This is a genomic window from Xanthomonas floridensis (assembly GCF_001642575.1).
Lineage (GTDB): Bacteria > Pseudomonadota > Gammaproteobacteria > Xanthomonadales > Xanthomonadaceae > Xanthomonas > Xanthomonas floridensis.
The window spans coordinates 57,053-150,157 of record NZ_LXNG01000004.1; the positions used below are offsets into that span (position 1 = coordinate 57,053).

At 66.8% G+C, this 93,105-nt stretch carries 73 protein-coding genes, 1 tRNA gene, 1 other RNA gene and 3 pseudogenes (1 of these 78 running past the window's edge); 45 read left to right on the forward strand and 33 right to left on the reverse strand.

Going from position 1 to position 93,105, the window contains the following annotated elements:
• Positions 1-176, reverse strand: the 5' end (the start) of a protein-coding gene (locus A7D17_RS03135) for a GntR family transcriptional regulator (protein ID WP_064507762.1). 628 nt of this gene lie to the left of the window's left edge; 176 of the gene's 804 nt are visible here — the first part of the coding sequence; its start codon is at positions 174-176; the stop codon falls past the left edge of the window.
• 22 nt (positions 177-198) lie between these two features.
• Positions 199-1,275 (reverse strand): aromatic ring-hydroxylating dioxygenase subunit alpha, encoded by a 1,077-nt coding sequence (locus A7D17_RS03140; RefSeq protein WP_064507763.1) that lies wholly within the window; start codon positions 1,273-1,275, stop codon positions 199-201.
• Between the two features lie 257 nt (positions 1,276-1,532).
• Between A7D17_RS03140 and A7D17_RS03145 the strand changes: the two genes are divergently transcribed.
• From A7D17_RS03145 to A7D17_RS03185, 9 genes are all read left to right on the forward strand, one after another.
• Positions 1,533-2,396, forward strand: coding sequence for a CoA transferase subunit A (locus A7D17_RS03145; protein ID WP_064507764.1), 864 nt, complete (start codon positions 1,533-1,535; stop codon positions 2,394-2,396).
• On the forward strand, positions 2,393-3,181 hold the full coding sequence (locus A7D17_RS03150; protein WP_064507765.1) for a CoA-transferase subunit beta: 789 nt from the start codon (positions 2,393-2,395) through the stop codon (positions 3,179-3,181). Before A7D17_RS03145 ends, A7D17_RS03150 begins: the two co-directional genes overlap by 4 nt.
• Complete coding sequence (gene pcaF, locus A7D17_RS03155; protein ID WP_064507766.1) at positions 3,178-4,386, forward strand: 3-oxoadipyl-CoA thiolase; 1,209 nt, start codon at positions 3,178-3,180, stop codon at positions 4,384-4,386. The genes A7D17_RS03150 and pcaF overlap by 4 nt, the downstream gene beginning before the upstream one ends.
• 82 nt (positions 4,387-4,468) lie before the next feature.
• Entirely contained in the window at positions 4,469-5,200 is a 732-nt protein-coding gene (pcaH, locus tag A7D17_RS03160) for a protocatechuate 3,4-dioxygenase subunit beta (RefSeq protein WP_064507827.1), read from the forward strand.
• A gap of 4 nt (positions 5,201-5,204) precedes the next feature.
• Positions 5,205-5,768, forward strand: a complete 564-nt coding sequence (gene pcaG / locus A7D17_RS03165) for a protocatechuate 3,4-dioxygenase subunit alpha (RefSeq protein WP_064507767.1) — start codon at positions 5,205-5,207, stop codon at positions 5,766-5,768.
• Between the two features lie 272 nt (positions 5,769-6,040).
• Positions 6,041-7,393 carry a 3-carboxy-cis,cis-muconate cycloisomerase gene (locus A7D17_RS03170; RefSeq protein ID WP_064507828.1) on the forward strand — a complete coding sequence of 451 codons (1,353 nt, stop codon included), beginning with the start codon at positions 6,041-6,043 and terminating at the stop codon, positions 7,391-7,393.
• A 10-nt stretch (positions 7,394-7,403) separates the two neighbouring features.
• Complete coding sequence (gene pcaD, locus A7D17_RS03175) at positions 7,404-8,186, forward strand: 3-oxoadipate enol-lactonase (RefSeq protein ID WP_064507768.1); 783 nt, start codon at positions 7,404-7,406, stop codon at positions 8,184-8,186.
• A 24-nt stretch (positions 8,187-8,210) separates the two neighbouring features.
• On the forward strand, positions 8,211-8,597 hold the full coding sequence (gene pcaC / locus A7D17_RS03180) for a 4-carboxymuconolactone decarboxylase (protein WP_064507769.1): 387 nt from the start codon (positions 8,211-8,213) through the stop codon (positions 8,595-8,597).
• Positions 8,598-8,672: 75 nt separating this feature from the next.
• Positions 8,673-9,596, forward strand: a complete 924-nt coding sequence (locus tag A7D17_RS03185) for an alpha/beta hydrolase (protein ID WP_064507770.1) — start codon at positions 8,673-8,675, stop codon at positions 9,594-9,596.
• A 90-nt stretch (positions 9,597-9,686) separates the two neighbouring features.
• Here A7D17_RS03185 and A7D17_RS03190 read toward each other — a convergent pair whose 3' ends face one another.
• Positions 9,687-10,547, reverse strand: coding sequence for an IclR family transcriptional regulator domain-containing protein (locus A7D17_RS03190; protein WP_064507771.1), 861 nt, complete (start codon positions 10,545-10,547; stop codon positions 9,687-9,689).
• A gap of 146 nt (positions 10,548-10,693) precedes the next feature.
• On the opposite strand from A7D17_RS03190, the gene A7D17_RS03195 reads away from it, so the two are divergent.
• Positions 10,694-11,551 (forward strand): PA4780 family RIO1-like protein kinase, encoded by an 858-nt coding sequence (locus tag A7D17_RS03195; RefSeq protein ID WP_064507772.1) that lies wholly within the window; start codon positions 10,694-10,696, stop codon positions 11,549-11,551.
• Positions 11,552-11,632: 81 nt separating this feature from the next.
• Here the strand turns inward: A7D17_RS03195 and A7D17_RS24400 are convergent, their stop codons facing one another.
• On the reverse strand, positions 11,633-11,827 hold the full coding sequence (locus A7D17_RS24400; protein ID WP_161946517.1) for a hypothetical protein: 195 nt from the start codon (positions 11,825-11,827) through the stop codon (positions 11,633-11,635).
• Positions 11,828-12,380: 553 nt separating this feature from the next.
• On the opposite strand from A7D17_RS24400, the gene A7D17_RS03200 reads away from it, so the two are divergent.
• Entirely contained in the window at positions 12,381-13,328 is a 948-nt protein-coding gene (locus A7D17_RS03200) for an alpha/beta hydrolase (protein ID WP_064507773.1), read from the forward strand.
• A gap of 150 nt (positions 13,329-13,478) precedes the next feature.
• Here the strand turns inward: A7D17_RS03200 and A7D17_RS03205 are convergent, their stop codons facing one another.
• The 4 genes from A7D17_RS03205 to A7D17_RS03220 form a co-directional block, all read right to left on the reverse strand.
• A complete protein-coding gene (locus A7D17_RS03205) occupies positions 13,479-14,114 on the reverse strand; it encodes a DUF2490 domain-containing protein (protein WP_239692126.1) in 636 nt (211 codons plus the stop codon).
• A 340-nt stretch (positions 14,115-14,454) separates the two neighbouring features.
• Positions 14,455-15,309 carry a nucleotidyltransferase domain-containing protein gene (locus tag A7D17_RS03210; protein WP_239692127.1) on the reverse strand — a complete coding sequence of 285 codons (855 nt, stop codon included), beginning with the start codon at positions 15,307-15,309 and terminating at the stop codon, positions 14,455-14,457.
• A gap of 43 nt (positions 15,310-15,352) precedes the next feature.
• Complete coding sequence (mnmG, locus tag A7D17_RS03215) at positions 15,353-17,257, reverse strand: tRNA uridine-5-carboxymethylaminomethyl(34) synthesis enzyme MnmG (protein WP_064507775.1); 1,905 nt, start codon at positions 17,255-17,257, stop codon at positions 15,353-15,355.
• Positions 17,258-17,835: 578 nt separating this feature from the next.
• Positions 17,836-18,288 (reverse strand): hypothetical protein, encoded by a 453-nt coding sequence (locus tag A7D17_RS03220; protein WP_064507776.1) that lies wholly within the window; start codon positions 18,286-18,288, stop codon positions 17,836-17,838.
• A gap of 157 nt (positions 18,289-18,445) precedes the next feature.
• Between A7D17_RS03220 and A7D17_RS03225 the strand changes: the two genes are divergently transcribed.
• From A7D17_RS03225 to A7D17_RS03235, 3 genes are all read left to right on the forward strand, one after another.
• Positions 18,446-19,405, forward strand: a complete 960-nt coding sequence (locus A7D17_RS03225) for a pyridoxal-phosphate dependent enzyme (RefSeq protein WP_064507777.1) — start codon at positions 18,446-18,448, stop codon at positions 19,403-19,405.
• Positions 19,390-20,007, forward strand: a complete 618-nt coding sequence (locus tag A7D17_RS03230) for a YdcF family protein (RefSeq protein ID WP_064507778.1) — start codon at positions 19,390-19,392, stop codon at positions 20,005-20,007. Before A7D17_RS03225 ends, A7D17_RS03230 begins: the two co-directional genes overlap by 16 nt.
• 243 nt (positions 20,008-20,250) lie before the next feature.
• The gene (locus tag A7D17_RS03235; RefSeq protein ID WP_064507779.1) at positions 20,251-20,670 is read left to right on the forward strand and encodes a nuclear transport factor 2 family protein; all 420 of its coding nucleotides are present in this window, start codon (positions 20,251-20,253) and stop codon (positions 20,668-20,670) included.
• Positions 20,671-20,842: 172 nt separating this feature from the next.
• Here the strand turns inward: A7D17_RS03235 and lpxO are convergent, their stop codons facing one another.
• Complete coding sequence (lpxO, locus tag A7D17_RS03240) at positions 20,843-21,748, reverse strand: lipid A hydroxylase LpxO (RefSeq protein WP_064507780.1); 906 nt, start codon at positions 21,746-21,748, stop codon at positions 20,843-20,845.
• A 249-nt stretch (positions 21,749-21,997) separates the two neighbouring features.
• On the opposite strand from lpxO, the gene A7D17_RS03245 reads away from it, so the two are divergent.
• A non-coding RNA gene (locus A7D17_RS03245) (sX9 sRNA) lies at positions 21,998-22,078 on the forward strand.
• Here A7D17_RS03245 and bioC read toward each other — a convergent pair.
• From bioC to bioB, 6 genes are all read right to left on the reverse strand, one after another.
• Positions 22,070-22,954 carry a malonyl-ACP O-methyltransferase BioC gene (gene bioC, locus A7D17_RS03250; protein WP_064507781.1) on the reverse strand — a complete coding sequence of 295 codons (885 nt, stop codon included), beginning with the start codon at positions 22,952-22,954 and terminating at the stop codon, positions 22,070-22,072. The two genes, A7D17_RS03245 and bioC, sit on opposite strands and share 9 nt — an antisense overlap.
• Before the next feature lie 501 nt (positions 22,955-23,455).
• Entirely contained in the window at positions 23,456-24,238 is a 783-nt protein-coding gene (locus tag A7D17_RS03255) for an SDR family oxidoreductase (RefSeq protein ID WP_064507782.1), read from the reverse strand.
• Between the two features lie 44 nt (positions 24,239-24,282).
• Complete coding sequence (bioH, locus tag A7D17_RS03260) at positions 24,283-25,044, reverse strand: pimeloyl-ACP methyl ester esterase BioH (protein ID WP_064507783.1); 762 nt, start codon at positions 25,042-25,044, stop codon at positions 24,283-24,285.
• Between the two features lie 57 nt (positions 25,045-25,101).
• The gene (locus A7D17_RS03265; RefSeq protein WP_239692128.1) at positions 25,102-25,497 is read right to left on the reverse strand and encodes a DUF7079 family protein; all 396 of its coding nucleotides are present in this window, start codon (positions 25,495-25,497) and stop codon (positions 25,102-25,104) included.
• Positions 25,498-25,838: 341 nt separating this feature from the next.
• Entirely contained in the window at positions 25,839-27,044 is a 1,206-nt protein-coding gene (gene bioF, locus A7D17_RS03270) for an 8-amino-7-oxononanoate synthase (protein WP_064507784.1), read from the reverse strand.
• Positions 27,045-27,562: 518 nt separating this feature from the next.
• Positions 27,563-28,597 carry a biotin synthase BioB gene (gene bioB, locus A7D17_RS03275; protein ID WP_064507785.1) on the reverse strand — a complete coding sequence of 345 codons (1,035 nt, stop codon included), beginning with the start codon at positions 28,595-28,597 and terminating at the stop codon, positions 27,563-27,565.
• A gap of 49 nt (positions 28,598-28,646) precedes the next feature.
• On the opposite strand from bioB, the gene A7D17_RS03280 reads away from it, so the two are divergent.
• Positions 28,647-29,372 carry a double zinc ribbon domain-containing protein gene (locus A7D17_RS03280; protein WP_193395304.1) on the forward strand — a complete coding sequence of 242 codons (726 nt, stop codon included), beginning with the start codon at positions 28,647-28,649 and terminating at the stop codon, positions 29,370-29,372.
• A 256-nt stretch (positions 29,373-29,628) separates the two neighbouring features.
• On the opposite strand, the gene ubiA is transcribed toward A7D17_RS03280, so the two are convergent.
• Positions 29,629-30,528, reverse strand: coding sequence for a 4-hydroxybenzoate octaprenyltransferase (ubiA, locus tag A7D17_RS03285; protein WP_064507787.1), 900 nt, complete (start codon positions 30,526-30,528; stop codon positions 29,629-29,631).
• 214 nt (positions 30,529-30,742) lie between these two features.
• Positions 30,743-30,883: a hypothetical protein gene (locus A7D17_RS24565; protein WP_162841724.1), complete on the reverse strand. Its 141-nt coding sequence runs from the start codon at positions 30,881-30,883 to the stop codon at positions 30,743-30,745.
• Positions 30,884-30,921: 38 nt separating this feature from the next.
• On the opposite strand from A7D17_RS24565, the gene A7D17_RS03290 reads away from it, so the two are divergent.
• From A7D17_RS03290 to A7D17_RS24760, 3 genes and pseudogenes are all read left to right on the forward strand, one after another.
• A tRNA-Arg gene (locus A7D17_RS03290) sits at positions 30,922-30,998 on the forward strand.
• A gap of 248 nt (positions 30,999-31,246) precedes the next feature.
• A pseudogene (locus tag A7D17_RS25155) lies at positions 31,247-31,360 on the forward strand (Arm DNA-binding domain-containing protein); the annotation flags it as partial.
• A complete protein-coding gene (locus A7D17_RS24760; RefSeq protein ID WP_425479561.1) occupies positions 31,343-31,753 on the forward strand; it encodes a tyrosine-type recombinase/integrase in 411 nt (136 codons plus the stop codon). The pseudogene A7D17_RS25155 and the gene A7D17_RS24760, both read left to right, overlap by 18 nt.
• On the opposite strand, the gene A7D17_RS03295 is transcribed toward A7D17_RS24760, so the two are convergent.
• Positions 31,698-33,152: an aminotransferase class V-fold PLP-dependent enzyme gene (locus A7D17_RS03295; protein WP_239692129.1), complete on the reverse strand. Its 1,455-nt coding sequence runs from the start codon at positions 33,150-33,152 to the stop codon at positions 31,698-31,700. The genes A7D17_RS24760 and A7D17_RS03295 overlap by 56 nt on opposite strands.
• Here A7D17_RS03295 and A7D17_RS03300 point away from each other — a divergent pair.
• The 7 genes and pseudogenes from A7D17_RS03300 to A7D17_RS24765 form a co-directional block, all read left to right on the forward strand.
• A complete protein-coding gene (locus A7D17_RS03300) occupies positions 33,117-33,707 on the forward strand; it encodes a DUF2946 family protein (RefSeq protein WP_239692130.1) in 591 nt (196 codons plus the stop codon). The two genes, A7D17_RS03295 and A7D17_RS03300, sit on opposite strands and share 36 nt — an antisense overlap.
• Before the next feature lie 337 nt (positions 33,708-34,044).
• A complete protein-coding gene (locus tag A7D17_RS03305; RefSeq protein ID WP_161946518.1) occupies positions 34,045-34,551 on the forward strand; it encodes a TonB-dependent receptor plug domain-containing protein in 507 nt (168 codons plus the stop codon).
• Between the two features lie 275 nt (positions 34,552-34,826).
• On the forward strand, positions 34,827-37,043 hold the full coding sequence (locus A7D17_RS03310; RefSeq protein ID WP_064507791.1) for a TonB-dependent receptor: 2,217 nt from the start codon (positions 34,827-34,829) through the stop codon (positions 37,041-37,043).
• A gap of 1 nt (position 37,044) precedes the next feature.
• Positions 37,045-38,484 (forward strand): PepSY-associated TM helix domain-containing protein, encoded by a 1,440-nt coding sequence (locus tag A7D17_RS03315; RefSeq protein WP_064507792.1) that lies wholly within the window; start codon positions 37,045-37,047, stop codon positions 38,482-38,484.
• Between the two features lie 76 nt (positions 38,485-38,560).
• Entirely contained in the window at positions 38,561-39,268 is a 708-nt protein-coding gene (locus tag A7D17_RS03320; protein ID WP_064507793.1) for a superoxide dismutase, read from the forward strand.
• 153 nt (positions 39,269-39,421) lie between these two features.
• On the forward strand, positions 39,422-41,560 hold the full coding sequence (locus A7D17_RS03325) for a TonB-dependent siderophore receptor (RefSeq protein ID WP_082861698.1): 2,139 nt from the start codon (positions 39,422-39,424) through the stop codon (positions 41,558-41,560).
• Between the two features lie 471 nt (positions 41,561-42,031).
• A pseudogene (locus A7D17_RS24765) lies at positions 42,032-42,385 on the forward strand (alpha/beta hydrolase); the annotation flags it as partial.
• Positions 42,386-42,481: 96 nt separating this feature from the next.
• Here the strand turns inward: A7D17_RS24765 and A7D17_RS24770 are convergent.
• Positions 42,482-42,694, reverse strand: a pseudogene (locus A7D17_RS24770) (transposase); the annotation flags it as partial.
• A gap of 244 nt (positions 42,695-42,938) precedes the next feature.
• On the opposite strand from A7D17_RS24770, the gene A7D17_RS25015 reads away from it, so the two are divergent.
• Entirely contained in the window at positions 42,939-43,064 is a 126-nt protein-coding gene (locus A7D17_RS25015) for a hypothetical protein (RefSeq protein WP_275655076.1), read from the forward strand.
• A 193-nt stretch (positions 43,065-43,257) separates the two neighbouring features.
• Here the strand turns inward: A7D17_RS25015 and A7D17_RS03335 are convergent, their stop codons facing one another.
• Positions 43,258-43,599, reverse strand: coding sequence for an HPF/RaiA family ribosome-associated protein (locus A7D17_RS03335; RefSeq protein WP_064507794.1), 342 nt, complete (start codon positions 43,597-43,599; stop codon positions 43,258-43,260).
• Between the two features lie 766 nt (positions 43,600-44,365).
• On the opposite strand from A7D17_RS03335, the gene A7D17_RS03340 reads away from it, so the two are divergent.
• Positions 44,366-46,870: a DUF3772 domain-containing protein gene (locus tag A7D17_RS03340; protein ID WP_161946519.1), complete on the forward strand. Its 2,505-nt coding sequence runs from the start codon at positions 44,366-44,368 to the stop codon at positions 46,868-46,870.
• A gap of 263 nt (positions 46,871-47,133) precedes the next feature.
• Here A7D17_RS03340 and A7D17_RS03345 read toward each other — a convergent pair whose 3' ends face one another.
• On the reverse strand, positions 47,134-49,242 hold the full coding sequence (locus A7D17_RS03345) for a phosphoglycerol transferase I (RefSeq protein ID WP_064507796.1): 2,109 nt from the start codon (positions 49,240-49,242) through the stop codon (positions 47,134-47,136).
• 623 nt (positions 49,243-49,865) lie between these two features.
• The gene (locus A7D17_RS03350; RefSeq protein WP_064507797.1) at positions 49,866-51,590 is read right to left on the reverse strand and encodes an ABC1 kinase family protein; all 1,725 of its coding nucleotides are present in this window, start codon (positions 51,588-51,590) and stop codon (positions 49,866-49,868) included.
• 231 nt (positions 51,591-51,821) lie between these two features.
• Here A7D17_RS03350 and A7D17_RS03355 point away from each other — a divergent pair, with 231 nt between their 5' ends.
• Positions 51,822-52,763, forward strand: a complete 942-nt coding sequence (locus A7D17_RS03355; protein ID WP_064507798.1) for a DUF808 domain-containing protein — start codon at positions 51,822-51,824, stop codon at positions 52,761-52,763.
• A 373-nt stretch (positions 52,764-53,136) separates the two neighbouring features.
• Here A7D17_RS03355 and A7D17_RS03360 read toward each other — a convergent pair whose 3' ends face one another.
• Positions 53,137-54,765 (reverse strand): GGDEF domain-containing protein, encoded by a 1,629-nt coding sequence (locus A7D17_RS03360; protein WP_064507799.1) that lies wholly within the window; start codon positions 54,763-54,765, stop codon positions 53,137-53,139.
• 483 nt (positions 54,766-55,248) lie between these two features.
• On the opposite strand from A7D17_RS03360, the gene glgA reads away from it, so the two are divergent.
• The 8 genes from glgA (at position 55,249) to A7D17_RS03400 (ending at position 68,503) form a co-directional block, all read left to right on the forward strand.
• On the forward strand, positions 55,249-56,832 hold the full coding sequence (gene glgA, locus A7D17_RS03365) for a glycogen synthase GlgA (RefSeq protein ID WP_064507800.1): 1,584 nt from the start codon (positions 55,249-55,251) through the stop codon (positions 56,830-56,832).
• Positions 56,829-59,063, forward strand: coding sequence for a 1,4-alpha-glucan branching enzyme (locus A7D17_RS03370; RefSeq protein ID WP_064507801.1), 2,235 nt, complete (start codon positions 56,829-56,831; stop codon positions 59,061-59,063). The genes glgA and A7D17_RS03370 overlap by 4 nt, the downstream gene beginning before the upstream one ends.
• A gap of 2 nt (positions 59,064-59,065) precedes the next feature.
• The gene (treZ, locus tag A7D17_RS03375; protein WP_064507802.1) at positions 59,066-60,823 is read left to right on the forward strand and encodes a malto-oligosyltrehalose trehalohydrolase; all 1,758 of its coding nucleotides are present in this window, start codon (positions 59,066-59,068) and stop codon (positions 60,821-60,823) included.
• Positions 60,820-62,751 carry a 4-alpha-glucanotransferase gene (locus A7D17_RS03380; protein ID WP_064507803.1) on the forward strand — a complete coding sequence of 644 codons (1,932 nt, stop codon included), beginning with the start codon at positions 60,820-60,822 and terminating at the stop codon, positions 62,749-62,751. The genes treZ and A7D17_RS03380 overlap by 4 nt, the downstream gene beginning before the upstream one ends.
• Positions 62,748-65,366 carry a malto-oligosyltrehalose synthase gene (gene treY, locus A7D17_RS03385; RefSeq protein ID WP_064507804.1) on the forward strand — a complete coding sequence of 873 codons (2,619 nt, stop codon included), beginning with the start codon at positions 62,748-62,750 and terminating at the stop codon, positions 65,364-65,366. The genes A7D17_RS03380 and treY overlap by 4 nt, the downstream gene beginning before the upstream one ends.
• A gap of 14 nt (positions 65,367-65,380) precedes the next feature.
• Positions 65,381-65,566 (forward strand): DUF2934 domain-containing protein, encoded by a 186-nt coding sequence (locus A7D17_RS03390; protein ID WP_029218558.1) that lies wholly within the window; start codon positions 65,381-65,383, stop codon positions 65,564-65,566.
• 125 nt (positions 65,567-65,691) lie between these two features.
• Positions 65,692-67,854 (forward strand): glycogen debranching protein GlgX, encoded by a 2,163-nt coding sequence (glgX, locus tag A7D17_RS03395; protein WP_064507805.1) that lies wholly within the window; start codon positions 65,692-65,694, stop codon positions 67,852-67,854.
• A gap of 16 nt (positions 67,855-67,870) precedes the next feature.
• The gene (locus tag A7D17_RS03400) at positions 67,871-68,503 is read left to right on the forward strand and encodes an NAD(P)H-binding protein (protein ID WP_064507806.1); all 633 of its coding nucleotides are present in this window, start codon (positions 67,871-67,873) and stop codon (positions 68,501-68,503) included.
• 161 nt (positions 68,504-68,664) lie between these two features.
• On the opposite strand, the gene A7D17_RS03405 is transcribed toward A7D17_RS03400, so the two are convergent.
• Together A7D17_RS03405 and A7D17_RS24405 are read right to left on the reverse strand one after the other, a co-directional pair.
• Entirely contained in the window at positions 68,665-69,423 is a 759-nt protein-coding gene (locus A7D17_RS03405; RefSeq protein ID WP_064507807.1) for an SDR family NAD(P)-dependent oxidoreductase, read from the reverse strand.
• A gap of 349 nt (positions 69,424-69,772) precedes the next feature.
• On the reverse strand, positions 69,773-70,168 hold the full coding sequence (locus A7D17_RS24405) for a hypothetical protein (RefSeq protein WP_161946520.1): 396 nt from the start codon (positions 70,166-70,168) through the stop codon (positions 69,773-69,775).
• Positions 70,169-70,325: 157 nt separating this feature from the next.
• On the opposite strand from A7D17_RS24405, the gene A7D17_RS03415 reads away from it, so the two are divergent.
• Both A7D17_RS03415 and A7D17_RS03420 read left to right on the forward strand, forming a co-directional pair.
• Entirely contained in the window at positions 70,326-71,735 is a 1,410-nt protein-coding gene (locus tag A7D17_RS03415) for an FAD/NAD(P)-binding protein (protein WP_064507809.1), read from the forward strand.
• A gap of 316 nt (positions 71,736-72,051) precedes the next feature.
• The gene (locus tag A7D17_RS03420; RefSeq protein ID WP_064507810.1) at positions 72,052-72,483 is read left to right on the forward strand and encodes a VirK family protein; all 432 of its coding nucleotides are present in this window, start codon (positions 72,052-72,054) and stop codon (positions 72,481-72,483) included.
• Positions 72,484-72,891: 408 nt separating this feature from the next.
• Here A7D17_RS03420 and A7D17_RS03425 read toward each other — a convergent pair whose 3' ends face one another.
• Positions 72,892-74,352 (reverse strand): efflux transporter outer membrane subunit, encoded by a 1,461-nt coding sequence (locus A7D17_RS03425; protein WP_064507811.1) that lies wholly within the window; start codon positions 74,350-74,352, stop codon positions 72,892-72,894.
• Positions 74,353-74,439: 87 nt separating this feature from the next.
• Here A7D17_RS03425 and A7D17_RS03430 point away from each other — a divergent pair, with 87 nt between their 5' ends.
• From A7D17_RS03430 to A7D17_RS03445, 4 genes are all read left to right on the forward strand, one after another.
• Positions 74,440-75,057, forward strand: a complete 618-nt coding sequence (locus A7D17_RS03430; protein WP_064507812.1) for a TetR/AcrR family transcriptional regulator — start codon at positions 74,440-74,442, stop codon at positions 75,055-75,057.
• A 79-nt stretch (positions 75,058-75,136) separates the two neighbouring features.
• Positions 75,137-76,285, forward strand: a complete 1,149-nt coding sequence (locus A7D17_RS03435; RefSeq protein WP_064507813.1) for an efflux RND transporter periplasmic adaptor subunit — start codon at positions 75,137-75,139, stop codon at positions 76,283-76,285.
• On the forward strand, positions 76,282-79,371 hold the full coding sequence (locus tag A7D17_RS03440) for an efflux RND transporter permease subunit (protein ID WP_064507814.1): 3,090 nt from the start codon (positions 76,282-76,284) through the stop codon (positions 79,369-79,371). The genes A7D17_RS03435 and A7D17_RS03440 overlap by 4 nt, the downstream gene beginning before the upstream one ends.
• A 126-nt stretch (positions 79,372-79,497) precedes the next feature.
• On the forward strand, positions 79,498-80,304 hold the full coding sequence (locus tag A7D17_RS03445) for an oxidoreductase (RefSeq protein ID WP_064507815.1): 807 nt from the start codon (positions 79,498-79,500) through the stop codon (positions 80,302-80,304).
• Between the two features lie 197 nt (positions 80,305-80,501).
• On the opposite strand, the gene A7D17_RS03450 is transcribed toward A7D17_RS03445, so the two are convergent.
• Entirely contained in the window at positions 80,502-81,257 is a 756-nt protein-coding gene (locus A7D17_RS03450) for an SDR family NAD(P)-dependent oxidoreductase (protein ID WP_204377347.1), read from the reverse strand.
• A 129-nt stretch (positions 81,258-81,386) separates the two neighbouring features.
• On the opposite strand from A7D17_RS03450, the gene A7D17_RS03455 reads away from it, so the two are divergent.
• Together A7D17_RS03455 and A7D17_RS03460 are read left to right on the forward strand one after the other, a co-directional pair.
• Positions 81,387-81,809, forward strand: coding sequence for a winged helix-turn-helix transcriptional regulator (locus A7D17_RS03455; RefSeq protein ID WP_064507816.1), 423 nt, complete (start codon positions 81,387-81,389; stop codon positions 81,807-81,809).
• 378 nt (positions 81,810-82,187) lie between these two features.
• The gene (locus A7D17_RS03460; protein WP_029218563.1) at positions 82,188-82,520 is read left to right on the forward strand and encodes a DUF6172 family protein; all 333 of its coding nucleotides are present in this window, start codon (positions 82,188-82,190) and stop codon (positions 82,518-82,520) included.
• A 310-nt stretch (positions 82,521-82,830) separates the two neighbouring features.
• On the opposite strand, the gene A7D17_RS03465 is transcribed toward A7D17_RS03460, so the two are convergent.
• The 6 genes from A7D17_RS03465 to A7D17_RS03490 all read right to left on the reverse strand — a co-directional run bounded on the left by A7D17_RS03465 (position 82,831) and on the right by A7D17_RS03490 (position 92,551).
• Positions 82,831-84,108, reverse strand: coding sequence for a DEAD/DEAH box helicase (locus tag A7D17_RS03465; protein ID WP_064507817.1), 1,278 nt, complete (start codon positions 84,106-84,108; stop codon positions 82,831-82,833).
• Positions 84,109-84,690: 582 nt separating this feature from the next.
• Positions 84,691-86,253 (reverse strand): dihydrolipoamide acetyltransferase family protein, encoded by a 1,563-nt coding sequence (locus A7D17_RS03470; RefSeq protein ID WP_064507818.1) that lies wholly within the window; start codon positions 86,251-86,253, stop codon positions 84,691-84,693.
• Positions 86,250-86,633, reverse strand: coding sequence for an SH3 domain-containing protein (locus tag A7D17_RS03475; protein ID WP_064507819.1), 384 nt, complete (start codon positions 86,631-86,633; stop codon positions 86,250-86,252). Before A7D17_RS03475 ends, A7D17_RS03470 begins: the two co-directional genes overlap by 4 nt.
• 1 nt (position 86,634) lies before the next feature.
• Complete coding sequence (locus tag A7D17_RS03480; RefSeq protein ID WP_064507820.1) at positions 86,635-87,705, reverse strand: alpha-ketoacid dehydrogenase subunit beta; 1,071 nt, start codon at positions 87,703-87,705, stop codon at positions 86,635-86,637.
• On the reverse strand, positions 87,698-88,786 hold the full coding sequence (pdhA, locus tag A7D17_RS03485) for a pyruvate dehydrogenase (acetyl-transferring) E1 component subunit alpha (RefSeq protein WP_064507821.1): 1,089 nt from the start codon (positions 88,784-88,786) through the stop codon (positions 87,698-87,700). The genes A7D17_RS03480 and pdhA overlap by 8 nt, the downstream gene beginning before the upstream one ends.
• A 177-nt stretch (positions 88,787-88,963) precedes the next feature.
• On the reverse strand, positions 88,964-92,551 hold the full coding sequence (locus tag A7D17_RS03490; protein WP_064507822.1) for a lamin tail domain-containing protein: 3,588 nt from the start codon (positions 92,549-92,551) through the stop codon (positions 88,964-88,966).
• Positions 92,552-93,105: the final 554 nt, after the last annotated feature.

A 93,105-nucleotide genomic window follows, 5' to 3' on the forward strand; every position in this document is an offset into this window, starting at 1 on the left:
AATCGCTGCAACGCCGCGCGCACCGGCGTGCGTGACATGCCCAGGCGCTGCACCACGGCCAGCTCGGACAGCCGCGTTCCGGCGGGCAGGGTGCCGTCGAGGATCAGTTCGCGCAGTGTGAGCAGCGCGCGGGTGGTCTGCCCGGCGCTGCTGTGGAACGGAGTGGTCGGGGGCATGCTGGTCTCCTGCGCAATGCGCTCAGCCCACCATGCGCAGCGACAGGTCCTGTGCGCGCAGCTCGTGCGCGATCATGCGGTCGATCACCCGCCGCGCCCACATGCCGCCGGCATCGACGTTGAGGTTGTAGAAGGTGTGGTCCGGGTGCGCGTCGATGGCGCGCTGCTGCGCCTCCAGCACCGCCTCGTCCTCGCCGAACACACCGGTGACCCCGGCGCGGGTGAGCGTGGTCAATGACTGGTCGTGCAGCGCGTAGTTGCGCATGAATGCCCAGAAATAATGGCAGGTGGTGTCGGTCTCCGGCGTAATCGTGTTGAGCACGTAGCCGTTGACGCCCTGGCTGCGGTCGCCCTCCGGCGCGCCGGTGCCGGCGATGGCCACGCCGACATCGATGGCGATGGTGCCGGGCGCTTCGAAGCGGATGATCTGCCAGCGATCCACCTTGCCGTGGTAATCGAGATGGCGTGCGATCTGGCTGGCCCAGAACGGCGGCGCATCGATATTGCGCATCCAGCGCGACACCACCACCGAGCGGTCGCCGTGCACCACGTCGAATGGCGCTTCGGCGATTTCATCCTGGCCGATACTGGAGCCGTGCACGAAGGTTTCGTGGGTCAGGTCCATCAGGTTGTCCAGCACCAGGCGGTAGTCGCACTTGGCGTAGATGGTGCGGCCATCGCCGGCCCAGGCCGGATCGTGCGCCCAGTGCAGATCCGGGATCAGTGCGGTGTCGGCCTTGGCCGGGTCGCCCGGCCAGATCCACACGTAGCGGTGCTTCTCGGCCACCGGAAAACTGCGCACGCAGGCCGAGGGATTGATGGTTTCCTGCGAGGGCATGTGCACGCAGCGGCCCTGGGTGTTGTAGACCAGCCCGTGATACCCGCAGACCACGTCATCGCCGCGCAGCTTGCCCATCGACAGCGGCACCAGGCGGTGCCAGCAGGCGTCTTCCAGCGCCACCACCGCACCGGCCGTGCTGCGGTAGAGCACCACGTCCAGATTGCAGACCTTGCGCGGGCTCAGTGCGTGCTTGATTTCGTGGTCCCAGGCGACGGCGTACCACGCGTTGAGGGGAAACAGCGGCTTGGACTGGGACATGACCGTGACTCCTGGGGTTTTGTATACAACCTGGGGTACGAATCGGCGCCAATGCGCCGGCTGGCAACCAGTTGACGCGCATGCCAGCGCTGGCGTCTGCTTGCAAGCGAAGTTATGTATACACCGGAGACAATGTCGAGGCACCACTACATTCGCGAAGTTGTGCGTTTATCGAATAACATCGCCGATAATCGGATTGACCGCGCCATCTGGCCGGCTCTACCGTAATGGCTCGTTCGCAACCCAGGCGTGCTGCCATGGCCGAAGTCGTTTCCCTGAGAGAGGCGGTGTCCCACCTGATCGTCGATGGCGACTGCGTGGCGATGGAGGGCTTCACCCACCTGATTCCGCATGCGGCCGGGCACGAGGTGATCCGCCAGCACAAGCGCAACCTGCGCCTGGTGCGGATGACCCCGGACCTGATCTACGACCAGCTGATCGGCGCCGGCTGCGCGGCGGCGCTGCGGTTTTCGTGGGGTGGCAATCCGGGCGTGGGGTCGCTGCACCGCCTGCGCGATGCGGTCGAACATGCCTGGCCGCAGCCGCTGCAGCTGCGCGAGCACAGCCACGCCGACATGGCCAACGCCTATGTCGCTGGCGCCTCCGGGCTGCCGTTTGCGGTGTTGCGCGGCTATGTTGGCTCGGATCTGCCGCGCGTCAATGACAGCATCAAGTTCCTGCACTGTCCCTACACCGGGCAGACGCTGGCCACCACGCCGGCGGTGAACCCCGATGTCACCGTGATCCACGCACAACGGGCCGACCGCCGCGGCAATGTGCTGCTGTGGGGCATCCTGGGTGTTCAGAAGGAAGCCGCGCTGGCCGCGCGCAAGGTGATCGTGACGGTGGAAGAGATCGTGGACACGCTCGACGCACCGCCCAATGCCTGCATCCTGCCGCGCTGGGTGGTCGATGCGGTCTGCCACGTGCCTGGCGGCGCCGCACCGTCGTACGCGCACGGCTACTACGCGCGCGACAACCGCTTCTATCTGGGCTGGGATGCGATTGCACGCGACCGTGCGCGGTTCCAGCAGTGGATCCAGACCCATGTCCTCGATACGCAGGATTTCGCCGACTTCCAGCGCGTGCACGCGCATGCGCAGCAGCAGGTGGCCGCATGAGCGAGGTAAGCACCAACGAGATGATGACCGTGGCCGCGGCGCGGCGCCTGCCTGACGGGGCGGTGTGTTTCGTCGGTATCGGCCTGCCGTCCACCGCCGCCAATCTGGCCCGGCTGACACATGCGCCGGATGTCACCCTGATCTACGAATCCGGCCCGATCGGCGCCCGCCCGGACGTGCTTCCGCTATCGATCGGCGACGGTGAACTGGCCGAGACCGCCGACACCGTGGTCTCCACGCCGGAAATCTTTCGCTACTGGCTGCAGGGCGGCCGCGTGGACGTGGGGTTTCTGGGCGCCGCACAGATCGATCGTCATGCCAATCTCAACACCACCGTGATCGGCGACTACGCGGCGCCGAAGACGCGCCTGCCCGGCGCTGGCGGCGCGCCGGAAATCGCGGCCAGCGCCAAGCAGGTGTTCATCATCATGCGCCAGTCCAAACGCAGCTTCGTGCCGGCACTGGATTTCATCACCACCGTCGGGCATCTGGAGGGCGGCGATGCGCGCGCGCGCGCCGGCCTGCCCGGCGCCGGTCCCACGGTGGTGGTCACCGACCTGTGTGTGATGGAGCCCGATCCGGTAAGCCGCGAACTCACGGTCACCGCGCTGCATCCAGGCATCACCCGCGAGCAGGTGAGTGCGGCCACCGGTTGGCCGATCCGCTTTGCCGACATGCTTGCCCGGACCCCTGTGCCCACCGCGACCGAGCTGCAGGCACTGCGCGCGCTGCAGGCACGCACCGATGCCGCGCATGGCACCCAGTCCGCCGGGGCAGAGGCATGAGCGAGGTCTATCTGATCGATGGCATCCGCACGCCGATCGGCCGTTACGGCGGCGCGCTGTCCAGCGTGCGCGCCGACGACCTGGGCGCGGTGCCGCTGGCGGCATTGCTGGCGCGGCATCCCTCGCTGGACCCGGGTGCCATCGACGACGTCTACCTGGGTTGCGCCAACCAGGCCGGCGAAGACAATCGCAATGTCGCGCGCATGAGCCTGTTGCTGGCCGGTCTGCCCAGTTCGGTGCCGGGCAGCACACTCAATCGGCTGTGCGGCTCGGGGCTGGATGCGGTTGGCACCGTGGCGCGCGGTATCCGCGCCGGCGAACTCGGGCTGGCAATCGCCGGCGGTGTGGAATCGATGTCGCGCGCACCCTGGGTCATGGGCAAGGCCGAGAGCGCCTTCGCCCGCAGCCAGCAACTGGAAGACACCACCATGGGCTGGCGCTTCATCAATCCGCGCCTGCAAGCCGCCTACGGCACCGAGTTGATGGGTGAAACCGCCGAAAACGTCGCGCAGCGCCATGCCATCTCGCGCGAACACCAGGACGCGTTCGCCCTGCGCAGCCAGCAACGCGTGGCAGCGGCGCAGGCGGCCGGCTTTTTCGATGGCGAACTCACCTCGGTGCCGGTGGCCGCGCGCAAGGGTGGCGACGCCGGTACCGTGGAATACGACGAGGCGCCGCGGCCGACGACCACCGCCGAGATGCTGGCCAAGCTCAAGCCGGTCTTCCGCCAGCCCGGTACCGTCACTGCCGGCAATGCATCCGGCATCAACGACGGCGCTGCCGCGTTGCTGCTGGCCTCGGCACAGGCGGTACAGGGGCATGGCCTGACGCCGCGTGCGCGGGTGCTCGGTTTTGCTGCAGCAGGTGTCGAACCGGCCTACATGGGCATCGGCCCGGTGCCCGCCACGCAGCGCCTGCTGGCGCGGCTGAACCTGCGCATCGAGCAGTTCGATGCGATCGAACTCAACGAAGCGTTCGCCGCGCAGGCGCTGGCCTGCATGCGCCAGCTCGGGCTGGCCGATGATGCTCCGCACGTCAACGCCAATGGTGGTGCCATCGCGCTGGGGCATCCGCTGGGCATGAGCGGCGCGCGGCTGGCGCTGACCTTGTTGCGCCAGCTCGAAGCCGGCAACGGCAGATTCGGGTTGGCCAGCATGTGTATTGGCGTCGGGCAGGGCGTGGCCCTGGCGATCGAACGCCTGTGAGCCTGGCCGTTGCAACCGATCACGCACCACCTGCACACCCATTGGCTTGAACGTGCCGCAGTGCGGCCAGGGAGATCTCACGATGCGCGATACCCCCGTCGATGCGCCAGCTGTTGATCCGTTGCTCGGCTACCGCCGCAGCCAACCCGGTACGCAGCCGCCCTATCTGCATCCGCCTTACGCGTCCACGGCGCTGCGCGGACCGCGCCGCGCGCCGATCCAGATCCCGGTGACCTTGTCGGAAGTGACCGGCCCCCGCCTGGACCGGCTGACCCTCGGCGCGCATGCGGCCGATCTCACCGCCGGCTTCAGCGGCGAGCCGCTGGGCGAGCGCATCATCGTGTCCGGCCGCGTGCTGGACGAGAACGGCACGCCGGTGCGCAACAGCCTGGTGGAAGTCTGGCAATGCAATGCCGCCGGCCGTTACCAGCACGAAGGCGATCGCCACGATGCGCCGCTGGACCCAAATTTTCGCGGCACCGGTCAGGTCCTCACCGACGATCACGGGCGCTACGCGTTCAAGACCGTCAAGCCTGGTGCGTACCCGTGGCGCAACCACTACAACGCCTGGCGGCCGGCGCACATCCATTTTTCATTGCATGGCGATGGCATCGGCCAGCGCCTGATCACGCAGATGTATTTCCCCGGCGACCCGCTGCTGGCGCACGACCCCATCTACAACTGTGTCGACGACGCGCTGGCACGCGAACGCATGGTGTCCAGCCTCGATTGGGAGAACGCGGTCAGCGAATACGCGCTGGCCTACCGCTTCGACATCGTGTTGCGCGGTCGCAAGCAAACGGTCTGGGAGTGAATCGATGAGCCTGAATGCCACCCCGTCGCAAACCGTGGGCCCGTATTACCGGCTTGGCCTGGAACCGCTGTATCGCGATCGCCTGGCGCCGCCGCAGGCTGCCGGCACGCCGGTGCAGATCAGCGGCTGTGTCTATGACGGCGCCGGTGCACCGGTGTCCGACGCCGTGCTGGAGCTGTGGCAGGCCGATGCGGCCGGCATCTACGCGCATGTCGCCGACGCGCGCCACCAGGCGCACGACGCCAGCTTCGATGGCTGGGGCCGGGTGCCCACCGATGCGCAGGGGCGGTTCTCCTTCGCCACGATCAAGCCGGGCGCCGTGGCCGGACCGGATGGCCGGCCCCAGGCCGCGCATCTGACCGTGCTGGTGCTGATGCGCGGGCTGCTGCGCGCCGCATCGACGCGGCTGTACTTTGCCGACGACCCGCACCTGGGCAGCGACAGCATCCTGGCGCTGGTACCGGCCGAACGCCGCCGCAGCTTGCTGGCCCAGCCCTGCGGTGACGACGCCTACACCTGGGATGTGCACATGCAGGGCGATGCGGAAACGGTGTTCTTCCAGTACTGATCCACCGGTGGCATGTCTGCACGCACCGTGCCGATGCGGCGGTGTGCCGCCTGCTTGCGGAAAACATGCGGCGATGGCGCCCCGCCACATCACAACGCCGACAGGCAGAGTAGGCGCATGCAGGCGCGGGTGCGGCGTGCCGGGCGCACCCCGTGGACCCCGTCTATCGGCGTCGCGTCGCCGGGCAGTCGCGTTGGACGCATTGCCCGATCGTCTAGTTGGCACCCCCGTGCTTCGGTGCCATGCTGCCGGCACGCCAAGAGATGCAATGCATGAGTGCGACGTCCTCGCTGTTGGGATCCTTGTTTGGCGACGCCGCGTGCGACGCACTGTTCGATGATGCGGCGCGTGTGCAGGCCATGTTGCACTTCGAAGCGGCGCTTGCCGGTGCGCAGGCGCAGTGCGGCGTGATTCCCGCCGATGCGGCGCATGCCATCGCTGCTGCCTGCGATGTGCAGCACTACGATCTGGCCGCGTTGGCGCAGGCCACCGCCCTGGCCGGCAACCCCGCCATTCCGCTGGTCAAGGCGCTGACCGCGCGGGTGGGTGCACACGATGCCGCCGCCGCGCGCTGGGTGCATTGGGGCGCTACCAGCCAGGACGTGATCGATACCGGTACGGTGCTGCAGCTGCGCGCGGCGCTGGAGCTGCTGTTGCCGCGCCTGCAGCAGCTGTGCGGCGAGCTGGCCGAACTGGCCGCCCGCGAGCGCGCTACCGCGCTGCCTGGGCGGACCTTGCTGCAACAGGCCGTGCCGGTGACCTTCGGGCTCAAGGCGGCCGGCTGGCTGGATGCGTTGCAGCGTGCTCATCGACGCCTGCATGCACTGCGCGAGGACGCGCTGGTGCTGCAGTTCGGCGGCGCGGCCGGCACGCTGGCCTCGCTGCAGGCACGCGGGCTCGATGTGGCGCAGGCGCTGGCCGCCACGCTGGCGCTGCCGTTGCCGGCGGTGCCCTGGCACACCGCGCGCGATCGTATCGTCGAGGTTGGCTGCGCGTTCGGCCTGCTGGCCGGCACGCTGGGCAAGATCGGTGGCGACGTGGTGCTGCTGATGCAATCGGAGGTCGGCGAGGCGTTCGAACCCTCCGCGGCCGGCAAGGGGGGATCGTCGGCGATGCCGCACAAGCGCAACCCGGTCTCCAGCGTGGCGGCGGTCGCGGCGGCCACGCGCGTGCCCGGCCTGGTCGCCACCTTGTTCAGCGCGATGCTGCAGCCGCACGAGCGCGCCGCCGGCCAGTGGCATGCCGAATGGGACACCCTGCCGCAGATCGTGCGGCTCACCGCCGGCAGCCTGGTGCAGATGCAGGCCTGCCTGGCCGGGCTGGACCTGGACCGTGCGCGCATGCGCACGCACCTGGACAGCCACGGCGGCGTGCTCTACGCCGAAGCGGCGGTGTTTGCGCTGGCCGCGCAGCTCGGCAAGCCGCAGGCGCACGCGCTGGTCGAACAGGCGGTGGCGCAGGCGCAGGCCCAGCAGCGGCATCTGCGCGAGGTGCTGGGCGATGATCCGCAGGTGAGTGCGGTACTCACGTACGCGCAACTGCAGGCGGTGTTCGATAGCGACAGCTGGCGTGGCCTGTCCTCGGTCTGGATCGACCGCGTGCTGGCCGGCTCCCCTTCCCGTTGACGGTGCTTCGATGGCCTATCTCCAACTGCCCACCCATCGCCTGCACTATCGCCTGGACGGCACCGAAGGCCGGCCCTGGCTGACTTTCTGCAATTCGCTCGGCACCGACCTGCACATGTGGGACGTGCAGATCGAGGCGTTCGCCCCGCACTTCCGCATCCTGCGCTACGACCGCCGTGGCCATGGCTATTCGGAAACGCCGCCGGGTCCCTACAGCGTCGCCGACCTGGGCCAGGATGTGCTGGCGCTGTGGGATGGCCTGCAGATCGAGCGCAGCGATTTCTGCGGGTTGTCGATCGGCGGGCTGACCGGGCAGTGGCTGGGCCTGCACGCACCACAGCGGCTGCGGCGGCTGGTGGTGTGCGCCACCGCGCAGAAGATCGGCAGCACCGATACCTGGGAAATACGGATCGACAAGGTGCGCAGCGAGGGCCTGCCGGTGCTGATCGACGCCACCTTGCAGCGCTGGTTCACGCCGGCATTCGCCATCAGCCACGCGCAGCGGCTGGACATGATTGCCGCCGCGTTCGTCTCCACCTCGCCCGCCGGTTACATCGCCTGTTGTCAGGCGGTGGCCGAGGCGGATTTCCGGGGTGCGCTGGATGGACTGGCCCTGCCGCTATTGGCGCTGGCCGGCGACGACGACCCGGTGTGCCCGCCGCCGAATCTGCGCGAGATCGCCTACGCCGCCCCCGATGGCCATTACGCGCAGGTACCCGGCCGGCATCTGTGCAACCTGGAGTCGCCGGCCGCGTTCAATGACGCGGTGCTGGGCTTTCTGCAGGCCGATTGATTCAACCGTACCGAAGGACACCCCATGCACGAAGACGAGCGTTACCAGGCCGGCATGCGCGAACGCCGGCGCGTCCTGGGCGATGCGCATGTCGATCGCTCGCTGGCCGCCCGGACCGAGCTGACTGCCGAGTTTCAGGACCTGATCACCCGCTATGCCTGGGGCACGATCTGGACCCGCGATGGCCTGCCTGCGCACACCCGCTCGTTGATCACCTTGTCGATGATGATCGCGCTCGGCCACGACGAAGAGTTCAAGCTGCACGTGCGTGCGGCGCGCAACAATGGCGTGACTGCCGAGCAGATCAAGGAACTGCTGCTGCAGGCCGCGATCTACTGCGGCGTGCCCGCGGCCAACCATGCCTTTGCGCTGGCCAAGCCGATCCTGGAAGAGCAGGCCGCCGAGGGCTGATGCGCGGCAGTCGCCCCCGCGCAGGGCCACGTGCCTGCCATGCTGCATTCCATCGCGCCCACCACGAGGCACCGCATGACGCGACGACTTGCCTGTCTGCTGCTGCTCCTGCTCCCGCTGGCCGCCAGCGCACAGCCGCAGCCCGGGCCAGGCACTGCGCTGGCGCAGGTGCGCGCCGACGATGGCCAGCACCTGGCGGTGTGGTCGCGCATCCCGGCGCAGCCGCGCGGGGTGATTGTGCTGGTGCACGGCCGCACCTGGAGTTCCCTGCCCAATTTCGACCTGCAGGTGCCCGCTGAAAGCGCCGATTCCCGCTCGGTGCTGGCGGCATTGGCGCAGGCAGGATTCGCCGCCTACGCGGTGGACTTGCGTGGCTATGGTGGCAGTGCGCGCGACCGCAGCGGCTGGAACACCCCGGCGCGCGCGGTGAGCGATGTGGAGCAGGTGCTGGCCTGGGTTGCCCGACAGCATCCAGGACTCGCAGCGCCCGCCTTGATCGGCTACTCCAACGGCGCGCGGGTGGCGCTGCTGGTCGGCCAGCAGCACCCGCGCTCGGTATCGGCGCTGGTGCTGTACGGCTTCCCGGACGACGTCGACGCCCCGGCCGCCGCAACGCCATCGCCGCCCCAGCCCAGGCGCGAACGCACCACGGCCGCGGCAGCCGGCGAGGACTTCATCACCGCCGATGCCGCCCCCGCCGGCGTGCGCGCTGCCTACGTGGCGCAGGCGCTGGCCGCCGACCCGGTACGCACCGATTGGCGCGCGATGGAACAGTTCGCGTTCCAGCCCGAGCAGGTGAGCGCGCTGCCGGTGCTGCTGCTGCGAGGGGTCGACGATCCCATTGCCACCCAGGCCGACTACGCGCATCTATACATACGCCTGCGCAGCGCAGACCGCAGCTGGGTGACCTTGCCGCAGTCGGATCATGTGGCGCAGGTGGAAGACACCCATGCCGCCTGGGTGGATGCAGTGGTGAGCTTTCTGCGCCGGCCGCGCTAGGCGCCGGGCCTGCGGATGGCGGCCGCAAGCCAGAGGCGCGTTGCATCGGTTACGCACGGCTGCTGCGGATACGCCCGCAGTGCGCAGGGGCTAACTCAGCAAGGCGCCCAGGCGTTGCGCGGCTTGCTTCAGCGGGTCCAGCAACTGCGTCTGCATGGTGTGCAGGCTCACACGGCCGGCCTGCGCGCCGATGTTGAGCGCGGCGATGACCTCGCCGCGCAGGTTGCGTACCGGCACCGCGATCGAGCGCAGGCCGATTTCCAGCTCCTGGTCGGTCAGGCTCATGCCTTCGCGCCGGGTGCGCGCCAGCACCTCCAGCAGCGCCGATGCCTGGGTCACCGTGCGGTCGGTGCGCGGGCGCAGCGTGGTGCGCTCCAGGTACGCCTGCAAGGTGTCCGCGGGCAGGGCCGCCAGCAATACCCGGCCCATCGAGGTGCAATAGGCCGGCAGCCGCGTGCCCGGCCGGAGCCCGATCGACATGATCCGCACCGTCTCTGCGCGCGCCACGTACAGCAGGTCGTCACCGTCCAGCACGCCCAGCGAGCAGGATTCGTGCAGCTGGTCGCGCAAGCCGTCCAGCACCGGCTGCGCGGCCGCAGTCATCGCCGAAGACGCCGCATACGCGCCGCCGATGCCCAGCACGCGCGGCAACAGCACATAGCCGCGGCCCTGCTCGCCGACATAGCCCAGCTTGGCCAGCGTGTGCAGCACCCGCCGCACCGCTGCGCGCGAGATGCCGGTTTCCAGGCTGATCTGCGACATCGTCACCTCGCGCGGGTGCTGGGCGAACACGCTCAGCACCACCAGCCCGCGCCCGAGCGAGGTCATGAAGTCCGGATCGCCCTGGGCGGCGGCAATCTGCTGCATCAATTCGTACGGCAGGCCGCGCTCGCTCCCGGGCGCGGCGACGGTGGCAGGACGTTTGCGGCGGCTGGCGGTGGGCTCGGGCATCGGATCGCGCGTCAGGCAGGTCCCCGCATGGTAAGCGCTCGCGCCAATGCCTGCCTCCGGTCGCACTGTGTGCATCGCATGTAAGCACTTCATCCTGCTTGCCGCATAATCGCTGCTGACTTGTTTCGGATCGGTCCCCTTCGTCCATGAAAACCCCCACGGGCCTGCAGCCGCTGATCGACGACGGTGTCATCGACGAAGTGTTGCGGCCATTGAAGAGCGGCAAGGAAGCGTCCGTCTACGTGGTCAGCGCCGGCGAGGACATCCTGTGCGCCAAGGTCTACAAGGACATGGCGCAGCGCAGCTTCCAGGCGCGCGTGCAGTACCAGGAGGGGCGCAAGGTCCGCGGCAGCCGCCAGGCACGGGCGATGGGCAAGGCCACCAAGTTCGGCCGCCGCGAAGCCGAGACCGCATGGAAGAACACCGAAGCCGACGCGCTTTACCAGCTGGTGGATGCCGGCGTGCACGTGCCCAGGCCGCGCGGCTATTTTCATGGCGTGCTGCTGATGGATCTGGTCACCGACGAAGCCGGCCATAGCGCACCGCGCCTGGGCGAGGTGGAGCTGGAACCGGATCAGGCGCGCGCCTTCCATACCAGCCTGATCGGCGATGTGGTCAAGATGCTGTCGCTGGGCCTGGTGCATGGGGATCTGTCCGAATACAACGTGCTGGTGTCGCCGGACGGCCCGGTGGTGATCGACTTCCCGCAGGTAGTCAGCGCCGCCGGCAACAATGCCGCGCGCGAGATGCTGTTGCGCGACGTGCACAACCTGCGCGACTGCCTGGGCCGCTTCGCCCCGGAGCTGCTGGAGACCCATTACGGCGAAGAGATGTGGGCATTGTTCGAGAAGGGCGAGCTGCGCCCGGACAGCGCGCTCACCGGCCGCTTCAAGTTCGACACGCGGCGTGCGGACGTGCGTGCCATCCGCGCCTCGATCGAGGATGCGCGACAGGAAAACCTCATCCGCCAGCAGGGCCGCGAAGCCGCTGCCGAAGACGACTGAGCGGGTGTATCGGTGGCTGGACGCATCTGATCGCAACCGAGAAGTCATGCACGCCAGGCGATGGGTGATCTCGCCGCTCAGTCACGGAAAACGAAGACACCATTCGTCTGCAGATCCATCCTGGTCCCGGTCGCGATTGGACGCTTGAAATTTTTGATGCATCAACAACGCCACGGTCTGGGATGACCTGTCGCAACGGATCGAGCGGCCTTCGGTGAGGCGCTGGGCACCATTCGGGATGAAGGCATCGCGTCCCTTGTCGGTCAGCCTGGTCACGCCCGGTCATGGGTCGGTCGCCTGAGATGCGTTCACGTCGAACGCTTCGCCCGGTCAGCCTGATTCATGCGCCGAACCGCAGTTTCCGCGCCGGCTTTTGGCACGTAGACGTGGCGATCTGCCAGTAGGTGATGTATGCACCGAGGCGCTGTGGCCTGATCCCCGTGGGTGAGCACATACCGTCAATTCGAGTGCATCAGCGCGCCATCGTCGCAAGCGACGTATAGCTGCCGGCACAGTGTCTGTCACTGACGGTACGTATCGGCGTTCAGTGCGTGCACGTCGGACCGATCAGGGATTTACCTCGCACCTCGCACCTCGCACCTCGCGCAGGGCGCAGGGCACGGGGGGCAGAGCGCGTCCGCGCGCAAGCTTGCGATGCGATGCAGCAATCCACGGTCATTCGGCAGGCCAGGTCGGGGTGCAGAGTCGCACAGGCAGGGATGTCGGTCGTCGCTCCTACGGCCCCGTGTAGCTGTTTACTGAAAATAATGGTTATTGTTAATAACAATCTGGCAAGCTTCGCGCATCGTCCTCTCGTGATGGAATCGCCATGTCCTTCGATCCAGATGTCGCTCGCCTGTTCGCACAGCTGCAGCAGACCGGTGCGCCTCCGATGGAGGCGCTGCCGTTGGCAGGGGCGCGCGCCATGATGCGTGGCATGAGCGCGCAGCTCGGCTTTCCGGTGCTTGAGATGCAGGTGCGCGATCTGCACGCCAGTACCGCCAGCGGGCAAGTGCCGCTGCGCCTGTATCGCCCGCCCGGGCTTGCCGACGACCCCGCGCCCACCTGCCTGTTCGTGCACGGCGGTGGTGGCGTCGTGGGTGATCTGGACTCGCACGACGATATCTGCCGCCAGCTGGCCGCGCGCGCCGGCTGCCAGGTGCTGGCAGTGGACTACCGCCTGGCCCCGGAACACCCGGCGCCGGCGGGCGTGGAAGACGTCATCGCCGTGTTGCGGTGGCTGGTGGCGCAGCCGCAGCAGGTCGGCGCGGATCTTCGGCGGTTGGCGGTTGCCGGCGACAGCATCGGCGGGGCCATGGCCGCGGTCTTGGCCCTGGTCGCGCGCGATGCCGGCATCGCCCTGCGCTGCCAGGTGTTGCTGTACCCGCTGACCGATGCGCGCGAAGACAGCGCTGTGCACGCATCGCGCACCACCAACGCCGATATTCCGCCATTGACCCGCCAGGCAACGCGCTTTTTCAACCAGCACCTGTTCCAGGACGCCGCCATCACGCACGACTGGCGTATCTCCCCACTCCTGGCGCCGGACGTGGAAGGCGTGGCGCCGGCGTTGATCGTGCTGGCGGAGTTGGACATCCTGCACGACGAAGGGCTGCGCTACGCCGAACGCCTACGCGCGGCCGGCGTGGACGTCAGCGTGCAGACCTTCCCCGGCATGATTCACGGCTTCATCCAGATGGGCCGTGCCATCCAGGCAGCGGAAACCACCATGGAGCTATGCGCGCAGATGCTGCGGCAACGGTTGCTGCCGCTGTAATTCGGCACGCTGACTCCAGCATCGGACGCATGCGCGTACGTGCCGCGCATGCGTGTGGCCAGGGCTGTGTGCGCTTCGCGGCCAGAGTGCGGTGCAGCCGAGGCAGCCATCTCGCAGGTTGCTGCACGCAGCTGCATTCGCGCAGAGGCGTCAGAAATTGAAACGAAAGGTTGTCATCAGCACGTGGTTCTCACGGTCCACCGCACGCGTATTGACGAACTGATTCAAGTATCCAACGTCCATATTGGCGATGGCATTGAATTTCCAGTTGATGCCGACAAAGACGCGATTCTGATCGAGACCGCGTCGCGCGCCCCATTGGGTCTGATCCAGATTGACGAACACTTCGTTGAACGCCACCCACGACAGCTGCGGACTCAAGCCGCTCGGGCGCACCGCGCGGATCATCTGCCGCACGCGGTAACCTTCATCGCTGAAGTCTTCGCGGTGACGCTGCTCCAGGCGGGTGCGGCTGGTGATGGTGATGTCGGCGATGGGATCGAACTGGTATTGAAACTGTCCCCACCAACGATTTTCGCGGTTGGACGGCTGGCCGGCCGGATGGCTGATGATGGTGTCGTACCCCATCCAGACGCTGGCCTTGGGGTTGAGCCGGTAGAACACCGCAGGGCGCAGGATCAATTGATCGAACTGCTCACCTTCTTCGCGCCAGCGCGGATGCACATCCATGCTCCAGTACAGGTTTTCAACCGGCAACTTGCCCTGCGCGTAGACACTCAACCAATAGCGGCCATCCTCTTCGGTCGCGGCGCGTGCGGTGGACATGGACCCCAGTGTCAAAAATAAAACGGGGCAGGCGATGCGAAGCGTTGTGCCCAATAACGTGCTCAGTGCGTTCATTTATTTTTTTGTGTCGTCGTTGGCAAATCATAGCAACAGGAGTTGTGCTTCCTTCGACCGCTTGGTCGACGCATCGCGCCGTTTATTGCCGATCTCTTCGTTAATCGCGACATGCCCTCGCTTCAGTGCATTTTTCGGCACCATGCGCAGACCTTAGGCCTGACAGGTGCGGGGTTGCCGTGCCTGCTGTCTGGCCAGGTAGAAGGCAGTCGCGATCCACATCCGCGAGTTATCTGCCGCCAGACAAGCAGCTCAGCACGCTGCGCTAGATCGATGTGGCGTCGGGCGCAAGCATCTGCCGAAACAGCGTATCCAGGGCGTCGGCGCGGCCCTTGCCGGCCGACAGGCGCGGCTGGGTGGTCCCCATGCGGTCCAGCTCTGCTTCGAGAAAATCGCTGATTGCCGAAATCCGCGGGCCGTCTTCCACTTCTGTGGAGACACGCTTGAGCGCCAGCAAACGATCCACCTCGTTGCGCAGGTCGCCGTTTTGCAGCAGCTCGTCCAGCAATACCTCGAACGCCATCGGTGGCATGTCCTGCCTGCGCTCGATCCACTGGCAGGCCAGGATCGGGCGCAGCACGTAGAGATATTTCTTGGTACGAATGCGCTCGCCGCGCAGGTAGCCGCGGTAGTTGCTCTTGGCCATGTTGAAGTAATGCCACCACGTGCCAAGCGGCGAATAGAATTGCGTGGAAATGGCGCGCAACTGCGCAACGGCCACCGCGTCCTGCCGATAGACCACCGGCGAATGCAGCCATTCCAGCAGCGTCGGATTGGACTTGGACACGAGCCGCAAGGCCTTGCGCAGATCCCAGCCGCTGACATCCAGATCGTCGGAAATCGGCAGTTCGATCACGTCGCGCTGCGGCTCGCCGGGGCCGGTGCTCTCGTTGACCGTCAGATACCAATCGCGACGATGGACGTAGACAAACCGTGCGTCGTAATCGCTGTCCGGCGAGGAAAATCCCCAGCCGCGGCTTCCCGATTCGCAGGCCAGCAGGATGCGCACGTCATGCTGCTGTTCGATGTCGCGCAGGGCCGACAGCACGGCTTCGCGCTTGTCCGCTGCGATGGGATGGATGTCCATGTTGTCGCTGTCCTTGCCGATGACCTGCCCCATGATAGCCAGCGCGCGCAGAAGCGTTCGCGCGGATGGCGGCCGGCTACGCCACCTGGCTGCGGCGCGCGCGCTCCAGATGCACCAGCAGCAGCGAGATTGCTGCCGGCGTCATGCCGGGAATGCGCTGGGCCTGGCCGATGTGTTGCGGGCGCACGCGTTCGAGCTTTTGCTGTACTTCGATCGACAGCCCACGCACGCCGGCATAGTCGAAGCCGTCCGGTATCGGTGTGTTTTCCTGCCGCTGCTGGCGGGCGATATCGTCGCGTTGGCGATCCAGATAACCGGCGTACTTGACGCTGATTTCCACCTGTTCGGCTACCTGTGTATCGTCCACGCCCGGTCCCAGGGCCGGCACGCGCATCAAGGTGGCGTAGCTGAGTTCGGGGCGCTTGATCAGGTCCAGCACATTGGTTTCGCGGCTGAGCGACACGCCCAGGGTTTGGGTCACCTCGCGCCCCAGCGCATTGCCCGGGGTTGCCCATAGCGCGGACAGCCGCGCGCTTTCGCGCTGCACGGCCTCCTGCTTGGCCGAAAAGCGCGCCCAGCGCGCGTCATCGACCAGGCCCATGCTGCGGCCGACGCCGGTCAGGCGCGCATCGGCATTGTCTTCGCGCAGCTGCAGCCGGTACTCGGCGCGGCTGGTGAACATGCGATACGGCTCGGTGGTGCCGTGGGTGATCAGATCGTCCACCAGCACGCCCAGGTAGGCTTCGTCGCGGCGCGGCGACCACGCCGGTAGCCCCTGCACATGGCGTGCGGCGTTGAGGCCGGCCAGCAGGCCTTGTGCGGCGGCTTCCTCGTAACCGGTGGTGCCGTTGATCTGCCCGGCGAAGAACAGCCCGCCCACCGCCTTGGTTTCCAGCGAGGCCTTGAGCCCGCGCGGGTCGAAGAAGTCGTATTCGATCGCGTAGCCGGGGCGGGTGATATGCGCCTGCGCAAAGCCGTGGATCGAGCGCACCAGCGCCAGCTGCACGTCGAACGGCAGCGAGGTGGAGATGCCGTTGGGATAGATCTCGGTCACCTCCAGGCCTTCGGGCTCGACGAAGATCTGGTGACTGGTCTTCTCCGCGAAGCGCACCACCTTGTCTTCGATCGACGGGCAGTAGCGCGGGCCGATGCCTTCGATCTGCCCGGAATACAGCGGCGAGCGATGCAGCGCACCGCGGATGATGTCGTGGGTCTGCTCGGTGGTGTGGGTGATCCAGCAGCTGACCTGGCGCGGGTGGTCGCCAACCTGGCCCATGAACGACATCACCGGCAGCGGGTCGTCGCCCGGTTGCTCGGCCATGACGCCGTAGTCCAGCGTGCGCCCGTCGATGCGTGGCGGGGTGCCGGTCTTGAGCCGGTCGATCGCGAACGGCCGTTCGCGCAGGCGCGCCGCCAGCGTGGTGGCCGGCGGGTCGCCCATGCGCCCGGCGGCATACTGGGTTTCGCCGACGTGGATCTTGCCGGCCAGGAAGGTGCCTGCAGTGAGCACCACCGCCGCGGCCTCGAAGCGCAGCCCGGTCTGGGTGATGACCCCGCGCACGCTGTCGGCTTCGGACGTGCCGTTATGGATGACCAGATCGTCCACCGCCGCCTGGAACACGGTCAGGTTGGGCTGGGCCTCGACGATCCGGCGGATCGCGGTGCGATAGAGGTTGCGGTCGGCCTGGCAGCGGGTGGCGCGCACTGCCGGGCCCTTGGATGCATTGAGCGTGCGCCACTGGATGCCGGCCAGATCTGCCGCGCGTGCCATCGCGCCGCCCAGCGCATCGATCTCCTTGACCAGATGGCCCTTGCCGATCCCGCCGATGGCCGGATTGCAGCTCATCGCGCCGACGGTCTCGATGTTGTGGGTCAGCAGCAGGGTGCGCGCACCGGCGCGCGCGGACGCCAGCGCTGCCTCGGTGCCGGCGTGGCCGCCACCGATGACGATGACATCAAAGCGATAGAAGGAATCGGACATGGGCGTGGACTGGGAACGGAAAGAGGAAAACGGCCGGGGAAGTATCGGCTGAAGCGCCGATACGGTCACTAAGACGCTAAAAATGTGATGTGGATCACATTACCAAATACTGACACTCAAGTTGGCATGTTTCGTGCGGATATCCCTACTGCACCCGACGCGGCATTGCGACATGGGCGCAAAGGCTGGAATTGGAACAGGGGCCAGCCGCGCGTGCGTCGGGGTAGCGTAAGGGTCGGTAGTCGGGGGACTGCCGACCCTTATTTTTTTGCCCGCTGACGTCCGGGTCGCAAGCCTTTCACTGTCTGCCGGCGCTGCGTCGCCCAGGCGGGCCATGCCAGAAAACATAAAGCCCCGGCATGCCGGGGCTTTATGCATTGGAGGCGCCGATATCCGACAGGGCCGGAACAGGGGGGATCCAGATTTCCCTGTCGGACATCGACATAAGTCGGTCAGTGGGGCGGGCTGGGTCAGGAGATGACGCAGCGGGTCACACAGAGCACCTAGCTTGCGACCAAGTGCCGGCTGAACGCAAGCCCCCAATATCGCCAATTGTGGGGCGTGTCGCAGTCAGCTTGTCACGGAATTTGCTGGCGAGGGGGACGCGGCGCGGTCTGCCGCTGGATTTCGCGAATCACCCGCGGCGGAGCACCGATCCTGGCAGGCGGCCTGGCCGGTGCTGCGTTGGCAGGCGGCCGGGTGGGCTGCTGCGGACGCGGCCCACCCGGCCGCGGCCCGTGATTGAACGACCCGTTGTGCCGGGGCGGCCGGTACTGCGGACGACGGTCGTACTGCCGGTAGTAATAGCCCCCGCCGCCGCGGTAGACCGGATAGACCGGGTAGTCATACAGTCCGATCGCACCAGCGCCATAAGGTGCACCGTAATAGAACGGTGAGTAGCCGGGCGGATAGCGATACTGCACGGCGGGGGCGCCCCGGTAATAGCCGCCCGACCCGGCGCCGGTGTAGTCGTAGGTTGCGCAGCCACCCAGGGCGAGTAGCCCGGCAGCAAAGATCAGACGGAATTTCATGGATGGTGCCCTCCTGCAACCATGATCTCACTTTCGAACCGCTGCATTGAATCGGTCCTTAATTGCGCGGCAATGGACTGCTTCTTCATCGATCCAGCATGCGCAGGCGGTATGCCTGCTGGCCGTGAAGAGTGGGGCGATACGTTAATCTTGGGACATGATCGAAACGGCCACTCTTGCCCATTCTGATGTCCTGCGCGCCGCCGCGCGCATCGCGCCGCATTGCGCGCCGACACCGTTGCTGACCTCCCATAATCTGGATGCGCTCTGCGGTGCGCAGCTGTTCTTCAAGGCCGAACACCTGCAGCGCAGTGGCGCCTTCAAGTTTCGTGGCGCCTGCAATGCCGTGTGGTCGCTCCCGGAGCACCTGGCGGCGCGTGGCGTGGTCACCCATTCTTCCGGCAATCATGGCGCCGCGCTGGCGCTGGCGGCGCGGACCCGGGGCATCGGTTGCCACGTGGTGGTGCCCGAAGGCGCGGTGGCCGCCAAGCTGGCCAATATTTCCCGTCACGGCGCCACCTTGTGGCGGTGTGCGCCGACCATTGCCGCACGTGAGCAGTTGTGTGCACAGGTACAGCAGACCAGCGGCGCAACCCTGGTCCATCCCTACACCGATCCGGCGGTCATCGCCGGGCAGGGCACCGCCACGCTGGAGCTGCTGCATCAAAGCGGCGGGCTGGACGTGCTGGTGGCGCCGGTCGGTGGCGGCGGGCTTGCCGCCGGCGCGGCGCTGGCGCTGCACTCGGCACCGGGCTGCGCGCTGGTGCTGGCCGAGCCGTGCGGGGCGGCCGACACCGCGCGGTCGCTGGCGGCCGGGCAGCGCCTGGTCGACTTCGTGCCCGACACCCTTTGCGATGGCCTGCGCGGCACCCTGGGCGCGCCGAATTTCGCGCTGCTGCAGGCTGCCGGTGCGCAGGTGATCACGGTGGACGATGCCGCCGTGCTGCAGGCGATGCGGTTGCTCTGGCAGGTGCTCAAGCAGGTGGTGGAGCCGTCTTCGGCGATTACGCTGGCGGCGGTGATGGCCGACCCTGCGCGGTTTGCCGGACGCAGGGTCGGGCTGATCCTGTCCGGCGGCAATGTCGATCTGGATGCCTTGCCATGGGTCGCCGCGTGAGCAGGCGGTCGCGTGGACTGGGCCTGTGGGGCTGGGGTTGGCGACTGTGCATGCTGGCGCTGATCTGGCTGGTGGCGGTCGCCGGCTGGATTGTCTGGGTCGGCGACCGTGATCAGGCCGCGCCGGCCGACGTGATCATCGTGCTGGGCGCGGCCGCCTACGATGCACGTCCTTCGCCGGTGTTCGAAGAACGCATCCGGCATGCGCTGGATCTGTACGCGCAAGGCTACGCGCCGCACCTGCTGTTTACCGGCGGCTTCGGCAATGGCGCCCGCTTTTCCGAATCGCAGGTGGCGCGGCGCTATGCACTGCGCCATGGCGTGCCGCCGGAGGCGATCATGATCGAGACCCGGTCGCGGACCACCCGCCAGAATCTGGAACAGGCGCGCGCGCTGATGGAGCGCCACGGCCTGCACCGGGCCATCATCGTCAGCGATCCGCTGCACATGGCGCGCGCACTGCGGCTGAGCCAGGAGCTGGGGGTGGATGCATTGGCCTCGTCCACGCCCAGTACGCGCTTTCGCAGCTTCCACACCAGCTGGCGCTTTCTGCTGCAGGAGGTTTATTACTTCCACCGCGATCTGGTAGTGCAAGGCCCCTGAGCCGCGCGGCGCGCTGCGCTCACGGTAGACCCATCGGCGATGGCGTTCGACCGCCGCACCGGCGGTGTTTTCGAGGATGGGGTTTTGCGTTGCAGCAGATCACGCTGCAAGACAGCGCTGGCGGTGGTTGTTCTCGGTCCGATGCCTCACGGCGTGCGGAACTGCAATGCAGTCGCTGGCGGCGTCTTCGCACGCGTGCAAAAGCCGCTCTATGATGCGGCTTTCCCAGCGGCAGGTTCGAGCATGAGCGAGAGCAACCGGCAACGCGCCACCGGCCTGGTCCAGGCCTATTACGAGGCCTTCAATCGCGGCGATTGGGACGGCATGCTGGCGTTCCTGGCCGACGATGTGGCCCACGACCTCAATCAGGGGCCGCGTGAGATCGGCCGTGCGGAGTTCGCGGGCTTCTTGCAGCGCATGAACGACAGCTACCGCGAGCAGTTGCACGACATCGTGCTGACCGCCAACGAAGACGGCACGCGTGTCGGCGCCGAATACGTGGTGCATGGGGTCTATCACACCACCGACGAAGGCCTGCCGGAAGCGAACGGACAGACCTATGTGTTGCCCGGTGGCGCATTCTTCGACATACACGCCGACAAGATCACCCGCGTCACCAACTACTACAACCTGCAGGAATGGATCGCGCAGGTCTCGCGCTGATCGTACCGGCCGCGCAGCTCTACATGGCCGGTGCGTGACAAGCGCGCCGGCGCATGATGCGAAGCGAAGGATCATGCCGCACGGTGCGCTGGCAGCTTGCGACGCAGGCCATGCTGGTCTTGCTGGGCCGGCTCGATCGCACCGGCGCGCCGCCGGATGATCGACGCGGGCGTTACAGCCGCACGATGCCGATCACCACCAGCACGAAGATGCTCCACTTGAGTACCTGGTACAGCGGGTTGTTGCGTTCCTTCAATGCCTTGGCCTTCAGGCGCGCGGCGTAGAAGTAGCGGAACACGCGGTTGATGCCGCCGGTCTTGTCGCCTTCCTGGTTGGGCGAGGCGCCGGCCGACAGCAGGCTGCGTCCGACGAAGCGGTTCACCGCCCCGGCCCAACGCCAGCGCATCGGGCGCTCGATATCGCAGAACAGGATGATGCGGTCCTGATCGGTATCGTTGCGCGCGTAGTGGATATAGGTCTCGTCGAACATGGTCCATTCGCCGTCGCGCCAGCTATGCCGCTGGCCATCCACGTCGATGAAGCAGCGGTCGTCGTTGGGCGTCGCCAGGCCCAGGTGCAGACGCATGGAGCCGGCGAACGGGTCGCGATGCGGGCGCAGTTCGCTGCCCGGCGGCAGCTCGGCGAACATGGCCGCCTTCACCGTGGGGATGGATTTCAGCAGCGCGGTGGTCTGCGGGCACAGCTCGGCCGCAGACGGGTGCGCGGTGCCATACCACTTCAGGTAGAAGCGCTTCCAGCCGCGACGGAAGAACGAGTTGAAGCCGATATCGGTGTAGCCGTCGGCGGCGCGGATCTTCTGCATCTGCTGCAGCGCCACCGCCTCGTCGCGGATCACCGGCCAGTTCGCGCGCAGCGGCGCCAGTTCCGGAAATTCCCTGCCCGGGTCGATGAACGGGGTGGTCGGCACGCGCGAGCACAGGTACATCAGCGTGTTGATCGGCGCCATGAAGGTGGAATGGTCCAGCAGCTGCCGGCTGAGCCGGTGCCGCACGCGACCGCGGTAATGGATGTACAGCGCCGATGCGATGAACAGCGCGATGAGAAGCCACTTCAACATGGGGGAATGCCAATTGGGGCGGGGGCCGCAACGAAAGGGGGGAAGCCAGCGCGGTGGGGCGCTGTCGTCAATTAGTGAATTCTACCGGCTCCGGCGGCCGCACCTGCCTGCTGCACAATGGCGCCGGCGCAATAGTGTGTGTCATCGGGTACCGGCGCACGCGAGCGGCCGCTGTGCACCGCCGCTCAGAGCAGTCAGCAAACGGACTGCGCTCACCGCCAGGCGGGCGCGGCCGGTGCTGGGTACGGCATGTACCGCTCGTACACTCCGGGTCCTCCGCGCCGTCCGTACCCACCTGACGACCGCTCGCGCCGTCCGCGCTTATTCGCTGCGGCGGCGGATCGGGATGGAGGCCACCGGGACGCTGGCGATGTCCTGGCCGCGCTCGCGGATCGGCGCGCCGGGCGCCGGCGCCCAGGCCTGCGCATAGATCACCTCCCAGGAGCTGGGCAGGGTGCCGTCCGCGCGGCGCAGCGGTTCGTAGGCGGCACTGGCGGCAGCAAAGCGGCCGCGTCCGGTCAGGGTGGCGCGGCGGTCGCTGAGCGCGTTGGTCGCGCCCATCGCACGCAACTCGCGCATCAGTGCGGGCAGGTCGTTGTAGGTGAGGGTGAACAGGTCGCGGTCCAGCACCGGGTCGCGGAAGCCGGACATCATCAAGGCGTCGCCGAACTGGGCGATCGGCGGGAACCGGCTGACGTGCGGGGCGGTATCGGCCTGCGCGAAGGCCTCGCGCAACTCGATCAGGGTCTCGGGGCCGAAGGTGGAGCACAACAGCAGACCGCCCGGGCGCAGTGCACGGCGGAACCCGGCGAACACGGCCGGCAGGTCTTCCACCCACTGCAGGCACAGATTGCTGAAGATCACATCCACGCTGCCGTCGGCGACCGGCAGCGCGCGGGCATCGGCGCAGACCTGTGCGAACGGCTTCCACCAACCGGCCGCCTTGCGCGCCTGGCGCAGCATCGGCATGGCCTGGTCGAGCGCGATCACCTGCGCTTTGGGCCAGCGCTTCTTGATGCTGCTGCTGGCATGGCCCGGGCCGGCGCCGACATCCAGCACCACCTTGGGCACCTGCTCGCCCAGGTAATCCAGCGATTCGAGCAGCCGCGTTTCCACTTCGCGTTGCAACGCGGCGGCGGCGGCATAACTGCTGGCGGCACGCGCGAAGGCGCGGCGGACGTGGCGGGGGTCGAAAGTACTGTTCATTGCGGCGCTATTGTCGCCTGTGGCCGGTGTGGAGGGAATCGATGCGGGGGGTTGGTGTTGCGTTTGCCTGGAGATCTGACTGTGGCCATTGGCTATCGGTCGTTGGAGCAGGCATGGCGTGGAGACTGGCCAGGTGCTGCAACGCGCCGGAGTGCGTGGAGTGCGTTCGACCGATCGCTGCAGCGCGCGCGCTATGGCATGCCGCGCGCAGATGCGCTGGATTGCATCAATGCCTCTGCGCGTCTGCGCCGCGCCCGTGCCTGCCACGGTGATCTTGTGGCGACTTTCGTGCCCAGCCGATCAGGTGATGGGCGGCAGTTGCAGTGCGCACGCTGGCACCGGTCGCGGTGCATGTCGCCCCACGCCACCTCGTTCTGACAGGCCTGGCCCACGGGTGGCGGTCCGCCACGTCGTGCAGCGCTGACCTGTGCGGGAAAGTTGTGTGACGCGGTGTCAGCTGACCTCCCGCCTGCCGACGGCCATTGACGAGGCGCACGCGCGCTAGAACGTGCCCGGATAACTGCCGCCATCGATCAGCAGGTTCTGCCCGGTGATGTAGCCGGCCTGCGCGCTGCACAGGAACGCGCAGGCGGCGCCGAATTCATCGGGCTCGCCGAAGCGACGGGCCGGAATGCCGGCACGCTTGCGTTCGGCGACTTCGTCGGCCGTCATGCCCTGCTGCTGGGCGATGGCAGCGAAATTGCCGTGCAGCCGGTCGGTGAGGAACTGCCCGGGCAGCAGGTTGTTGAGGGTGACGTTGTCGGCCACCGTGCTGCGCGCCACACCCGCCACGAAACCGGTGAGGCCGGCGCGCGCGCCATTGGACAGGCCAAGGATGTCGATGGGCGCCTTCACCGCGCTGGAGGTGATGTTGACGATGCGGCCGAAGCGGCGCGCGCGCATCGCGTCGACAGTGGCGCGGATCAGCTCGATCGGCGCCAGCATGTTGGCGTCCAGCGCGCGCAGCCAGTCCTCGCGCTCCCACTGGCGGAAATCCCCCGGCGGCGGGCCACCGGCGTTGTTGATCAGGATGTCGACCTGCGGGCAGGCGGCGAGCGCGGCGCTGCGGCCTTGCGCGGTGGCGATGTCGCCGACCACGCTGCGCACCTCGCCGGCGCCAGGGAGCGCGCGCAAGGTCGCGGCCGCCTGTTCCAGCGCAGCGTGGCCACGCGCCACGATCACCACGTTGACGCCTTCGCCGGCCAGCGCGCGTGCGCAGCCCAGTCCCAGACCCTTGCTGGCGGCGCAGACCAGTGCCCAGCGCCCGGCGATTCCCAAATCCATGCAGTGCGTCCTCGATCAGCGAAGCCGCATGATCGACGATCTGCTCAGGGCACGGACGCAACGAAGCGTTGCAGTGCCTCGGCCACCTGGTCGGCATGGCCCAGGAACGGTGCGTGACCGCCGCCGGCGATGGTCAGCGTCTGTGCCTGCGGCGCGCGTGCGGCGGCGGCCTGCATGCCGGCCGCCGGCACCAGCCGGTCGCGCTGGCCGCCGATCCACAGGCTGGGGCGCGTCAGCTGCGGCAGCGCACGGCGCAGGTCGGTGCGCTCCAGCAGCTGCAGACCTTGTTGCAAGGCCTCTGCAGCCGGCTCGCCGCGCGCGGTTAGCGTCTCGCGCAGGCTGCGCAACTCGGCGCGCGCATGCGCCGAGCCCAACGTATCCAGTGCCAGGAACCGTTCCAGCGTGCCGCGATAATCGCGCTCCAGGTCCTGGCCGAACTGCGCGAACACCTCGCGTTCGACAGCCTCCGGCCAGTCGCTGCCGCGCACGAAGCGGGGCGTGGCGGCGATCATCGCCAGTGCACGCACCTGCGGCAGCGTGGCAGCCGCATGCAGCGCGAACAGGCCGCCCAGCGACCAGCCCAGCCACACTGCCGGCGGCGTGGCGGCTGCTACGTCGGCCACCACATCGGGCAGCGCCAGCGGCGTGGGGTCCTGGCGGCTGAAGCCGTGCCCGGGAAGATCCACCAGATGCAATTGGAAGTGCGGCGACAGCCGCTCCACCAGCGGTGCGAACACCCCGCCGTGCAGCGCCCAACCGTGCAGAAGAACCAGCGCAGGCCCTTGGCCGATGACATCGATATGCATGTGCGCATTGTCGCCGATCGATGGGCACCGCATGGTGCGGAGTGTGGTGTGCTCAGGTCAGTGCCTGTCGATCGCGCGTAGCGCCTCGATCTTGGGTGCAAGCACTGCCCACTGCGCGCGTGCGTCGCCACGCCGGCACCAGCGGTCGGGCCATCGCCAGCGCCGCGCGCGACGCGCGGTGATCGTCGCAGCCAGCCAGTCGGAATCGAACGCATCCCACACGCCCGCCACGCTGCGCAGATTGCCGACCAACACCGGATGCACTTCATGCAACAGCATCGTGCGCAACTGCGGTAGCGTGAACGGCGAAGCGGCCAATGCCTGCGCGATGAGTAGGTGTTCGTCATCGCCGGCGCTGTCCAGGTACAGCAAGGACAGCGCTTCCCAGACGCGGCGTTGTGCCGATGTGGCGGCGGTTGGGTCGGGCGCGCTGGAGGTCACAGTGGCAACCACGTCGCTGCCGGGTGCGATGGTGCGTGGTGCATGTAGCTCGCGCGGACAGCGTGCAAACGGCGAAACGGTTCGCCCATCCGCTTGGCACAGACGCAACGGCTTCCAACCTGCCGGCTGGAGGGGCCAGGCGAACTGGCGCGCGCGCTGCTCATGCGGGTCTCAGCAGCGTGCCGTCGCCGGCACGCAGGTAGGCCGCCTGTGGCTGGGTTCGTCCATCCATAGGCATGCTCCAACCTGCGTTCGGGCAGCATCTCCCGCATGCCGGGGCAATGGATCGATGTGTCGGCGAGTCGCTCGACAGTCTGGCACCGGCCAGTCCCCCGGCGCGCTGTCGCCCACCGTCAGGCCGAAGCGCGCAACGGCTGCCGGCTGACCACATCGCGCGCCTGCACGATGGCCACGACCAGTGCCTGCACCTGCTGCGGGGTATGCAGCGCCGACAAGGTGACGCGCAGACGCGCCTTGCCTTCGGGCACGGTGGGCGGGCGGATCGCACCGACCATGAAGCCGGCCTGCTCGAGCGCGGCCGACATCGCCATCACCGTCGCCTCTTCGCCGCACAGCAAGGGCTGGATCGGCGTATCGGAGGCCATCAGCTCGAAACCATGCCGGCGCGCACCGTCGCGGAAGGCGCCGATCAGTTCCACCAGGCGCGCACGCCGCCAATCGTCGCGGCGTGCCAGGCGCACTGCGGCCAGCGTGGCGGCCACCTGCGCCGGCGGCAGGGCGGTGGTGTAGATGTAGGGGCGCGCGGTTTCGGCCAGGTGGCGCACCAGCGCTTCCTCGCCGACCACCACCGCGCCATAACCGCCCAGCGCCTTGCCCAGCGTGACCAACTGCAGCGGCACTTCGGCAACGCCCAGGCCGGCGTCGGCCACGCAGCCGCGCCCTTGCGGGCCCAGCACGCCCACGCCGTGCGCATCGTCGACATAGAACAGCGCTTCCTGCATGCGCGCCACCAGGCTCAGTGCGCGCAGCGGCGCCACATCGCCATCCATGCTGAAAACGCCGTCGCTGGCCAGCATCGCCGCGCCCTCGGGGGCACCCTTGAGCTGGCGCATTGCGCCTTCCACGTCCAGGTGCGGATAACGCCGCAGCCGGCAGCCGGCCAGGCGCGTGGCATCGAGCAGGCTGGCGTGGTTGAGCCGGTCCTGTACGCACACATCGTCCTCTTCGCTGAGCAGGGCCTGCTGCACAGCCAGGTTGGCAATGAAGCCGCTGCCGAACAGCAAGGCCGACGGATAGCCCAGCCAGTCGGCGATCTCGCGTTCCAGCGTCTCGTGCGCGGTGTGGTGCCCGCAGATCAGGTGCGAGGCGGTGGCGCCAGCGCCGTCGCGCGCAGCGGCATCCTGCAGCGCGGCCACCACTTCGAACTGCTGCGACAGGCCCAGATAGTCGTTGGAGCAGAAGCCGGTCAGCCAGCGGCCATCGATTTCCAGCCGCACCCCGTCGCGACGGCCAACCATCCGGCGTACCCGCACCCGCTCCTGGGCCACGCGCAACTTGCGCAGCGACGAAATCCGTTCGTGCAGATCGGGGCGAGTCATGGGGAATTCGATCACGGAAAGGGCCGCTAGCGTAGCGTGCCGCGCCTGCGTCGCCCAGCTGGTACCGACGGCCGGTGCCGGCGATGCAGGGTTTGCCCACGTGCCAGCCGCTGGATGCCGATGGGGTGCCGTGCCGCCTGATGCCGGTGATGTCGCCCCATCGGATGTTTCAACAGGTCCGGCCGACGCCCAGAGGGCTTCGCGCACCGGCAGCGGGCATGCGTGGCGCCGATGGCCTCCACCGACAGTGGATCAGACCAGCGGCTGTGATTCGGCATCAACCAATCAGGACCGCCTGCACCGACAGATGCCCGCGGACGTTGCGTGACGGGGCTGCAGCGAGACCCATCACAAGATCTGCCTGCACGATGGGGTCACCGCACCTTGTCGACCGTCGCCAGCTGGCAGCAGAATGTCCGGCAGGTGGTCAGGTCGCTGCCCCGCAGCGGCGTAGCTCCGGCCAGCCACCGCAAGGACGTCGATGCATCACGATCCTATGCAGCGAGGAAAATCCGTGGTTATGCCGCGTGTTCGCACGCCGCCCCACAGGTGATGTCCGCATGCACGGTGCCGGGGTGGTCGTGGTCGGCGGCGTCGACGGTGATCTGCATCGGGCGCAGGCCCAGGCGCTGGAACAGGGCCTGGTCGCGCTCGGTGTCCGGGTTGCCGGTGGTGAGCAGTTTTTCGCCGTAGAAGATCGAGTTGGCACCGGCCAGGAAGCATAGCGCCTGCAGTTCGTCGCTCATCGCTTCGCGGCCGGCGGACAGGCGCACCATCGATTTGGGCATGGTGATGCGGGCCACGGCGATCATGCGCACGAACTCGAACGGGTCCAGTTGCTGGGTGCCGTGCAGCGGGGTGCCGGCGACCTGGACCAGCTGGTTGATCGGCACCGAGTCCGGGTGCGCCGGCAGCGTGGCCAACGCCAGCAGCAGGCCGATGCGGTGCTCGCGGGTCTCGCCCATGCCGACGATGCCGCCGCAGCAGGTCTTCAGGCCCACATCGCGCACATGTTCCAGCGTGTTCAGGCGGTCCTGGTACTGGCGGGTGTGGATGATGGAATCGTAGTAATCCGGCGCGGTGTCCAGATTGTGGTTGTAGTAGTCCAGCCCGGCGTCCTTGAGCGCGCGTGCCTGGCCGGCGTCGAGCATGCCGAGCGTGGCGCAGGTTTCCAGCCCCAGCGCCTTGACCTCGCGGATCATCGCAGCCACCTTGGGGATGTCGCGCTCCTTGGGCGAGCGCCACGCCGCGCCCATGCAGAAGCGCGAGGCACCGGCGGCCTTGGCCTGGCGCGCCTTGGCGACGACGTCTTCGGTCTCCATCAGCTTTTGCGCGGTCACGCCGGTGTCGTAGCGCTGTGCCTGCGGGCAGTACGCGCAATCTTCCGGGCAGCCGCCGGTCTTGACCGACAGCAGCGTGGAGACCTGCACCTGCGCCGGATCGAACTGTGCGCGGTGCACGCTGGCCGCGTGATGCAGCAACTCGGGGAACGGCAGATCGAACAACGCCTGCAGCTCTTTGCGATCCCAGTCATGGCGTACGACAACAGACATCGGAGTTTCCTGACAGTCAGCGGCTTGGAAGCCAGGCAGTCTGGTGAGCATGGAAGAGGCTGTCAACTTTACTGAAGTGGGTTCGGTTTACAGATGGCCGCAGCGGGTGCTGCGGCTGCTGCTACCAAGCCTGTGCCTGGTTTGCGCGGAAGCGGGCATGGCCGATTGCGATCTGTGTCCGTCGTGCCGGGCCGCGCTGCCGGAGCACGGCCATGCCTGCCTGTGCTGCGCCACGCCCTTGTTTGCATCCGACAGCGTGGCGCTCTGCGGACACTGCCTGCAGCAGCTGCCACCGCTGCAGCGCGTGCATGCCTGCTTTACCTATCGCTGGCCGGTGGATGGCCTGCTGCGCCGTTTCAAATTCCACCAGGACCTGGCGGCCGGTCGCCTGCTGAGCGAGCTGATGGCCAGGCGCTGCGCCCAGTTGCCCCGGCCGCAGGCACTGGTGCCGGTGAGTCTGCACCGGCAACGCCTGCGCCAGCGCGGCTACGATCAGGCGCTTGAGCTGGCCAGGCCGCTCGGCAGGGCGCTGCAGCTGCCGTGCCTGCCACTACTGCGCCGTGTGCGTGCCACCGCGCCGCAATCGGAGCTGGATGCGGTTGAGCGCCAACGCAATCTGCGCGAGGCCTTCATCGCACGCGGCGCCCTGCCCGCACATGTAGCGCTGGTGGACGACGTGATGACCACCGGCGCCACGCTGCACGCGGCTGCGCAGGCCTTGCGCCAGGCCGGCGTGCAACGGGTGGATGCCTGGGTCTGCGCGCGGGTGCCGTGACGGTGCGGCTGGGAGCGGTGCGCGTTCGATAGGGCAGGTGCTGGGGCGGGTACGGTCTTGTTGCATCGGTCCATACCCTCATTCCAACTCATCTCCCGCAGCAGAGCGGCTTGGCGCCTGCGCAGTGGTCTTCAGTGCTCCGGGCCCCACTCTGGACAGATGGGTGCGTGGTCCACCGCGGTTCCGGGAAGACATCGACTACCCGGAGAGCCTGCCGCGCAGCTCCTGGCGAATCCCTAATCCCTAATCCCGGCTTCTAACGCACCGCCGTCGCGATGCCGACAAAGATCGCCAGGCCCACCCAGTTGTTATGCAGGAAGGCGCGAAAGCAGGGGCCGCGTTCGCGGTGGCGGGCGATGCGGAATTCGTAGAGCACCAGCGCCGCCGCTACACCCAGGCCCGCCCAGTAGGCAGCGTCCAGGCCGGCGCGTCGTCCTACCGCCGCCAGGGTGGCAAACATCGCCGCATAGAGCGCGCCTTGCGCCAGCAGATCGTACTTGCCGAACAGGATGGCGGTGGACTTGCTGCCCATGCGGATGTCGTCGTCGCGGTCCACCATGGCATACCAGGTGTCGTACGCGGTCGCCCACAGGATATTTGCCGCGTACAACAGCCAGCCCAGCAATGGCACGCTGCCTTGTACGGCGGCAAAACCCATCGGGATGCCCCAGCCGAACGCCATGCCCAGATAGACCTGCGGCAGATGGGTATGGCGCTTGAGATACGGATAGCTGGCGGCCAGGAACACCCCGGGCACGCTCAGCGCCACGGTCAGCCAGTTCAGGCTGAGCACCAGCGCGAACGCCACCAGCATCAGCGCCACGAACACCCACAGCGCCTCGCGCCCGGACACCGCGCCGGTGGCCAGCGGGCGCGACTTGGTGCGCTCTACATGCGGGTCCAGCCAGCGGTCGGCATAGTCGTTGATCACGCAGCCGGCCGAGCGGGTCAGCCAGACCCCGGCGGTGAACACGAACAGCGTCCACAGCGGCGGCATGCCGTCGGCGGCCAGCCACAGCGCCCACCAGGTGGGCCAGAGCAGCAACAGGCTGCCGATCGGGCGGTCGCCCCGCACCAGCTTCCAGTACTGCCCCAACCGCGCAGACCACGTCAGCGCGGGCGCGGTGGGGACCTGTTCAACACCATGTTTGCTCATGCTGCAAAGGGTAGCAGCGCGCTCCGGATGCAGCCATGCACGGGCTGGCGCAACTGCGGCCTGCCAGCTGAAACATTGCCTCGCCGGCAGGGACGGCAGCTTGGGTCGCCGCTCGCCACTTTAAGACCGGGGGAGCCTGGCAGGCGCCGGGGGCGGCGCAACTAGAACACCATGCTGAGGTGCGGTGCGCCGTTGGTGCCGTGGTGATCGGCCATCAGCCATCAGCCACCAGCCACCAGCCATCAGCCATCAACCACCAGCCATCAGCCATCAACCACCAGCCACCAGCCACCAGCCACCAGCCACCAGCCACCAGCCACCAGCCACCAGCCACGCTTGCTGGGGGGGCAGGCATCACGCGGAGGCACGGGTTCTGGCATACTGCGCGGCCAGGCGCTCGTAGCTCAGCCGGATAGAGTAGTGGCTTCCGAAGCCATTGGTCGGGGGTTCGAATCCCTCCGGGCGCACCAGATGACCCCTCCAGGGACGTCCAAGAAAGTCCAAAACCCCCGAGAAATCGGGGGTTTTTTGTTGCCTGCCAGTCCTGCAAGGTCCACCCTAATTCCATTGAAATCCAGGCCGATCGGGGGCATGGATGGGGGGCACCAGCCCCTAGCAGTGATAGGGATGCCCCCATGCCCTGAAGTGACGCAGCAATACCCAGTGCAAAGCCGGCCACCAAGCCCGTGAGGCTGTTCGATGCGGCGGCTTATACGTCGAGATCTCGCCGAAGGGCGCCAAGCTCTGGCGATGGAAGTATCGATTCGGCGGTAGGGAGAAGCGCTTAGCGCTGCGGGTCTACCCAGAGGTCAGCCTGGCACAGGCGCGAGCTCAGCATCTAAAGGTACGCAAAGTCCTTCGGTCAGGCATTGACCCAGGTGAGAAGAGAAGGGTCGACAGGCTTATTCGCGTTGATCGGTCCCCGCTCAGCCTTGCAGCTGTCGCTGCAGAACTCCTGAACCTGCATGGCAAGAAGAACTCGGTCCTGACGATGAAGCGCAATGGCAGAATCGTCGAAAAGGACCTCAACCCCTATCTAGGGCATAGGCCTATCGCTAAGATCTCTGCGCCGGAGCTTCTAGCGGTCCTGCGCAAGATAGAAATGCGTGGCGCCATTGAGACAGCGCATCGCGCTCGGGGCATTGCCAGCATGGTGTTTCGATACGCCATCACCGCAGGCAAGGCTCAGTGTGACCCGGCTGCCGATCTTTTTTGGGCGCGGTAGCCGCAATGCTGTTGACCGCTTGCGCAAGCGCCTGCATGTGGGCGACTGGGGTGAATGTCTGCGGTGTGACGCGAATGCAGGCGCCGCTGGCCAAGTCGTTGCGGACCACGGTGAAGATGCCGTAGTCCCGCTGAAGTCGCCTTTGCAGGGCATTGACTTGCTCCTTGGAAGCCTGCCCACGCAGGCGGAAGCCGCCCATGCCCGAAGCGTTGTGCACGCTGGTGGCGCCAAGCACTTCGACGTTCGATGCATCTTTCAATTCGCTTACCCAGGCTTGCTGCAGATAGTTCAGCCGCGCTTGCTTGTTGGCCCCGCCAATGGCCCGGTGGAACGCCAGGGCATCGGGCACCGTCAGGAACGCGGCGAAGTCCGAGGTGGCTAGATGCACGCGATTGGCGACATCGCCATCGCCGGCATCTTCGCCTGGGAAAGGCATCACCGGCGCCAGGGTGCCTTCGCGCATGTACAACGCACCCACGCCAACCGGCGATCCGATCCACTTGTGCAGATTGAACACGGCCCAGTCGACGTCGAGATCGTCGCGCTTGAAGTCCAGCAAGCCCCAGGACTGGGCGCAGTCGCAGATCACATGGATGCCTCGTTGCCGTGCGATCGCGGCGATCTTCCTGACCGGAAGCACCAGCCCATGCTGGTTGCTGACATGGGTCAGCAGAATCAGCTTCAGGTTGGGATGTGCGTCGAACGCCTGTTGGTAGGCAGCGAGATAGTCGTCATCGGCTCCTGTGGCGGGAAGAGCAAGCATGTGGCCTTCGACACCGCGACTGCGTGCCAGCCACGCCATCATTCGCTTGAATTCCGGGTAGTCGGCATCGGCCCACAGGATCGCATCGCCGGCCGTCAGACCGTTGTACTGCGTGATCAGGTTGACGAAGGACTCGGTGGCATTTCGGGTGAGCATCAATTCGTTGGTCTTGACGCCCAGCGCGGCGGCCACCGCGGTGCGTGCCGCCAGGAAATCGCGGTCGTAGTCACGGCGTGCGTACCAGGAAAGTTCTCTGTTGACCTTGTGCGTGTTGCGCGCAAGCGCTTCCTCGACCGGCGTGGCCATCTTCCCCCAATAACCATGCTCGAGGTTGATGATGTCGTCCTGCACCGGGTACAGCGCCCGCACCGCCTGCCAGTGCGCTTCGTCTTGCGCGAGCAACTGCGGCGACTTGGTCGAGACAGGTACATCACGCAGCGCTGTGGGAGCAGCATCAACGACCAGGGACGAAGCGGCGATTGAAGCCGACAGCTGGAGAAAACGCCTTCGGTTTGCCATGGAGATCCTCTGCAGTGAAAGTGTCGCATCAGCACGATAGCGGGCAGCACACGTCCTGGACACGCCGCGCATGGAATTTTTTTGGATGACGTCATCTGGCTTGAAGACATGCAGCATGAGGCGGTGTCGCGCACGGCGGGCATCGGCTGGCAGGCGCGACCCAAGCGCCGCCGCCGGGAGCGTGCTCCATGGTCTAGACTACCGACCATGCTGCGCCACCCACGCTTCTTGCAGGTCATGCACCGGCTCGCCCTGATGGGCGCGCTGCTGATGGCCGTTGCGCCGGTGGTCAGCCGCTGGATGCAGCCGGACGCGGAGGCGGATCGACTGCGTCAGTTGACCGATCTGTGCACCAGCGGTGGCCTGCAGCAGCTCGAGGCGGGCGCGGTCATGGCATCGGCGCACGCTGCGCACATGATGTCGATGGACTTGGCGATGTCCGGCATGGGCCACGGCGACGCCGGAACCCTGTCGGTCGATCACCGCGATGGCATGGCCTGCGATTACTGCGTTCTCGCAGCGAATTTGCTGCCCTTCCTGCTGCTAGTGCTACTGCTGCCCTTGTTGCAGCAGGCAATGACGCAGCCTCCGGCATTGCGGACCGTGCCGTTCGGAGCGAGCGCGTGGCCGGCCCATGGCGCACGCGGCCCGCCGGACGCCCTGCCAGCCTGATCCTGCTGGTCTTGGCTTGCTTGCGCTTGGTCGCCGGCAGTCCGTGTTCGCATCTGCTGCTCTGCCGTCGCCGATGATCCGACCGCGGCGACGCATCGTGCCGCCGCACTTGAGCGGTGCGTGTGGTTGCGCTCGCTAAGTCGAGTTCGGCTAGTGGGGCATTGCCGGCAACGCCTGCGGTTTGGATGCGACCTCACTTGAAACGCTGTACGCCGATGTCGCGGTGCGGTTGCGCATGGCGCATGGCGCGTTGGGATGGCATTCCACGCGAATGACGTTCTGCCTGCGCGCGCGCTTCGGGGCATGCGGCGTCTCGACACAAGGTCGAAAAAATCTCATGAAGACGACATTGGGATGCCTGCTGATGGCCGGAGCCGTGCAGCATGCCGCTGCCCAGGACGCCACGCAGCTGCCGGCGGTGCAGGTGATCGGCGATTACGCCGCCGACAAGGCAAACAGCACGACCCAGGCGGAGATCGCGCTGGCCGATTACCCCGCCTCGATCCAGGTGGTGCCCTCGGAGGTGCTGCGGGATCGCGGCGTGACACGCACCGAGCAACTGATGGACAACGTCAGCGGCGTGCATGCCGAAGCCAGTTACGGAGGCAACGGCGCCACGTTCTTCAATATCGGTACGCGGCAGGCCACGCTGCCCCACACGTTCCAGCTGTCGGGCGATACCCGCACGGACGCGATGGTGTCCTACGCGCGAGGTCCGTGGACCACGCAGCTCAATCTGCTCAATGTCTTCGACCGCAGGTTCTACGTGGGCGGCTCTGCCGGCGTTTTCAACTACCCCCTGACGCCGAATGCGCCTGCGACAGCGCAGTTGACGCTGCCCTAGCGCTTCGCCGACTGAGTGCGCCGTGGTGGTTTGCCTGGCTGTGCCACTCGACCTAGGCGTTGCTTCCCTCTCTCCCTTTGAGCTCTACGATGACACACGAGACATCCTTGAATATCGCCAGCATGGTGGCGTGGCCCTGGTTGGCACCTGCAGCGCTTGCCGAAAGCAGCGGCGCACCGACGGCACAGTGTGCGACTGACCAGATGCCCGGTTGGACACTGACGCCGGCGGACCGGCGCTACCGCGGCACCGGATCCCGTTTCAACGCTCTATCCATGACGATCTCCCGATGTGCATCAGGCAGGCTGCCTCAGAGCGCAGTTCTTCTGTTGAGCATCAGCGGTTCTTGCGTGTCGACAGCCTACGCACAGGCAGATACCCAGCCACCTGCTGAAGCCACCACACTGGACACGCTGAAGGTGCAGGGACAGCGCGAGCGACTGCTGGATGCGCCGGCAACCGTCGGCAGTCGGTTGGGCCTGACGCAACGACAGACGCCGGCGTCGCTGCAAGTCATCGATCAGGGCGACATCGCCAGGCAGGGAGCACGCACCACCAGCGAAGTGTTCGACATGGTTGCCGGCGCCATGGTCGGCAATGTCCCGGGCAACCCGGCGGTGGTCACGATGCGCGGGTTCAGCGGTAACACGGTGTCGGTCCTGCACGACGGCGTGCGGCTTGGCACCTCGACGATCGTGACCCGCAACCTGGACACGTTCGGACTGGAACGTGTCGAAGTGCTGCGCGGCCCGGCGTCTGTGCTGTATGGCGAAGGCGCCCTGGGCGGGGTCATCAACCTGGTGAGCCGCAAACCGCAACTGGGCGCACCCTCCATGGAAGGCATGCTCGGGCTCGGCAGTTTCAACACCTGGCGAGGCGGGTTTGATGTCAACAAGCCGATCTCGGACACCGTCGCCGTTCGTGGGTTCGTCAGCCGATTGCGCTCCGACAGCCTGAATGACATCGACAACAACCAGACGGATCTGTTGACGGTCGGTGGCAGCCTGTTATGGCGTCCCGGCACCGGGGTGGCGATGCTGTTCTCTTTCGAGCACGCCGAGGACGACAGCACCGGCACCTATCAGGGCTCCCCGATGGTGCCGGCGGATGTCGCCCGATCGCCGAGTCATGTCGTCCGTAGCACGAGTGGCTTGGTCGTCGACAAGGCAACACGTCACCTCAACTACAACCCGTTGGGCGCAACCAGCGGTGCCAAGAGCGACCTGTTGCGCTGGCGCATGGATCTTCCGCTGGGCAATAACTGGTCGCTGCAGAACGACTTGAGCTGGTATCAGGCCGATCGGGATTTCTTCTATTCCGATAACTGGATCTACAACCGCGCGAGCGGGCAGTTCTCGCGCACCGCTGAGCGAATCCGGCACGATCAGCGGTTCTGGAACGAACGGCTTGCGCTGTCGTTCGACGGCCAGGTGGGCGGGCATCGCAACCGGTTCACCACAGGGGTGGAGCACAACGACACCGATTTCTACAACCCGCGGCAAACCGGGGTGACCACGCCTGTGTCGCTGCTCGACCCGCAGCTTGGCGTATTCCCGGATGGAGCGGCGGGCAACTTCCCCGGCGCAGGCAACAACGTGATCTTCGACTCCCGCCTTCGCACCTCGGCGGTGTTCGCCGAGAACGCGCTCAACCTGACAGACCGCTGGATACTGCTCGCTGGCGCGCGCTTTGAAAAGATCGCGCTGTCGCGTGATATTCGCGATCTGAACACCGGCAGTGCCGAGTCGTTTCGTCCCGACTACAGCCCCTTTTCCTGGCGGGTGGGCACGGTGTTCGACCTGACCCCAGACGTTCAGGTGTATGGGCAATACGCCACTGCGGTGAGTCCTGTTTCTACCCTGCTGACCATGCGCCCGGCCGCTGGCGTGTTCGACCTCAGCAAGGGGACGTCGCTTGAAGCAGGCGTCAAGGCGAGCGCATGGGACAAGCGCGTGGAGCTGACGGCGGCGGCCTATCGGATCGAGCGGGACAACATCCTCACCCGCGATCCAGCCAACCCGAGCATCAGTGTCCAGGGTGGCGAGCAGTCTTCCCAGGGTGTGGAGTTCTCTGCGCAAGCCCAGATGACGCGGGGGTTGCGACTGGATCTTGCGGCCGCTTACGGCACCGCGCGCTACGACCGGCTGCTGGAAGTCGGTGGCGCCGACCGCAGTGGCAACCGGCCCATCAATGTTCCCAACGGCACGGCTTCCCTGGCAGCCAGCTACCGTTTCCCGAGCGTTCCGCTGTCGATCGGAGCATCCGGTCGCAACGTCGGCGGTTTCTACACCGACAACGCCAACACCATTCATGTCCGTGGATACACGAGCTTCGATGCATGGGTGGGCTACGACTGGCAGCGGGTATCGGCGGTGCTGCGCGTGCGCAATCTGTCGGACGAACTTTACGGAACCTATTCCGGTTATCCGTCCACCCACATCTACCTTGGCGCGCCCCGCAGCGTTGAGCTGACCCTGCGCACCCGGTTCTGACATGGACCGAGACCGCATTCCCGGCCCGGCAGACGTCCGGCTTGCCGAAGCAGGCCGACGAGACCTGCATCGCCTGTTCTGGCGGTGGCACCTCTACGCCGGCCTGTTTGTCGCTCCCTTCGTGTTGATGCTGGCAGTGACCGGTGCGATCTACCTGTTCAACGACGAATTGAACGATGCGATCTATCCGCACCTGCGCTTCACCCCGGCCCCCTGGAAGCAGCGATCCTCACTCGGGAGCATGATCGATGCGGCGCAAGCGCAGGTTCCGCAGAGCACGGCAACGCGGATCGATGTGCCCACCGACCCGCAACGGCCCGCCCAGGTCTATCTGGATGTTGCCGACGCCCCCAGCCAGATCGCCTTCGTCAATCCGGCCGACCATCGCGTGCTGGGCACGTTGGTGCCCTCCCGGACATTGGTGGGACTCGCCGACCGTCTGCATGGTTCGTTGATGCTCGGCACTGCAGGCAGCTATCTGATCGAGCTGGCCGCCTGCTGGGCGGTGTTGCTCCTTCTGAGCGGGCTGTATCTGGGGTGGCCACGTGGCAAAGGGCACGCCTGGTGGCATGGCGTGGTCCCGGATCTACATGCCAGGGGGCGCGCCTTCTGGACGTCGCTCCACGCAGCGACCGGGGTTTGGGTCTGCCTGCTGGTGTTGTTCCTGATCTTCACCGGCCTTCCCTGGGCATCGTTCTGGGGTGACTGGGTGCGCCGCGGTGCAGAGGCGATCGACGCAGGCTACCCGCCGGTCTATCGGCGTTACGTCACACCGACTGCGCCGACGGTCGGGACGGCATTCAACGACGTCCCATGGACGCTGCAGCATGCACCGATGCCACCCGCCGACGCCGCTGCCGACCCGGTGCATTCGCATCACGCACCCCATCCCACCCCGACCCCGGGCGCTGCACGCCAGTGGACCGATGCAGGCCTGGAACGCGCGATCGCGCACGTCCGCGCTGCGGGCACGGCCGATCCGCTGCGGGTGTTCCTGCCCAGCACGCAACGCGGTGCGCTGATGGTCTACACCTACCCGGACCGGCCCCAAGGGCAGGTCACCTATCACTTCGATACGCAGGGCAAGCTGCTGGTTCGGGCCGGCTTCGACGACTACGGCGGCGTCGCCCAGGCCATCGAGATGGGCGTGCAGTTGCACATGGGCAACTACTTCGGCCGTGCAAACCAGTTGGTCATGCTGTGTGCCTGCGTCGGCATCGTCGTTCTCTGTGTCTCGGGAATGGTGATGTGGTGGCGCCGCAAGCCGGCGGGCCGCATCGGCGCGCCCGGATCCGATCGCCGCATGCCATTTCGCTGGCTGCTCGGCTTGGCCGTCGCAACGGCCATTGCGCTCCCGCTCCTGTTCGTGTCGCTGCTCGTCGTGGGGGCGTTCGATCGCTGGATCAGACCCCGATCACGCCTGTTCCGATGGCTGGACTGACGCGCCGCGCGGATTCGCATCGCCCGCTTGTCGGGCATTCCGGGAGCCTCGCTCCCACAGTGCTGAGGAAAAAATCATGAAACGACTCGCCCTTACGTCCCTGTTTGCGGCCGCATTGCTGGTCATTGCCGGCACGGCATCTGCTGCACAGCCCGCCCAGCCGCCGTTTTCGTTGCCCGCGCTGCCCTATGCCAACAACGCGCTGGAACCGGCAATCGATGCTCGCACGATGGAGATCCATCACGATAAGCATCACAAGGCCTACGTGGACAACCTCAACGCCAAGGTGAAGGACTTCCCCGCCTTGGCCACCACCTCGTTGGAAGAGATCCAGGCCAGCGTGTCGCGGTATGACGCTGCGGTGCGCAACAACGCGGGCGGTCATTACAACCACAGTCTGTTCTGGACGCTGATGGCGCCCGTGGGTAAAGGCGGCAATCCGTCGCCGGCGCTGCAAGCGAAACTCGTGCAGACCTTTGGTTCCCAGCAGGCATTCCAGACCAAGTTCGCCGAGGCGGCGAGCAAGCTCTTCGGATCAGGCTGGGCCTGGTTGATCGTCAAACCGGACGGCTCGCTCGCCATCACCACCACGCCCAACCAGGACAACCCACTGATGGACGTGGTTGCCGAGCGGGGCACCCCGTTGCTGGCGCTGGATGTCTGGGAACACGCCTACTACCTGCATTACCAGAACAAGCGCGCCGACTACATCAAGGCATGGTGGCCGCTGGTCAACTGGAATCAGGTCAACGCCCGCTATGACGCTGCTGCGGGAAAGCGCTGACTGTTGCTCGATTCCTGGTCGTGACGCTGCGCAGACCTCTCGCGACGCGCGTCGGCCCCTTGGCCGCTCGCCAACCCAGTGCAGCCTCGGCGCAGCAACCTGCTAGCCCACGACCGTTTTGTCGACGCCTACGCCATCCACATCGAACCCGTCATGACCCAGAAAACGATTTTGAATGCCGCACTCCTGTTGGCGATCGCATGCACCCTGCCTGCGGCGTATGCCGAGGAGGCAGCCGCACAAACCGCAACGGACGACACTGATGCCGCGCCCAGTTGGACGCTCAAACCGGTCGAGGTCACCGCCACGCGTGGCCTGTATACGAGCTCCACGACCTCGGCAGCCACCCGCACCGACACCCCGCTGCTCGAAGTGCCGCAGTCGGTCCAGATCATCACCCGCGCGCTGCTGCAGGAGCAGGATCGGCGCACGCTGGGCGAGGCGCTGGTCAACGTATCGGGCGTCACGCCGACGCGTTCGGACGAGAACCTGTTCATTCCGCCCATCGTGCGCGGCTTTCCGGCCGAGGTGTACCTGGACGGGTTGCCGCTGTTCGCCGGCAACCAGCAGGCCTACGATCCCATCGGCATGGTCGGCATTGCCAGCATCACCGTGCTCAAGGGGCCGAGCGCGACGCTCTATGGCGGGGGGCTGGGCACGCCGCTGGGTGGGGTAATCAACATCCAGAGCGAGCGCCCGGATCCCACCGCGCCACGCGGCGATGTGGCGATGCGCGCGGGCAGCTTTTCGACCTGGAATCCGTCTGCCGACATCAACGTGCCGCTGTCCTCCACTGTCACGGCCAGGATCGCCGGCGAATACCAGCGCAACGACAGCTGGATCGACAAGGTTCACGGCAAGCGCTGGTCCCTGCAGCCCAGCCTGCTGTTCCGGATCGATGCCGACACCGACCTGCTGCTGCAAGGCCAGTTCAATCGTCGCAGCGCGCTGGAGTACTCCGGGCTGCCGGCTGACGCGGCGCTGGCCGGTCTTCTGGACCGCGATGCGTTCCCGGGCTCGCCCAACGGCCAGCCGTTGACCAGCAACAGGAGCCAGATGGGCACGGCCACCTTGCGTCACGCCTTTTCCGATCGGGTGACGCTCAGCGTGACCGCGCGCTACTACCACGGCAAGGTCGATGAAAGTGGCAGCTTCGTTTATCCAGGCCTGGCCGGGACCGACACCATGGCGCCGGACTACGACGTCTTCCCGATCTCGATGGTGAACCGCACCAAGGAGGCGACGCTCGATGCCAATCTTTCGGCCAAGCTCGAGATGCTGGGCGGGACGCACACGCTGCTGGGCGGCATCAACTACGACTGGACCAGCTTTTATAGCGGCATGGGCCTGTTCGTCAGCGGCAGTCCCTCCGGCACGATCGACCTTGCAACTCCCCGCTACGATCTGAGGTATACGGCGCAGCTTCCGGTCAACTCCTATACCGACGACCGCTTCACGACCGTCGCCGGTTATGTCCAGGACCAGGCGACCTACGGTCGCCTGCATCTGACCGGGGGCGTGCGTCTGACCTCGCTGACGTTCGTCGAGAACAGCAACATCGGCGTGGCAAACGACAAGACCTACTCGCATGTTTCGCCGCGCATCGGTGCGACGTTCGATGTCGTGCCAGGCGTTGCCTTATACGCAGGCTATGCCACCGCGTTTCGTGCACCGTTCGGCTTCATTGGCCTGGCCACGCCCGAGCCGGAGACGTCCAGTAACCTCGAGGGCGGCATGAAGCTCTCGCTGCCCGCAACCGGCCTGTCGGGCACCATCGCGATGTTCCGGCAGAAGCGTGAGGATGTCGCAATTTCCGACCCGAACAATGCGGGGTACTTCATCCAGAGTGGGCGCCAGCGCGCACGCGGTGTGGAAGTGGACATGGTGTGGGAGCCCAGCCCGGCCTTCTCGCTGTTGGCCAACTACGCGCATACCGACACGCGCGATGAAGACCTGGCGCCGGGCGATCGGATCGCGCGGGTGCCCGACAACAGCGGCCGGCTTGCCGCACGCTATCGACTGCTCAATGGCCCGGCCAGGGGGCTGGCCTTCGGTGCCGGCGTCACCGCGTTCAGTGCACGGGACATCACGCTGCCCAATACCATCGCGGTGCCTGGATATGCCGCCATCGATGCACAGGCGTCCTACGACATCGGCCGATGCACGCTTGGTCTGGCGCTGGTCAACCTGAGCGGGCGTAAAGCCTGGGATCCCTATTCGTACATGGGCTATCCGGTCGTCGCACCCAACCAGCCGCGCTCGGCATATGCCACCCTCAAGGTGGATCTCTAAGTGATGAAATCTCTGGGATGCTGGCTTGCCGTGGCCGGCTTGAGTGCGCTGTCTGCATGGTTGTCGCCACTGGCCTGTGCGCAGGTGTCAGCAGCCGGCTCGACGATCATTCCGCTGCAGCCGGCAGCAACTTCAGCGTCGACGGGCGTGCCCGAGCAGCACGACACGCTGGAGACGGGCGAAACGCTGATCTACGACGTCAGCGTGCCGACGCTAGAACTGTTCCGTCCAGCGCCTGATCGGATGAACGGCACCGCGGTGATCGTCGTACCGGGCGGCGGATTTGTCGCTCTTGGCTACACCTTCGGTGGCACCGAGGTGGCGCGTGCACTGGCCGAGCGTGGCATCACGGCTTTTGTGCTGAAACATCGGACGATCCGCAGCGGCGATGGCCCGATGCGCATTCCCGCCGTCCACATGAAGGAAATGGAGCTGGTCATGTCACGTGCCAAGCGCGGAACACCTCTCGAGATGCCGGCCTTTGCCGGCGAGCCGCACGCGATCGAGGATGGCGCGCGGGCGATGGCGCTGGTGCGACAACGCGCCGCTGAGTGGGGGATCGACCCGCACCGAGTCGGCGTTGTCGGATTTTCGAGCGGCGCCTATCTCGCGGCCGATCTTGCGATTGGGCCGGAAGCCGCACGCCCGGACTTTGTCGGCTTGATCTACGGCGGTTTGCGCCTGCCTGTGCCTGCCGGCGCTTCTCCGGCATTTATCGCCGGCGCCGCCGACGATGCCTACCAGCCGAACGATCCCATCCTTCTCTATAGCGCATGGCGCAAGGCCGGCGTGGAGGCCGAGTTGCATCTCTATGCGCGTGGTGGCCACGGCTTCGATCTCCATCCCAAAGGCACGACCAGTGATCACTGGTTCGAGGAGTTCCTTTGGTGGATGCAGGCGCGGGGCTTGCTGGCGAATTCCACTCCGATTCGCAACACTGTTGAGGACCTCCTCGGTGAAGACTTCGAGGGGCGTTTCGAATCCAAGTATCTTGCGCGGACGATCGTAGAGCCGCTGTTCGATCCATCGCAGGTGCGCATCGGTGATGCTGCTGAAATCGGCCTGCCGAGGTAAGTACTGGCGTGTCAGCCCGTTGGCATTTTCGTTGCTGCCGCGCTGCCATGCGCAGTATGGAATCGACGTCCCGGCTTCATATAACGCATGTCGGCGGTATCGTTCCAACAGGTCCAGGCGGCTGGATGACGTGGGCAACTCCACTTGGCGGCGAAGTCGCTCAGGTCAGGTCGCCTGGACCACTTCATTACCGTTGGGGTTGCGTCCAGAGTTGAAGCCGCCGACCTATACCACCTACGGGAAGCGAGATGCCTCGCTTCCCGTTTGATGCTCCGCATTGCAGTGCAAGCTTTGGATGCACGTAATGATGAAGAGCAAGGTCGAGTTGATCTCCTGCATCGTGGTGGTGGCCACAGCCGTCATGGCGGGCATCGTCAAATGCATGGTAGCGGCTACTTGCCCCAACTGCAGTGATTTCTTCGATCACTGATCAGTAGAAGCATCGCAGCAGTGCAGGTGCGACAGCGTCTGTCCACACTCCGATGGCCTGCTCGCGTCACTTCGCCTGCTCGCGTCACTTCTTGGCAGGCAGGGCGCGTGAGCGCGACCCTGCCGGGTGGTGATCTGACTCGTCGCCAGCTTGGCAAGTGTCGGATCAGCACATCAAATCAGCAAGCATCAGATCAAAGTACGTCTGGCGGTGCTGCGGTTGCCTTGGCATGCTGCTTGCCGCGTGCATGCTCGATGGCGGTACGCAGCTTGCGCGCGGCACCGGTGACGGCCGAGGCGGTGGTTTCGGCGCTGTTGGTGGCCGCGATCGGAGGCAGGCCGGCGACGTGGGCTTCAATACTGCAGGTTCGATCCGCTGCGCCACCACGTTGGCCGTTCTCGTCGCGCAGATGCACCTCGACGCGGGTGATGTCGTTGGCAAAGTGCGCCAACTGGGCGGTGCAGGTTTTCTCGACATGCTGCACGACAGACGGGTCATGCGGCACGTGCTTGTCGGTCTGGATCTGAATCTGCATAGCGTGTCTCCTTCGCGGTCATCCACTGCGTCTGCCGCAGCGGTAGTTCGATTCTGCGATAGCCCGGTGTTGCCGCGAGGTGACAAGGCGTCGCATGTTCATGCGCGGGTTGGCTGCGTGGGGGGAGGTGAAAGTGGTGCACGAGACCTAGCGAGCAGGTGCCGGGGGGTGTGGGCAGCGTACTCAGGTCCAAGCATGCACGGGGCCATGAGGATTGCGAACAGCGGCCGCGCCCGCCTGGAGATGCGCAGCAGGTATGACAGTGGTTTCCGATGCCGCACGCCCTTCATGCCCTGGATGCGGCATGGCTTGCCTGGCACGTTAGCGCCGGTAATTGCTCCTTAGTCCATAGTTCCTACCCCCCTAGCTCTCAGGCCCCAGTTCCCAGTCCCCAACCTCCAACCTCCAACCTCCAACCTCCAACCTCCAACCTCCAACCTCCAGCCTCCAGCCTCCAGCCTCCAGCCTTCAGCCTTCGGAGCCTGGCTACCGCGGTGTCCGTTGCCCCGGATGCTGATGCACAGCGACCGCACGATGTGCGTCGGGATGCTGGTACCGAGTCGTTGCGAGTTGGCATGGGTCCGAGCGGAGACATGGGCCCGGGCTGTGATTCGTCGTGTTGCCGAACTGCCTCGAACTGGCTCCGCGGGCAAGCAGTGGCGGGCAGGCCGTCTTGCGTGGGGAGCGCAGCCCTGGACCGCTCCGCTTGCGTCTGCATGAATCGTCGCCAGCGCAGGCCTCGGCCGGGCCCGGAGGGTAGCTTAAGATGCCGGCACCGCGCGGCTGCGCGCCTGCCAGATGCCTGACCGTGTCCCAATTCCGCTTCGCCCCGTCTGCCGGTTCGAGCCTGTTGCTGCGTGTAGTGCTGTGCTGCGGCCTTTGGTTGGTGTGCGCCGGCGGTGCGCTGGCCCAGGACGAAGTCACGCTGCTGGAGACTGCGCAGACCCAGCTGGATAACGCGCAGAAGGTGCTGGACCAGGGCGAGGCCGGGCTGGAAAAAGCCAATACCGACCTGCTGCGTGAGCTGACCGACCAGGTCACCGCGACGCAACGGCAAACCCAGGATCTGGCACGTCAGCTGGATTCGCCGCTCAAGCAACTGAGCGTGCGCCTGGACGGCTTGGGGGTGGAGCAAAAGACCGACCCGGTGGATCTGAAAAAACAGCGCAAGGCGCTGGCGGATGAAAAAAACACGCTGGACGCGCAACTCAAGCGCGCCAATCTGCTCGCCTCCGAAGCGGGTGACCTTGCCGAACGCCTGGAACACAAGCGCGCGCAGCTGTTCAGTGTGCAGCTGTCCACGCGCGTTGCCTCGCCATTATCGCCGGCGTTGTGGACCCGGATCGCCCAGCAGTGGCCGGACGACCGTGCGCGATTGCAGGCCCTGAGCGACGAGGCGGCCCAGGTCCTGCGTGCCGGCATTGCCGCAAAAGGCGTCGGCGGGCTGGTGACCGGCGCGGTGATTGCGCTGCTGCTGGTATTTCCGCTGCGCATCTTCCTGCGCCATCTCGGCCGGCGTTATGCGGCGTCGCGCGCGCCGGGCGGGCGGCTGCGGCGCTCCGGACTGGCCCTGTGGTTTCTGCTGGTCGGCATCATCAGTTTGGGCACGGCAGCCTGGGTACTGGCCGAAAGCGTGCGTGCAATCGCCGAGGTGCCGGCCGATCTGGATGAGTTGCTGGATGCGCTGGTCATCATCAGCTTCATCGCGGCCTTTGTCGGTTCGCTCAGCGCCAGCCTGTTGATGAAGCATCAACCCAGCTGGCGGTTGTTCCCGCTGGATGACGCCACAGTCGATCGGTTGCGTGTGCATTGCCTGGCCACCGCTGCGGTGAGCTGGTGCAGTGGCATGGCGATCAAGATCAACGAGGTGGCGCGCACCAGTAGCGCGGCGGCCACCGCTACCGATGCGGTGGCGGCCCTGTTGTATGCCGGGCTGATCCTCTCGGCCCTTGCCGGGCTGAGCCTGTCGTTGCGCGCGCGCGCTGCCAGTGCCGGAGCGGCCGGCGCCGACAGCAGCGAGCCGCCGCCGGTGGTGTCGCGTGGCGGTGGGGTCATCGTGCTGATCCGCCTGCTGGGGCATGTGGCGGTGATCGTGTCGTTGCTGGCGGCCTTGTTTGGGTATCTCAACCTGTCGTTGTTCATTGCACGCCAGATCATCTGGATCACCCTGATTTGCAGTCTGCTCGGGCTGCTGGTGGTGTTCGCTGACGATCTGTTGACCTGGGTCTTCAAGCCCGAAGGTCGTTTCAGCAGGGCGCTTTCGCACGCGCTCAGCATCGGCAGCGGCCGCCTGGTGCAGCTGGGCCTGCTGATGTCGGCAGCGGTGCGCGTGCTGCTGGTGCTGCTGGCCCTCGCCGTACTGCTGACGCCCTACGGCGGCAATATCAGCCTGATTACCGGTTGGGTGGAGAACATCACCCACGGCATCTCGATCAGCAAGGAACTGGTGATCACGCCCGGCGATGTGGTGCGGGCGCTCTGCGTGTTCCTGCTCGGCATGGGGCTGGTGCACGTGGTGCAGCAGTGGCTGCTCAACACCTATCTGCCCAAGACCGAGCTGGATGCGGGAGCGCGCAATTCGATCAGCACGGTGGCGCGCTATCTCGGCTGGCTGGTGGTCGTGGTGTGGGGATTGACTGCGCTGGGCCTGGACCTGAAGCGGCTGGCGCTGGTGTTGAGTGCACTGTCGGTGGGTATTGGGTTTGGCCTGCAGGCGATCACGCAGAACTTCGTCTCCGGCCTGATCCTGCTCGCCGAGCGGCCGGTCAAGATCGGCGATTGGGTGCGGATCGGCGATCAGGAAGGCGATGTGCGCAGGATCAGCGTGCGCGCGACCGAGATCCAGGTGGGCGATCGTTCCACCCTGATCGTGCCCAACTCGGAGCTGATCACCAAAAGCGTGCGCAACATGACGCTCTCCAACCCGATGGGCCGCGTGCAACTGCAGTTCTCGGTGCCGCTGGAAGCCGATGCGGCCAAGGTGCGCGACATGCTGCTGACCCTGTTTGCCGAACATGCCAAGGTGCTGGCCGAGCCGGCGCCCTCGGTATTCATCGATTCGCTGGCCGGCGGCCACATCAACTTCAACTCGTTCGCCTACGTGAGTAGCCCGCGCGATTCGTACGGTGTGCGCAGCGAACTGTTCTTCGCGCTATTGCAACGCATGGACGGCGCCGGCATCGCGTTGCAATCGCCGCAGGAAATCCGCTTCAGCCGTGCAGGCGCTGCCGTGGCGCGCGATGGCGGCGAGGAGACGCCTGCACAGGGGTGAGGAGCTTGTGAGAGCGCGCACGCAGCACGCGTGCGGCCAACACCCATTGCAAGACCGGTGCGCTGGACTCATTGCGTGAAGCGCACTGCACCTGGCGCTACACACAGCGCCTGCAAGTTAGCAGGGCGGCCACTGGAACGTCGCGCGCCGTCGTCGGGTGGACGAGGACGGCGCGCAGGAGTCGACACGGGCGAGGGATAGGTGCGTATTCCTGGCAGTTGCGCCCACCCGGCGGTGGTTGCGCGGGCGTCTTGTTCGACGTTCTAGGAGCGATCCGCTACCGCCACGTCCTTGACCAGTGCCAAGTCGTCAACACTGACGTCTTCGGTGTAGTCCAGCCAGGCGCGGATTTCCAGATCGTCCACGGCATGCTCCAGGCCCACCGGCATGCGGATACGTCCGGCGGCATCGGGCACCACCCACTGCTGGGCCAGCACCACCTTGCGCTCGGACGAAACGGCTTCGACCCAGAACGCGCGGGTAGGCCGGCGCTTGGCGTAGACCTCGAGCATGTAGCGGCCGGCCTCGGTCTTGCGGGCAGTCTGGGTCAGCATGATCGGCTGGCGCACGCGGGGGCGCGGCCCCTGCGGGGTGACATCCAGTGGTGCATCCACCGCCACGCCGCGGGTGAGGTCCGGGTCGCGATACAGCTTCATGTGCTGGTCGCGGTCCACCACCAGCGCGCACCAGTCGCCGTCGGCCGACCCGTCCTCGAATGCGGTACAGCGGTCCACATACGCCAGCGTGCCCTTGCTGTGGGTGCGGTCGAACTGGCGCGAGGTGTTTTCCAGGTACACCGTTTTCAGGTTGGTGTCTTCGTCGTACTCCAGCAGGACCGGCGGGCGTACCTGTTGCACGCCCACCACCACATCGCCATTGCCGTTGACGCGCAACAGGCGCGTGCTCTGCCCGGTCCACAACGTGCGTGCATAAGCCAGATAGCGGGGGTAATCCTTGCCGCTGTCACGGCTGGCCGCCACGCTGGCACTGGGCGGCGCGTCGTTGGCGAGCAGCGAGCGGCCGAATCCCAAGGTGCGCATGCCCGGTTCCAGCAGCTGCAGCAACGTGGCGCCGGAATCGAGCGTGCTGCCTGCGCGGGTGACCACCTGTTGTGGTGCGATGCCGTTGCCGAGGAACAGCAGCAGGTTTTCACGCTTCTGCCTGGCAAGCACATCGCTGAGGTCGTTCGGCATGGCCAGGTGATCGGAGGCGATCACGATCAAGGTGTTGGTGCCATAGCGGCTGTTGCGGATGCGCGTGACCAGTTCGCCAATCAGCCGGTCGCTGCACTTGATTGCGTGCAACAGGCCGATATCGCCCAGCGGGCTTTCGTATGTCTGGCCTTTGCAGGCCAGCGGCAGATGGCCGGCTGGATGATGGGTATCCATGGTGAGCGTGGTCAGCATGAACGGCTGGCCGGCACGCGACAGCGTCTGGAAGCTGTCCCAGGCATCGTCCAGCAACACGTCGTCGTGCACGCCCCAGGCAGAGAAATGCTTGGGGGCTATGCCCTTGTCGTGGAAATAGTGCACGTCGTGCACCACGTCGAAGCCGTGGCTGGACAGAAAGCTACCCTTGCCGGCGAAGCTGGCGTCGGCACCACCGACATAGTGATTGCGGTAGCCCTGATCCTTGAGATAGTCGCCCAGGCAACGCGCTTCGGGCAGGAACAGGCCCATGCGGTCCATGCTGTTTTCATCGCCCGGCGCAGTGGTGAGCGGTACGCCGCACATCGACGCCACCAAGCCGGCGATGGTCCATCCGCTGCCTTCGGTGGAGGTGAGGTTGCGTACGTCCACCGCTTCGGTGGCCAGCGCGCGCAGGTTGGGCATCAGGCCGGGAAAGACCGACTCGTCGAAGTAAGTGCGTTCCAGGCTTTCGCCGTAGATCCAGACGATGTTTTTGCGCTTTTGCAGCGGTTGCTGCGGCACCTGGTATTCGGGCACGACGGTGGCATAGTCGACCGGGCGCAGCTGGTAGTACAGCCGCTTGCCGTCGCGATATAGCGGGCTGACCGCCAGGCCGATGACCAACATCGCCACGAAGCCCGCGAACACCGCGCCGCCACCGCGAGGTCGCCGGAAGCGGCGCACCTTCACCAGCAGCAGCGGGCTGAGCGAGAGCAACAACATGCCGATGAACACGGCGATGTAGCCTGAAAAGTCACTGACCCCGGCGCCATCCATGTCGGCGCGCAGGTGATAAAGCGTGGCCGCGTTGATGCCGTCGCCACTGAGGCGGTCGATCAGGCCCCAGCTGCTGAGCAGCAGCAGGAACAGCGACAGCAGACCGGCCTTGAGCCATGCCAGGCGCGGGGAGGCCACCAACAGCCACAACAACAGCAGCAACGAAACCAACAACATCCAATGCATGCGCAGCGTCCATGGGGAAATGGTGCGAGCGCGTACCGGACGCCTGGCTCGCCATGTCCTGTGCGTCACTGCAATGTGACACCCGGATGACAGACTATGCCGCGCCGAAGCTGACTGAAATGTTTGTTGAGGCCGAGAGGGGTCGCCAGCTGCGTTGGCTGACGCGCGCACATAGGACGTGCATTCGCTATGTGTATCGCATCATTGCTTGGCGCTGTGCAGCTCGCACACAGCGTGCAAGCGCGATGGTGCAGGCGATTGGCGTGGTCAGCATCACCGTCAGAGCCTGCTTGCACCGGGCTGCCTGTATGGCTGGCGATGGTGCGGATAGGCCTGGTGTTTGGGCGACGTGTTGGTGCGTGGCGTTGCTCCGTACCCTCACCCCCCCAACCGCTTTCCCGGGGGGAAGGGGTTGCTGCAGGTGGCTGCAAGACGTGTGGTACACCCATGCATCACGTGTCTAATGGCAGCAGTGCACTACATCCTTGCAGGTGGTGCAGACTGTGCGTCACGAGTGACGCAGGCTACGCAGTACTACTAACAAGGCCAAACGGCATGCGTAAGAACTGTCATGCAGCATGAGTACGTCGTGTAGCAGGATTGTTGCGCCATCGAGCGCAGTGCTAGCGGTGGCCGCGTTCCTCGCGTGCACGTACGCGGCGGTCGAACAGCAGCGCGCTGACCACGATGCCCAGGCCCAGCACCACGCCCAGCAGGAACAGCACCATTGCAATGGCGGGGTAGCCCCACAGCTTGAAGCCGGTGTCGATGCGCATCATCTGCGCCGAGGCCATGATCAGTGCCGCAGTGACAATGCCGGCCGCGACGCGGTTGGCGATCTTCTGCAGGCTTTCCATCAGATGCGATTCTTCCAGCCCGGTGACGCGCATCTGCAGGCGGTTTTCCGCCGCCAGCGACAGGATCTCGGACATACGCCGCGGTCCTTCACGTACCAGGTGCTGCAGTTCCATCGCCTCGCTGGCCAGGTTGGCAGCGGACATGGATTTTTTCAGGCGTGCGCGCATCACGTGCTGCAGATGGCGTTCGACGATGCGACGGGTGTCCAGGTTCGGCGACAGGGCGCGGCACACGCCTTCCAGGTTCAGCAGTGTCTTGCCGAGCAGGCTCAGCTCCGGTGGCGTGCGCAGCCCGGTGGAGGTGGCGATGCGCACCAGATCCAGCACCACCCGGCCTTCGGAGGTGGCGTCATGGGCGGCGTAGCGCGCAATCATCTGCCCGGTTTCGCGCTGGTAGCGGTCCTCGTCGTAATCTTCCAGCCGCGTGCTGAGCGCGATGGTCTCTTCGGCCACCTCTTCGCCACGGCCATCGACCGCGGCAAACAGCAGCTTGAGCAGGCGTTCGCGCAGGCGCGGCGGCACGTGCGCCACCATGCCCAGGTCGAAGATCGCCAGACGGCCGTCCGACAGCACCCGCAGGTTGCCTGGGTGCGGGTCGGCATGGATTTCGCCATGCACGAACATCTGATCCAGGTAGCCCTTGACCAGTTCGGCGGCCAGATCGTCCATCGGCTGCTCGGTGCGGCGCAGGCCGGAGATCTTGTCCACACGCACACCTTCGGCCAGCTGCATGGTCAGCACGCGACGGCTGCTCAGATCCCAGATCGGTTGCGGCACCCATAACAGCGGAAACGGCTTGAGATGCTTGCCGAAGCGCACCAGGGTTTCGGCCTCGTCCTGGTAGTTGAGTTCGGCGCGCAAGGTCTTGCCGAATTCGCCCAGCCAATCGGCAAAGCGCACCCGGCGGCCGATGCCGGTCAGGCGGTCGGCGGCAGTGGCGAAGCTCTTGAGCACATCCAGATCCGAACGGACCTGCGCAGCCACCTCAGGCTTTTGCACCTTGATCGCCACCGGCGTGCCATCGCGCAGGGCGGCGCGGTGCACCTGCGCCAGCGATGCGCAGCCCAGCGGCACCGGATCGAAATGCGAGAACGCCTTATTGACCGAAACACCAAGCTCGTCTTCGATGATCTGGCGGATGCGCTCCACCGGCACCGAGCTGGTGTTCTCCTGCATGCGCTCCAGCGCGGTGGCGAACTCCGGCGGCACGATGTCCGGGCGGGTGGATAGCATCTGGCCCAGCTTGACGAAGGTGGGTCCCAGTGCCTCCAGATCGGAGACGAATTGGTCCGGCGTGCCTTCGGCAGGCACTTCGTATTCGTTGATGGCCGCCGGATCCAGGTTCATGCCGGCAAACACGCCCGACCCGCGATACCGCAACAGCAGGCGCAGGATCTGCGTGCGCCGGCTCATGCCACCCACCACGGCGTGGTCGGCCGGGTGCGCGGCCGGGGCCGTGCTGCGGTGTGGATCGTTGGGACTCAAGGCCATCTCCGGGCATCGTGCAAGCGGCGAGTGTGGCCAGCGCCGGGTCGTCAGGTGGTGAATCCGGACGCATCGCGCTGCCGCTTGCGAGCGCGGCAGCACGCGCTGGCCACGGCGGCAAGGCAGTGCCGGCATCGCTCACGCATCGGCGCCCAATCAACCTGCAATGGCCTGCCATCACCCCGCGCGGGCGCCGGATCGGCGAGAATCCCCGGCCACCCACGAAGGACCTTGCGCATGGCCGGTGCCAGCCTGTTCACCCTGCTCGACGACATCGCCACCTTGCTGGACGACGTTTCCATCCTGACCAAGGTTGCGGCCAAGAAGACCGCCGGCGTGCTCGGCGACGATCTGGCGCTCAATGCGCAGCAGGTGACCGGGGTCACCGCCGACCGCGAGTTGCCGGTGGTCTGGGCGGTGGCCAAGGGTTCGCTGGTCAACAAGGTGATCCTGGTGCCGGCAGCCCTGGCGATCAGCGCGCTGGAAGCCTGGCTGCGCGGACGCGGCTACAACATTCCGCTGGTGATGCCGTTGATGATGATCGGCGGCGCTTACCTGTGCTTCGAGGGCGTGGAGAAGCTGGCGCACAAGTTCCTGCACAGCGAAGACGAAGACGCGCAGCGGCACGCCGAACGCACCCGCGCGCTGGCCGACGAGAGCGTGGACGTGGTGGCGCTGGAGAAGGACAAGGTCAAAGGCGCGATTCGCACGGACTTCATCCTGTCGGCCGAGATCATCGTGCTGTCGTTGGGCGTGGTGGCGGGCGTGTCATTCGGTCAGCAGGTGGCCGTGCTGGTGGCGATCGCACTGGCGATGACGATCGGCGTGTACGGCCTGGTGGCGGCGATCGTGAAGCTGGACGACCTTGGCCTGTACCTGACCAAGAAAGGCGCATCGCTGGCCGCGCTGGGCCGCGGCATCCTGGTGGCCGCGCCGTGGTTGATGAAGTTCCTGTCGGTGGCCGGCACGCTGGCGATGTTCCTGGTCGGCGGCGGCATCCTGGTGCACAACATCCCCATGCTGCATCACGTGGTGGTGGATCTGGCCAAGTCGGCCGGCGGCCTGGGCTGGCTGGTCGAGGCGCTGGGCAACATGGTGGTCGGCGTGGTTGCCGGTGCGGTGGTGCTGGCGGTGGTGACCGGCTTCCAGAAGCTGCGCGGGAACAAGGCGGCGCACTAGGGGCTGGCGTTGGTGCCGGCTTCGATTGGGTGCTGGGAGCGGGGTCTGCAGCGGCATGCTGACTCGTGCCGTTCACGCGCGAGGCGGCCTGCTGGGTAGCGCCACGGTGGACTGCGGCAAGGCTTCAAGTGGTTGCCTGGTGCCACGCCTCCCCTGGCTAGTCGGGCGCACGTGTCGGCTCTTGCCTGCCTTGGCTGGCTTGCCGATCCCGGCTTGCCTTCGGTCGAGTGACGCTCGAACGCGCGAGGCGCAGTGCTATCGGCGTGGAAGCCGGCAGTTGAGCATACTCGGCGCCCGCTACCCCGGTTCCGCCGGGCGCACTGAAGTGTGCACGGCATTCGGTGATATCGCTGCAGAAGCCAGCAGTGGCGCGCTAATCGGCACTGATCACCCGATTCTTGCCCGCGGCCTTGGCGTCGTACATGGCGCGGTCGGCGCGGCGGACCAGTTCGTCCTGGGTCTCGTCGGTATGGCGCAGCGCTACGCCCGCACTGAAGCTGATGAAGATCCGTACGTCCTCGTGCAGCAGCGAGCGCTGCGCCAGGGCACGCTGCACGCGAATCACCGCAGCGCTGGCCTCGAAAATGGTCGAGTCCGGCAGCAACAGCACGAATTCCTCGCCGCCGAAGCGGGCAATGGCGTCGGTGGTGCGCAGCACCGCCTTGGCCACGTCCACGGTGTGGCGTAGCGCGGCGTCGCCGCCAGCATGGCCGTGGGCTTCGTTGAGGCGGCGGAAGTCGTCCAGGTCCAGCATCGCCACGCACAGCAGCTGGCCGCTGCGCTGGGTGCGCACTGCCTCGCGTTGAAACAGTTCTTCGAAGCCGCGCCGATTGAGCGCGCCGGTCAGCTGGTCTTCGCGCACCAGCCCGGCCACCGCATTGAGTTCCTGTTCCAGCGAGGCGATGCGTTGTTCGGCGTCTTCGACCTGGCGGCGTGCCGAGAGCAGTTCGTCGCGCGCGGCCAGTGCCTGCGCCTGCACCCCGGCGGTGTCCTGCAGCACGTCCTGCAACAACCGGTTGAGGTCGGGAATGCTGCGAGCGTCGCCGATCGCCTGCGAATAGCCGGCAACGCGGTCGTGATACTCGCCGGTGCTGGTGGCCATGCCGTCGAGCCGGTCGACGAAGGACACCATCATCTCGCGCATGGCGGTCTTGGAGTCGGCAATGCCCTGTTTGAGCAGGCCCTGCTTGTAGATCACCTCGCGCAGGGTGCCGCGTGCCTGCTCGATGGAGTCTCCATCCAGCGGTCCGGCCAACAGCTGTCGCACCACCGAGATCTGGCCCTGCAACCAGCTGCGATCGTCCAGGAGTTCGCCGACGTTCTCCAGCAATAGGTCGAACAAGCCGAGCAACAGGTTCTGCTGCTCGCTGGCGTCTTCGGCACGCAGGCCGATCTGGTGGCTCAGCTCACGCAGGCGCTGCTCCAGCGTGATCAGCTCATGCCCCGGGCGCCAGTGGCGCAGTGCCGATGCCAGGGTCTGCGCTTCTTCGGCCAGCTCCGGGCTGCGTTGCAGCAAGGTGGCCAGGGCATTGCCCAGCGCATGACGCAGCAGGTCGCGCAGTTGTTCGGCTTCGGTGCGGCCTTCTGCCAGCGAGTCGCCGATATCGATGGTGCGGATGTACTTGTCGATCAGCTGGCGCAGCGTGCGGCCATAGCCGAGCCAGTCGCCGGCGGCATAGGCCGTACTCAGGCGTACGCCCATGTCGCCGAGTTCGCCATGCAGGCTGGCAATGCCTTCGGCGAACGCCAGCAGCAGCGCCTCCGGATGCGCGGCGTGCGAGAACAGGCGGATCAGCATGGCCGTGGCAGCGGCCGGGTCGTGCGCGCCGGACTTGGCCTTGGCCGGTACCAGCTGGTGGGCGGCCATGGCCTGTGCGCCATGCGCGGAACTGCGCACGGTTGGCAGGGCCGCCGCCGGGCGCGCGCTGTCCGCGCCACCCCAAGGCAACAGGCGGCGCAGCCCGCCACGCGGGCGGCTTGGAAGTTCAGGCTGGTCTGCCATGCCAGATCTCGAAAAGGTCGACGTGCTAACGCTCGTTATCGGCGCAGACGCAGGCCGCTTGAGCAGGCCCGACCGGAGCGCACCGGGCCAGCATGCCTGCATTGCAACGAGGCGATGCGAAGAAGGGTGAGAAGGCAGGCATGAACAAGTTATGCAGATGACGACGAGCGCGGCTGGGTTCTCCCACATTCGGTGCATCGCACTGCCCGTGCACCGATGCGGGGATGTCATTGCACTGCAATGTGCCGCTTATGCCTGTCCGCATGCGCAACCATGCGCGATGGAATGTGGCTGTCGCAGAAAAGTCAGCACATGTTCACGCATATTTTATTTGGTCGGGGTGTAGATTCATCGACAAGGACGACGTGGAGTACGCGCGTTGGCCCCGCTCCTCATTCGTTGCATGTCGTCTGGCCCGATCGGCAGACGATGGTTGTCGCTTCGCCGTTTTCCGTCTCCACCCACTTTACGACGGACGTTTAGATGGTTGCCATGATGCCGCTCCACGCTACCAGCGCACGCCTCGAGCGCAGCGCGTTGATCCCCACGCTGAAGAAGAGTGGGCGGCCGCGCGATGCGCGCGGGCGTTTCATCCGTCATCACGAGCGTCTGCCGGTGTCGCTGGCCGACACGCGCGGCGCGTTGTTCGTGGTGTCGGAGATGGCCGACTTCATCAAGGCCGGTGGGCTGGGCGATGTGGCGGCCGCGCTGCCGCGCGCGCTGCGTCACCGTTACGACGTGCGTGTGTTGATCCCCGGGTACCGCGCGGTGCTCGAGCGTGCCGGAAAGGTGGAGATCGTGGGCCGTGTGCTGGCGCATGCAGCGCTGCCGGCCTGCGACATCGGCCGTATCGTGCAATCGGACGGCTTGCCGATCTACATCCTGTTGTCCAAGGAACTGTTCGAACGCGATGGCTCGCCGTATGTGAGCACCAGCGGTTCGGAGTTCGAAGACAATGCGATCCGCTTCGCCACCTTGTCGCATGCCGCCGCGCAGATCGCCGCCGGCCATGCCGGGCTGGGCTGGAAGCCGCGCCTGCTGCATCTCAACGATTGGCCGTGCGCGCTGGCGGCCGGTTATGTGCGCTGGTCCGGCGGCACCACCCCGTGCCTGCTCACCATCCACAATCTGGCCTACCAGGGCCTGGTGCCGTATTCGATGGCCGCCGCGCTGGGCATTCCCGCCGAGCGCGTGGCCGAGCTGGAGTTCTACGGGCAGATGTCGTTCCTGCGCGGCGGCATCGTCAATGCCGACCACGTCAACACCGTCAGCGTCAGCTATGCCAAGCAGATCACCGGCCCGGCACAGGGGTGCGGGCTGGACCGGCTGCTGGCCGGTCGCGCCGCCAAGGGCGCGCTGACCGGGATCGTCAATGGCATCGATGCCAGCTGGGATCCGCGCACCGACGCGCATCTGGATTCGCATTTCAGCGTGAACCACTGGCAGGGCCGTCAGGCCAACGCCGGACAGGTGCGCAAGGCATTCGGCCTGCGCGAGAGCACCGGCCCGCTGTTTGCAGTGGTCTCGCGGCTGGTGCACCAGAAGGGCCTGGACCTGATCTGCGAGGTCGCTCCGCAGATCGTGGCGGCCGGTGGTCAGATTGCGGTGATCGGCGGCGGCGAGCCGGAGATCGAGCAGCAGGTGGCTGAGCTGACCCGCCGCTATCCCGGCCAGGTCGGCGCCTTCATCGGCTTCGAGGAAGGCCTGGCACGGCGCATGTTCGCCGGTGCCGACTTCCTGCTGATGCCGTCGCGGTTCGAGCCCTGCGGGTTGAGCCAGATGTATGCCCAGCGCTTTGGCTGCCTGCCGATCGCCCACGCCACTGGCGGGCTGATCGACACCGTGGACGACGGCGTCACCGGCTTCCTGTTCCAGCATGCCAGCACCGAAGCGCTGCGCCGCTGCCTGGAGCGTGCCTTCCGCACCTTCCGCCTGCCCAGCCTGCTGTCGGCGATGCGCCGGGCGGCAATGCTGCGCCCCAGCGGCTGGGATGTGGCCGGCAAGAAGTACCTCTCCCTTTACGAACACACCGCCGCCACTGCGCCCGCGCTTGCGACGGTGTCATGAGCGAACGGCTGGGCGGGCAGGGCCAGGAGACGGAAACTGACGCGGTGACCATGGAAGGCATGTCCGATGTTGCGCAGACCCTGCAGGCCCTGGCCCAGGGTCTGCCCGCCAATGCATTCACGGTGCTGGGCCCGCATCCGCAGGCCGACGGGCGCCGCCGCGTGCGCGTCCTGGCGCCAGGCGCCGAGGCGATGGGCTTGATCGACCCGCGCGGCAAGCTGCTGGCACGCATGCAGGCCACCGAAACAGACGGCCTGTTCGAAGGCGAGCTGGCCGGCGATGGCCCGTACCGGCTGCGTATCGTGTGGCCGGACGTGGTACAGGAGATCGAAGACCCCTATGCATTCGGCCCGATCCTGGACGAATCGCTGCTGCTGCAGATCGCTGCCGGCGACGGGCAGGCGCTGCGCCGCGCACTGGGCGCCCAGCACATGCGCTGCGGCGAGGTGCCGGGTGTGCGCTTTGCGGTATGGGCACCGCATGCGCAGCGCGTGGCCGTGGTCGGCGACTTCAATGGCTGGGAAACGCGGCGGCACCCGATGCGCCAACGCACCGGAGGCTTCTGGGAGTTGTTCCTGCCGCGGGTGGAAGCCGGCGCCCGCTACAAGTACGCCATCACCGCCGCCGATGGTCGTGTGCTGCTCAAGGCCGACCCGGTGGCGCGCCAGAGCGAACTGCCGCCGGCCACCGCCTCGGTGGTGCCCGGTGACGCGGGATTTGCCTGGACCGACGCCGCGTGGATGGGCCGGCGCAGTGCGCAGACCTTGCCGGCGCCGATGTCCATCTATGAGGTGCATGCCGCCTCGTGGCGTCGCGACGGGCATGACCAGCCGCTTGACTGGCCCAGCCTGGCCGGGCAGCTGATTCCGTATGTGCAGCAGCTCGGCTTCACCCATATCGAGCTGCTGCCGATTACCGAGCACCCGTTTGGCGGCTCGTGGGGCTACCAGCCACTGGGCCTGTATGCGCCCACCGCGCGGCATGGCAGCCCGGATGGCTTCGCCGCGTTCGTCGACGCCTGCCATCGCGCCGGCATCGGGGTGATCCTGGACTGGGTCAGCGCGCACTTTCCGGATGACGCACATGGCCTGGCGCAGTTCGATGGCGCGGCGCTGTATGAGCATGCCGACCCGCGCGAAGGCATGCACCGCGACTGGAATACGCTGATCTACAACTACGGCCGCCCCGAAGTGACCGCGTTCCTGTTGGGCAGCGCGCTGGAGTGGATCGACCATTACCACCTCGATGGCCTGCGCGTGGATGCGGTGGCCTCGATGCTGTATCGCGACTATGGCCGCGCCGAAGGCGAGTGGGTACCCAATGCGCATGGCGGCCGCGAGAACCTGGAAGCGGTGGCCTTCCTGCGCCAGCTCAACCGCGAGATCGCCGCCTGCTTTCCCGGCGTGCTGACCATTGCCGAAGAATCCACTGCCTGGCCCGGCGTGACCGCACCGCTGGCCGATGGCGGACTGGGCTTCACCCACAAGTGGAACATGGGCTGGATGCACGACACGCTGAGCTACATGCAGCGCGATCCGGCCGAGCGCGCCCAGCACCACAGCCAGCTCACCTTTGGCCTGGTGTATGCGTTCTCCGAACGTTTTGTGCTGCCGCTGTCGCACGACGAAGTGGTGCACGGCACCGGCGGCCTGCTCGGGCAGATGCCCGGCGACGACTGGCGGCGCTTTGCCAACCTGCGCGCCTACCTGGCGCTGATGTGGGCGCACCCGGGCGACAAGCTGCTGTTCATGGGCGCCGAATTCGGCCAGTGGGCAGACTGGAATCACGACCAGTCGCTGGACTGGCATCTGCTCGATGGCGCGCCGCATCGCGGCGTGCAACGGCTGGTGGGCGATCTCAACGCCGCGCTGCGCCGCGTGCCGGCGTTGTACCGCGGCACCCACCGTGCCGAGGGGTTCGACTGGAGCGTGGCCGACGACGCGCGCAACAGCGTGCTGGCCTTCATTCGCCACGATCCCGACGGTGGCGGCGTGCCGCTGCTGGCGGTGAGCAACCTCACCCCGCAACCGCTGCACGACTACGGCGTGGGCGTGCCGCGTGCCGGCATCTGGCGCGAAATCCTCAATACCGATAGCGCCCATTACGGTGGCAGCAACCTCGGCAACAGCGGTCGTCTGGCGACCGAGCCGATGGGCATGCATGGGCATGCGCAACGGCTGCGCCTGACCTTGCCGCCGCTGGCCACGATCTACCTGCAAGCGGAGAAATAACAATGAACGAGCGCGACGCGACCACCCCGGCCTGGGGCGCATGGCCAGCGGGTGAAGGACAGGTGCGCTTCGCGCTCTGGGCGCCGGACGCCAGCGGCGTGGACGTGGTGTTCGCCGACGGCGCGCGCGCTGCGCTGCAGGCCGGGGCGGATGGCTTCTTCCGTGCGGTGCTGGCCTGTGCCGCCGGCGCGCGCTATCGCTACAGCGTCGACGGTGGCGAGCCGGTACCGGACCCGGCCTCACGCTGGCAGCCGGATGGCGTGCATGGCGCCAGTGCCGTGCAGCCCACCGATGGCCACCGCTGGAGCCACCCGCAGTGGCAGGGCCGGCCCTGGGACGAGGCGGTGATCTACGAACTGCACGTGGGCGCCTGCGGTGGCTATGCCGGCGTGCAGGCGCAACTGCCGCAGCTGGCGGCGATGGGCATCACCGCGATCGAACTGATGCCGCTGAGTGCCTTCCCCGGTGCGCACAACTGGGGCTACGACGGCGTGCTGCCGTATGCGCCGGCGCAGGCCTATGGCACGCCGGACGAACTGAAGGCCTTGATCGACGCCGCGCACGGGCATGGCCTGATGGTGCTGCTGGACGTGGTCTACAACCACTTTGGCCCGGACGGCAATTACCTGCACAGCTACGCGGCGCCATTCTTCAACGAAGACAAGCCCACCCCGTGGGGCGCGGCGATCGACTTCCGCAAGCCGCAGGTGCAGCGCTACTTCCTCGACAACGCGCTGATGTGGTTGCACGAATACCGCTTCGACGGGCTGCGCCTGGATGCGGTGCACGCGATCACCCCGAACGCCTTCCTGGATACCTTGCGCGAGGCCATCGAGACCAGCCTGCCCGCCGGGCGCCACGTGCATCTGGTGCTGGAAAACGAGGCCAACCAGGCCTCGCAGTTGCAACGCGGCTACACCGCGCAATGGGACGACGACTTCCATAACGCCTTGCATGTGCTGCTGACCGGCGAAGAAGAAGGCTATTACGCCGCGTTCGCCGACAAGCCGACCGACCACCTGGCGCGCGTGCTCGGCGAAGGCTTTGCCTACCAGGGCGAGCCGGATCCGCGAGGGCATGTGCGTGGCGAACCAAGCGGGGCATTGCCGCCGCACAAGTTCGTAGTGTTCGCGCAGAACCACGACCAGATCGGCAACCGCGCACGCGGCGAACGGCTGAGCGTGCTGGTCTCGCCGCAGCGCTTGCGTGCAGCGCTGGCGCTGACCGCCTTGACGCCGATGATCCCGCTGTTCTTCATGGGCGAGCCGTGGGGCGCCACCCAGCCGTTCCTGTTCTTCACCGACTTCGGCCCGCCGCTGGACGAGGCGGTGCGCGAAGGCCGTCGCCGCGAGTTCGCGCACTTTGCCGCGTTCGCCGATCAGGCGCAGCGCGCCACCATCCCCGATCCGAACAGCCCTGCCACCTTCGCCGCGTCGCGTTCGCCGATCGCCGACGCCGCGCAGGGCGAAGGCGCGCAGTGGGCGGCGTGGTTCACGGCGCTGCTGGGCGTGCGGCGCCACTGGCTGGTGCCGGGCCTGGCGCAGGCGCGCGCGCTGCGTGCCAGCGTCCTGGCCGATGGCGCGCTCACCGCCACCTGGGAATTGCCGGGCGGGCTATGGCATATCGCCTTCAACGTCGGCGCCGCCCCCGTGCCGCTGCCACCGCGGCGCGGGCAGGTAGTCCATGCCGAAAACATGGAGGCCGCCGCGCAGCTGCTGCCGGTGGATGGCTTCATCGCCTGGCACGAGGCGCAGGCATGAGCGCGCATCCCCTGCACACCCTGGCCACCGCGGCCGGGGTGATGGTCGATTGGGTGGATGCCAGCGATCAACCACGGCAGGTGTCCGAGCCGTCGCTGCAGGCAGTACTCACCGCGCTCGAGTTGCCGGCGGCCACCGCCGCGCAGCGCGAAGACAGCCTGCGCCGCTGCCAGGCACAGGCTGCCGAACCGGCCGCCCTGGTCACGGTGCAGGTGGGCGCGCCGCTGGCGCTGCGCGTTGCCGCCAACGCCAGTGGCCGCTGGACCGATGACAGCGGCGCCAGCGAAGCGGCGCAAGCCAACGCGCAGGGGCAGCTGCGCGCGCCGCAGCGGTATGGTTACTGGACCCTGGAGATCGGCGGGATCACGCAGCAGGTGGCGGTCGCGCCGCAGCGGTGCTTCAGCGTGGCCGATGCCTGCGGCCAGGCCGCACCACATGCCTGGGGCATGGCGCTGCAGGTGTATTCGGCCTGCAGCCCCGACGATGGTGGCATCGGCGACGCCGCCGGCACTGTCGAATGGCTGCGGCATGCGGCAGTGGCCGGTGCCGATGCGCTGGCACTGAGCCCGGTGCACGCTTCACGTCCGGTCACCGGCGGCTACAGCCCGTATTCGCCCAGCGACCGGCGCTTCTTCGACCCACTGCATGCCGCACCGGTGCGTGTGCTCGGCGAGACCGCGCTGGACGCACTCGATGCCGTGCCCGGCCTGCGCGAGCACTTCAGCGCATTGCACAGCCATGCCTTGATCGATTGGCCGGCCTCGGCACAGGCCAAGTGGCGCTTGCTGCGCGAGCTCTACGCGCGGGTGTCGCCCGATCATCCGGATCTGCTGGCGTTCCGTGCGGCAGGTGGTGCGGAGCTGGACGGGTTCGCCCAGTTTGCCGCACGCGATTTCGGCGACAACGATCCGCAGCTGCATGTGTTCACGCAGTGGCTGGCCGCGCGCAGTTGGGCCGACGCACAGCGCGAAGCGCACGAGCGCGGCATGAAGATCGGCCTGATCGCCGACCTGGCAGTGGGCTTCGATCCCAATGGCGCCGAAGCTGCTGCGGCCGGCGACACCGTGTTGCGGGGGCTGGTGCTGGGCGCGCCGCCGGATGCCTTCAACGCCGCCGGCCAGCACTGGGGCATCGGTGCGTATTCGCCCACCGCCCTGCGCCGTAGCGGCTTCGCACCGTACATCGCGCTGTTGCGCGCGGTGCTGCGCGAGCGCGGCGGCATCCGCATCGATCACATCCTGGGCCTGCTGCGGCTGTGGGTGGTGCCCGATGGCGCCAGCTCCAACGAAGGCGCGTATCTGTCCTATCCGCTGCACGACCTGCTCAACCTGCTGGCGCTGGAATCCTGGCGGCACCGCGCCATCGTGATCGGCGAGGACCTGGGCGTGGTGCCGCCGGGCATCCGCGAAGAACTGTCCCAGCGCGGGGTGATGGGCATCGATGTCCTGATGTTCACCCGCGACAAGCACGGTGCATTCATTGCCCCGGCGCTGTGGCGCCCGGACGCGGTGGCCACCACCACCACGCACGATCTGCCCACGCTCACCGGCTGGCGCAAGGGCCGCGACATCGACTGGCGGCGCCAGCTGGGGTTGATCCAGCCCACCCAGGCGGCCGATGACGCCAAGGCGCGCACGCACGATCTGGCCCGCCTGGATGCCGCGGTGGAACACGCCGGCCTGCAGGGCGAGGACCCGTTGCTGGGCGCGCTGCGGTTCACCGCCAGCGGCGTGTCGCCGCTGATGCTGCTGCCGGTGGAAGATGCGCTGGCGCTGGAAGAACAACCCAATCTGCCGGGCACCGTCGAGGTCCATCCCAATTGGCGCCGACGTCTGCCCGATCCCCTGCCGCATGCGCGCCTGACCACCGCGCTGCACGGCGTTGCCGAGGCGCGTCGCGTCGCGGCTGTTTCGGACTCCCAGTCATGATCGACTTCCGCGCCACCGCCCGCCTGCAGCTGCATGCCGGCTTCACCCTGCACGACGCACGCGCGCAGGTGCCGTATTACGCCGGCCTGGGCATCAGCCATCTGTATCTGTCGCCGATCGGTACGGCGGTGCCGGGCTCCACGCATGGCTACGACAATATCGACCCGACCGTGGTCAACCCCGAGCTCGGCGGCGAAGCGGCGTTGATCGCGCTGTCGACGGCGGCGCGCGAACACGGCATGGGGTTGATCGCCGACATCGTGCCCAACCACATGGCCACCCATGCAGACAACGCGTGGTGGTGGGACGTGCTGCGGCATGGGCGTAGTGCCAAGCATGCCGACTGGTTCGACATCGATTGGCGCGCTCCGGGGCGCGACGGCAAGCTGTGGCTGGCGGTGCTGGATCGCCCGTATGCCAGCGCCCTGGCCGAAGGCCTGATCACCCTGGTGGTGGACGAAGACGGTAGCGCCGCACTGGCGCATTACGACCAGCGCTATCCGATCCGCCCGCAAACCCTGGACGTGCCGGAACCTGCCGCACGCGCGCAGTGGTTGCGCGACTACAACGATGGCGCCAAGCGTGGCGATGGCCGTCTGCACAAGCTGATCGAACGTCAGCCGTATCGCCTGAACTGGTGGCGCGTGGGTAACGACATGCTCAACTACCGCCGCTTCTTCGACATCACTTCGCTGGTGGCCCTGCGGGTGGAATTGCCGGTGGTGTTCGATGCCGTGCACGCGCTGCCGCTGCGGCTGGTGGCCGAAGGACACCTGGATGGCCTGCGTATCGATCACGTGGACGGGCTCACCGACCCCACCGGCTATGTGCGCAAGCTGCGCAGCCGGCTGGATGCGGCCGGCCGCGCGCGCGGGCTCAAGCCCGGCACGCTGGGCCTGTATCTGGAAAAGATCCTTGCCCCCGGCGAACACCTGCCGGCCGACTGGCCCTGCGACGGCACCACCGGTTACGACTTCATGGACCAGGTGAGCGGCGTGCTGCACGACGAGGCCGGCTTCAAGCCCCTGGCACGCGCGTGGCAGAAGGCCAGCGGCCGCAGCGGCGACTTTGCGCAGGAAGAGCGCACCGCGCGCGACGAGATGTTGCGTGGCCCATTGCAGACGGAATTCAATCGCGCCGTGGGTGCGTTGTCGGCACTGGCGCGGCTGGACCCGCCTACCCGCGAGTTCAGCCCGCAGATGCTGGCGCGCGGGCTGTGCGTGCTGCTGCGGTGGTTCCCGGTGTACCGCACCTACGCCGGTGCCAAGGGCATCGGCGGCAGCGAAGCCGAGCGCCTGCGCGCCACCGCCGCGCGTGCACGCCAGGGCATGCCCGAAGCGATCGTGGCGGCGGTGAACGCCATCGAGCGCTGGCTGCTGGACGATGCCGGCGCCGATCGCGCGCAGATCGCGTTGCGGCGCATCCTGCGCCGGCGCGTTGAGCAGCTTTCCGCACCGCTCAATGCCAAGGCGGTGGAAGACACCGCCTTCTATCGGCACGGCGTGCTGCTGTCGCGCAACGAAGTGGGCAGCCATCCGACCCATTTCGCCAATGAGGCCGCGCAGTTCCACGCACAGAACCTCGAGCGCGCCAGGCACTATCCGCGCGCGCTGCTGGCCACTGCCACGCACGATCACAAGCGCGGCGAAGACCTGCGCATGCGGCTGGCGGTGTTGTCCGAACAACCGCGCTGGTGGATCGAGCAGAGTACCCAGTTCGACACCCTGGCCGAGGCGCTGGATGCGCCGTCCCTGGCCGGTGGCGATCAGCAGATGCTGTGGCAGACCCTGGTGGCCGCCTGGCCGATCGGCCAGGGCGCCGACCAGGCCGAGCCGCTGGCCGCCTTTGCCGAGCGCGTGGCGCAGTGGCTGCTCAAGGCGGTGCGCGAAGCCAAGCTGCACACCAGCTGGACCGATGGCTCGGCCGAGTACGAACAGGCGGTGCAGGCCACGGTGGAGCAGGTGCTGTGCAGTCGCGCCGGTCTGCCGCTGCGGCGCGCGTTGCTGCGCGCCAGCAACCACATCGCCGCGGCCGGTGCGCGCAATGCGCTGGTGCAGACCACCTTGCGCCTGACCGTGCCGGGCGTACCCGATCTGTACCAGGGCACCGAAGGCTGGGACCTGTCGTTGGTGGACCCGGACAACCGCCGCCCGGTGGACTACACGCAACGCCAGCAATGGCTGGACCAGACACGCGACTGGAGCACGCTGCTGCGCAACTGGCGCGATGGCGCGGTCAAGGCCCGCCTCACCGCGGTGCTGCTGCAACTGCGCCGCGAACATCCGGCGCTGTTTGCGAAGGGCGACTATCAAGCCTTGCAGGTCGCCGTCAGCGGCGATGCGCAGGTGCTGGCCTTCCGTCGCCACTACCGCGGCCAGTCGCTGGTGGTAGCGGTGACGCGGCTGGGCGCCGGTGCGCAGGGCGACGGCGACCTGCCCTTGCTGGTGCCGCCGGCCACCTGGGGTCAGGCAGCGTTGGCCTTGCCGGAAGCGTCCTACCGTAATGTGCTCGACGGCAGCACGCTGCAGCCCCAGCGCGGCCGGGTGCCGCTGTCGACGCTGTTTGCACGTGCGCCGGTGGCAGTGTTGTCGGCCTCGTCATCCCTAGACCCCTGAGAGAAACGCACGCAATGAATGAAATGGAACGGCAGGCACGGCTTCGCCAGTTGGCACAGGAGATCTGGGAGGCCGAAGGCCGTCCCGACGGGCATGCGGACCGCCACTGGGCGATGGCCGAGCGTCTGGTGGATGCCGAAGAGCGCGCGGCCGAGCAGGCCGCCGAGCATGCGGTCACGCCGATCACTGCACGTCAGTAACGCCGCCTCTGTCACCGTCTCTACGTGCCTGTCGCACAATCGGCGTCCGTGCTCACCGCGTACGCCAGCGCTTTCCCGCAGCGCTGCTCTCCCGCATCTGAGTTCACCGCATCAAGGAGTTACCGATGGCCACTCGCAAGTTCACCCAGCGCTCGCGCATCCGCGAAGGCCGTCCCAACCCGCTAGGCGCCACCTGGGATGGTCTGGGCGTCAATTTTGCGCTGTATTCGCGCAATGCCACGCGGGTGGAGCTGTGCCTGTTCGACGAGCGCGGCCGCGAGCAGGAACGCATCGCACTGCCCGAATACACCGACGAGGTCTGGCACGGCTATCTGCCCGACGCGCGTCCCGGCCAGCTGTACGGCTACCGGGTGCATGGTCCCTATGCGCCGGATGCCGGCCACCGCTTCAACCACAATAAGTTGCTGCTGGACCCGTATGCCAAGCAGATTGTCGGCGAGCTCAAATGGGCACCGCACCTGTTCGGTTACACCATCGGCCATCGCGACAAGGACCTGAGTTTCGATCGCCGCGACAGTGCCGCGTTCATGCCCAAGTCTGCGGTGATCGACCCGGCCTTTACCTGGGGCCAGGACCGCCCGCCGCAGACGCCCTGGAACCGCACGGTGATCTACGAGGCGCACGTGCGTGGCCTGAGCATGTTGCATCCGGCGGTACCGCCGGAAAATCGCGGCACCTTTTCGGCCTTGAAGACCGACGAACTCATCGACCACATCAGCTCCCTCGGCGTCACCGCGGTGGAATTACTCCCCGTGCATGCCTTCGTCGACGATCAATACCTGCTGGAAAAAGGTCTACGCAATTACTGGGGCTACAACACCCTGGGCTTCTTCGCCCCGCAGGGGCGCTACATGTCCACACGCACGGTGGCCGAATTCAAGCAGATGGTGGCGCGGCTGCACCACGCCGGACTGGAAGTGCTGCTGGACGTGGTCTACAACCACACCGCGGAAGGCAACGAACTCGGGCCCACGCTGTCGTTCAAGGGCATCGACAACGCCAGCTATTACCGCCTGGCCGACGACCGCCGTTTCTATATCAACGACACCGGCACCGGCAACACCTTCGACCTGACCAACGTCGGCGCGCTGCGCATGGTGATGGACTCGTTGCGTTACTGGGTGCAGGAAATGCACGTGGACGGCTTCCGCTTCGATCTGGCCAGCATCCTCGGCCGCGAGCGCTATGGCTTCGATCCATCGGGCAGCTTTCTGGATGCAGTGCGGCAGGACCCCGTGCTGAGTCAGACCAAGTTGATCGCCGAGCCGTGGGACATCGGTCCCGGCGGCTACCAGGTAGGCAATTTCCCGCCCGGCTGGGTGGAATGGAACGACAAGTTCCGCGACAACGTGCGCGCCTTCTGGCGCGGTGATGGCGGCCAGCTGGCGGAACTTGCCACGCGCCTCACCGGCTCGGCCGACCTGTTCAATCACAGCGGCCGCCGCCCCACTGCCTCGGTCAACTTCGTCACTGCGCACGACGGCTTCACCCTGCGCGATCTGGTGAGTTACGAAGGCAAGCACAACATGGCCAACGGCGAGGACGGCCGTGACGGCAGCGACCACAATATTTCCGCCAATTACGGAGTGGAAGGCGACACCAACGACCCGGCGATCAAGCAGCTGCGCCGCCAGCAGATGCGTAACCTGCTGGCCACCTTGCTGCTGTCGCAGGGCACGCCGATGCTGCTGGCCGGCGATGAATTCGGCCACAGCCAGAACGGCAACAACAACGCCTACTGCCAGGACAACGAGCTGACCTGGATCGACTGGACCGCAGCCACCAAGGCAGCGGCGGCCGACCAAGCCGCGTTCGTGCGTCGTTTGATCCGCATCCGTCAGCGGTACCCGCTGCTGCATCGCGCGCGCTTTTTCGATGGCAAGTTCGACGAAGCATTGGGCCTGAAGGATCTCACCTGGCTGGCGCCCAACGGTGTGGAGATGGACGAAGCTGCCTGGCACGACCCGGAGGCGCGTGCGCTGATGCTGCGCCTGGACGGCCGCTCGCCGACCACCGGCCTACGTGAGATCGCCGCCAACGTTACCTTGCTGATGCTGATCAATGCCGCGTCCACCAGCGTGTCGTTCATTCTGCCGGCGATGCACGACGAACATTGGCGTGTGCTGGTCGACACTGCCCGCCACGGCGGGCGCGTGGTCGCTGGCGGCAGCGAGTGGAAGGCGCCGGCGCATTCGCTGACGTTGCTGGCGGTGGAGCGCGACCGCATTGCCAGCAGTGCGCGCATCGTCTCCGAAGGGGCGCGCTGATGGCGAGGATGGTCTGATGGACGTATTGCTGGCAGGAGCCACCGGGTTGGTCGGCAAGCAGGTGTTGCAGCAGTTGCTGTCCGATGCCCGCTGCACCGGCGTGGTGGCGGTGACGCGTCGCCCGCTGACGCAGATCCATCCCAAGCTGCGTAGCCAGGTGATCGATTTTGAACGCCTGTCCAGCTGGACTGCACCGCGCATGGAAGCGGCCATCTGCGCCTTGGGTAGCACGATGAAACAGGCCGGCTCGCGCGAGGCCTTCTATCGCATCGATCACGATTACCCGATGGCGCTGGCGCGCGCCGCCTGCGCGCAGGGCACCTCGGTGTTCGTACTGAACTCGGCGGCCGGCGCCGACGCGCGCTCGCGCATCTTCTACAACCGGGTCAAGGGCGAGCTGGAACGCGACCTGCGCGAGGTCGGTTTTCCGTCGCTCACCTTCGTACGCCCGGGCCTGATCGGTGGCGAACGCGAGGAGCGCCGCACCGGCGAGCATATCGGCAGCCTGGTGCTGGGTGCACTGGGCCCGATCCTGCCGCGCCGGTTCCGCATCAATCCGGCCGAGCGGATTGCCGCGGCGATGGTAAGCGCAGCGTTGGCACCGGCGCGCGGCGAGCACAGTGTTGAGGCGGCGGAACTGGTTGGCTGACCGTCGCCCTGCGCGTGCTCGCAGGGGGAGGGATGCAAGCCTGAGTGTCTTCGTAGGAGCGCTCCCGAGCGTGATGAGCCCTCACTGGTAATGCCGCGTCGCGCTCTGGCGCGCTCCTACCAAGGTGAGTGCAGCGGCATCCTCGCTGGCACAGCAGTTGCTCACACGCCCAGCGACTGCCCACCATCCACCGCCAACACCTGCCCGGTGATCCAGCGCGCCTGCGACGAGGCCAGGAACAAGGCGGCGTCAGCGACATGCTGCACCTGCCCGAAACTGCCGAACGGAATGCTGTCGCGGATGCGTGCGTACAGTTCCGGCTCTTCGCGCCTGCGCTGGTCCCATAGCCCGTCTGGAAATTCGATCGAGCCCGGTGCGATGGCATTGACGCGGATGCGTTCGCGCGCCAGCTCGGCCGCCAGGGTGGTGGTGTAGTAATTCAGCGCGGCCTTGGCGGTGGAGTAGGCAATCGCGCGCGGCGTCGGGCGCTGCGCGTTGATCGAGCTGATGTTGAGGATCACCGCATCCGCACTGCGGCGCAGATGTGGCAGTGCCGCGCGGTTGCAGCGCACGGCCGCCATCAGGTCGATCTCCAGGCCGGCCTGCCAACTGGCATCGTCCGTGCCGTGACCGTAGCCGGAGGCATTGTTGACGACCACATCCAGACCATCCAGTGCCTGCGCGGCGGCCTGCACGTAGTGCTCGATCTGTGCCACGTCGGCCAGGTCGCAGGGCAGGGTGTGCACCGGCGTACCGAGTGCCGCCAGCATCTGCGCCGCCTGTGCCAGGCCCTCGGGGTTGCGCGCACAGATCGACACCCGCGCGCCATTGCGCACGAATGCGTCGGCGATCGCCAAGCCAATGCCGCGGCTGCCACCGGCGATCAGGACACGTTGCGGAGGAGATGCGGAGTTGGACATGCCAGATACCAGAGAACAGAGACTCGCATTATCGGGCAGCTGGCGCTGCATGAGTCCTGACGGCTGGATCTTGCGCGTAGAGCAGTGTGCAACGCGACGTTTCGGGATGTGACGTTGCTCCATGCACTATGTAGTGGGGCGTCCATCGGAGCAACTGCCTGCTGCGGCAGCATGCGTCGCCTATCTGCGCTGGCGGATGTCATCTGGCTAGTGGCCCGTACCGACACAGCAGCCATGCCGGCGCAATGGGCCATATCAGAGCCATCACCCCGATCGATATCCACGCCGGCATAAGCACCTGCATACCTCAGCGTCCGCGCCGGTGTTGACGGGAAGATCCGTTGCACCATCAAGCCCGGAAGCGAAGCCTGATCGCCCGTGACAACGCACGAACCAAAGCGCAAGCCAAGGTCAAACCCAAAGCCAAAGCCAAAGCCAAAGCCAAAGCCAAAGCCACAGCCACAGCCACAGCCACAGCCACAGCCAACGGCCCTGTACTGTGAAGCCAAGGTTGGCCGCCCTGCACAAGGTGCTCGAGCAGAAGATTAGAAAGAGCGTCCTTCAAAACCGGCAACGACGCGAACGAGCACACACCCGCGCCAGCCCCTGCCTCCGGCATTCTCATGCCCATCGTTGGCGCGCTTTCCCGGGATGCAGGTAACCAGGCGTCCTTGCGCAACAGCGAGCCAAGCCGCTGCCAACATCGTCGATTGATCTGGTCGATTGCAGTGGCGACCGCTGTCATCTCATTGCCATGTGCGCCAGCCGCTGCTTGCCCCATAAGCCTCATCACCGCTGGCGATCAGCTCATGCCTTTCTGGCTGCTCGTCGCTAACCAAACGTTTACACACCGGCGGCGCGCTGCGGGCACAACGTGCGGGTCATTCAGTGGGGAGTTGCACATGGAAACCCATATCACCGTCATCGGTGCCGGCTTCTGCGGCACCGCGCTGGTCCGTGCGCTGGCGCAGACGGCCGACGCACAGGTGCGCATCACGCTGGTCGGCGTGGCCGACACTTTCGGCAGCGGCATCGCCTATGGCGCGGCGCGACCGGAGCACCTGCTCAATGTGCGCGCCAAGGATCTGGGCATCGACGCGCAGGCGCCGGGCGCCTTTGCCGACACGTTGCATCTGGGCGATAGCGGGCGATTGGAATTCCTGCCGCGGCTGGCCTATGGCGACTATCTGCGCAGCGAACTGGATGCGGCAGTGAGCGGCGCGCAGGCCTCGATCGTGCGGCTGTCGCAGGAGGCGGTGGCAGTGGAGCGGGTGCGCAAGGGGTTTCGCGTGTTCCTGGCCAACGGCGATGCCTTCCACAGCGACCGCGTGGTGTTGGCGGTGGGTGGGCTGCAGCCGCAGGCGCTGGCCGGCATCGGCCCGCGCTTGAGCGTGCATCCGCGCTACATCGGCTGGCCGTGGCAGGGCGATGCGCTGGCGCGGTTGTCACCGGATGACGATGTACTGATCGTCGGCGCGGGCCTGACCATGGTCGATGTGGCGCTGACCCTGCACGCGCGCGGGCACAGGGGACGGCTGCTGGCGATCTCGCGGCGCGGGCTCGCACCGCAGGCGCATCTGCGCCAGCCCGGCGCACCGCTGGAGTTGCCGCCGCATCTGCAACGCGCGCTCAAGGACGCCGACCTGCGCGGCCTGTTGCGCGGTGTGCGCCAACTGAGCGCAGTGGTGGACGACTGGCGGCGCGTGGTGGATGCGCTGCGCCCGCATCTGCAGCCGCTGTGGCAACGCCTGGAACTATCGCAGCGTGCGCGCTTCCTGCGCCATCTGCGCCCGTACTGGGAAGTAGCGCGGCATCGCGTGGCGCCGGGCGCAGCGGAGCAACTGGCGCAATTGCAGGCCGGCGGCCAGCTACAGGTTGTCGCTGCGCGGCTGCTGCGTGCACGCTGGGTTCCGGATGGTGTGGAAGCGGTGATCCGCGCGCGCGGCGCGGCCGATGCGCAGACGCTGCGGTTCGACGCGGTTGTTCGCGCTACCGGCCTGGACACCGATATCGACCGGACCAGCGACCCATTGATCGCCGGCATGCGCGAAGCCGGCCTGCTGCGCGCCGACCCACTGGGACTGGGCGTGGATACCGACGCGCAACTGCGCGTGCGCGATGGCACCGGGCAGATCGTGCCGGGGCTGTACTGCGTGGGGCCGCTGCTGCGCGGGCGTTATTGGGAAATCACCGCCGTTCCCGAGTTGCGCGTGGCCACGCGCGCACTGGCCGATCGACTGCTGCTGGGCGCAACGCCGGCGTTACAGCCGGAACCCGAACAGGTGCCGCGCGAGGTCAATGCGCGCTTGTAAGGCGGGGGCTGTGTTTCGCTTTCCTTGTTGGCGTGCGTACTCGCAGGTGTACGCGGATCTGGTGTGACGTCACTTTGTCAGTGATGCGGTGCATCGGTGCGCGCACGCTGGCCGTATCGAGCAAGTGCAGGACGGCGCTGTCCAGGCAGGCGTCGTCAGAACTGTGCACCCGTGCACGCGCTTTGTCGAACAACGCAAACATGCAGCGCGATGCGTAGTGCGGCGCGCATTGTCGTGCAGGACCGGGGCATGGTGCTTGCCCTGAACATCTCTGATGTCCAGGGCGCTTGATTCCCTCGTCTGCCTGGAGTTCGCCATGCCCCGTCTCGCTTCCGCTATCTTTGCCGCTGCGCTCAGTGCCTGTGCCCTGCCTGCCATGGCCAGCGAATCGCTCAATACGCGTGCCGACGTCATCGCTGCACTGGATGCCGGTTACGACGTCAGCCTGACCACCGATCTCAGTCGCTGCACGCCCGAACAGGGCACGCCGGCCAGCCAGACGCGCGGCGGCCGGCATATCGATGCCTACCGCATCACCGAGGATGGCACGGCCGCGTTCTCCGGCTCGCATTTCACCGTGGCCAACGACGGCAAGCCGATCCAGCAGTTCATGCGGTACCAACTGCGTCCGGATGGCAGCGTGCGCTTCACCACCTACATGTACGACCTGCCGGCACTGCAGCAGCGCGGACCGATGCTGGCGTATCTGTGCACGATCAATCAGGGCATTCGTTTCCATGCCGATTGATTGCGGTCAACGCGCAAGGCGCTACGTGCGTTGGACGCTCGGAGTTGTGCATCGAAATTGCACGCGTCGACGTTGTACATTCGGACTTGCGATGTTGTAGCAAGACGTGGCATCGCGACGCTCGTGAGGTGATGACAAGGTGCGCAAGCAATCGAGGCTGCGCACGTACCCTCATCCGCCCCTGCGGGGCAGCTTCTCCCGGCGGGAGAAGGGATTCTCTTCATAATGCGGAAGTAGTGCGCGCAGCCGCAGCCCCTCTCCTGCGGGAGAGGGGGTGGGGTGAGTGTCGGGGCACAGCCACGCGCGGCGTCTGGTGAGCAGGCACCGAAGCATGCAGGCATCACCTGCACGAACGCTGGCAATCGGCGGCGTTGTGCGCCATGGCGCGAGCCGCTGCTGCTACTGCTATTACTGCACCGCCACCCCTTCATCGCCGCCAGTCTGCCAACCGCCACCCAAGGCCCTGAACGTAGCGACCGCACTGCGCGCAGCTTCGGTGCGTGCCTGCACCTGCGCATCGGAGGCACGCAGCAGGCTGTCGTCGGCGTTCAGCACTTCGATCAGGCTGACCGTGCCTTTTTCATAGGCCAGTGCCGAGGCGCCGCGCGCCTTGCCCAACGCATCCACGCCTTGCGCCAGCACGCTGGCCTGCTGCTCGCGTTTCACCAGCGCGACGAAGGCATTTTCGACATCTTCGGTGGCACGCAGCACCGCCAGCCGGTAGGCCGCCAATTGCTCGGCTTCCTGGCCCTTGGCCTGGGCAATCTGCGCGTTGATGCGGCCGAAATCGAATAGCCGCCAGCGCAACCCCAGCACGCCGGACGCCTGCGCGGCATCGCCGGTGAACAGATTGGCGCCGGAGAGGGCCGTCGCACTGCCGAGCAGCCCGCTCAGCGAAAATTTGGGGTAGTACTCGGACATCGCCACGCCGATGCGCGCATTGGACGCGGCCAGCCGGCGCTCGGCCGCGATCAGGTCGGGCCGGCGGCGCAACAGCTCGGCCGGCGAGCCGCAGTCGGCAATCTGCGGCGCCAGCGGGATGGGTTTGCTGGCCGCCAACTCGGCATGGTGGGTGCCGGGCACGACGCCCAGCATCACATCGAGCGCGTTCATCGCAGTCACCAGCCCCGCTTCCAGTCCCGGCACCGTGGCCTGTGCCTGGGCGAGCGCACCGTGGGCCTGCTGCAGCTGCAGGTCTGCCGCCAGGCCCTTGTCGTGCAGCAGCGTCACCATCGACACCAGGCCCTGCTGGGTGGCGACCTGGCGACGGGCCACGTCCAGCCGCGCCTGCAGGCCACGGATGCTGATGTAGATGTCGGCAGTCTGCGCGGCTACCGCCAAGCGGGTGGCCGCCGCACCGGCTTCGCTGGCCTGATAGTCGGCCAACGCCGCCTGGCGCCCGCGACGCAGGCCGCCGAACAGGTCCAGCTCCCAGCTGGCGCCCAGGTTGGCGTCGTAAAGGCTGGCGTAGCGGTCGAAGTCGGGGGTGCTGGCGAGCACCTGCCCCAGCGGTGTTTCCAGCGACTGGTAGGCACGCGTCGCACTGCCGGAGAGGGTGCCCGATGGCAGCAGCGCCGCGGTTGCCGCGCTCAGCCCGGCGCGGGCCTGGGTTACCCGCGCGGTGGCCTGGGCCAGGTCCAGGTTTTGCGCCAGGGCGGCGCTGACATAGCGGCTCAGGTCCGGGTCGTTGAAGCTGCTCCACCAGGTAGTGAGGTCCGACTGGGCAGTGGCAGGGCGCGCGGCGACCTCGGCCTGGCCAACGTAGCGGTCGGGGAGCGGGGCGTCCGGACGGGTGTAGTCGGGACCGACCGCGCAGCCTGTCGCGAGGCTGGCGGCAACGAGCACTGCAAGGAGGCGGAGTGACGGCATGACGGGACCGGAGCGTTGAAAGGTGAGTGACTATAGTACGAAATGGTCACTTTTGTAAGTCGACAGCGACGGCGCTAAGCTGTCGGCATGAGCAAAGCATCCAGTTACCCGGTTTCAGGCCGTGGGCCGGCCGATCACGACGTGCGCGACCAGATCGTGGCCGCGGCCACCGAGCATTTCAGCCGCTACGGCTACGAGAAGACCGCCGTGTCCGATCTGGCCAAGGCGATCGGCTTTTCCAAGGCCTACATCTACAAGTTCTTCGAATCCAAGCAGGCCATCGGCGAGATGATCTGCACCCATTGCCTGCGCGAGATCGAGCAGGAGGTGCAGGCAGCCGTGGCCGAGGCGGAGCTGCCGGCAGAGAAGCTGCGGCGCATGTTCAAGGTGGTGATCGAGGCCAGCCTTCGGCTGTTTTCGCGTGAGCGCAAGCTGTACGAAATCGCCACTTCCGCGGCGGTGGAGCGCTGGCAGTCGGTGGTCGCTTACGAGGCGCGCCTGCAGAAACTGCTGCAGGACATCCTGCAGGAAGGGCGTGCCAGTGGCGACTTCGAGCGCAAGACGCCGCTGGACGAAGCCAGTGCTGCCATCTATCTGGTCATGCGCCCGTACATCAATCCATTGCTGCTGCAGCACAGCCTGGAACATGCCGACGAAGTGCCTGCACTGTTGTCCGGGGTCGTGTTGCGGAGCCTCTCGCCGTAAAAAAGTTGGTGGTGACTATTGACCTTATTGGTCACAAGTCCCAGGATGCGAGCCTTCACCAGATCGCTTCGGGATTCCCATGCTTCGGCACCGTCTTGTTGTCAGCTCCGTCCTGTGTGTCCTGCCGCTGGCACTGAGTGCCTGCGGCGGGACGGCGCAGCCCGATCCCCGCACCGCCACGCCGCTGGTCCGGGTGGCCACGGTGGGCGACGCGAATGCGGCAGCGCGCAGTTTTTCCGGCACCGTCGCGGCCCGGGTCCAGAGCGATCTGGGTTTCCGGGTTGCCGGCAAGGTGTCCGAGCGGCTGGTCGATGCCGGCCAGCGGGTCAAGCGCGGCCAGGCGCTGCTGCGCATCGATCCGGTGGATCTGCAACTGGCCGCACGTGCGCAGCAAGATGCCGTGGCCGCTGCCCGCGCCCGCGCCCAGCAGACCGCCGACGATGAAGCCCGGTACCGCGATCTGCGCGGGACCGGCGCCATCTCGGCCTCGGCCTACGATCAGATCAAGGCGGCCGCCGATGCGGCCAGGGCGCAGCTGAGCGCCGCCCAGGCCCAGGCCGACGTGGCACGCAACGCCAACCGCTACACCGACCTGCTGGCCGATGCCGATGGCGTGGTGATGGAAACGCTGGTCGAGCCGGGCCAGGTGGTGGCGGCGGGGCAGCCGGTGGTGCGGCTGGCGCATGCCGGCCGCCGCGAAGCGGTGATCCAGCTGCCGGAAACGCTGCGCCCGCAGGTCGGCTCGGTGGCCCAGGCCACGCTGTTCGGCGACGCGTCCGTGACCGCCCCGGCCACGCTGCGCCAGTTGTCCGACAGCGCCGACCGGCTCACCCGCACCTTCGAGGCGCGCTACGTGCTCGATGGCGCGCTGGCGCAGGCGCCGCTGGGCACCACGGTCAGCATCCGCATCCCCGATGGCAGCGCCGCCGACACGCAGGCCGGGCTGCAGGTGCCGCTGGCCGCGGTGTCCGACGCGGGCAAGGGCCCGGGCGTCTGGGTGATCTCCGGCACGCCGGCCAAGGTGAGCTGGCGGCCGGTAAGGGTGCTGGGCCTGGACGATGACCACGCCAATGTGGCCGGCACGCTGGCACGTGGCGAGCGTGTCGTGGCGCTGGGCGCGCATCTGTTGCGCGAAGGCGAGCAGGTGCGCATCGCCGGCGGCACCGTTGCCGGCGCCAACGCAACCAAGGCGTCCAAGACCGCCACGGCGGCAGGAGCGCAGCCGTGAGCGAGGGCCGCTTCAATCTCTCCGCGCTTGCGGTACGCGAGCGCTCGATCACGCTGTTCCTGATCCTGCTGATTTCGCTGGCCGGCCTGGTCGCCTTCCTCAAGCTTGGTCGTGCGGAAGACCCGGCATTCACGGTCAAGGTAATGACCATCATCACCGCCTGGCCCGGCGCCACGCCGCAGGAAATGCAGGACCAGGTGGCCGAGAAGCTCGAAAAGCGCATGCAGGAACTGCGCTGGTACGACCGCACCGAAACCTACACGCGGCCCGGCCTGGCGTTCACCACATTGACCTTGCTGGACAGTACGCCGCCCAGCCAGGTGCAGGAGCAGTTCTACCAGGCGCGCAAGAAAGCCGGCGATGAAGTGGGCAATCTGCCGGCCGGGGTGATCGGGCCGATGATCAACGACGAGTACGCCGACGTCACCTTCGCGCTGTTCGCACTGAAGGCCAAGGGTGAGCCGCAGCGGTTGCTGGCGCGCGATGCGGAAACCCTGCGTCAGCGCATCCTGCACGTGCCGGGCGTCAAGAAGGTCAACATCATCGGCGAGCAGCCCGAGCGCATCTTTGTCGAGTTCTCGCACGAGCGTCTGGCCACGCTGGGCGTCAGCCCGCAGGAGGTGTTTGCCGCGCTCAACACCCAGAATGCGTTGAACGCCGCCGGCTCGGTGGAAACGCGCGGCCCGCAGGTGTTCATCCGCCTGGATGGCGCATTGGACAACCTGCAGAAGATCCGCGACACCCCGTTGGTGGTGCAAGGCCGCACGCTGAAGTTGTCGGATATCGCCACGGTCAAGCGCGGCTACGAAGATCCGTCCACCTTCATCATTCGCAGTGGTGGGCAGCAGGCATTGCTGCTCGGCATCATCATGCGCGACGGCTGGAACGGGCTGGATCTGGGCAAAGCGCTGGACAGCGAAGTAGGCGCGATCAACGCCGAGCTGCCGCTGGGCATGACCCTGAGCAAGGTCACCGACCAGGCGGTCAACATCGACGCGTCGGTCGGCGAGTTCATGACCAAGTTCTTCGTCGCGCTGCTGGTGGTGATGCTGGTGTGCTTCGTCAGCATGGGCTGGCGCGTGGGCATCGTGGTGGCGGCCGCAGTGCCGCTGACGCTGGCGGCGGTGTTCGTGGTGATGCTGGCCACCGGCAAGAACTTCGACCGCATCACGCTGGGGTCGTTGATCCTGGCGCTGGGCTTATTGGTAGACGACGCCATCATCGCGATCGAAATGATGGTGGTGAAGATGGAGGAGGGCTATAGCCGCGTCGCCGCCTCGGCGTATGCGTGGAGCCATACTGCCGCGCCGATGTTGTCCGGTACGCTGGTGACCGCGGTCGGCTTCATGCCGAATGGATTTGCCGCTTCCACCGCTGGCGAATACACCAGCAACATGTTCTGGATCGTGGGCATCGCGTTGATTGTGTCGTGGGTGGTGGCGGTGGTGTTCACGCCCTACCTCGGCGTGAAGATGCTCCCCGAGATGAAGAAGATCGAAGGCGGCCACGCCGCGATGTACAACACGCCGCGCTACAACCGCTTCCGCGCTGTGCTGGCACGTATTGTCGCACGCAAGTGGCTGGTCGCAGGTTCCGTGGTGGGGCTGTTCGTGCTGGCGATCGTCGGCATGGGCATCGTCAAGAAGCAGTTCTTCCCGATCTCCGATCGCCCCGAGGTATTGGTCGAAGTGCAGCTGCCGTACGGCACCTCGATCAACCAGACCAGCGCTGCCACCGCCAAAGTGGAGGCGTGGCTGGCCAAGCAGGATGAAGCGAAGATCGTCACCGCCTATATCGGGCAGGGCGCGCCGCGCTTCTTTCTGGCGATGGGCCCGGAACTGCCGGACCCGTCCTTTGCCAAGATCGTGATCCGCACCGATGACCAAAAGCAACGCGATGCGTTGAAGCTGCGCCTGCGTCAGGCCGTTGCCGAAGGGCTGGCACCGGAAGCGCGGGTGCGTGTGACCCAACTCACCTTCGGTCCGTACTCGCAATTTCCGGTGGCCTACCGGGTGAGCGGTGCCGATCCGCAGGTGGTGCGTGGCATCGCTGCGCAGGTCAAGCAGGTCATGCAGGACAGCCCGATGCTGCGCACCGTCAACACGGACTGGGGCGTGCGCACGCCCACGCTGCATTTCAGTCTGGACCAGGACCGTCTGCAGGCGGTGGGGCTGAGCTCCACCGCGGTGGCCCAGCAGTTGCAGTTCCTGCTCAGCGGTGTGCCGATCACGCTGGTGCGCGAGGATATCCGCAGCGTGCAGGTGGTGGCCCGCTCGGCCGGCGACACGCGCTTTGACCCGGCACGTATTGCCGACTTCACCCTGGCTGGCGCCAACGGCCAACGCGTGCCGCTGTCGCAGGTGGGCAAGGTGGATGTGCGCATGGAAGAGCCGATCATGCGCCGCCGCGACCGCGTGCCGACGATCACTGTCGGCGGCGATGTCGATGATCAACTGCAGCCGCCGGACGTTTCGGCCGCGATCACCAAGCAGTTGCAGCCGATCATCGATACATTGCCCCGTGGCTACCGCATCGTCGAGGCCGGTTCCATCGAAGAATCCGGCAAGGCCACTGCTGCAATGTTGCCGCTGTTTCCGATCATGCTGGCCGCCACCTTGCTGATCATCATTCTGCAGGTGCGTTCGATTTCGGCGATGGTGATGGTGTTTCTGACCAGCCCGCTCGGCTTGATCGGTGTGGTGCCAACCTTGATCGTGTTCCAGCAACCGTTCGGCATCAACGCGCTGGTGGGGTTGATTGCGCTGTCGGGCATCCTGATGCGCAACACGCTGATCCTGATCGGGCAGATCCATCACAACGAAGCCGAAGGGCTGGACCCGTTCCATGCGCTGGTGGAAGCCACCGTACAACGTGCGCGCCCGGTGATCCTGACCGCACTGGCGGCGATCCTGGCCTTCATCCCGCTGACCCACTCGGTGTTCTGGGGAACGCTGGCGTACACGCTGATCGGCGGCACCCTGGCCGGCACCGTGTTGACCCTGGTGTTCCTGCCGGCCATGTATTCGATCTGGTTCAAGATCCGGCCCGGTACCGGCAGCGATCCGGCGGCTGCGCAGCACGCCTGAGGCAGCGGCAACGGTGGCCACACCGCCGTTGCCGCCAGCTGTGGCACGCGTTCGTTGATTGCCTTTCCGCGCGCAGCCGGCGGCTGCGCATCTGATCGTCTTCTCCTCTCTTTTGAAGGGCTCCCCATGCAACAGCAAACTGTTGTGCTGATCACCGGTGTGTCGTCCGGCATTGGCCGCGTTGCCGCAGAGCGCTTTGTCCAGCGCGGCTGCAGTGTCTACGGCACCGTGCGCAACCTCGTCAGCGCCACACCGTTGGCGAATGTGGAACTGGTGGAAATGGATCTCCGCGATGCGGCGTCGGTGCAGCGCGCCGTCGAAGGCATCATCGCCCGGGCGGGCCGCATCGATGTGCTGGTCAACAACGCAGGCACCAATCTGGTGGGTGCAGTGGAAGAAACCAGCACCGACGAAGCGGCGACGCTCTTCGATACCAACGTGCTGGGCATCCTGCGCACGGTGCAGGCGGTGGCGCCGCAGATGCGCGCGCGCCGGCAGGGGCGCATCGTCAACATCAGCTCGGTCTTGGGATTCCTGCCGGCGCCCTACATGGGGGTGTACGCCGCCTCCAAGCATGCGGTGGAGGGATTGTCGGAAACGCTGGACCACGAGCTGCGCCAGTTCGGTGTGCGTGTCACCCTGGTGGAGCCCTCGTACACCAGGACCAGCCTGGGCAGCAATTCGCCGGCGGCGCAGGTTCCCATTGCCGATTACGACCGCGAACGCGGTGTGGTGGTCGGCGCGGTCACCAGGCAGATCCAGGCCGCACCGGACCCCGCTGGCGTCGCCACGACCGTGGTGGATGCGGCACTGGGGCCATGGCGCATGCGGCGTACGCCCGCCGGCCAGGCAGCGTTGCTGAGCAAGCTGCGCCGTTTCATGCCGGCAAGCGCCGTGGATGGCAGCCTGCGCAAGCAGCTTGGCTTGAAGTGAGTTGCAACGCAGCGAGCGACATCAAGGGTGGCGGTCGTGATGGATGGCAGCCGACAAGGCAACGGCGTGCGTGCGCAGCGGGCCACGCGATGGGCCAGCCGCTGTGATGCGGCGCAGCTCGCCGCAGCTGCAATGCAGTGCTGCACCCAGACGACACGCACGTGTGGGTGCAGCACGGATCTTCTGCGAAGGACGGCTCAGACCTGGTCGGTCGGCAGCACGAAGACTTCGGCGAGGTTGACGTTGCCTGGCGCCTGCGCTGCAAACAGGATGGTGTCGGCGATGTCCATCGGGTCCAGCATCTGCACCATGCCGGCATAGCCAGCCATCATGGCCTGGTATTCGGCGCTGGTGGTCTGCGCAGGCAGTTCGGTGGCTGTGGCGCCAGGCTGGATGCTGGTGACGCGAATGTTGTGCTTCTTGCCGACTTCCATGCGCAACCCTTCGGTGAAGGCGCTCACCGCGAACTTGCTGGCCGAGTAGACTGCAAAGCCCTGGCCGAAGACCTTGCGGCCGGCGATCGAAGACGTGTTGAAGATATGGCCCGAATGCTGCGCGATCATCTGCGGCAAGACCGCCGCAGTGACATTCAGTACGCCTTTGACGTTGACGTCGATCATCTGCTCCCACTCGTCGGTATGGAAATCGTCGAGATTGGACAGCGGCATGACGCCTGCGTTGTTGACCAGCACATCGATCGAGCCGCTGGTGGCCAGCAGCTGCTGCACGGCGCGGTTGACCGACTGCTTGTCTGTGACGTCCATTTCCAGCACCACTGCCTTGCCACCGGCCTGCTCGATCTCGGTCTTCAATGTTTCCAGGCGGCCGGTGCGGCGCGCGGCAATGCCAACGGTCATCCCGGCCCCGGCAAGCCGCCTGGCCGTGGCGCCACCGATGCCGCTGGAAGCGCCGGTGATCAGGGCTACTTTTTCGTGAAGGTCAGTCATCGACATGGGGAGACTCGCTGAAAGTGTTGGCGGAGGGCCTGCGGCGGCGATCGGCCGTCAAGCCGGGGAGTGGTGCCCACGAGATGATATCCATCCTATACTTAGTTTCAATTACGCACCTTGTGGTAACTAGATATGGCAGAGGAAACCTCTCCCCAGTGCAGCCTCACGCGCGTTGCAGACATCAGGACGGTGCTGGAGCCGATCGCCAACAAGTGGTCGATCATGATCATGACCGTGCTGTGCAATGGCCCGACCCGATTCAACGCCATCAAGCGGCAACTCGATGGCGTCACGCATAAGTCGCTGACCGAGGCGCTGCGGCGGCTAGAGCGCGTCGGGTTGATCAGCAGGGAAGTCATCTCCTCCTCGCCGGTGGCGGTGCAATACCGCCGCACCGCGTTGGGCGAGACACTTGAGGCGCCGCTGCTGGCGCTGCTGCACTGGTGCCAGGATCATGCCGATGAGGTGATCGCGGCCGAGCGGCGCATGGACGAGGCGGAGGTGTCCACACCGTCGGCATCAGCGACGGTGACTGTGTCTGTACAGGCCGGCTGAGCGTTGCAGCGCCGTTGCGGATAAAGGCACGTCCGTCCACCCGCTGATGTCGTCGCGTCCAGGTGCGTGCCTGGCGTATGGCCAGGCGATCGTGCGCCGCCAGGTACGCAGAGCGATCGGCAGGTGCAGGTTGAGACGCCCAAGGCGTCGACCATCTGGCACAAGGACGCCCGCCTTTGCGCCTGAAGCGCCGCGTTCGACCGTGTGGCGCAGATGCCGCAGCACTCCCTGGCTCTGGGCGCGCATGGCGTTGCAAGGTGGCCTGACTTGCGTGCAGGCGTGAGGCAGCGCGGCTGTGTCCGGGCCGCCGCACCGACGATTCACCCACAGCCGGCCGGTGGCCTCACAATAGGCGGCCAGTTCCGGAACCAAGTCGCCATGCGCAAGACCTACCAGCTCAACCTCGAAGGCAAGAACCGCGATCGCCTGCTGGAAGCCAGCAAGCACGATATCCGCAAGTACATCCGCCGCGAGCGCCGCAAGGACCTGCCGGAAGGGGCCGATTACTGGGATTTCGACATGCGCTTCGGCGTGGACGAGGCCAGCGCGCAGCCGCTGCCGCCGGCAGAGCTGATCCGCTCGATCAATGCACTCACCGGCGACGGTGGCGACCAGTTCTTCGTGGAAATCCTGCGCAAGCCCGCCAAGCGCACCCCGCGTGCCGATGGCGAGGCGCTGGCCGGCGGCGAGCTGGATTTCGAGCAGGACTGAACGCAATTTTCAGATGATCCAATGACGGGATGACTGCGCCGCCGTCAGGCAGCGCAGCCGGTGCCCGAATCGGCCATCCCCTGCACGCACCCTTGCCTCTGCGCGCCGTGCGCAGCTGCCTGGTCACTGTTCTCAAGGTCCTGCCCGCCATTCCCGGCACACCTCGCGCAGGGCGGTGCTTGCGACCGTGGCGCGTGGTGCGGCGAGCCAACGCTGCGCACCCGCTGTGCGGTCACCAGGTCTGGTGACCGCACGCCACTGTCGATTTGAACAACGCCATCCGCAACACGATCTGCCGCGCTGCCGCGCGTCAGTCCGGTTTGTTCGCGGCCTGCGCGGCCGCGCGCAGCTTGTCCTTCTTGCTGGGCCGCTTGCCCTTGATGCCGCCGTTGTCATCGGCTGGCCGTGCCAGCGCGCCTGTGGCGGGTGCGTCGCTGGGCGTGGGTTCGAAGCCGGCGATCACCTCGGCGGCGATCCGCAGGCCTTGGCGTTTTTCGATCAACCGCCACTGCTGCGCATTGTCGGCGGTGATGAAGCTGATCGCCACGCCGCTGGCGCCGGCACGTGCGGTGCGGCCGATGCGGTGGGTGTAATCCACGGTGGAGCGCGGCAAGTCGTAGTTGATCACCGCTGGCAGCTGCACGATATCGATGCCGCGGGCGGCCAGGTCGGTAGCGATCACTACTTGCACGGTCTGCTGTTTGAAGGCCGACAACGTGCGTTCGCGGCGGCCCTGGCTCAACTCGCCGTGCAGCGGTTGTGCGCTGATACCGGTCTTCTCCAGTTTGTCAGCGACCTTTTCCGCGGTGTGCCGGCTGGCGACGAACACCAGCAGCTGCGGCCAGCCGTAATCGAGCAGTAACTGGCGCAGCAGCTGCGTGCGCTGGGCGGCATCCACGGTGATGGCGCGCTGTGCGATCGCCGGTGCCTGCTCGGGTGTCGCTTCGACGGTGATGCGCAGTGGGTCGCGCAGCCGACGCTTGGCCAGCGCGGCGATGGCGGGCGGAAACGTGGCCGACACCAGCACGCTCTGCCGCTGCGCCGGCAATAGCGCAAGGATGCGATCGAGCTCGGTGCCGAAGCCCAGGTCCAGCAGGCGGTCGGCTTCGTCCAGCACCAGGGTGGTCACTTCGCCCAGGCGCAGCGCGTTGTGCTCCACCAGGTCCAGCAGCCGGCCGGGCGTGGCGACCACGATGTCGGCACCGCCGCGCAGCGCCAGCAACTGCGGATTGATCGAGCTGCCGCCGGTGGCGGCGACGATCTTGAGCCGTCGCGGCAGGTGCGCAGCCAGCTGCCGCAACGTGGCCTCCACCTGTGCGGCAAGTTCGCGGGTGGGCACCAGCACCAGCACACCCAGCACGCGCGGAGCCGTGTCCGGGGCGAGCAGGCATTGCTGCAGCAACGGCAGCGCATAGGCCAGCGTCTTGCCCGAGCCGGTCTGCGCCATCGCGATCAGGTCGCGCCCGGCCAGCATCGGCGGGATGGCCTGCTGCTGGACCGGCGTAGGCGTGCGGTGGCCGGCCTGGCGCAGCGCGGTCTCGAAAAACGGCAGTAGCTGTGGCGACAGCGAGAGGTGGGCAAATGACATGCGACGATTATCCGGCATTTGGAGCGGCCAACAGGACGTGGCGAGCAGTTGTCAGGTGTGTGGACGGCGCGCTCAGAATCGGAGTGTATGAGGAGTGCGAGCACCGGCGGCGCCCGCCCGACGGCTGCGCAGTCGCTATGTGAGCCGCTGTGACGCTGCAGCGCACGCGACGCTATGTGCGGTCATCGGTCATCCGGCGCCGAACAGCAGCGGGATGCGCGGTGGCTGCGTGCAGCGGCAGGCACGTCGGCAGATGTGATGGAAGCGCCTGGATCGAAGTGCACGCCGGTGCGGAGCGCTGCCCGCGTTTCATCCGTGCATCGATCGACAGCGCGCGTGTCCCTCCGGGACGACGTTGCGCGCCCGCCGCCTGGTCGATGCGATCACCGCCGCGCCGTGCGACAGGCCGTGCGCGGCAGCCGGCAGTGAGCGCATGTTGGGTGTCGTGACTGTTGCGGACGCGTGCAACCGATCGATTCGCATCCTGTTGCATTGCCCGCAGATGCAGCCCTGCAGCGCGGGTGTCAGGCGCCGACGCATCGCTGCGCCGGCGCCTGCATCCGCGGTTGTTGCAGATCGGCTTTACTGCGCCAGCGCCAAGTCGTCGAGCATCGCGCGCAGGAAGCGGGCGGCTTCGCCGCCGGTGGCGGCGCGGTGGTCGAAGGTCAGCGACAGCGGCATCACCTTGTGGGTCTCCACGCCGCCCATCACTGGCACAAGCTGATAGCGCGCGCGGCCGGCGGCGACGATGGCCACGCACGGCGGCACCACCACCGGGGTGGCATAGCGGCCGGCGAACATGCCGAAGTTGGACAGCGAGATGGTGTAGCCGCTGAGTTCGGAGGCGGCGATGCTGCGGGTTTCCACCTGCTGGCGCAGCCGGTTCACCCCTTCGCGGATGCCGTGCGCGTCGAGCATGTCGGCATTGCGCAGTGCCGGCACGAACAGGCCTTCTTCGGTATCCACCGCGATGCCGATATCGACCTGGTGGTGCAGGGTACGGCTGAGCGCATCGCCATCGAACCAGGCGTTGAGCGCAGGTACCGCCTGGCAGGCGCGCACGATGGCGCGTACCAGGCGCACGGTGACGTCGTTGCCGGGCTGCCATGCATGCAGGTCGGCATCGTCGTTGAGCGTGGTGGGCACCACCTTGCTGTGCGCATCGGCCATGACGCGCGCCATGTTGCGGCGCACGCCCTTGAGCTGTTCGGGCTGGCCCTTGACGCTGGTGCCGGGCGATTGGGTGCGCATCGGCTTGCCGCTGGTGGAGAGGGTGGAGCGGGGCTGGCCCTCATCCGCCCTGCGGGCACCTTCTCCCGCAGGCGGGAGAAGGGTCGCAATTGCCGGGCGATCCCTGCCGTGGTCAGCGCTCCCGGTGGCTCTGCCACCTTCAGCGAACGGACCGCGAACGAACGGATCTTCGGCGAACGCACCACTGGCGAACGCACCACCTCTCCCGCTGGCGGGAGAGGTCGGCGTGCCATGCGCGCCGGGTGAGGGCTGCGCGGTGCCTGCAGCAGCCGCCTGCTTCACGTCTGCCAGCGTCACCGTGCCGTCCGGACCGGTGGCGCGCACCTGTGCCAGGTCCACGCGCAACTTGCGCGCAAGCGCACGTACCACCGGCATGGCGCGTACGCCGCCGACTGCGATCGCCTGCTCGCTCTGCACGGTGTTGGAGCTCTGCATGGCACCCACCACGGTGCCGGCGTCGTCGCGCTCGCTCGGTGCATCGGCGCCTGCATCCGCATCGGCGATCTCACCGCCATTGTCGGACGCGACCACGCGCTCGCTGGGACCGGCCGCGCTCTGGCCGGTGCTGGGCGTATGCACCTGCGCCTGCGCGCCACCGTGGCCATGTCCGTGGCCGGTGTCCTGGCCATCGGCACGCTGCGGCTGCGAGGCATCCAGCGCGAACTGCGCCAGCATCGAGCCGGTCACGATCACATCGCCGGCCGCACCGGCCAGCTTGACCACGGTGCCGGAAAACGGCGAGGGCACCTCGACCACCGCCTTGGCGGTTTCCATCGACACCAGCGGGTCGTCCAGGCGCACGCTGTCGCCCTCCTTGACGAACCACTCGACGATGGTGGCATCGGGCAGGCCTTCGCCCAGGTCGGGCAGGTGAAACGTCTTGCTTTCGCTCATGGCAGATTCTCTTGTGCCGCCGGCAATGGCGGCAGGGTGTCTTCGAGGAGTTCCAGGTCGGCCGCCGGTAGCCAGCCCTGCGCGCCATCGGCACGCTCGGACCACCACCAACCGCCGTGTTCGTGATGCAGCAACACGTCCTCGCCTGCCTGGGCATCGAGTTCGCGTGCGTCGTAGTCGCGCAGGGCTTCGGCCCGGCCGTCACCCAGCGGGCGCAGCCAGGCCAGCGGCGCCCAGCCGGCACGGCCACCATCGGTGCTGACCCAGGCAAACGCCGGCCATTCTTCGTCGCGCACGCCCACGCTGACCTGCTGGCCTGCCTGGAAGCGGACCGGGTTGGCGTAGGCGGCGCGGTGCTCGCACAGCAGACGGGCGCGCATGTCAGCCGGCAGCCACCGCACGCCGCGCAGCGGTGACGATGCGCTCCACGCTCGGCAGGTACTTCATTTCCAGCCGGAACAGCGGGATATGCGTGTCGTAGCCGGTGACGCGTTCGACCGGGGCCACCAGGTCGTACATCGACTGCTCGGCCAGGCGCGCGGCGATTTCTGCACCGAAACCGGCAGTACGCGGCGCTTCCTGCACGATCACGCAGCGGCCGGTCTTGGCCACCGACTCGGCAATGGTGTCGAAGTCCAGCGGGCGCAGCGTGGCCACGTCGATGACTTCGGCGCTGATGCCTTCGCCGGCGAGCTTGTCGGCCGCTTCCAGCGCTTCCTTGACCTGCGCGCCCCAGGTGACCAGGGTGACATCGGTACCGTCGCGCAGCACGAAGCACACATCCAGCGGCAGTGCTTCGCCATCGTTGGCCACCACTTCCTTGTACTGGCGATAGATGCGCTTGGGCTCCATGTAGATCACCGGATCCGGGTCGCGGATCGCGGCCAGCAACAGGCCATAGGCGCGCTGCGGCGAGGACGGCAACACCACGCGCAAGCCGGGCACGTTGGTGAAGATGGCCTCGTTGGCTTCGCTGTGATGTTCCGGCGCGCGGATGCCGCCGCCCCACGGCACGCGCAGCACCATCGGGCAATGCAGGCGGCCGCGCGTACGGTTGCGCAGGCGTGCGGCGTGGCAGATCAGATGATCGACCATGGGATACACAAAGCCGTCGAATTGCGCTTCGGCCACCGGCTTCATGCCTTGCGCGGCCAAGCCAACGCTCAGGCCGGCGATGGTGGTTTCATCCAGCGGCGTATCCAGCACGCGCTCGCTGCCGAAGCGCTGCTGCAGGCCGGCGGTGGCACGGAACACGCCGCCGTTGACGCCGACGTCCTCGCCCAGCACCAGCACCGCGGGGTCGTGCTCCAGCTCCCAGGCCAGCGCCTGGGTGATGGCTTCGATCAGGGTGATGGGCGAACTCATGGCGATCTCTCCGCGCGTTGCCGCAGCGTTGTAAGGGGCACTGGCGTGCTGCGACGTGTCGGCGGGCACCTGCTTGAGCTCATCCATGACGCGACTCCAGCGCCATCGCTTCGGCGCGCTGGGCCAGCAATTCGGCCGGCGGGTCGCCATAGAGGTAATCGAACATGGCTTCCACCGGCTGCACCGGGGTGTTCAGGTACGCATTGACCTCTTCGTCGATGCGCGCGCCGCATTCGGTTTTCCAGGCGTCTTCCTGCGCTTGGTCCCACAGGCCTTGCGCGGTGAGATAGCGGCGCAGGCGCAGCAGGGGTTCGCGGGTCCAGGCCTGCTTGACCTCGTCCTCGCCACGATAGCGGCGCGCATCGTCGGCGGTGGTGTGGTCGGTGAGGCGGTAGGTCATGAACTCGATCACCGTGCCGCCGTCGCCGGCCAGTGCGCGTTCGCGCGCCTGCCGCATCGCTTCGAGGACTGCGATCAGATCGTTGCCATCGACCTGCAGGCAGTGCAGGCCGCCGGCCAGGCCCTTCTGGGCCAGCGTCTGCGCACCGGTCTGCGCCGCGCGCGGCACCGAGATGGCCCAACCGTTGTTGATCACGCACAGGATCAGCGGCAGCTTGTAGGCGCCGGCCGAATTGAGCGCGGCATAGAAGTCGGTCTTGGAACTGCCGCCGTCGCCGCAGCAGGCCACCGCCACCTGCGGCTTGCCCATCAGCTTGAACGACAGCGCCGAGCCGGCGGCATGCAGACACTGGGTGGAGATCGGCACGCAGATCGGGAAATCGATCGCCGCATCGGCATTGCGTGGGTAGTCGCTGCCGCGCTCGTCGCCGCCCCAATACAGCAGCACATCGCGCGGGCGCACGCCGCGTTCGAACATGGTGCCGTATTCACGGTAGCTGGGCGCGAACACATCGCCGCTGCGCATCGACGCGCCGATGCCCACGTGGGTGGCTTCGTGGCCCAGGCTGGCGGCGTAGGTGCCGAGCTTGCCGGTGCGCTGCAGGGCCACCGACTTGCTGTCGAAGGTGCGCACGAACAGCATGCGCTTGAACAGCGCCAGCAGGGTCTGCGGGTTGGCGGCGTCGGCCGGCAGGTCGTCGCGGACGAGGTTGCCGTCCGCGTCCATGTATTGCAGATAGTCGATCTGGAACTGCGCGGCTACGCTCATTGCGGCGACACCTTCATCAAGAAGTTTCAAATGATATGAGTTGCCATGTTAAGGACGGCGGAGCAAAACGCTGTCCTGCACCGCAGCACACAATGATGCTGGCTTGCACAAAAAAAAGGGCGCGGACCAGGCCGCGCCCTTTGTCGCAGTAAGAAACTGCGACGTGGTGCAGTGCGATCAGCGGCGGCCGGCGCCTCCGCCGATCGGGGTGACGATCAGCGCGGTGTTGTCGGACGGATTGGCATCGGGCGAGCTGGAGGTAGCCGTGGCCTGCACTCGAACCGCGCCTTCAGCCGGGATCGGCTTGGCTGCCACGCTCAACTGGAAGGCCAGTTGTGCCCCCGGTAGTACGACTGCCGCACTGTTGCACACGAAGCGGGCACTGCGCAGCGATTGCACCTGCTTGTCGCAGCGCCAGCCCTGTGGCGGCACCAGCTGCGACAACGCAGACACCGTATTGCCTTCGATCACCAGGCTGGGGCGTTGCGCAGGTGCAGCGCCCACATTGCTCACCAGTACGCGGTAGGTGGCATTGAAGGTTGTGGTCGGCAGGCTGGTCGGTCCATCGAGTCGTACTGCCAGGTCGCTGCGGGGTTGCGGACGTGCCTGTACCGTGACCGATGCGGTGTCGGTGTTGTTGCCCGGTTGTGGATCGGGCGATTGCGAGGCGACCGACCCGGCCAGCATCAAGGTGCGTCCTGCCAGTTCCGAGCCAGTGTCGAGTTGCACCGTAAAGCTCTGCCTTGCGCCAGGATTCAGCGCGGGCAGATTGCAGGTAAACGTGGTCTGCGTGGCATTGGTCTGGTTCTGGCAGATCCAACCCGTCGGCGCTGTGACACGTGCCCGCACTGGCAGGTCGAACACCAGCGCCAGCGCTGTGAACGGTGCCCGATCCGGCCCGCGGTTTTCCACATCCACGGTGTAGTCGATGCGTTCGCCTTCAGTGACCTGTGCACGTGCGGCAGTGACCGCCACGCCCAGGTCCGCGTTGACCTGCTTGCTCATGCGCAGCAACACCACGGTGGGATCGTGATCGGACAAGCGCATGGGCGTGTTGGCATCGTTGCGCGCGGTGCCGGGGAAGTCGGCATTGATCCGCGCATGGCCGACCAACAACGATGCGATCTGCGGCGTGCGCATCAATGCATCGCTGGCCAGGATGTGGTCCAGCGACTGTACGTTGCCGTCGAAGGCGTACGAGTAACTCTGGTCGGGCGTGTTGAACCAGGTCAGATCGGTGTAGTCCGGGTTGACCAGATCGGCGCCATCGCCGCCCACCACGGTCTGCGCATCCGGCGACGGTTTGCCGGTGACGGTGCCCATCGCATCCACGTAGCCGTCGTTGAACTCGAAGGCGTTGAAGTCGCCCATCACCAGGACTTTTTCGTCAGGGTTCACTTGCTGACGTGTCTGCAGCAGGCGCGCCAGATACTCGGCCTGGGCCTGGCGCTTGGCGCGGATGCGGGTACCGGCGGCATCGTCGGTGTCGGCGCCGTTGAGCGAGCGCTGATGCACCACGATGGCGGTCAGCGGCAGCACGCGGCCATCGGCCTGATGCACATTGGCAGTGAGCACCAGCGGCGGGCGGTCGTTGAGCAGGCTGACACCACCGGCCGGCTCGGTCCAGGTGGTGGTCTTGCCTTCCTGCGCAATGGAAAGCACTTCCACGCGCGGCACGCCACCGGCAACCTCGGCGGTCTTGACCAGGAAGCCAACGTCGATACCGCCGACGTCGTTGCCTTCCTGCAGATACGCCACGTACTTGGGATCCTGCTGGCCGGCGGCCACCGCGTCGGCATTGACGCGCGCGGCCAGGGTCTGCAGCACGCTGAGGTTTTCCACTTCCACCGTGCCCAGGATGTCGGGCATGTGCAGGTAGTAGCGGATCGCCAGCGAGGCCTTGTTGAGGCGGCCCTGGAACGCGGCCGGGGTGAGCACAGGTTCGCCGATCGCCGGGTCGTTCTGGTCGTCGAAGAAGCGCTCCATGTTGTAGGTCGCCACGGCCACATCGTCGGCCTGCGGCCGCGGCGCCGGGCGTGGTTGGTCGGAACCGATGCAATACACCTGCGGGGTGCGTTCCGGGTACAGCGTGTAGCGGCGGAAGCTGTAATCCAGCGGGCCGATCACGTTGGACACCAGGCAGCCGGAGGCCAGATCCAGCCGTTCGGCGCCGACGCCGGCACTGCCGACGGCGATCACTTCCGGGTTGGTGTTCCAGCGCGGCACCCCGGCAGGCGAGCCGGCCGGCAGCGGGTCGGGCAACTGCACGCCGGGCTCGCGGAAGGCGCGCGGCACGCCGGTGACCACGGCATGGAACACGCCATTGCTGGTGGCCGTGGCGTTGATCTCGTTGACGCTGCCGCCGGTGGGCGCATTGACGGTCAGGCTGGCGGCAGTGACGCGCATGCCTTCCAGCGCTTCGAGCTGATCAAAGGCGCCGTTCGGGTTGGGGAAGTCCGGGCGCAACATCACCGGCGAAGGCAACGGGTTGCCGGTGGAATCCAGCAGCACGGTCAAGGTGCCGCCGATCTCGGTCAGCGGCGGCTGGGTCGGGTCGGCGCTGGGCACGTACTCGATCACCGTGCCCTGCACCCGCACCCGGTTGCCGATGGCGGCGGCGTCCGGCGGTGCGCTGCCGGTATAGACGTAGACACCTTCGGAGGTGGCCGGGTCGCCGTCGGCTTCGATGTCCGGCGCCTGCAAGAAGAAGCCGGCGCTGCGGCGTGCAGTGACAATCCCCGAGGTGGCGACTACCTGGCCTTCCAGCGGCGAGCGTGCGCCCTTGCCCTGGATGGCGTGGATCGGCAGCAGGCTGAAGTCGTCGTTGAGGAGGGTGCCGGTGGCGCTCAGCGTGGCCGGCAGCGCGCCGGTGAGGCCGCTGATCTGCAGCGCGAAGGTCTCGTCGGGCTCGGGCGTGGTGTCGCCCAGCACGTCCACGGTGATGCTGGCGCTGCGCTCGCCAGCGGCGATCCGGAAGCTGGTGGCGGGCAGGGCGATGTAATCGCTGCCGGCGGTGGCCGTGCCATCGGCCGTGGCGGCGGTGAAGCTCACCCCGCCGGCACCGGCCGGCTGGCTCAGGCTTAGCGTAAACACGAGGCTGCGGGTGCCGCTGTTGCCTTCGGCCTGGCTGACATCGGCCAGCGTGGCGACCGGCTGGCCGCCGCCGCTGCACAGGCGTGGGGCGCTGGCGCTGTTGCGCGGTGCCGGCGCGCCGGTGGCGAAATCGGCTGCGTTGTTGTCGGTATCGGTGCAACCCTCGCCTGCGCGCAGCACCGCCAGCGTGTTGCTGGGAGCGGGGGTGGGCGCATTGCCTTCGGCGCAGCTGGCATTGCTGCCGTAGCCGACCAGGTCGGCGTTGCCGGTGGGGCAGGTGCCACTCAGGGCTGCCGCCGCCGTGCTCAATGCCACCTTGCCGGCGGTGCCGCTCATGGCCAGGGTGCCGGTGGCATCGGGGGTGGGCAACGCTACGTTGCCGCCGCTGCCATCGGCTTGCTTGACCAGGTAATAGCCGCCGGCCGGCACGCTGCCTGTTAGCGGCGTGACCTGCCAGCTGCTGCCGGCGGCCGAGGCGTACTGCACCGACCAGCCGTCCAGGCTGACCGTGGTGCTGCCGATATTGTGCAGCTCGATGAAATCGCTGCGGAGGGTGGCACCGCTATTGCCGCCACCGCCGTAGACCTGGCTGATGACGACCTGGGCATTGGCGTGGCCGGCAACTGCCAGCGCACAGCAAAGTAAGGCTGCACGACGCTGCAACACATGCATGAGATGAGAGTCCCCTGATCCGTGAGACGTGAAGCGCTCCCCTGGTCCGGCCACGTCCCTGGCCGGCAGCGCCGTTCGATTCTGCATGAATTTGCAGACCTAGGTTGACGATAAGGTGACAGCGGCGCAGCAGCCGGGACCGCGCCGGCGGCACGCCAGGTGGTTCAGGGGTGAAAGAGTTGGCCGGCGGCGCGTGGCCCGGGAGCGGCAGCCGACGGGCTGGCGAGTCTGCAGGCTACCAACGCAAACGCCCCCCGGCCCGACACCCGCCGACCCACGGCCGCGAGTCAACAAGCAGGCGGCCGACAGGCGGCCCAACCCCGGGCGTTGCGAACCGGACACGACAACCCCGGTAACCGTGCGGGCCCGCCGCTCCCGCATTCACCGATCACCGGACGTTTGGCGCCACCCCAGCGATGCCGACTACCCGGCGCGACAGCCGTGCCCGCCTCCCCAGATCGATATCCACCCAGGCACGACGTCCGGACTCCAACCGCATCCAACCGGCCACCTCAATCCGCCACGATCATCTCCGCCCTCCGCCCTCCGCCCTC

Excerpts from the sequence above, each read along its gene's own strand:
- A7D17_RS03140 (WP_064507763.1), bottom strand. The coding sequence starts at position 1,275 with ATGTCCCAGTCCAAGCCGCTGTTTCCCCTCAACGCGTGGTACGCCGTC.
- A7D17_RS03145 (WP_064507764.1), top strand. The coding sequence starts at position 1,533 with ATGGCCGAAGTCGTTTCCCTGAGAGAGGCGGTGTCCCACCTGATCGTC.
- A7D17_RS03150 (WP_064507765.1), top strand. The coding sequence starts at position 2,393 with ATGAGCGAGGTAAGCACCAACGAGATGATGACCGTGGCCGCGGCGCGG.
- pcaF (WP_064507766.1), top strand. The coding sequence starts at position 3,178 with ATGAGCGAGGTCTATCTGATCGATGGCATCCGCACGCCGATCGGCCGT.
- pcaH (WP_064507827.1), top strand. The coding sequence starts at position 4,469 with ATGCGCGATACCCCCGTCGATGCGCCAGCTGTTGATCCGTTGCTCGGC.
- pcaG (WP_064507767.1), top strand. The coding sequence starts at position 5,205 with ATGAGCCTGAATGCCACCCCGTCGCAAACCGTGGGCCCGTATTACCGG.
- A7D17_RS03170 (WP_064507828.1), top strand. The coding sequence starts at position 6,041 with ATGAGTGCGACGTCCTCGCTGTTGGGATCCTTGTTTGGCGACGCCGCG.
- pcaD (WP_064507768.1), top strand. The coding sequence starts at position 7,404 with ATGGCCTATCTCCAACTGCCCACCCATCGCCTGCACTATCGCCTGGAC.
- pcaC (WP_064507769.1), top strand. The coding sequence starts at position 8,211 with ATGCACGAAGACGAGCGTTACCAGGCCGGCATGCGCGAACGCCGGCGC.
- A7D17_RS03185 (WP_064507770.1), top strand. The coding sequence starts at position 8,673 with ATGACGCGACGACTTGCCTGTCTGCTGCTGCTCCTGCTCCCGCTGGCC.
- A7D17_RS03190 (WP_064507771.1), bottom strand. The coding sequence starts at position 10,547 with ATGCCCGAGCCCACCGCCAGCCGCCGCAAACGTCCTGCCACCGTCGCC.
- A7D17_RS03195 (WP_064507772.1), top strand. The coding sequence starts at position 10,694 with ATGAAAACCCCCACGGGCCTGCAGCCGCTGATCGACGACGGTGTCATC.
- A7D17_RS03200 (WP_064507773.1), top strand. The coding sequence starts at position 12,381 with ATGTCCTTCGATCCAGATGTCGCTCGCCTGTTCGCACAGCTGCAGCAG.
- A7D17_RS03205 (WP_239692126.1), bottom strand. The coding sequence starts at position 14,114 with ATGTCCACCGCACGCGCCGCGACCGAAGAGGATGGCCGCTATTGGTTG.
- A7D17_RS03210 (WP_239692127.1), bottom strand. The coding sequence starts at position 15,309 with ATGGGGCAGGTCATCGGCAAGGACAGCGACAACATGGACATCCATCCC.
- mnmG (WP_064507775.1), bottom strand. The coding sequence starts at position 17,257 with ATGTCCGATTCCTTCTATCGCTTTGATGTCATCGTCATCGGTGGCGGC.
- A7D17_RS03220 (WP_064507776.1), bottom strand. The coding sequence starts at position 18,288 with ATGAAATTCCGTCTGATCTTTGCTGCCGGGCTACTCGCCCTGGGTGGC.
- A7D17_RS03225 (WP_064507777.1), top strand. The coding sequence starts at position 18,446 with ATGATCGAAACGGCCACTCTTGCCCATTCTGATGTCCTGCGCGCCGCC.
- A7D17_RS03230 (WP_064507778.1), top strand. The coding sequence starts at position 19,390 with ATGGGTCGCCGCGTGAGCAGGCGGTCGCGTGGACTGGGCCTGTGGGGC.
- A7D17_RS03235 (WP_064507779.1), top strand. The coding sequence starts at position 20,251 with ATGAGCGAGAGCAACCGGCAACGCGCCACCGGCCTGGTCCAGGCCTAT.
- lpxO (WP_064507780.1), bottom strand. The coding sequence starts at position 21,748 with ATGTTGAAGTGGCTTCTCATCGCGCTGTTCATCGCATCGGCGCTGTAC.
- bioC (WP_064507781.1), bottom strand. The coding sequence starts at position 22,954 with ATGAACAGTACTTTCGACCCCCGCCACGTCCGCCGCGCCTTCGCGCGT.
- A7D17_RS03255 (WP_064507782.1), bottom strand. The coding sequence starts at position 24,238 with ATGGATTTGGGAATCGCCGGGCGCTGGGCACTGGTCTGCGCCGCCAGC.
- bioH (WP_064507783.1), bottom strand. The coding sequence starts at position 25,044 with ATGCATATCGATGTCATCGGCCAAGGGCCTGCGCTGGTTCTTCTGCAC.
- bioF (WP_064507784.1), bottom strand. The coding sequence starts at position 27,044 with ATGACTCGCCCCGATCTGCACGAACGGATTTCGTCGCTGCGCAAGTTG.
- bioB (WP_064507785.1), bottom strand. The coding sequence starts at position 28,597 with ATGTCTGTTGTCGTACGCCATGACTGGGATCGCAAAGAGCTGCAGGCG.
- A7D17_RS03280 (WP_193395304.1), top strand. The coding sequence starts at position 28,647 with ATGGAAGAGGCTGTCAACTTTACTGAAGTGGGTTCGGTTTACAGATGG.
- ubiA (WP_064507787.1), bottom strand. The coding sequence starts at position 30,528 with ATGAGCAAACATGGTGTTGAACAGGTCCCCACCGCGCCCGCGCTGACG.
- A7D17_RS24565 (WP_162841724.1), bottom strand. The coding sequence starts at position 30,883 with ATGCCTGCCCCCCCAGCAAGCGTGGCTGGTGGCTGGTGGCTGGTGGCT.
- A7D17_RS03295 (WP_239692129.1), bottom strand. The coding sequence starts at position 33,152 with ATGCTGCATGTCTTCAAGCCAGATGACGTCATCCAAAAAAATTCCATG.
- A7D17_RS03305 (WP_161946518.1), top strand. The coding sequence starts at position 34,045 with ATGAAGACGACATTGGGATGCCTGCTGATGGCCGGAGCCGTGCAGCAT.
- A7D17_RS03310 (WP_064507791.1), top strand. The coding sequence starts at position 34,827 with ATGACGATCTCCCGATGTGCATCAGGCAGGCTGCCTCAGAGCGCAGTT.
- A7D17_RS03315 (WP_064507792.1), top strand. The coding sequence starts at position 37,045 with ATGGACCGAGACCGCATTCCCGGCCCGGCAGACGTCCGGCTTGCCGAA.
- A7D17_RS03320 (WP_064507793.1), top strand. The coding sequence starts at position 38,561 with ATGAAACGACTCGCCCTTACGTCCCTGTTTGCGGCCGCATTGCTGGTC.
- A7D17_RS03325 (WP_082861698.1), top strand. The coding sequence starts at position 39,422 with ATGACCCAGAAAACGATTTTGAATGCCGCACTCCTGTTGGCGATCGCA.
- A7D17_RS25015 (WP_275655076.1), top strand. The coding sequence starts at position 42,939 with ATGATGAAGAGCAAGGTCGAGTTGATCTCCTGCATCGTGGTGGTGGCC.
- A7D17_RS03335 (WP_064507794.1), bottom strand. The coding sequence starts at position 43,599 with ATGCAGATTCAGATCCAGACCGACAAGCACGTGCCGCATGACCCGTCT.
- A7D17_RS03340 (WP_161946519.1), top strand. The coding sequence starts at position 44,366 with ATGCCGGCACCGCGCGGCTGCGCGCCTGCCAGATGCCTGACCGTGTCC.
- A7D17_RS03345 (WP_064507796.1), bottom strand. The coding sequence starts at position 49,242 with ATGCATTGGATGTTGTTGGTTTCGTTGCTGCTGTTGTTGTGGCTGTTG.
- A7D17_RS03350 (WP_064507797.1), bottom strand. The coding sequence starts at position 51,590 with ATGGCCTTGAGTCCCAACGATCCACACCGCAGCACGGCCCCGGCCGCG.
- A7D17_RS03355 (WP_064507798.1), top strand. The coding sequence starts at position 51,822 with ATGGCCGGTGCCAGCCTGTTCACCCTGCTCGACGACATCGCCACCTTG.
- A7D17_RS03360 (WP_064507799.1), bottom strand. The coding sequence starts at position 54,765 with ATGGCAGACCAGCCTGAACTTCCAAGCCGCCCGCGTGGCGGGCTGCGC.
- glgA (WP_064507800.1), top strand. The coding sequence starts at position 55,249 with ATGGTTGCCATGATGCCGCTCCACGCTACCAGCGCACGCCTCGAGCGC.
- A7D17_RS03370 (WP_064507801.1), top strand. The coding sequence starts at position 56,829 with ATGAGCGAACGGCTGGGCGGGCAGGGCCAGGAGACGGAAACTGACGCG.
- treZ (WP_064507802.1), top strand. The coding sequence starts at position 59,066 with ATGAACGAGCGCGACGCGACCACCCCGGCCTGGGGCGCATGGCCAGCG.
- A7D17_RS03380 (WP_064507803.1), top strand. The coding sequence starts at position 60,820 with ATGAGCGCGCATCCCCTGCACACCCTGGCCACCGCGGCCGGGGTGATG.
- treY (WP_064507804.1), top strand. The coding sequence starts at position 62,748 with ATGATCGACTTCCGCGCCACCGCCCGCCTGCAGCTGCATGCCGGCTTC.
- A7D17_RS03390 (WP_029218558.1), top strand. The coding sequence starts at position 65,381 with ATGAATGAAATGGAACGGCAGGCACGGCTTCGCCAGTTGGCACAGGAG.
- glgX (WP_064507805.1), top strand. The coding sequence starts at position 65,692 with ATGGCCACTCGCAAGTTCACCCAGCGCTCGCGCATCCGCGAAGGCCGT.
- A7D17_RS03400 (WP_064507806.1), top strand. The coding sequence starts at position 67,871 with ATGGACGTATTGCTGGCAGGAGCCACCGGGTTGGTCGGCAAGCAGGTG.
- A7D17_RS03405 (WP_064507807.1), bottom strand. The coding sequence starts at position 69,423 with ATGTCCAACTCCGCATCTCCTCCGCAACGTGTCCTGATCGCCGGTGGC.
- A7D17_RS24405 (WP_161946520.1), bottom strand. The coding sequence starts at position 70,168 with ATGACAGCGGTCGCCACTGCAATCGACCAGATCAATCGACGATGTTGG.
- A7D17_RS03415 (WP_064507809.1), top strand. The coding sequence starts at position 70,326 with ATGGAAACCCATATCACCGTCATCGGTGCCGGCTTCTGCGGCACCGCG.
- A7D17_RS03420 (WP_064507810.1), top strand. The coding sequence starts at position 72,052 with ATGCCCCGTCTCGCTTCCGCTATCTTTGCCGCTGCGCTCAGTGCCTGT.
- A7D17_RS03425 (WP_064507811.1), bottom strand. The coding sequence starts at position 74,352 with ATGCCGTCACTCCGCCTCCTTGCAGTGCTCGTTGCCGCCAGCCTCGCG.
- A7D17_RS03430 (WP_064507812.1), top strand. The coding sequence starts at position 74,440 with ATGAGCAAAGCATCCAGTTACCCGGTTTCAGGCCGTGGGCCGGCCGAT.
- A7D17_RS03435 (WP_064507813.1), top strand. The coding sequence starts at position 75,137 with ATGCTTCGGCACCGTCTTGTTGTCAGCTCCGTCCTGTGTGTCCTGCCG.
- A7D17_RS03445 (WP_064507815.1), top strand. The coding sequence starts at position 79,498 with ATGCAACAGCAAACTGTTGTGCTGATCACCGGTGTGTCGTCCGGCATT.
- A7D17_RS03450 (WP_204377347.1), bottom strand. The coding sequence starts at position 81,257 with ATGTCGATGACTGACCTTCACGAAAAAGTAGCCCTGATCACCGGCGCT.
- A7D17_RS03455 (WP_064507816.1), top strand. The coding sequence starts at position 81,387 with ATGGCAGAGGAAACCTCTCCCCAGTGCAGCCTCACGCGCGTTGCAGAC.
- A7D17_RS03460 (WP_029218563.1), top strand. The coding sequence starts at position 82,188 with ATGCGCAAGACCTACCAGCTCAACCTCGAAGGCAAGAACCGCGATCGC.
- A7D17_RS03465 (WP_064507817.1), bottom strand. The coding sequence starts at position 84,108 with ATGTCATTTGCCCACCTCTCGCTGTCGCCACAGCTACTGCCGTTTTTC.
- A7D17_RS03470 (WP_064507818.1), bottom strand. The coding sequence starts at position 86,253 with ATGAGCGAAAGCAAGACGTTTCACCTGCCCGACCTGGGCGAAGGCCTG.
- A7D17_RS03475 (WP_064507819.1), bottom strand. The coding sequence starts at position 86,633 with ATGCGCGCCCGTCTGCTGTGCGAGCACCGCGCCGCCTACGCCAACCCG.
- A7D17_RS03480 (WP_064507820.1), bottom strand. The coding sequence starts at position 87,705 with ATGGATGAGCTCAAGCAGGTGCCCGCCGACACGTCGCAGCACGCCAGT.
- pdhA (WP_064507821.1), bottom strand. The coding sequence starts at position 88,786 with ATGAGCGTAGCCGCGCAGTTCCAGATCGACTATCTGCAATACATGGAC.
- A7D17_RS03490 (WP_064507822.1), bottom strand. The coding sequence starts at position 92,551 with ATGCATGTGTTGCAGCGTCGTGCAGCCTTACTTTGCTGTGCGCTGGCA.